Below are 114796 nucleotides of genomic sequence, written 5' to 3' on the forward strand. Positions count from 1 at the left end.
GATCGAGATGATCCCACAAGTTATTCCGGGCGAAGATGGCGCTATCATCGTTGTTGATCAGATCAGCGGTGCCGTTGCAGCTTAAAGTATTCGCGCCGTCGCTCCTTCCCCCGCCTCCGAGATCGGGGTTCGATTGTCCGTCGATCACCACCCCTCCTCCCGGATTGCCCGTCACCTGGTTTTGAAGGAGCGCCGGACCGGCGTCCGAGATCAAAACGCCGATCCCCGGATCTCCCGTGTTGCTCTGGATCGTATTCTGTTCGAGCCGACTTGAATCCCCCAACATCGATTGAATCCCGATCGTATTCCCGCTGAAGGTATTGTTCGAGATGGAGACGTTGCTCGAAATGAGCAGCGCGCCGGTCTCGTTGTTGGTGAACTGAACGTGGCTGATCTCTCCATTGACCCCCTCCGCGACCACGCCGACCTCTCCGTCGCTTCGAACGGTCAACCGGGAAATGGCCGCCCCCTCGGTGAGGATCATCGCCGCCCGGAAAGCGCCGGCGGACGCGCTGGTGTGGGTGCCGCTTCCCTGAATCACCGTTCCCTGGGCTGCGCCGGCCGGCTCCCCGACGAGCGAGACCCCTTCTTTGATCCGAAGGGGGAAGCGCTCGCCGGGATCGGTCGGAAGGCCGCTGCTGCCGGGCCGATAGGTCCCCGCCGCCACCTGAACGGTGTCTCCTTCGTCTGCGGCATTGAGCGCGTGTGTAATCGTTGCGAAGGGGGCGTCGGCGGTGCCGGGCTGGAGGTCGCTTCCCCCCTGAGAAGAGGGAGCGACGAAGTAGGTCCGGGGGATGCGGATCGATTGGTCTCCGCCGCCGTCCGGGCAGGCGGTGAGAAGGAGGGAGAAAAAGAGGAGCGGGAGAACGAAGAGGAAGTTTAAGAAAGTTTTGCGGAGAGCGTTTCGATGAGGGTCGATAATGGGATCTCCTCCTGCGCCTTGGTCGACATGTTCCGCAGAATCGCTTTTCCCTGCGTCATTTCGTTTTCGCCGACAATCAAGACATACGCCGCCCCCAACCGGTCGGCCCGTTTCATCTGGCTCTTCAGGCCGATCGCGTCGTTCCCCATCTCGCTCCGGATATTCTTTCGGCGCAGCGCCAGAAGAAGCGGGAAAAGCGCCGCGCCGGCCGCCTTTCCCAACGGGGCGAGAAAAAGCCGGAGGCGCGAAGTGGGGACCAAGGCCGGATCGATCAACTGGACCAGCCGCTCCACCCCGATGGCGAAACCGATGGCCGGCGTCGGCGGTCCGCCGAGCGCCTCCACCAGGCCGTCGTAACGGCCTCCGGCGGCGACCGCGTTCTGTGCGCCGAGTTTATTGGTCGTCAGCTCGAAGGCGGTTTTGGTATAGTAGTCGAGTCCCCGCACCAGATGCGGCTGGATTTGGTAAGGGATGGCAAGTTGATAGAGCCCTTCCCGGACTGCTTTAAAGTGCTCCCGGCATTCGGCGCAGAGGTGGTCAATGGGAGAAGGAGCGTTCCGGGCGATGGCCTTGCAAGCCTCCTTTTTACAATCGAGGATGCGGAGCGGATTGGTCTTAAAGCGCCGCCGGCAATCTTCGCAGAGCTCCGGAAGATACTTCTCGAAATAAGATTGCAATGCGGCGCGATAGGTCGGCCGGCAGGCCGGGCAGCCGAGGGAGTTGATCTCCAGCGTCAGATCGGTCACCTGCATCCGCTCGAAGAAGCGGGTCAGCAGCGAGAGGAGCTCCACATCTTGGCGCGGATCGAGATCGCCGATGATCTCCGCTCCGATCTGGTGAAACTGGCGGAGGCGGCCCGCTTGAGGCCGCTCGTGCCGGAACATGGGGCCGATGTAGTAGAGCTTCGAGAGGGGAATTTTTTCGCTGAGGTGATGCTCCAGATAAGCGCGGACAACTGAAGCGGTCCCTTCGGGACGGAGGGTGACTTTCTTTCCGTCCCAATCTTGGAAGGTGTACATCTCTTTTTCGACGATGTCGGTCGCTTCGCCGATGCTTCGGGTGAAGAGTTCCGTGTTTTCGAGAATAGGGGTCCGGATGTGGGAGAAGCCGAAGACATTGAAGGTTTCGTGCGCGGTCGATTCAACCCAGAGCCAGCGGTCGGACTCTTCTGGGAGAATATCTTTGAAGCCTCTTAATGATGTGAATTTTGACATTCGAACGATCCCTAAAACTAAGGGACACTATAACGTTGAGGCCTTTTGAAGTCAAGGAGAAGCGCGGAGTTGTGCCATTCGTAATTGTAATTTTTCTTGCCTCCTTAAGAAAGGAGCGCTATACTACGCTTCGGCATTTTTCCTTCCATGTTTTACCCGGAGTGTCGACGTATGACGGATGATCGGCAGCTCGTGCTGCGGCATGTTCCTTTTTTTCAGGATCTCTCTGTGGAGGAGCTCGCGAAGCTGGCCCCTCTGCTCAGGGAGGCGAGTTATCGGAAAAATGAGGTTCTCTTTCGAACGAACGATCCGGGGAACACCCTTTTTATCTTACGCTCGGGGCGGGTCAAGGTCACCTTGACCGACCGGCACGGGCGGGAGGTGATCCTTCGGGTCTTGCAGCCGGGGGAGATTTTCGGCGAGATGGCGGTGCTGGATGGATATCCCCGCTCCGCGACAGTCACCGCCTTGGAGAAGAGCTACGCCTCCACCCTCGACCGCGACTCGTTTCTTCGGTTCATTCAGAGTCATCCCCAGTGGTCTCTCAAGATGCTCTCGACCATGAGCCGCCGGCTCCGGAAAGCGAACGAGCGGATCAGCTCCGCCATCCTCTCGGACGCCCACGGCAAGGTGAGCCGGGTCCTCCTCGACCTGATTCCCGAAGGGGAGTGGGAGGGGAAGCGGGAGGGAATCCGGGTGCGGCTGTCGCTGACCCGGCAGCAGTTGGCGGCGATGGCCGGCGTCACGCGCGAGACCTTCATCCGGGTTCTGAAAGAGTTCGAGCGCGCCGGATCGATCCGGACCGAGGGAAAAGAGATCATCATCCTCAAGCAGGCCGACCTCAGCCGCGAGATTTTCTAGTTTCCCGCGAAGGACCCGGAATGACAAAAACCCCTAGTCTAAGTCTCTCCCATTTTTAGATGGACAGAAGAACCCCCTCCTTCTAGAATAGAAAAGCTTCATCCGGTTTTCACTTGCTTGTAATAGGAATTTGTTTTTGGTTTTGCAGGTTCGTTCCCGATTTTTGTTTTTCCTCTCGGTTTTCCTCGCGTTTCTTCCTCTTGAGGGTTGTTCGAGTTCGACTCCCCGCTCGGCCGAAACCGCTCCCATAGCGGGGGCGCCGCCGGCGGGCGCTGCTCCCCCTCCGGCTCAAGTCCAAACTCCACAGCTAAAGCAGACGCTGGCGGGCGGCGGCGAAGGCTGGCTCGGCTCTCCCGCGGCGGCCGATCTCGACGGCGACGGTCGGATGGAGATCATCGCGCCGCGCGGCGGTTTTCTTTTTGTCTGGCATGCCGATGGGACCCTCTTTTGGAAGGCGGCGTACGGCTTCTCGGCGGAGACGAGCCCGGCGACGATCAGCGGCCGGATCTGGGGACCACCGGTTGTCGCCGACCTCGACGGCGACGGGAAACTAGAAATCGCCGCCGGCAGCCACAAGGAGACCCTCTCGGTCTGGAGCTGGGACGGGAAGATGAAAGCCGGTTGGCCGAAGATCGTCGGAGGGGAGGCGGGGTCGGCCGATCGGGAGATCCGGTCGCTCGCGGCCGGCCCCCTCGGCAACGGCAAATCGGTCCTGCTGGCGTCGCGGACCCGAACGACGAAGGTCCCGGTGGCCTTTCTGCTCGATTCTCAAGGGACGGTTCTCCCCGGCTGGCCGCAGCTTGCCGCGTCGGGAGGGTGCGTCCTTCTTCCCGCCCAAGATGCAAATTGTTTTGAGGCGGGGACCTACAATCAAAACGTGGGGCTCGCCGATCTCGACGGGGACGGGAAAACCGATGCAATCATCGGCTACGACAACGCCTATGTCGGCCTCTTCCATATGAGCGGCGTTCCCTTCGGAACCCCTTTTCTCAATCGGCCCTTCTTCCCCGGTGTTCCCGCCTTCCACGATCCGGCGTTGGCGATCCAGGGGTTCGGGCCGGACGGAGAAGACCGAAGCGAGTTCACCGACTCCCCCCCGGTCGTCGCCGACCTCGACGGCGACGGCGCCCGCGAGCTGATCCTGGTGGGGGATCATGAACGGGCCGGGATCACCACGCTTTTGGGAAATTCCCTCTTCGTCTTCCGTCCCGACGCCACCCGTTTTCCCGGTTTCGAGCGGCCGTTTGAGACGAGGGGCCATCATTCCCCGCGGGTGACCGAGGACCCCGGCGGGAACATCGTCGATGTCACCCCCGCGCCGGCCGTCGCCGACCTCGACGGCGACGGGAAGAAAGAGATCGTCTTTCCCGCCTATGACGGCGTGTTGTATGCGGTCCATTCCGACGGGCAGCTCTTCTGGACCTTTTCGTTTGCGGATTTGGGAGCCCGGTTTGCTTCGGAGCCGGTCGTGGCCGATCTGAACAACGACGGGATCCCGGAAGTTCTCTTTGCCACCTATGAGACCGAGGGAGAGAAGGGGGCTTTGGTGATTCTGAATCATCTCGGCGCGGAGATGACGAAGGTTCCCCTCCCGGGCCGCGGCGCCATGGCTGCGCCGACGCTCGCCGATCTCGACGGCGACGGGGAGTTGGAAGCGATCGTCAGCCTCAAAGATGTTTCATCCCGAGGCGGGGTGCAGATCTATGCGCTCCCCGGCTCGAAAGCAAACCAAGTCCTCTGGCCGACCGGTCGCGGGAATTTTCTCCGGAACGGGGAAGCGACCGACTGATTTCGCATCACTCGACAGTTGACAGAGCGCCCCCGTCTGCGATAAGATTCCTTCACCTTTTTTGCCTCTCACAAGCGGGAATAGCTCAGCGGTAGAGCATCGCCTTGCCAAGGCGAGGGTCGCGGGTTCAAATCCCGTTTCCCGCTCCAATTTTATCAATGACTTGCAAGCCACCCTCCCCCTGGCGGGGAGCCGATTGTGTCATATTTGTGTCATAACCCACCGATTCCAACACCTTGACCGCGCTCCGCAGGCTTTCGGGATAGTGATGAGCGTACCGTTGCGTCATCACGTGGGTCTTATGCCCGAGCAGCCTCTGGACCCGGTAGAGATCGACCCCGTTCTGCACCAACCGCGTTGCGAAGGTGTGACGAAGGTCATGAAACCTCACATCTTCCAGGCTGGCTTTCTTCCGCGCGAGGATAAACGCCCGTTTGAGGTTTCTGTCGAAGAGAAGGGTTCCGACTTTGGAGCAAAAGACATAATCGCCTCCCGCATCTTTTTTCTTGGTGATGAGGAGCTCGAAGACCCGGCTGTTGATCGGAACGGTTGTCCGGAGATGATTCTTGGACCGGACCAGGGTGATCGTCCCCCTTTCGAGGTCGACATTCTGCCACCGAAGGTGGATGATCTCCCCCAACCTCATTCCGGTATTCAGCGCAAAGAGAATGATCTCCTTGAGCCAGAGGGGAGACGCGGAAAGCAGCGCCTCCTCTTCCTTCGGCGTAAGCCACCGGTCTCGCTGATCGTGGACCGGTTCCAGCGACACGCTGGAAATCGGATTGACAACGATCCACTCCCATTCCTTGACGGCCAGGTTAAACGCATTCTTCAAAAGCCCGATCTCCTTGTTGAGGGTGGATGGAGCGGCCCCTTCGATTCGCCTTTTTGCCTTGTATTCTCCAACCCATTTCCGGGAAATCCCGGCCAGGGGGGTGTCGCCGAAAAAATCGAGGAGATGCTTCGAGAGCGACCGGTCGCGAACCTGGCTCATCGCGGATTTTCTCGGTGAGCACTCCACGAGATAGCGCCGCATGAGTTCGGAGAAAGTCTTCTTTGATTCTTTTTCCACCTCAAACCAGGTTCCTTCGACTGCTTCTGTTTTAATCTTATGGAAGATCTTCTCAGCGAGTCTCTTGTCCGTTGTCTTTAACGATTTTCTGATTCTTCTGTAGTTGACAATGATATCTATCCACCAGACTTGATTCCTTCGATAGAGTCCCTGCATGTTGTTCCTCCTTTCAGGACCCTTGTCGATTCGGTCTGGTTTCTCCCTTGCGAGGAGAATTATAAAGCGTTGATTTCGCATTGTCCAGGAGTGCCTCCGCGGCGGGTCCGGGATCGAATTCTTTTCGCTTGAGCGTTTCGATCCACTGGTCGATCTCTTCTTTTTTGAATCGGACGGATCGTTGGATCTTATAGTGGGGGATGATGCGCCGTTCCACCCAGGCGTAAAGGGTCGATCGTTTAATGTTCAAATATTGAGAAAGCTGTTCGACGGTTAAGAGCATCGGTTCCATCTTCTCCATATTAAGAAAGTGGTAGGAGGGAGCGGGTCTTCATCCTACCGATTATCCGCCATCGGCCGTCTGGCGGAGCGGACAGAAAAGCCCATAGGGACTCGTGAGACAGGCGCCGAAGCGGTCACCATTGCAGGCGACTTTATCGACCAGATCTCCCGTAGCCGCAATGAAGGCCGGAAGCAGCCCCAGTCTGCCGGTCACGAGTAACCTGGATGCGGCGGTGAGCTTTTCGTCCACAACATCTTTAATTTTGCTGATGGCCGCCGCCATTTTCATGTGCGGGTCCAGCAGCAGCACCTCTTCCGGCGGGTCCATCAGAGGATCCCCGGCGAGGTTAAGAGAGAGGTGATTGATTTTTGGTTCTTGATCCTGATCCTTGTAAGGATTGAGATCTAAGTCTTTCATCGCGTATTCCTCCTTGGTCCCCCAGTGTGAGTCGCCGGGGGACATTGATGTCCCCCAGGCAACAGGGTTCCCCGGGAGAAATCGTTTCACCATTTTCCCGCTCCCTCCCAATCGTAAAAATCTTCTCAGACTCTTCTGGTGGCGGACGGGGGGGGTTCGCCACGTTATGTGTTTTACTGAACATCCAAAATGACCTGAAGACCCTGCTTCCTTGCGACTTTTTCCAAAAGCTCCGCAAGGAGCCTCCGGTGGCACCGGTTCGGATCGCTCTCATAACAGACCAGCGTGACTTCTCCCTTTTGCAGGAGTTTTCCGAACGCATCCGGAGAGGCTCGAAAGATCTCGCGCATCTCCGTCAGATACCTGCTTTCATAGTCCTCCCAGCCGATCTGTCCTGCCTTATAGGTCGAGAGGAGTTCTTCGGAGGGGGCAAAGATCCGTCCATCTCCAAACGCCCTCAGAGATCCCCACCGGTAGGTGGCCAGATCTCCGGGCCTCGCAGTTTGAACAGACCGCGTATGGATGGTGATCGTTCCGTCCGTTGCATCCGAAGAAGCGACCTTTGTATTTTCCTCCTCTTTGGCTGATGTCCGATTGGCTCTTTTTGCCAGCCGTCTCCTCATTACTCTTTTCAGAAAGCTGAAGAGCCGGGAGGCATAGAACTCCTCCATGAACTTTCCCAGATGAGCAAAGATCGCCCCGGCCTGATCCGCCTGAAGTCCGGCGAAGGCCAGCGCCCGTTCCCTATAGTCGGGATGATTCATCCGTCCATATGCCACCGACGCCACCTCCGCCACGATCTCCTGCGGCACAGAGACCGGAGCCGGCTGGTCATGAGCAAACGCCGCCGACGCCTTGCAGATCAGAAGATGCAAACGATAGAACCGCTTCCGCTCCTCACGGACCAGATCGGCCAATTCCACCTCATCCAGTTCCCAGTCCCCGGCAATAAATGGGAGCTGCTGTTTGAGTGTCCCTTCAAACACCCCAATGTCGGGATGAAAGAAGTCACACCGTTTCATCAGCACCCGTAAGAGCCTCGACCGGAATCCCTGAAAGAGACGCATCGGCCGAAGGTCCGAAGGGAGAATCCCGGCCGCCATCACCCGTTGAGGATCCAAATCGGGGTCCTGAGTGAAGAAGAGATAATCGTCTTCAGACAGGCCGGACAGCCACCGGTTCACCTCCTGTTCCGTCTCCGCATCGACGTCAAACCCTCTCTCTTCGAGCAAGTTCCAAAGAAGAAGCAGCGTCGGCTCTGGGCGGTCCGGTTGACAGAGGCCGACCGTCGCCGCCCTGCGGTAGAGCCGGTTTTTCCTTCGAGCAAAGAACCCGGCGACCAGCTGCCGCTGGGCCTTCATGAACCGCTCGGCCCGCTCCTCCGCCTCTTCCGCCATCTCCTCCAGATGAAAACCGTCTCCCAATAAAGCAAAACCCTCCTGGTTATGCTCCACAAGATCTTCCGAGTCCTCAAAGACCTCAAACAGAAATTGTCTCCTGGCTTCTTCCGGATAAACCGTTCGCTCGGGTCTCATTGAGATCGGAGCAACCGGTCCTGATTTCTCTTCCATTTCCATTGATTTCCTCCTTTCCCCCGTCATCATTCCGGTCAAGAGCCCTGAAGAAAGCGCAGGGAGAAAGGAGGAAAGCCCTGCCTTCAAGTAACTTGACCGGAGAGAAGACGGGGGAAAGAAAAAGGATGGAAGGGATTCCCCGTCCGCCAGCAGAAAGGTCTGAAACAATATGAAGTTGTCAAAGAACAGATGTGGCTTACAGGGTGAGGATAACGGAGGGAAGGGGGGAGAAGATCGTGCCGATTACGCCAGCGGAATCCCATTTCTGGCCGGTTCCAGAAAAAAGATGATGATAAAAAAGTCTTATACTTCCGGTGATTATGTTCAGAGAACATACAGTTGTTGAGAATGGACTTGACAGGAAGAGATCGATATCGGTAGACTATTAGTCATATGGCTAATTCTCTCACAGAACGGCAGCAGGCGGTACTGGCCTTCCTTCAGAAATATATCGCCCGTCAGGGATATCCCCCTTCCGAGCGGGAGATCGCCCGAGGCCTGGGGACGAAATGGACCCGGGGGGTGCAGCTTCATCTGGCGGCCCTGGAAGAGAAGGGGTTCATCCGCCGGGGGGAGGGGGCGCGGGCAATCGAGTTGACCGGACCGGCTCAGGAGCGGGGCCTTCCCATCCTGGGCCAGATCGCGGCCGGCAAACCGATCCTGGCCGAGGAGAACCGGACCGGGATGTTGCTCCTCGATAAATCACGCTATCCCTGGAAGGATGCCTTTCTTCTCAAGGTGAAGGGCGATAGCATGAAGGAGGCCGGCATTCTGGAGGGAGACCATGTCCTGGTCCAACCCCGTTCCGACGCCGACTCCGGCGAGATCGTGGTGGCGATGGTGGAAGGAGAGGCGACCGTCAAACGGTTGGTCAAGAATCGGAAGGAGATATTCCTCAAACCTGAGAATCCCGCCTATTCACCCATTCCGGTTCGTTCCGGCGATGAGACCAAGATCCTCGGAAAGGTCATCGGGGTCTTTCGCTTCTACTGATTTTCGGGTCACAGTTCAATATGGAATTTTTGAGGTCAGTGCATTGACGTTGTAAAGATTATTCTTCTTCGGAGGGCCCCATGAAGATTACGTTCCTGGAGGAGGTTTTTCGGATCGATCCCACCCTGGTCTCCATCTGGCGGAAAGAATACGGGGAAGAACTTCTCCCGGTCCAGGCCCGGGCGGTCACAGAAGGACGCCTCTTCCACGGGGGGAACCTGATCGTCTTCGCCCCGACCACCTCCGGCAAGACCCTCATCGGAGAGATGCTGGCCGCCACCTCCGCCCGGAAGGGGACGCGGGTCCTCTATCTGGTTCCCACCAAGGCGCTGGCCGAGGAAAAGGCGGCGCACTTCAACCGCCTCTACCGGATAGCCGGGATCGCGACGGTGCTCTCCAGCCGCGATCACCGGGAGTGGGATGGGGCAATCCTGTCGGCCTCCTTCAACATCGCCGTCCTGGTCTATGAGAAGCTCTCGGCCCTTCTGGTCGGCTGGCCCCATCTTCTGAATGAGATCGGCGTCGTGATCCTGGACGAGCTGCAGATGCTCTCGGATGAAGAGCGGGGCGGGATGATCGAGATCCTCCTGACAAAGATCAAGACGGCACAATCGAAAATAAGGCTTCTGGGGCTCTCAGCCGTCCTAACCGAGGGGGAGGGGCTGGCCCGGTGGCTCTCCGCCGATCTGCTGGTCGAAGAGAAGCGGCCGGTGCCGCTTCGGAAGGGGATCTTCTGCAGGGGGAGCTTCTTCTATCAGGAGCACAACAGCCGGGAAGAGGGGGAGGAGCGGTGGATCGAACTCTCCGGCCAGAGCGAGAATGATCTCTTCGTCCCCCTGGCCGCCTATCTGGGAGGAGAGAGAGGGGAATCGACCCTTCTTTTCTTCAGAGACAAGCCCTCGGTCGAGAAGATGGCGGCAAGCCTTGCGGAGCGGATCGCCCTTCCGCCGGCGGAAAATGCAGTCGAAGAGCTTCTCACCCTGGAGGAGACCGCGTCAAGAGAGTTTCTGGTCCGGCTACTTAAAAAAGGGATCGCCATCCACCACGCCGATCTCCCCTGGGAGCAGCGCGATCTGGTGGAGCGATATTTCCGGACGGGCAACATCCGGGTCCTCTGCTCGACGTCCACCCTGTCGATGGGGATCAACTGCCCGGCGAAGAACGTCATCATCGAATCGAAACAGTGGCACTACTACCGGCAGTACGGACGGATGGGGATCCGCGATCTCCCCCGCGCTCTCTATGAGAACATGGCCGGACGGGGCGGGCGCTTCGGATATGTGGAAGACTTCGGAAGAGCGATTCTGGTAACGGCCTCTCCCTTTCAGGTCAAGGTCTGGATGGACAAGTATGTGAAGAGCCCCCTGGAGAAGGTCGCCTCCGCTTTGGTTCCCGACGATCTCCCGGAGGTTCTCCTCAACATCATCGCCTCAAATGAAGGGACCTCGATGGAGGAGATCCTCACCTTTCTGGGCGCCACCTTCGGCGGGGCGCCCCGTCGCATCCAGCGGTTTCATGGGGAGCCCGATCGCCTGGACACTGGAAAGCAGGAAGAGGCCGCCAGGGAGATATTGAGGCGGGCCCTTGAAAAAGGGGTGGTCACGCAGGACGAGAAAGGCAAATACAGGGCGACGGAACTGGGGAAGATCACGGCGCTCAAGGGGGTTCATCTCTATACCGCCCTCTCTCTCGTCTCCTGGATGAAAGCAACCGATCCAAAAAGTCTCTCCGATCTGGAGATCCTCTATGCCCTCTCTCTGACGGAGGATGCAAAAGGAATCTACATCCCCCTCACCCGGCAGGAGCGGCGGCGAAAAAGTTTTCGGGAACTGATCAAAAGGGAGATCTTCGCCCAGCAGGAGGAGGGGAAGGCGATCTTCAAGCCGCTCTCCGAGCCGATGAAGATGCTCGCTTATGAGGAGGACACGGCGATCAAGAAGACCCTCATCCTTTCGGAGTGGGTGACCGCCAAGGCGACCTCCGAGATTGAGCAGGCGCATCAGATCCACTCCGGGGCGATCCGGCGGATCGGGGAGGAGTTCTCCTGGCTGGCGGAGGCGGCCAGCGCCATTGCGAGTGCGACCGGCTGGCCAAAAGGGGCGATCCGAAAGATGTCGGAGCTTTCCGAGCGGTTGATCTATGGTGTGACCGAGAAAGGGCTGGCGTTATCGAGGATTCGGCTTCGGGGACTCGGACGGACCTACATTGCGCGTCTGATCCGGGAGGGGTACGACACCCCGGAGGCGATCTCCGAGCTTCCGGTCGAGGTCCTGCAGAAGCTTCTCCCGGAGCGGCTGGCACGGCAGCTTTATCTCCACTTCCATCCGGAAGAAACAGTGAGGATGAGAGAAGAAAACAAGGCTCGTCCACCGGCTCAGGTCAAGGAGGACCCCGCCTCCTACACACGGATTGCTTCTCCGGACTCGCCGATCCTGTCGATCGAACCCGGTCAGCAGGCCCTCTCCTACCGGGGCATCCATGCCGATCTTTCTCTTTTTCCCTTTCGGTTTCTTCTGGCCCTGGCCCGGAGCCCCGGCAAGGTGGTGGCGAAGAGAGACCTCTACGAGGCGGTCTACGGAAGCGCCGATGGGGAGGGGGAGGATGACCGTCCGTACGAGCGCCAGCTTTCGGATCACAAGCGGAAGATCCTGACGCAGATCCGGAAAGCGGTGAAACGGCGGAAGGCGAAGGGGATCACGGCGGGGGAGATCAAAAGCCTGATCGTTGTCCGGCGGGGAGTGGGGTATATGTTGAATCTGGAAGAAGAAAAGGTCTTCGTATCGTCGTTCTCACCAGGATGAGATTGCCTTGATCTTTTCGATCTTCTCCGCTGCAAGACCCTTCAGATCCTCTTCGGTGATCCACCCTTCTCTGAGGAGCCCTGCAAAGACCGTCACGAGCACCGAATACCTGTAATCGTACATTTGATCGATCTCTACCCGTTTGTTCGTGAGATCGTCGTGAATTCTCCATAGATCCTCCGGCCCGGAGATCTTTGCCGCCAGGGCCTTCAACTCGTTCGCGATCGCGCTGCACTCCCTTCGGTATGCATCTGTCCAGTTTTTTTTCAATGAGACAAAAACAAAGAATTTAGTGAGTCACTTTTTCAACGGTTCTCCAGTATTCTTTCCTTCTTTTTCTTGCCTCTTTTTTCATCTCCTTCAACTCGTCTAACAGAGCGGTCTTGTTATTGACCTGATGGACGTGATCAGGGGTGAAGTTCATCAGCGATTGGTGGGGACGATCGGTGTTGTAGTATCCAACATACCGACCGATCTCCTCCCGCGCCGATTGCTCGTCCGGATAGCTCCCCACCAGGTAGATCTCCTCTTGCTTGATGGTTCCGTAGAATCGCTCGGTGATGGCGTTATCCGTAGGGCGTCGGACGCGTGCAAAGGAGAGCTCCGCCCCGATGATTTCAAAAAACTCCTTCGTCACCCATGAGGTGTTCGGCGAGCCCTGGTCCACCCGAAGCTCGGGCTTTCTCTCGGATGCAAGCAGAATCCCCTGTGCCAGCAATCCCTTTCGGTAGATTTGCTTCACATGCGAGGCGTTGACCGTCGGAACAATTTCAAATGCAATGATCAGACGAGAGAAAAAGTCGATGAGCGTCAACAGATACCACCGCAGATCGCCGATCTTCAGCTTAGTCCAGTCGCACCCCCACATCAGATTCTTCTGCCACACCTCATACCGGGGCGTCTCCCAAGGGGCCGGCCTTCTCTCATACGGCTCAACCAGGCCTCTGCCCTTTAAATATTGGTAGATCGCCGAGAAGGAGAGATAGGTCCCTCCTTTCTGCAGGACCCCCTGAATCTGCCGATGCCTCAAGTGCGGATGCGCTGCTTTAACGGCCTCAATTCTCTCTTTCTCTTCAGGGGTCAGTGGATCGGCCCTATTCGCCCGGTCCGGCTGAGTCCCATTGGACTTCTTCCACCGGTAATACGTCGAGCGGGGAACACTCAGGGTCACCAGTGTCTCGCGCACCGGCCGCCCCCGCTCTTTCTGCTCCGCAACCAACTGCAGGACCGCTTCTTTCTGCGCGCTCATCAATCGGCCTCCTTCTCTTAATCCAAGTTCATCTCTTTTTTTAGCTCGTTGATGATCAAGGATTGATTGAGCACGACCTCTTTGAGCTTGCGATTCTCCGCTTCCAGCCGCTTTACATCCGCGGGCTTGATCGGCCTGCTGTTGCGAAGGGAGGCTCTCACCCCCACCTGTAGCTGTCGCTTCCATTTCCGATACACTGAATATTCAAGCTGATATCTCGCTAAACCCTCCTTGACGGTTGCAAATGTCTCGATGTCTTTTAGAATCTCAAACTTCTGCTCCAACGTAAAAACCCGCCGCGCCTTCTTCTCTTCCATGTCGCTCTCCTCCTTAAGAGAACGACTCACTTTATATCTCAATTTTGTCTATATATCAAAAAAACAGGACAATCGTCGAACGCCTTTCGAGCGGTTTTCTTTTCTGCATCAGTCCACTTCTCGTCCCGGGGTTCCTCGAGACGAATTTTTGCGTCCGGCTCCTCTGTTGGGCGGCATGACCCCCGTTATTTCTTATGCAGCCGGATGCCGCTTGGATCCGGAGTTTGACGCTTCGCCGACTCACCTGCTCGGCGCAGAAATCGGGGATCGACATTCCAGCGTTCTCCCGCGTCGGTGATGACCGTGACCGTCTTTTTGTTGTATCGGGTCAGCATGCCGACCACGAGCGGACGGCCTTCCGGCTGGAACTCAACGCGATCGCCGATGCGGAAGTCGAGCATCTCCGCATGCGCACGCATCTGATGCAAAAACCTGAGCCGTTCGACGATTCGATGATTGAGGTCGATCAGTTCCGCTTCCGTAAGCTTATCAATATCGATCTTCATGGACACTTCAAGCTCCTTCTAACCGGCGATTCCGGCACCAAAAATATGCTCCCGATGACGCCCGACAACCAGGCATCAGGCGTGGCCGGTTTTTCCGCTGTCGGCTGTATACCTTTGTTCTGTCCCTCTGCAGATCCTGAAGCGAACTTGAACGCTTCTTGTGTTCAGCCCGTCGCGTTGAATAGGACGGCGAGGGCACGGCATCGTTTCCAGGTCGCAAAGAGCAACTTCGTCTTCGCATTCCCCTGATGAACGATCAAGGGGGGACTGAACCTCAATAAGTGTTTGGTGCAGGACATCTCCTGCACTCGATGGCGAAACCCAAGTCAGAACAAACGTTCTGTGTAAGGCAACTTCGCATTTAAAAAAAGACGAAAGAACTTTCGTCTCGGGCATCTTTTTTCCCTTGACTCTCGGAGGCCTTATAAGTGGTTAGGCCATCTGAGCCTGCTTTTCATTCTTTTCGGCCTTCTTTGCCTTTGCTCGCTCGATCCAATCAATGTTCAGCTTTTCGAGTGCTTTAAACTCAAGCTTCTTCTCCGAAAGTGAGGAAACGATCTTCGTCATGTCGTCGATGACCTTATCCTTTCCAAGTGCAAGAAGCGTGTTCACGTGTGCACACGTGTCGCGCAAAAAGGAAATACCCGCTGCGAGATTCGGACCTACCCATTTGGGAGGCGGGACGACCAGGATATCGATCTTGTTCTCGGCCTTTGGGCGCGAATAGTTCAGGAGATCTGCTCCATGAGTGACAGCCGAAGTTAGGGGATAAAAAAGACGATATGTCTCCTCGGCCTGCAGGATCACTGACAATTCGGCCATACTGACGAGAGTTGGCCCCTTCTCCAAGAATCTGGACCAGAGTTCACCGTATCTTGCCTTATCTTTCCCTAGTGCATCTGCGGAGAACAGCTTTTCCTTAAGGTCCTTCCAAACATCAGCGAAGGGGGCCAAATTCCGCACAGCCTTTTCGTCGCTTGCGAGATCCCAAAGCACCCAGTCGCGCGCAAATACCTCCGGGTCCTTTGAGTGCTCTAGTGCTTGAAGATGAAGTGCATGGGTGTACATGCTTCGCAAGATAAGGAATGACTCAAGGTCTAAACCAGCGAGAGACAGCTTAAGGTTGGCAACGTACAAACGCAGTTGTTTTGTGTAATTGCCCGCGAGGCAAACGTTGTGGATCGTCGATTTGCCTTTACCGACGACTTCACCTTCGATAATGAGCTCGTTCGCCAATCCCCAGGTCGCCTTTGCCGCGGATATAAGGCTTCGATGGGTGTCGAAAATGCCTCGCTCGAGTTCATCTGCTTTTGGTAGAGCAACTCTTGTTTCTGCCATAGTGCGCCTGTCCTATCCGCAATTGGCCTAACGCGCGCGTCACGCGCCGCTTTCTGGCGCGTCGCTGTGGACGCGCTGGTTAAAATTCTTCTTCCACATTACTACTGTCACTTTCTTCGACGTTTTTTTCTTGTGGGTAACATGCTCATCAGACGCTCGACGCCAGAAGGTCGGAGCTTTCGTGTTCGACGCACGTTTTTCTTCTTTATGTTAAAGCCAGACAATTCATTCCAAAACTTGTTTGTCATATTTCTTTTACGACGGCCTACACGAGTAAAAGCGACGAAATGTCTACCATCAGGCGTTGGAATCGATGATCGCGTCATATCTTTCACTTCAACAAGGTGAAACGTGTTTGCAGGAAAATCAAACATGAAAATGCGGTCACCGTTTCGGTACTGATGCTGTCCGCTAGTGCCAAACCAGGAATAATATTTATCATCCCAGTTTGTAGATTCACTTATAATTTTTTCTGTGCGATCTTTGACATAACCTGTAATGCCATCACGCCAAAATGTTATGGGCTCATCTTTTAGGATTGCCTTTTCGTGTTTTGGGTCAACACCGAGAATCTTTTTCAGTTGGTTGGCCGTATAATTATCTTTATTCCCGGAAGCTGAGCGCGATTTATCATATCTTTCAATTTGGTCAGGTGTCAAAGGAACTGCACGTCGCTTGTGCCAATCTTTTTCAAATACTTCTTTCAAGCGGCTGTAAGCGCGATGACTTTTTGAAAGAGAGGTCATTAAGCAAAGTTCGCCACCGCTTCTTAAACCTTCTCTGGTCAGATTAGATGAACCAATGATAGCGTTTGCATGAGTCCTATTTTCGACCAGGTATATTTTCCGATGAAACTGCGGTTCTCTGGAAAGCCGTACAGATAAATTTGAGCGCGTTTCCCTCTGAACACGAAGTAAAGTTTTCAACGCTTTCGGCTCTGTCACACGCTGATATAATCCTGTAAGTAATCGAACTTTGCCTCGTGACGCAGCTTGACGTAACGATTGGATAATTTCATCTAACCCAGATTCTGTAATAAACGCGACCGCTATAGAAACGTCGGATGCATTGGCAAGTTTTGCTCGTAACGCATCTCTAAGATTATTTGGGCCGCTGTTTTCGATAATTTCGAGATTTGCTCCATTTGCCATGATGATCACCTCCGAAATTAACGAGCCTGTAGAAAAAGTCTTTTTAAGTTTTTGTTTCTCTGTCTCCGGTTCTTTTCATTGGAGGAACCGGAATTCTTACTTGTAAAAGAGGTTACTTCTATCTGCTGAGGTTCGTTGCGTGTCTTCGCAGGTCTTTGATGCAGGCTCTATTTATGGAGACTGCAGCCCATACCGATGAACTTTGATCAGGTTGTGTACGATGCAATAGAGTAACCATTGCGTGTTGACCTTCCTCTTCCCTCTGAGTGTAAACCGGTCCAACCCCAATGTGGAGCGGATATGGGCAAAGACCGGCTCGACGACTCCGATCCTCCTGTTATAAATGAGCCGCCCCTTTACCGTATCGATCTTCCTCTTCATTCTCTGCGTGAAGGTCTCTGGGGCTTGATTCGACCTTCCAGCAAAAAAGTGCACCTGCCGCGCCTCGCTGCGATCCGGGTGTCTTAAGCATTTCTCTCGCAGTTCGCATCCCCGACAGTCGGTCTTTCTTCCCCGGAATTTGATGGCCCGATACCCTCTGATGAGAACGTTCCCGCCGTTGCGGTACAGCCGCTTGCCCGCCGGACAGATGAAAAGATCAGGCGGAAAAGGGACAGGCTGGTTTTCTGTCGATCATCCTTAAGTTTCTCTGGCCAGTGCTTTTAGAAAACCAGCCATCGCGGTAGGAATGCTCATTGCTGCGCACCCCCCGCACAGATCCCGGCGTGCGTGATTGACGCACCGGGCTCCCACCTCGGGTGTCGGACGGCAAAGCGTACACTCGGCCAAGGATGAAGGATGCGCGGAACCGGCAGGAACTCCGCTGCGAGTCGTCTGATTTGATCCCATGCGGTGCGGTCCTTCTGGCTGTGCCGCCGAAGCGCTCGCCGCCATAGCTCCGTCACGTGGAACCGGAACGCACCCAGACTCTTATAGTTGGTCGGGACCGCATGATACGCGAAATAGCCCCGCACCACCTGACGCAGCCACTTCCCCTGCTGTGGGATCGGTTCATGCATCCGCCGCCGCAGTTCTTCCTTGATCTCTCGCAATTTAGTCCGCATCCGATCCCGTCGCGTCTTCCGCATTAGCTGGAAGTTGCCTCTACGAGATCGGCCACAGATGTGCGTGAAACCAAGAAAGTTGAATGTCTTGGGTTTACCCAGGCCGCGCTTTGCTCGTTGCTCCGCCGCATAGCGACCAAACTCGATCAGGCGCGTCTTTTCTGGGTGCAGTGACAGTGAGAACTTCTCCATCCGCTTCTGAAAATCCGCCCAAAACCGCCTGGCCTCCGCCTCGTGTTCAAAACCAATCACGATATCGTCCGCGTAGCGTGTGATCACCATATTGCCGTGGGCTTGGTGCTTTCGCCACCAACTTGCCCACTGGTCGAAGACGTAATGAAGATAGATATTCGCCAACAGGGGTGAGGCGACTGCTCCTTGCGGAGTACCCACCTCGGTCGGCCTGACTTCTCCGTCCTCCATGACCCCGGCCTTCAGCCATTTGTGTATCAGGCGAATCACCCGCCGATCCCCGATCCGATGCCCGACGAAGCGCTCTAACCATGTGTGTGAAACTTCATCGAAAAAGGATCGGATATCAGCGTCCAGAATCCAGTTCACCTTCGTCCGGGTGATCCCGACGGCCAGTGCGTCCAGCGCATCGTGCTGGCCGCGCCCGGGCCGGAACCCGTACGAGAACCCCAGAAAGTCTTCCTCATAGATCGCATTGAGCACCTCCACCACGGCTCGCTGCACGATCTTCTTGTCCTCCAGCGCAGCAATCCCCAGCGGGCGTTGTCGCCCATCTGATTTAGGGATGTATTGCCTCCGCGAAGGATACGCTCGATAAGCGCCCCGATGGATGCGCGTATGCAAATCTGCAAGGTTGTCTTTCAGGTTCTGCTCATACTCCCGCCACGTGAGGCCATCCACTCCGGGTGCTGCATCCCGCTTGAGCCAGGAGTAGGCCGCCTTAAGCAGATCGACGGTCACGTGATGAAGTAGCGCGGTGAACTTCTCCTTCTTCCTTTGCCTTGCTGCTTCTCGTACACGGTCAAGCCCCTGGAACACGCTCTCCCGGCTCGGTGTCCGGCACGTGCGTGACCCGCCCGTGTTCCCCTCGGTCCTCCCCCTTGGCTCCGCCGACTCCGCCTCCGGTCGCCCAGATTTGTTCGCCGGCTTCTTTGCTACTATGGAGAGGTCTGACTTCTCCTGCTCGTGCATCTTCGGCTACGGCTCCTCGCCTTCCCGTTGCGGACCGCCCGGTGAGGCTGGCGGTCAATCAGGAGATCTCCCGGTTCCCGATCAGAGAGCGTACATACATGCCAGGGTCTCGGACCACGCAGGGTCGGCCAGGCACTCGCTTTACGCGCCGGGTCGTGTTGCCTTCCGCTGGGACAACGGCGTCGGCACCCTGATCTGAAAACTTTCGCGGCTCAATGGCTGGCCTGTATGCTCCCCTGTCAACGCTTCGCGCCACACCTCGCGGTGCGCCACGCATGACTCGGGGCCGGTATGGCTCGCTATGCCTTTACCGTAATGGACTTTCACCTTCTACTCTCTGCCGGTCTCCCGGCGCACTGTCCCTTTTTCCTCTTTTCCACCACATGTTTGGCACACAAGATTGAGCCCAAGCCGCCGCATCAGCGGCGTCGGCCGGAGCGATTTAAAAACTTGCTCTCAAATTCAACGATTTCGCCAACGACCCGATCCATACGTTTATTCGACAAACTGCGCGCTTCATACTTTTCGACGATGCCAGTCCTCGCCAGCGAAGCATTGAAAAATTCGATGATCTTCAGTTTGTTCCACCTTTTGTCTATCGTCAACGGACTGATGACCCCGTATTTAGGAACGAAACTCCAACCTTCTCCGGTTGCGTCGATGACCGTGTACGACTCCTTTTTCCCGAAAGCAGAGCCGCCCGCCAATCGCTCAATTTTCTGCGCATTTCGCGCGCCCGCGACCCGGAAATCTGTTTCGATCAGAATGGGATACTTCGGCTTACGAAACAGGTATTTGATCATTGCCGTTCTTTGGCGAGTGCTAACTTTTGCCAATCAGCCGCCAGCGGCGCGAGGTTCACTTTCGGTCGATGAACCCAAAAGGTGTCAATAGTCTGCTGCAGCGGGCGGGTTAACCAGTCTGGGGGCTTCCTCTAGCTCTTTGAGCGTTCTTCCGGCTTCGTCAACTAATTCAATCCGGCCATTGGCGGACCGGCCAAGCACAACACTCGCTGCTGAGGATGGTGTTGCGAACAGGACATCGCGCTCGAATCGATACCGAGAGTCTTGCAAAACCAAAGCCCCTTCCTCCACAAGCTTTGCCCGAAGACGTCTGGTCGAGTCTGGTGTAGATTCAACCTCGTCCGCAGCAGCAAATGAACCTTCAAGCACAACAACGCCTTCGGCCGTGATGATTGCACAAGCCTCGGCCCGGCGAGCGCCACTTATGTGAAACTCGCGTACGGTTGGAACTTCGGCTGAAGAGGCTGGTTGTTGTTCCTCTTTACGGTCGAAAACTGCCTGCGTCCTGGAAGCAACTAAAGGCTCGAACACCTTGTAGCCCAACGCTCCGGTCAAGAGACGCAATTGGTCGAAGAATTCCGACATCACAGCCATTTCGACCTCGGAAATAGCTGGCCTATTCGGTGTGTTGCTGTTCTCGAGTCGATACCGCCCCGCCGTCATGGCCGCTTGGTGGATGGTGTGTTCAAGAAACTTAATGTGTGCCTTATTTAGGTTTTCGTCTTTGCTCACGAAAATCAGTGCCTCGTTCCAAAATTCCTTGTCCTGATGCTGCTGCAATCGAGGGTAGATTTCTTCGGCCTCTCCCACATATGTGATTGCAATCTCGTTCGTAGTTTCGTCGCGTCCGAATAGAAAGTAGACACCAGCCCGATAGAGATCCACTCTTTCCGAGGAGGTCCTCAGAAGGTGTCGAGGGATTTTGTAGGCCTTGCCTGTCCAGTTTAACAATTCGCAGACGACACGCCCATCAGCACTGCCATCGAGCAGAAACATCGATATTGCTTTCCCTGGCATTAGTGTGACTCCGCTTATACTTTCTGGCTAACCGATAAAAGCTAACCGGAGTGCGTTCTTTGCACGTCCGTTTCAGTGCCCGGTTGGTCAAATGTGTTAATGCAAGCCCCGCCTCCCTACGACCTACTCTTCCTTATTTCCCGTCCCGGTTTAAATGTGTTTGCTCCAAATATCCTAACCTTACGGGAATAGATGTCTAATGTCCGCCACCAACCAGCGGAAACGCTCTTACCGCCTCGTTTTGATACCGAGGTATGTGACCTGTTGCGATGGACAGCTATGCGGTCGACGCGCCTTTCCAAGCCCAGAGGGCCAGAAAGGCGCTGAGTATTTGGTGACTACGTCGGCAATCTTCGCGATAGATCTGATCGGTGCATCTTGCCATTTCCGACTTCACACTTCACTGGTCAGTCCAACGTTCTGACGAAGGGTTAGGCCGGGCTTCCATTGGAGGCAACCCGAATCCTGTATTGAAATAGGGATGTATTGAGACGTCCATGTAATTGAGCCAATCGCAATATGAAGATAGGTCGTTAAGTAGTTGAACAAACGGATACCCACGCATAGGGTCTTCCAGTGTCATAAGGAAGAGGGTGTCCTTGGACACAACGTAACCTGATGAAGTGCGAGTTTCATCGCGAACGAAGCGAATCATGTAGCGTTTATTAACCACTATCCCCTTTGGATATCTGCGAAGCGGGATTTCAGGGTGAACTCTATAAAACTCTTGCACTTCCATAAGGCATCGTTCTCCACTCATTCCATCGTATGCAAAAACGTAAAACGAAGGATGGCGGTCGAGAAACGCCTCGAATGCATTGCCCGTGAGCACCTTGAATCCCAGAGCCGCTTGACTTGGATCGGGGATGCTCGCCAAGTTCTGAAGGGCGTTAATTAATGTGTCGCGATTTAGCGTTGACTTAACAGTAATGGCTCCTGCCACGCTTTCCACTGTTACGAATGTCTTGTCATTCTCATCGAATCTAATGCCAATGTCATTTACAACCACAACATCAATCTGCCTTGACTCACGTCCATCATGGGAAATAACCTGTCCACCGAGGCAAGCTGAAAGTCGCCTCGGAAGATGACGCTGTAAAAAATCTCTGATAATCACTTCCCTGTTTGACCCAATATCTGGTTGGTGGTGGGCAGTACTCGCTATAAGCGAAGCACTTTCAAATTTGTCAGCCACGCCATTAAAGTAGTTCTGGATTCTTGCCACAGCGAGTTCTTTCATTGGCCTAACAAGCTCAGCGGCATGCAACGGTGGAATGACGTTGTACGTCGGCTGGAGCGCCAGACTGTGTGAAAAGTCAATTTTTGAAAGATATACTTTCGTAAAATCAACAAATTACAAAGCGCAAGACTATAAAAAAGGTTTTCACACAGTCTGGCAAATGGTTAGGCTGTACCTTCACCAGCCTTGACCTCTTTGAGCACCTCATTCGACTGGCGCAGTATTTCGGCAGCCTGCACAATACTTGCCTTGTCGGCCTCGGCACCGGTGAGCATCTTCTGGATTTCGGCAATTAGCTGGGAGTCCAGTGCTTCGAGGATGTAGTAGTAGACCGATGGTCCGTTCTTGTCTATGTATTCCGCATAGTGTGGGAGTGCTGTCTTAATGAGCTTGTTAATTGCTTCGTGATCAGCAAAGTCACGAGATCCAAGGCCCCCTTTGAGGACCTGCCAACGCATCACGCTATGTACTGTCACTGCCTGCATGGCCGAAAAGATTGCCCATACCATCGGTGAAACGAACGGTCGGGCCTTTGCTGCACCACTTTGATCGAGGGTTCTCGGATCGAAACCCGCACCAATCATTTCAAAGAATTGACGGGTCTTTGGATCTTTCTCGGCCAATGGTGCAGCGGTCTCGAACTTGATAACTGACATTGTGGCCGCGAGTGCACGAGCAGGGGCAAGTGCAGAAACTGAAGACCAAAGCTGATCAACCGCCTCAAGACGGCGCTTATCAAGGGCTGCTTGCCTACTCGCGAGGGCGGAAAGAGCACCACTCCGTAGGGCCGAAATCTCTGCCTCTTTAGCACGTAGCTCCGCTTTTAACCGCTCTTCACTATCGCGCAGTTGTGCGCGCAGAGTTTCGAGTTTTGTATTGAACTCGTGCTCGACACTCTTCGTCAATCTGGTCGCAATCAAATTGCGCCCGAGCCAGAGAGCGGCGGCAAGCAGGCCGGTAGTTGTGAGCGCTGGAAACCAGGGGATAAGTTCCATGTTTCGTGTAAGAGTGATTTGCGGCCTAACGCCCAGCCCTTCAGCGGCAAGGCTCCAAACAGGGACCGTTCACTTTCTCTCCAAACCGCAATAGGAGCCGCGTCCGCTGCAGGGGCGTGATACTGATTAAGTCGTCCGGGAAGCATACCGGTATATGCTTCCAAGGTCAACTCGAACCTAAGAGGAAAGCTTATACGATTCTATACCCGAACGGCGGATTGAGCTGAAAAACGGCAACCCCGCCGTCAACCTGGGCGTTCAAAACCGATGCCCTACCGGGCACGGCTTAGCTCCGCATTATCTTCCTCCAGTCATTGCCGGAATGCTATCGAATACCGTGGCGGATGTCAAGAAATTCGGTTAGAATCATGTTGACATTCGGGAAGTCCATTCAGTTTTCTTCCAATGTTTTTCAGGCCCATCCAGGGTAGCGATTGAATAGAAAGTTTCAGTCCAATGGCGAGGATAAAAAAGGCGGCCTCTACCACCTCCTGCTCCGTCTTCCTCGGAAGATTCAGATTCGGGTCGGAGCCCTGGACCGAAAGATCTTTCCTTCCGGCTACTACATCTATACCGGCAGCGCCAGGCGGGGGCTGTCCCATCGGCTTGGCCGCCACCTTCGGAGGAGAAAGAAACGGCACTGGCACATCGATTTTCTCACCACCGTTGCTCCGTTGAAACAGATTCTGATCGACGTCAGCGATCGTTTCACCGAATGCCAGGCGCATCAGACCATCATGAATGCGCCGGGAGCGGAGGTGATTGTGGCGGGGTTCGGTTCCTCCGACTGCCGCTGCCGATCTCATCTTGCCTACTTCAAGAAGCGGCCCCCATTGCGGGAGGCAGCCTTGATTTCATCGCCGGGACATGCTAAGAAGATCCGTCCTTTGCTGTTGATATCCATATTTGGAACTGAAATTCTACGAGGAGGAAGCGCCATGACCAAAGGAGATCTGATCGAATCGATTCGGAATTCGAGCAACGGTCTCAGCAAGAAAGCCGCTGAGGAGGTTGTCGGAGCAGTATTTTCTACTCTCAGCAAGACCCTCAAGAAAGAGGGGCGCTTTGCCTATCCCGGTTTCGGGGTCTTCACCGTGAAGAAGCGGAAGGCCCGGAAGGGGAGAAATCCGAAGACGGGAGAGGCGATCACGATCAAAGCTTCAAAAACCGTCGGATTCAAGCCGGCCCCCTCGTTGAAGAAAAGCCTTTAACGATTCGGAGAGGCAGAGACCTTGATCCATCTTCTCCCCTTCGGCGACGTCTCCCAGGCGACATCCCAGACCCTTGCCGCATCGCTCCATCCGATCTTCGGGGTTCCGGTCATCCCGCACGATCCGGTCGATCTTCCCCCCTCCAGTTATGATTCCGAGCGGCGCCAGCACGCCGCCGCCCAGATACTGAAAGGGCTGGCCCGGTTTAAGACCTCCTTGACCCAGGTGGAGCGGGTCCTGGGGATCGTGTCGGTCGATCTCTTTGCCCCGGACCTGAACTTCGTCTTCGGAGAGGCCGATCCGAGGGAAGGGGTGGCAGTGATCTCCATCGCGCGGCTGAAGCCGGAGTTCTACGGCCTCCCACCGAATGGATCGCTCCTTCGGCTGCGGATCTTGAAGGAAGCGGTCCATGAGTTGGGGCACACCTACGGCCTGGGACACTGCCCCGATCCGGTCTGCGTCATGCGCTTCTCCAACGAGCTCCAGGAGACCGACCGCAAGGGAGCCTCCTTCTGCCCGGAGTGCGCCTCCCGCCGATTATCCTCCCAATCAACAATGTGAGAAAATAAATCCTCCGGTTAAAAACGGAAGAGAGCCGTTTTTTCAAAGGTTCAAATCCGCATTCGACCGCCAGCAAACCATCTTTTCCCCAAAATCGCGCCGTCCACCCTCCGATCTCGCCATCATCTTCCCTTCTCTATGATCACTTTGGGTACAAAATCGGAAGAACGCCGCCAGTCCCGACGAGGGACCAAGAAAATCCCCAACAAGAAACCGATTAAAAACCGGCGTCACACCGAGATTCTCTTCCTTCGGTCTGCTATCGTCTCAGCGAAAACCGGCCAGAAAGAGCTCTTTTCTGGCGCGATTTCCGCCGCCGGTAGATTGAGGCGTTAGATTAGATTTCTCCACAAGATGTTTATTGGAGCAAAGGACCCACTGGGGGAGGGTGGATGAGAGATGAAGGGGGCGCGTCGAGCGTTGGAGGGTAGACGGATTGAAGTCACTTGCGGGGGATTCAGCTTTGCATTCCGGGTTGGGAGGTGTCGCAGATCCGCTACCAAAGTCACATCCCCGCTACACCCTCCATCCCGCGCAAGTCTTTTCTTCCCTTTGGAAATGAAGAACGTTTTTGGGCTCTATTCCGTCTATTTCATTGATTTTTAAAAAAGAATCGACTCGTCCAGTGACGTCCTTCGAAGTCAGGGAAGAAAGAATATGCAAAGGCACATCCTTTGCCTAATAGATACGGAAGTTCTTTTCGCAGGAGGGGGCCACATTTGATGAACGCAATGGACCGGAAGATCCTCATGTTGCGGAAAGGGATCACCCAGGCGGAGATTGCGCGGAGGCTGGGGGTCAGCGGCGCGACCGTCTCCCTCGTCGTCAGCGGCAGGATGAGATCGAGACGGGTCGAGCAGGCGATTGCGGAGACACTGGGTCTTCCCCGCGAGATCCTCTGGCCCGATCGGAGGGGGCGATGAGGGAAGACCAGAGACCCCCGGACCGGCGTTATGAAACCTTGAAGCAGCGCCTCTGGAATCAACCCCGGGCGCTGAAGTTCTTGGAGCCGCTGGAGCGGCACGGGGCCCGCCCCGCCCTGCTGGAGCGGGTCGCCGAATTATTCAGTGCGGGGCAGCATGGGGAGGCCGAAATCCAGGCAGCCATCTACTATAACCTGCTCCGGCACCGGGATCGCGCCGATTTGCTCAGGCGTGTCGCCGATCTCCGGGCGATCACCTCACAACTGCGGCAAGACCTTTTGTTTCTGGCGAACGAATTTAGCTCCATCGAAGACATGGATGCCTTCGGGTTATCAAACAGGATGATCAGCGCCCTGACTGCTTTAAGGGAAACTCCTCCTGCCGGCCTGGAACTCTTTCTGCAGAGATTGGCCGGGGAGTATCGGAAGAGAACCGGAACCCATTTCCACAGGACGGAAAGCACGGAAGAAGGAGGAAAAATCGTCACGATCATCGAACTCAAAAAGAAAGCCGACCTGAGACAGGCCATCTCAAGAACGCACCGAAACCTCCTCCGCCTCATTCGTGATTTCTACCTGCTCAGGCATCTGAAGGGATACCAGACGGCGGGATATGCGCATTTTTCCGAATTCGCAGAGAAGGAGATCGGGTTATCGGGGAGAGTCGCCGGGGGCCTGGTCATCGTTCGAAAACAGATTTATCGGATCGATCTCGACACGCTCCTTCAGGTCCTCATCAAGGAGTGTTGTGGGCCGAACCAGAAGGAGGGGCATGGCGACCCCAAGGCCTCCTGAAGCATGGTGCTGGCAGACCTTCAGAGCGATCCGCTGGGGCGGCAGGGTCTTCTGCCCCTGCTGCGGGGAGAAAGCCAGACGTCACTGCCGGCGGGGAGAGGCCTATTGCTACTGGTGCCGGAACTGTAACCGGATCTTCTCGGATCTGACCGGCACCCCGTTTGAAGGGACAAAAGTCCCCCTTTCGACCTGGTTTATGGCGATCGATCTGCTCGGATCTGAAAGAGAGATCACCGTGAACGGTCTTGCCCATCTTGCGGGAATTGACCGGAATACGGCCCGGATCATGAAGAAGAAGCTCGAAGGTCTGCGGGATGATCCGCTGATCCGGTCGATCGGAGTCGATCTCTTCTGCCTAAGGCGCAACGACCTGCCAGGGAGGAGAGATGAAAATAGGATGGATGACGATGGGGTGGATGCGCATACGGTGCGTTTGTCTCATGGTGAGAAAACCGCACCGTCTTCTCATCCACTATAATCCTGACCTAGAAGGAGGTCTCCCATGATTGAGGAAAAAGGCGAGGCAGAGAAAGACCGGGCCGAACCCGAGATCGACGAACTGATCGACCTGCTGATCAAAGATCCGAAAGGTCTCTCACTGGAAGAGGGCCGGCGGGTCTATCAGCACTTTCTCGATCAGGTCGATCCCATAAGCCGGCAGGCCGAAACGCTCAGAGAGGCGATCGAGGAGATCGATGGCCACCTTGAGCGGGTGAAACGGGGCGATCCCAACTATCTGATCACACCACAAGGGACTTTCTTCAAGCCGGCTGTTGAAATCAGAGTCGTCCCCACAGATCAGCTGATTCCCGATACAAATTATCAGGATCTCTTTCGGGACATGGAGGGGGAGGATTTCGAGCAGCTCAAAGCCTCCATTCAGGAAAACGGGATCATCCAACCGATCATCGTCGACCCGAAAATGGGGGTCATCTGCGGCCACCAGAGATTGCGCGCGGCCAAAGAGATCGGACTTCCATCGATTCCGGTGGTCGTCCGGTCGGTGGAGAAAGAAGAGACCCGGGGGATCATGGCGATTGAGGAGAACATCCGCCGCCGGCAGCTTCAACCTTCTGAGATGGCGCGGGCTGTCAAGAAGCTGACCGAACTGGAGGAGAGGAAGAACAGGGCGGATCTGGTTGCAAAAGAGATCAATCTCTCCCGATCGCAGACCTACCGGTATCGCGACCTCTCCGCTCTGATTCCGGAGATTTCATCCCTTCTCGATGGAGGAAAGCTGACCCAACAGACGGCGCTTCAGATCGCCCAACTGGATGAAGATGTTCAGAGGGTCCTCTATGAGGCGCTGGGAGAGCGGATCAGCGGACAGAAAGTAGACGAATTTAAACGGGCGAATGCCGATCTGATCAAGCAGGCCGAAAGACTGAACGTCGAGATCGAGCGGAGAAAAGCGCGAGAAACCAAGCTGGAGGCCGAAAAAAACAGATTGCAGAACGATCTTGAGCAGGCGAAGTCCGAGGCCACCGACGAGATCACAAGAAGACTGCGTTTAGAAGAAGAGCTGAAAGAGACCCGGGCCGAATCCTACCAGAAGTTGCAGGAAAAGCAGGCGGTCCTCGACAAAATCACGCGAAATGCCGAACCCAAGGTCGTTCCGCCGCCTGACTACAAGGTGGTGAAAGAGGAGAATGCGAAGCTCAGGACCGAACTGAAAGAGCTGAAGGGGAAAGGGGGAAGACATCCCGACGTTATCCTGACAGAACTCTATGGCGTATTCACCGGTCAGATCCTCTCTGTAGATCTTGAGGCCATGAAAGGAAAACCCGATTCATCCATCCGGGCGCTCTTTTTCCCGCTGATGCCGAGGATCAAGACCTGGATCGACCGCTTGGAGGAACTGATCGAGCCGCAGACAAAGCCGAGATGAGATGGCAGGACCAAAGGAGGAACTTCCTCCTGAAGTCGATACCTTGAACATGCACAGCGAGCGCAATGCCCGGCCTTTTCGTCAGGCGGTTCCCTTATATCCGGATGATTAAACCATGGGGCGACAGGCGCCAACCCACAACGACCCGATCGTGGAAGAAGAGAGTCGGTGCCATCAGAAGCCGGGGGTTCTTTCTGAAGAGGAGCGCACCCTTCTGGTGGAATACCTCCTTGTCGAAAACCTCCCGCCGCGGGAGATCATCCGGGTTGCCGGTGTTTCCAGCCGGACCGTCTCCCGCGTCATGCAGCGGCTGGGGCTTCGGCGAAGGAATGTGGGGAGGGTCTCATCTTCAAGGAAACGACATACGCAGCGTCTCCACGAGATCCTCTCCCAGTATTATGCCCTGGAAGAGGTCACTTTGGACGCACTGGATCAGCTCGCCGGGGGAAATGACCTCTCTCTTAAAGTGCTCTTGGACCTTATCCGCGAGCATGTCTCCCCTTCCCGCTGGGCCATCCGTGCCTGTCTTGGACCCTGCGGACAACCGGCCCTGACCCCTTCTCCCGGCGATCGGTATTGTCCCGCCTGTAAAAAGAAGATAAAAAAAGACCGAATGGGGATTCAGGAAGACATGTTGTACAGTTGATGGGCTATTTTACTTCACGCGGAGATTACAACTTGCAAGGAGTCAATAGGGTGAAAAGGATAGCGAAATATGGGATGGGCGTGGAGCGCAGATCTGAGAATGGGATTTTTCTTTTTGTCAAAACCAAAATCTGTGGCGATCATCCCTACACCGCAATGTATTGGAAAGCGGTGAGAACGGGAGCCCGAATTCCTTCAGAGGAGGAGACGCAAAGCGGGGTTTCGTTGTGGAAAAAGAGAGGCAGTGCTGCCCGTGTGTGTCCATTGGCCGGAATTTTTCCTGATAGATAGGAACAATGAGGGAGCCTACTGTTCCAAGATTCTGCCGGTTGCGTTGCCACGTGCCAGTTCTTCAAGCCATGGAAACAAGACTTCGCGTGGCTTTAGTTCGAGTCTATAGGGGATGAATGGTCTGATATAATCGTCCTTCATAATGCGTGGGGCAAATGTAGAGGTTGTTGTTATGATGCCTTTCGAGACATTCTGGGCTCCAGTGATGACGCCTATCATGGCCCTTATCTCCTCGGCTGTGACCACATGTCCTGGTTTGTACGCCTTCACTTGGTCAAAAATGCGGATAGAACCAACCCCAAATTTTGTTGCCACGATATCACGGCCCTTGTCGCCGCTTCTCGGAGTAAGAATCACTTCATCAAATCCGGCTTGCCTGTAGGCACCGGCGATTATCTCCTCCCAAGTCCGTGGATCAATTTGATATATCCCCTGTGGATCACAGCGAATTAAGTTCAGAATTTCGAACCATGGTCGGGCAACGGCCTGGACCAAGGTCCCCTCTTTCGTACGATCACCAAGATCGAGCAGTGCTTTGAGCGTGATCTCAGGGATCTGGTCGTCTTCGAAAGAGTTGAGAAGTAGAAGGCTCATTATATATCTATGCCAGAAGGCTGATTGCGATAGAGTAAGGCTTCACGGTCCCACTCCTCGTACACCCCAAAATCTCTCGACTGAAAGCGCCGATTGCTTGTAGCATGCTCGCTAGGCCGCCTAAGTTCTCCGCGTCTAGTTCCACTTCTTATCTACCCATCAAAATTCCTTTGGAAGGTCTCTATGGAGAGACTGTCGGCCTAATCCGACATATCATTAACAAAGTTAGTAACCGAAACTTTTCTTTAGGTCATTCCTTCTTTCTACCCGCTGAACGCCGGAACTGAGTGACGAGACCGCGATCCATTGCCGGAATGCTATAGAAACGCTCAGCGAATGTCAAGGGAAGCGATTACCTTTATTCCGGCAGCGGAGGGGATTGGAACGACAAATTTTCTTCTCTACGAGAACCTTGATTTCGTTATTCTGACATGGTAAGAAGATGCGTCGTTTGTTATTCGCCCTACGGTTCGGAACCGATCCTCTACGAGGCGGAGTGGTCATGACCAAAGGAGAGCTGATCGAGTCGATTCGGAAGTCGAGCAACGGTTTGAGCAGGAAAGCCGCTGAAGAGGTTGTCGGAGCAGTATTTTCGACTCTGAGCAAGACCCTCAAGAAGGAGGGGCGCGTCGCCTACCCCGGGTTTGGGGTCTTCACCGTGAAGAAGAGAAAGGCCCGGAAGGGGAGAAATCCGAAGACGGGAGAGGCGATCACCATCAAAGCTTCCAAGACCGTAGGATTCAAGCCGGCTCCTTCGCTGAAGAAAAGCCTTTAATTCATCCCGATTCCGGAAAGGGGAGCGCCTTGATTCATCTTCTCCCGCTCGGTGAGGTCTCCGAGGCGACGCTCCGGGTTCTTGCCTCGTCCTTGCAACGGATCTTCGACCTTCCTGTCATCCCGCATGATCCGGTCGATCTTCCCCCCTCCAGCTACGATCCGCAGCGGCACCAATATACTTCCGGCCCAATCCTGAAGGACTGGCTCGGTTTAAGGCCTCTCTGACTCAAGTGGAACGGGTCTTGGGGGTCGTGGCCCTCGATCTTTACGCCGCTGACCTGAACTTCGTCTTCGGAGAGGCCGACTCACGGGAGGGGGTGGCGGTGGTCTCCGTCGCCCGGCTGAAGCCGGAGTTCTATGGCCTCCCGCCTGATGATGCGCTCCTTCATCTACGGCTTCTGAAGGAAGCGGTCCATGAGTTGGGACACACCTACGGCCTGGGACATTGCCCCGATCTCACCTGCGTCATGCACTTTTCCAATGAGCTCAAAGAGACCGATCAGAAGGGGGAGTCTTTTTGTCCGGAGTGCGCCCTCCTTTGGACGGTTGCCCGGGCTCTGTAACGGCGGGAAATCAGTGGCACCAGATCAATGTGATCGCCGTTGAAGAGGCGGTGCCGCGCGGGAGGTATCCGAAGGCGATCAAGCGGGTTGGCGAGAGCCCTCCACAATATATTGACGAGGAGGAGGAAGACGAGGGATGAACAACGACATTAAGCGCATCGAGTATCGCTGCGGCATGCTTGAAGGGGCTACGCAAGGAGTATATATCCCAGAAGCGTGAGGAGAGACTGGAGGATTTTTCGTCTCCCTGGCCTACGGTCAAACTGGTTCTTCTATCCCATATTTATTGATCTTTTTGCGTTTTTCAATTATCCTACATCCGTTATTATAAAAAATTCCTACCCTGAAAGAGCCAGTCGGTTGAAAAAATATAATCTGCTTCATTCTATGCGTGTTATGAGGCTTTCTGGTTGATTGATTCAGATGAGCCAGGCTTCTGCAAGGAAATCGTCAGGTAACAACCGATGGAGGAGGTAAAGTCCAGTGGCCACCGGGGGTGGAGCTCCATTTGGTAGACCGATAGAAAATCAAGATTGATCAAGCAGGCGAACAATTTGGACAGGGTAGACCTGTGATGGCTCAACTTTTAGCGGAAGAAGTCATTCGAAAAATAGAAGAATCGGCCGGGCTGTATTATCGGTTGACTCTGTTGGTCGCTCCGTCAGGTGGAGGGAAAACCTCAGTTCTACAGGACGCAAAAGAGCGCATCGGCGTACCGCTCATCAATCTCAACTTAGAACTTTCCCGACGAATGTTGGATCTTACAGCGCGGCAGAGGGCGCTCCAAATTCCGAAGCTGTCAGAGGAGATTGTCATCCAAGCTGGCAACAGCGTGATCCTGTTGGACAATACCGAAATTCTTTTCGATATATCTTTAAAGCAAGATCCGCTTCGCCTCTTTCAGGGAATCTCACGGAATAGAACGGTGGTTGCCGCCTGGAATGGTTCGGTAGAGAACAACTATATACTATATGCGGAACCGGGCCATCCGGAATACCGAAGATATCCCATTCGCGATTTATTGCTGGTCTGCCCGGCGAGGACGATCGCGTAATATACTTTAAGAGGTTGCGTAATGAAATACGGCGATCTGATTCAGTTTGAACCTATCGAATCCGTGGTTCAGCTGCGGGCTGCGGACGAGACCGCTGCCGCCCGGCAGCTTGTCCGGACCTATGTCATCTCCGCGGAGATGGCCGAGAAGCTGGTCAACCTTGTCGTTCCTCAGCTTCAGTTCGACCAGCCCATGGACAACAAGGGGCTGCTGGTCGTCGGCAACTACGGCACCGGTAAGTCGCACCTCATGTCTGTGATCTCCGCGCTGGCGGAGAACGGTGATCTGTCCGCACATCTCAACGACGGCAATGTCGCTCAAGCAGCGGGCAAGATCGGAGGCCGTTTTAAGGTGGTCCGGACCGAGATCGGGGCGACCACCATGTCCCTGCGCGAGATCCTTGTGGCCGAGATGGAGGAACATCTGGCCACCATGGGCGTGTCCTACTCCTTCCCGTCCGCTGACAAGGCGCCGAATAACAAGCGGGCCTTCGAGGAGATGATGGCCGCGTTCCATCAGGAGTATCCCGACCACGGCCTGCTCCTGGTGGTGGACGAGATGCTCGATTACCTGCGCACCCGCAAGGATCAGGAACTCATCCTCGATCTCAACTTCCTGCGCGAGATCGGCGAGGTCTGCAAGTACCTGCGGTTCCGCTTCATCGCCGGTGTCCAGGAAGCCATCTTCGACAGCCCGCGCTTTTCCTTTGTGGCCGACAGCATCCGCCGGGTGAAAGACCGCTTCGAGCAAATCCTCATCGCCCGCAAGGACGTCAAGTTCGTCGTGGCCGAGCGTCTACTCAAGAAGACTGCCGACCAACAGGTGAAAATCCGGGAGTACCTGACTCCCTTCGCCAAGTTCTATGGCCGCATGAACGAGCGCATGGATGAGTTCGTGCGCCTCTTCCCCGTGCATCCGGACTACATCGATACCTTCGAGCGGGTCACCGCGGTGGAAAAGCGCGAGGTGCTCAAGACTCTTTCGCTGGCCATGAAGAAGCTGCTCAGCCAGAACGTTCCGGACGACCGGCCCGGAGTCATCGCCTATGACGGTTACTGGATGACCTTGCGCGAGAACCCGTCCTTCCGCGCCGTCCCGGACATCAAGGCGGTCATCGACTGCAGCCAGGTGCTCGAATCCCGCATCCAGCAGGCTTTCACCCGTCCGGCCTATAAACCCATGGCGATCCAGCTCATCCATGCGCTCTCCGTTCACCGGCTTACGACGGGCGACATTTACGCCACCCTGGGCGCGACGGCTGAGGAGCTGCGCGATGCCTTGTGCCTCTTTCAGCCGGGCATCGAGGAACTGGGCGGCGATCCGGCCGATGACCTGCTCTCCCAGGTGGAGACCGTTCTACGGGAAATCCACAAGACAGTGAGCGGGCAGTTCATCTCGTCCAACCCTGATAACCGCCAGTACTACCTGGACCTCAAGAAGACCGACGACTTCGACGCTGTGATCGAGAAGCGGGCCGAAAGCCTCGATTCTTCGCAGCTCGACCGCTACTACTACGAGGCGCTTCGGCGGGTCATGGAGTGTACCGACCAGACCTACGTGACGGGCTACAGGATTTGGCAGCATGAGCTCGAATGGCTGGAGCGCAAGGCCGCGCGCCAAGGATACCTCTTCTTCGGCGCGCCCAACGAGCGTTCCACCGCAGTGCCACCGCGGGATTTCTATGTCTACTTCATCCAACCCTTTGACGCTCCGCACTTCAAGGACGAGAAGAAGCCCGACGAGCTGTTCCTGCGCCTGACGAACATGGACGAGGCGTTCCGCACAGCGCTTCGAAGCTACGCCGCAGCTCTGGACCTCGCGTCCACCTCCTCGGGCCACGCCAAGTCCACCTACGAATCCAAGGCGTCGAACTTCCTGCGGGACCTGGTGCAATGGCTGCAAAAGAACATGGCCACCGCCTTCGAGGTGACCTACCAGGGGCGCGCCAAGTCCCTGACAGAGTGGGCCAAGGGCAAGTCCCTCCGCGAGCTATCGGGCATCGGCTCCCACGAGCGCATCAACTTCCGTGACCTGGTGAACACCACCGCGGGCATCTGTCTCGGGACCAACTTCCAGGACCAAGCTCCCGAATACCCCTTCTTCTCGGTGCTCATCACCGGAACGAACCGGGCCCAGGCCGCGCAGGATGCCCTGCGCGCCATCGCAGGCCAGAACCGCACCAAACAGGCCACCGCGGTGCTGGACGCCCTTGAGCTTCTCGACGGTGACCGGCTCGACCCCTACCGGTCGAAGTACGGCAGGCACATCCTCGGCATCGCGAAGAAAAAGGGCCACGGCCAGGTGGTCAACCGCTCCGAACTGATCCATGACATCCTCGGCATCGAGTACCTTGCCCCGCAGACCCTCCGGCTGGAGCCCGAATGGGCCGTGGTTGTCCTAGCTGCGTTAATCTACTCCGGCGAGGTGGTGCTGGCCATCCCGGGCAAGAAATTCGACGCCACCGGCCTGCCGCAACTGGCCGGGATCGGTATCGACGAGCTGGCCCAGTTCAAGCACATCGAGCGGCCCAAGGACTGGAACCTCCCGGCGCTCAAGGCGCTTTTCGAACTGCTCGGACTTACGCCGGGCATGGCCCAACTGGTCACTCAGGGAAAGGACGAGCCGGTTCAGGAGCTACAGAAGGCCGTCACCACCACCGTGGAACGGCTGGTGCTCGTGCAGCAGAGCCTGCAGACCGGGCTGTTCTTCTGGGGCCGCAACCTGCTGGCCGAGGACGAAGTCAAGAAGCTGCGCGCCAAACTGGATGAGACCAAGACCTTCCTTGAATCCCTGCAAGCCTACACCACGACCGGCAAGCTCAAGAACTTCCGCTACGACGCCTCGGAAGTAACAGCGCATCGGGACGGGCTCAGTTCCCTTGCCGAGATCAAATCGCTTGAGGAACTGGTGGTCGACCTCGGGTCCACGGCATCGTACCTCTCCACCGCCGAGGCGGTCCTGCCCACCGGCCACGAGTGGATCGACAAGATGAAGGCGACGCGGGACGAAGTCCTCGCTCAGATCAGCGATCCGGCGAAGCGAAGCGCGGTCACCTTCCGCCAGCAAATCCAGCGCAAGCTCAACGACCTCAAAAAGACCTACCTGCTGGCCTACCTCTCCATGCACGCGAGAGCACGCCTGGGGGTGAACGAGGACAGGCACAAAGCCCAGCTCATGGGCGACGAGCGGCTCAAGGACCTGCAGAAACTTTCCACTATCGACCTGATGCCGCGCCAGCACCTCTCGAACTTCCAGAATCGGCTCGCCGAGTTGAAGAGCTGCTTCGCAGTCACCGAGCAGGAACTGGATGCGTCGCCGGTCTGCCCGCACTGCAACTTCAAGCCCGGTGCGGAACCGCCTGCGGCTCCCGCTGCGACGATGCTGGACGCCCTGGACGGCGAGCTCGATAAGCTGGTCGAGAACTGGACTCAGACGCTGCTCGCCAACCTCGAAGATCCGACCACCAAGGGCAACCTGAGCCTGCTCAAGCCCGAACCGCGCAAGCTGGTGGACGGCTTCATCAAGAAGCGGACCCTGCCGGACGACCTCAACCAGGACTTCATTCACGCCTTGCAGGAGGCGCTCTCCGGGCTCACAAAGGTCTCGGTCAAGATCGGGGATCTGCGCGACGCCTTGCTCGCGGGCGGCTCGCCGGCCACCCCGGCGGAGATGTGGAAGCGGTTCGAGGAATACCTGGACGGGCTTACCAAGGGCAAGGAGCCCGGCAAAGTGCGGATCGTACTCGAGTAAGGGGCGGCTGATGGCTAAGAATCCATACGATCAGAGCATCTTCGACATGCAACCTGCCGCCAAGTCGCAGGGTCCTATCGAATGCCTCGGGATGGCGTTTGAGAACAATGAGAAGCGCAGGGAATACTTCCTGGAAAAGCTGCGCGAGAAGCTGAAGGACCCCGAGTTCCGCAAGATCGAGGGATTTCCCATTGGATCGGACGAGGACATCCTGGCGCTGTCCGACCCGCCGTACTACACCGCCTGCCCGAACCCGTTCATCGCCGACTTCATCAAGCGCTACGGCAAGCCCTACGACCCGAGCAAGCCGTACAGCCGTGAGCCGTTTGCCGCAGATGTGAGCGAGGGCAAGAACGACCCGATTTACAACGCCCACTCCTACCACACCAAGGTCCCGCACAAGGCGATCATGCGGTACATCCTCCATTACACCGAGCCGGGGGATGTGGTCTTCGATGGGTTCTGCGGGACCGGGATGGCTGGGGTAGCCGCTCAGTTATGTGGAGACCGAAGGGCAATATCATCCCTTGGTTATCCGCTGACCGCGGATGGAAGCATCTTGGATCAGGACAAGCAGGAGATTTCTCGATGCGGGGAACGAGTCCCTGTCCTAAACGACCTCTCCCCCGCCGCAACATTGATAGCCGCTGGTTACAATCTGACAACTGATTCGAAGGGGTTTGCGCAACTCGCCAAGAAGCTTCTGGACAAATTCAACGGCAAATACGGATGGATGTATGAGACGTGGGACCCCAAGACCGGCGCGACTTGTCCGATTGACTTCACCATCTGGTCGGAAGTCTTTTCCTGCCCCCATTGCGCCGGTGAATTGGAGTTTTGGAACTTGGCTTGGGATGAAGAATCGGGAACGTTAGCCGATCAGCCCATCTGTACGCATTGCTCTGCAGAGGTGTCCAAGCGCGATCTCGTCAGACGCACAACTACCTATTATGACAAGGCGGTAAAGGCTACTCGGACGCGTCAGGTCCTGCGTCCAGTGGAGATCCGATACCAGCACCAAGGAACCAAGAAGAGCAAGAAGCCCGACAAAGACGATATTGCAGCCCTTGAGAAGATAGAAAAACTGATCGGGTCCATCGAATACCCGAAGGAATTGATGATGTTTGTGCCGGAGGGGGAAGAATGGGGCGATCTCTATCGTGGTTATCACGAAGGGATAAGCAGAACGCACGATTTTCATTTGCCGCGCCAGCTCGTCGCCTTCTCTCTGCTCTGGCGAATGGCTGATGATCTGCCCAAAGAAGAGATGAAGCGGCTCTGGCGGTTTACTTTGCAGAGCGTTGTTGTGAGCTTTACGCGTCGGAATCGATTTCGCAAGAAAGCCTATTCACAAGTAAACACTAACCTGAGCGGCACACTCTACGTCGGATCAACAATCAGTGAACCGAGTCCAACCTATGTGTTGACCGGCAAGATCAAGCGATTTGGCAACGCAATTCCAAAGGGTGGATCTGCTGTGGCCATAACCACCCAGTCTCTCGCCTCAGTGCTGATCCCTGAAAACTCAGTTGATTATGTCTTCATCGATCCGCCCTTCGGTGACAACCTGCCTTACGCCGAGTTGAATTTCTTGTGGGAGGCTTGGCTCCGTGTTTTCACGAACTCGGGGCAGGATGCCGTTGTCAGCGGCAAGCAGCGGAAAGACCTGGCCGTCTACGCGAACATGATGACGGACTGCCTGAAACAGGTTTATCGCGTCCTCAAGCCGGGCCGGTGGGTGACGGTTGAGTTTCACAATTCCAAGAACGCCGTTTGGACCGCGATACAGGAGGCTTTGGGACGGGCCGGTTTAATCATCGCCGATGTCAGCGTGCTCGATAAGGGGATGAAGACCAAGAAGCAGATGCACGCCAAGGCGGTCGACAAGGACCTGGTCATCTCCGCCTACAAACCGAACGGCGGTCTCGAAAAGCGATTCCAACTCCAGGCTGGAACCGAAGAGGGAGTGTGGGATTTCATTCGAACTCACCTTCGGCAGCTTCCCGTGTTCATCGTTAAGGGCGGGTTCGGGCAAATGATAGCGGAGCGACAACAAGTTCTGTTGTTCGACCGCATGGTAGCCTTCCACGTTCAGCGCGGAGTCAGCGTACCCCTCTCTGCGGGCGACTTTTACCAGGGACTGGCCCAGCGCTTCCCCGAGCGTGACGGTATGTATTTCCTGCCGGAACAGGTTGCCGAATACGAACGCAAGCGGATGACATCGCGTGAGCTACTGCAGCTCGACCTCTTCGTGTCCGATGAAGCCTCAGCCATCCAATGGCTCAAGCAGCAAATCGTCAGAAAGCCCCAGACCTTCCAGGAACTTCAACCACAGTTCATGCGAGAGACTCAAGGCGGTTGGCAGAAGTACGAAAAGCCGCTGGAGCTTTCCGAGTTGCTTGAGCAGAACTTTCTTCGCTACGACGGTAACGGCGAAGTCCCGAGCCAGACACACAGCTACCTCTCCACGAATTTCAAAGAGCTGCGCAACCTGCCCAAGGACGACGAGCGCCTGCGCGCCAAGGGCAAAGACCGCTGGTACGTGCCCGACCCGAACAAGGTCGGCGACTTGGAGAAGCTACGCGAGAGGTCCCTGCTCAAGGAATTCGAAGACTACCGAACCTCAAGCCAGAAGCGCCTGAAGATTTTCCGCATTGAGGCAGTCCGCGCCGGTTTTAAGAAGGCGTGGCAGGAGCGCGACTATGCCACCATCATCACCGTGGCCCGCAAGATTCCCGAGGACGTCCTGCAGGAGGACCCGAAACTCCTCATGTGGTACGACCAGGCGATGACGAGAACAGGAAGGGAATAGATTGCCGTTGTTGGAAGATAATAAATGCAAGATTAACGACAGAGATATCTATTTAGAGTTTGATAAATTTAAAAAGATTTGCGGCGAATGTAATGTCTCTGTCAGCGATAGATTGTTGGAAACATACGAAAGACATGGGTTGCTTTACCCGTCATATAGGATCATCAGACCTAAGGAATACCTCCAAAAGCTATTCGAGCAACATCACGGTCCTGACAGATACAAGAATGTAATTGAGGTGCCTGATGAATATGGAAATTTATTAAAGTTCGAGCATGAAGAACTAGATAGGTGGCAGCACTCAATTTTCCCGGAATTTAATAAAGCTTTAATGGAAGGTCATCCTCTCGACCAGGCATATAAAAGGGGTGAATCCTTCATTCAAAGGCCATTAATCGAGGTATACAGGAATTGGGATGAGTATAAAATTGTTTTAGAAATAACGATTGAAGGAAATCCCATAAGAAAAACCGACACACTTGCCAGACATTTCTATTCTCCCTGGCAAATATATCTCCTTGAAGAGGCAAATCAGAAGCATATTCGTAGAATTAATGTGCTCATACCTCTTGAAGAGGGTAAACAATATACTGCTCCTAAAGAACCCCAGAAAATAGCAGTTGCAGAATGGATGGAGCACTTCAAATCTCTCTGGGAATACAGGCTAAAGGAAAATCTTCTCTTTGCCAAAGCCCTTGAAGGGGTAAAAGGGAATGTCCTTAAAGGCGATGATTTGAAACAATTCTATAATGATCGCGAAGCGCTATCTTCTGACATTTGTGCAAGAAATCCCTACGATTTATGGATTAAGTTCCTGCAAGCTTTATGTGGGCTTTATTTCGATTACAGAGAAGAGGAGAAATATAGACTCTCAGAATGCCTGAGAAACGATATTAAAAGTGTCGTTAATATTTTGATGCATGGTTCAAAGAAACTATATAGAGATATTATTAACGATGTGGGGACGCACCTTGGTGGAAGAACCTATTTTCATGTTCTGCCACTTGAAAGGATATATCCGGAATATGAAAGCCATCTAAAGAGAGAAGCGAAGCTGTACCTCGAATCGGTATTAAAGGACTATAACGGTGAAGTGCCATATTCTTTGAAAATTGATAATAATAGTGCAATTGATGAAATTATAGACTTCGCATTTATTTCAGGAAACGAAACACTTCTTGTTTCCGTTATCGGCATTAATAAAGAATATTTCTCACCGTCATACTTTGGTGATGAAGCAATCTGGTCTTTTGTCAGGTCACTTGCAGTTGCCGTTGAGTCATGGGTTAAAGAGATATCACAACAGAATGATTTTAGAGGCGCTATTGTCAAGATAACTGCAGGAGACTTTGATTTGTGTTGCAACAAGCTGCAGAAAAGCTGTGGAAAGACAAATATGGAGGTTTATAATTATTCCGATCTTAAACAATTCTTAAATTCTATCCCTGCAACTCAGTTTGAAAGATGCGGGAAAGATTTATCGTGGATGAAATATATCGTTCGGGCATACCTGATAAGAAACTATGCTGCTCACCATACCCGATTAGATCCTGAATTATTTGGCAACACGTTGATTGAGTTATACAAATCACTTTTATTTTTATTGTTCTATGCGTGGAAGGCTAAGCCGAAACCATGAACGCTGGCGACTGGGTTTGGAGCGATGACCACGGGCAGCTCTGTCAGGTCATCGAGACCCAGGCGCTCTGGGGTGAGACCACCTGCCGTGTCTGGCTGCCCGGGCGTGACTCCGTGGTCCGTATCCCGGCTTCCAAGCTCAAGTCCATGGAAAGCGCTGGCACCGGCTCGCCGGATGCCATCGCCTACATCGCCGCAGCCGCGCGGGTGGCCGACGCCCTGACCCAGGACGTTCTGCTCGCGCCCATCGAGTCCTCCGTCATCCCGCTGCCGCACCAGATCCGTGCTCTATCCCGAGCCATCGCCAACGACCGGGTGCGCTATCTCCTGGCGGACGAGGTCGGCTTGGGCAAGACCATCGAGGCTGGTCTCATCATGCGGGAACTTAAGCTCCGCGGGCTGGTCAAGCGGACGCTGGTCATCGCCCCGAAGGGACTGGTGAGCCAGTGGGTCAGCGAGATGCGCTTCCACTTTGGAGAGACCTTCCAGCTCGTGCTCCCCGAGGACATCAAAACGCTTAAACGGATCGCCCCTGCATCCAGTCCGGAAAACGGGGACAAGGGGAATCATGATCCCGAGGCTCTGCCCGCCAACGCCTGGCAGATGTTCTCCCAGATAGTCGTGCCGATGGATTCGGTCAAGCCCCTGGACAAGCGCCGTGGCTGGACCGCGGCCCAGGTGGGCGAGCACAACCGCGAACGGTTCGAGGACCTGATCTCCGCCGGCTGGGACCTGATCATCATAGACGAAGCGCACAGACTCGGTGGCAGCACCGACCAGGTGGCCCGCTTCAAGCTGGGCCAAGGACTCGCCGAGGCCGCACCGTATTTCCTCCTGCTTTCGGCCACCCCTCACCAGGGCAAGACCGACGCCTTTCATCGGCTGGTTTCCCTGATCGACGCCCAGGAGTTCCCGGACATCGGCAGCGTCACCCGCGAGCGGGTCCAGCCGCATGTCATCCGCACCGAGAAGCGCCGCGCCATCGATGCCGATGGGAAGCCCCTGTTCAAACCCCGGCGCACGCAGCTTGGCCCGGTCTCCTGGGAAGAGCGTCACCGCAGTCAGCAGCTCCTCTATGAGGCGGTCACCGAATACGTCCGCGAAGGATACAACCAGGCCATGCGGGAGAAGCGGAGCTACATCGGCTTTCTGATGATCCTGATGCAGCGTCTGGTGGTCTCCAGCACAAGCGCCATCCGCACCACACTCGAAAGGCGGCTTGAAGCGCTGGCCGCACCCCAGGAGCAACTGACCCTGTTCCCTGCCACGACCGAAGAGGAGTGGGCGGACCTGGACGGCCAGGAGCAGATCGATGTGCTACTACGCACCCGCCTCAAGGCGCTAAAAAACGAGCGCGCCGAGGTCAAGCTGCTCTTGGAGGCCGCGGCCCGTTGCGAGCAGATCGGCCCGGACGCCAAGGCCGAGGCGCTGCTCGACTGGCTCTATCGCCTCCAGTCCGAAGAGAGCGACCCGGAGCTCAAGGCGCTGGTGTTCACCGAGTTCGTGCCCACCCAGGAGATGTTGCGTCGTTTCCTGACTGAGCGCGGATTCTCGGTCGTCTGTCTGAACGGCTCCATGGACATGGAAGAACGCAAGCGGGTCCAGGAGGCATTCGCCAAGGATACCCGCATTCTAATCTCCACCGACGCCGGCGGGGAGGGATTGAACCTCCAGTTTTGCCACGTGGTGATCAACTATGACATCCCCTGGAACCCGATGCGTCTCGAACAGCGGATCGGCCGGGTGGATCGTATCGGCCAGGCCCATGCGGTGCGTGCGGTCAACTTCGTCTTCGAGGACTCGGTCGAGCACCGGGTCCGTGAGGTTCTGGAGCAGAAGCTCGCCGTCATCTTCGAGGAATTCGGCATCGACAAGACCGGCGACGTCCTCGACTCGGCCCAAGCGGGCCACATGTTCGACGAAATGTATGTCGAGGCGATCCTCAACCCCGAAAAGGTGGAGGACTCCGTGGAGAGCGTGGTTGCCCGCCTGCAGGAGCAGGCCCGCGAGGCTCGCGCTACCGCATCCGTGCTCGGCGCGACCGAGGACCTGGAGCCTGGCGAAGCCCAGCGGCTGCTGACCCACCCCTTGCCGTATTGGGTCGAGCGCATGACCGTAAGCTACCTGAAGGCGCATGGCGGCCAGGCCGAGAGGAGAAGCCAGAGCTGGAACCTCACCTGGCCCGACGGCGAAACCTACGAGAATGTGGTCTTCACCGGCAAGGAAGCCGAGAGGCTTCCGGCCGCCCGGCACCTCACCCTGGAAGAGCCGAAGGTCCGCGGACTGGCCATGCGGCTCCCACGTTTCGCGCCGGGCCAGCCGGTCCCCATTGTGTCGATCCCAGGTCTCTCCGCGGAAGTTCAAGGCGTCTGGTCCTTGTGGCGAATCGCGATTGCCACCATGGAGTGGAACCGTAAAAGGATCATGCCTCTCTTCCTGGCCGACAACGGCATGGTCTATACGCCGACCGCCAGACACGTGTGGGACCAGCTCCTCGCGGCAAGCACACAGGTCCGGTCCATTCTTGACGCCGCAGTCTCCCAAGCCGCTTTCGCAAAGCTGCAGAACGCCGCGGAAGAACACGGGAAGCCCATCTACGAAGTGCTCGTGCAAGAGCACCGGGGCCGCATCGCACGCGAGCGCGAGAAAGCCGATTACGCCTTTGCCGCGCGCCGCAAGACTGTCGAACGGATCGGCCTGCCCCAGGTCCGCAACTATCGCCTGAACCTCCTCTCGCAGGAAGAGCGAACCTTCCGGGAACAGCTTGATCAGAAGGCCCATGCCTATCCCGAAATGGTGCCGCTGCTTGTGATTCGGGTGGAGGGCGGTGGCCATGAATAGCTGGCGCGATCAAATCCTGAAGGAGTTCACCCCGAAGGTCGCACTACTTACCTTGGTGGCCGACCCGGACGGGCTTCTGCTTGAAGAGCGGATTCTCGAGGGTATCCGCGAGCGTGGATTCGATCTCATCCCCTTTGAGGACCACGTTGCTTTCCGCTACGCCTATGAATCGAAATTCCGCGCCAGGTGGGATCGTGGTGAACAGACCGACCTTGTGGTGGTGTTGCGGTCACCATCAAACGACCTCGCCGCTCTGCCCTATGACCTCCTTCAGGTCGGTCGCAAGCTTTCCTTCAACCTGGGCGACATCTTCCCTAATCTCAGCTATCCGATTGTTACAGCCCTGGACCGGGGAGACCTCGATTCCCTCTATGAGGCCCAGACAAAACATGCACCCGGTCAGATGGGCGACAATGCGACCAAAGATTTTATTCTCCGGCACGTTTTTGAAATCGCCCCGGAGCTAATCAAGCAGCCATCGGATTTGCTTCGAGTTCTCCTCCGGCGCCATTACCATGCTCAGCGAATTCCAGCGATCCTTGATGATCGGTTGATCCAGCTGCTGCGCCAAAGGAATACCTTTGACGACTGGCCGCTTGAAACCCTCGTTCCGGACCGGGAGGCCTTCTTTATGTTCCTTCAGGAGCGCTGGCCGATCTTCCTCGACCGCGAGGCAGCCAAAGGGTTCGGCGTCCGGGAAGACAAAGGGCCCTATGGTTTGGCTGTGGAGGGTCCTGTTGACCTCCCATTCGATCACCAAGATATCCGGGGCTACATCGATAATCTGTTTCTCGAGGGGTTGCTTCACCCTGTGTTCCACGAGTATACGGATATCCTTTCTAAAATATGGGTGAATATCGGCATTCGAACTGACCCATCCCAAGACCGATCCAGTCGCCTTAAGAAGCTCATTGAGAGCTTACAGGCATCCACCCCGGCAGAGGACGCGAGGTACATAGATTGGTTTCATTTTGCTCGTGGGTGGGCAGAGATGGTATTACTGTCGAATCAGCAAGGCGAGGTCATCTCTGAAAAGACCACCTTGAGCATCGAGAGTCTGCAAACTCACGTGGATGCCCGTTTCGCCGCATGGCTTGAGAAGCGGTACGCCGGCCTCGTGAACTTGCCGCCGGTCCCGCCGGTTATGCTTCACCACGTTCCTCGTTTCTTGGCCCGCCAGATCGGAGGGGATCGGGTCGCTAAGATTGCGCTGCTCCTGGTAGATGGCCTTTCTCTGGACCAATGGATTGTCGTCCGTGAAGCGCTTGCCTCACGACAGTCCGGTCTCCTCTTCAGGGAGGAAATGGTGTTCGCCTGGATTCCCTCGATTACCTCCGTTTCGCGGCAGGCCGCTTTCTCTGGCAAGCCGCCGATCTTCTTTCCGAATAGCATTCAGACCACTGATAAGGAGTCGGCGCTGTGGACGCAGTTTTGGGCCGACGAAGGGTTCTTGCCGAGCCAAGTTGTGTACGCAAGGGGATTGGGTGACGGCAGCCTGGAAAGCATCACGGAGGCACTTTCCCATCCCCAAGCAAGAGTCGCCGGGCTGGTCATCGACAAGGTCGACAAGATCATGCACGGGATGGAACTGGGCACAGCGGGCATGCACAACCAGGTGTGCCAATGGGCTCAGCAGTCTTACATAAATACGCTTCTCGGTCTCCTTCTGGATCGGGGATTCCGCATCTACCTGACCTCTGACCATGGCAATATCGAAGCGGAAGGGTGCGGCCATCCCGCGGAAGGGGCCGTAGCAGATTTGCGCGGTGAACGCGTTCGCGTTTATTCCGACGCAGTTCTTCGTAACAAAGTGAAGGAGCGTTTTCCTACGGCGCTGGAATGGAACCCTATAGGCCTCCCGGAGGACTATCTTGCCCTCCTGGCCCCTGCTCGGCAGGCGTTTGTTCGCAAAGGAGAAGGCATCGTCAGTCATGGCGGAATTTCGATCGAGGAGCTCATTGTCCCTCTAGTCCAAATCGAAAGGAGGGTCTCATGAGCCCTTGGGTGAATCAGATCGGGTTCAGTCAGCGGGTCCGTTTGGAGTGGTTTGAGCAGACGGCTAATCTCGTTTTGGCGGGGAACGATAAATCCGCTGTCAACAACGCGCTGCAAAAGCTCCTGAAGGACAAGGTCTCTGTCAATGGCCAAGCAGAGCGGGGGAATCGCGAGAAGATCATCACGATCCTTTTGAAGGTATGGCTCAATGCGCCGGCCAAGCTCGAGTCGTTGCGCGTCCGAGGACTGGAGCTGCTCAGGGGTCTTCCGCGAGCGGACCACATGGCCGTTCATTGGGGGATGGTCATGGCCGTCTACCCGTTCTGGTCGGGTGTAGCCACACAGGTCGGCCGCCTTCTGAAGCTGCAAGGGTCCGCGACCGCAGCTCATGTCCAGCGGCGGGTCCGCGAGCAATATGGTGAGCGGGAGACGGTCTCCCGTGCCACCCGTCGCGTGCTTCGCTCCTATCTGGACTGGGGCGTACTCCAGAAGACAGACACGAAGGGAATCTATACCGCCGGAACGACGCAGCCCGTTGATGACTCTCTTCTGATTGCGTGGCTGGTCGAAGCGGCCATGCATGCGAGGGCCAATGGCTTGACCACTCTCAAGGACCTACTCGACAGCCCCAGCTTCTTCCCGTTCCGACTCAAGCCGACACACGCCGAAAGCCTTGTGGGCGCCTCATCCAGACTCGATATTCTTCGTCATGGATTGGACGACGATCTGATCATGTTGCGGAAGCAACCTACCAAGAGAGATTCACCATGATGGTGATCCGATGTGTCGATCTTTTTGGGGATGGAGAGAGCTTTCTGAGATGAAAGCACCTCAAAACTCGGACAAATAAAACAATGGCCTTTCGTTTTTGGCGCAGGGTAAGGATTGCTCCGGGCGTGACGATCAACCTGATTAGGTCCGGGCGTCGCTGTCGGTCTGCCAACGGATTGTAGGTTAACCTGCTATGCCACGGGATGTCACTGATTATTTGCGAGGACCAGAAGTCGATCTTTCTGAAATGATATGGCAGATGCCTCCAGCCTATCACCAACGGAGAGAAGAAGATAATACCATCACTTTTTTTCGATCGGGTCAGCCTAAGGGTGAAGAAAATTTTGCTCTTCGTCTTACAATCAAAAATGGACACATAACAAAAGTAATTCAAGGTCCTGCTCTCTCAGATGAAGATCTGGAACAAATCCATAATAAAATTGAGCAGAATCTTCTCCAGCTAACCGGTGATCACTTTCATCGAGGTGTTCTCTTCAGCTCCACTCCTATACAGGGAAGTTGGAGATACAAAGATAAGTTTCAAATTCTACCGCCTCCGCCTGAAAGCCCCATGCCTGGCCCAGGCCATGACTTTGGTTTTGCTAGATACCCATTCGTTTTAGAGCTGAAATATTCAGGAAGTGCTAATTTTAAGATTAATATGATGAGAGGAACGAAAACCACGGAAGAATTAAGCTATCTGTTTTCTAGTCTTCTTGAAGGTTCTATTTATGGTCTTGGGCAGAGGCCGCGATCACATTGGGTCCTCTTGCCAGAACGTAGATCTTTTTGGCAACGTTTGTTCGCTAAGACGAGGAGATGGGATGTTGGCTTTTGTAATGAATTCTATACATTAGGGGATATGGGGAAAATTCATAAATTTTCTTCTAATGATCACCTCCCACCACTTCCTTTTGAGGAATCAAAGAAATATTATCTTGAGCGGTGTGATAGCCTGAATAGTGATGGTTTGAAGTTGCCAGAGAATTTTGAGGAGTCGCTTGACCGATTTTTTTCACTCCCTATTGAGAAGAGGGAGTCTTATCTGCGTGCAGGATACTACTTTCAACGTTCTTCAATGATATTTGATTACTCTTCGTCAATTTCCTACATAGCATTGATTCAAGCTGTTGAAGCAATTATGCCGTCAATTTCTTCCTCAGAGGTATGTGAGACATGTAAAAGCACCCTTCGTAAGGGGCCAACATCATTGTTTGCTGAATTTTTAGAAAGCCTTCTGGGAAATTCTTCTGACGCGCATCGCCACCTGAAGGTTTTTTATAGTGTTCGATCTGCTCTAAGCCACGGTGGAAAGATTCTCCATCTAGATAGAGTTGGAGGGGGAGGAGTTCTTTCTATGGGAGAGCTTGCAAGGTTTATAAATTTGAGGCGAATTGTGCGTTTGGCATTAGTAAAATGGTTGTATGAGTAATTTAATAATCGATTGTCTTTCCTGATTGAAACCATTTGCCTGTAAATCACTCAGCCTTTTTTTCTCTGTTCATTTCGTTCCTTATGTCCTGGTAGATCTTCCGATTAATCCTCTCCCACAATCCCAACGGCGTCGGCTCTTTCCGCCTGAAGCGGGGAAGGACCCTTGCATAATCCCATCCCGGAGGGATCTCCGGCTCCACCCAGGAGAGCTTCACCTTGACCGGCTCCCTTTGCCAGTTGATGAATGCCTCTCCCACCTCGAGTTGATGAAGAAGAATCTCCGGCCGGACCTTCTGATCATACATTTGCCGCTGAGCGAGGGATGAGGATTGCCCTTCGGTCCGCCGGGGATTCACATAGCGGCTCAGGCTGATCACCTGTTCGCTATCCGAAGTCGATTGCCCTTCCGAGACCTGGGCAAACCACCGGATCTCCTGCCCGAAGAAATCCGAGGCCCAGAGCGCCGACTCCAGACTCTTCAATTTCAGGAAGACTTTTGTTTCCGTGTTCCCCATCACTGTCTCCAGAAATCCTTTCGAGAGTCCCTTCTCGATATCCGAAAGCTGGGAGGTCAACTGAAAGGCCGCCACCACCGCGATTCCGGCCTCCCGCGCTTGCTCAAAAACAACCGAGAAATCGGGGATGGCATAAGAGCCGAATTCATCCAGAACGACCAGAGCCGGCATCAGAGGTTGGAAGTCTTTTTCACTGTAGATCGCCCCGATGGAAGACTGAAGATCGGTCAGAATCACCTTCCCCAGTTTCTCGGATTTCTTGGTTTCTTGGAGTCTCGGCAACGCGGCGTAGATGATCTGTCCTTTTTTAATCGCCTGGTAGAAATCGACATCGCTCACCGGCCGGCAGAGGAAGTCCCCCATCGGCCTACTGGAAATCGCTCCCAACTCAGAGATCAGCCCGGAGAGAAGATCGCTCATCTGCCCCATCGTCTTGAACTTCCGGACGAACTTCTCAACCTCGATCAGCGATTCGAAATTGCTGTCATTGTAGAGCTCTTGCCTCAGAATCCGGAAGGCCTGGTCGGGGCTTTCAAACAGTGCCAGGACATCCCGGTAGCTGAAGCTCCGCTTCAACCGGTGGAGCGCCCGGACCATCTTGAGGATCGCCTCGTAGGCGAGGTTGGAATAGTACGACGCGGGATGGCCTTCCGGGACAGAAGGCATCAGCTTGTGTATCTTGCTGGCGACGACGCCCGCCTCCTTCTCCGCGTCTTTGGCCAGGAGGGGATTGTAGGCATGGGAGAGGGTCGGATCCTGCGGATCGATCACCCTCAGATCGGCGGCCCGGCCGCAGGCCTGCGCCAGCCAGGCCATCTTGGCAAACCCGGAGTGCCGCCGCTTCCCATCCATGAAGATCACCGCCCCTCCCCGCCGGATCTGCTGATAGATGAGCGAGAGAAGAAAGCATGTCTTCCCGGCCCCCGATGAGCCGACCACCGCCATGTGCTGGGTCAGCAGCCGGTCGGAAAGAAAGATTTCCCTCCCGCTTTCTCCGTTATATCCCAGGACAACGCCGGGACGAGGCCCGAAATAGTCGATGCGTTCCGCTTCCGACATCTACTTCTCTCCTTTTTGGATTCCGGTCCTCATCCATTTCTTGATTCCGGCGTGGATCACCATCACGAAGAGTATCTCGTCCACAAGGACGAGGCCGATTCCCCACCAGGGATCTGATTCAGGGGCAACCGGCACAAACGCGCGGAGCGGGAGGAAGAAGGCGAGGTGGGACGCAATCAACCCTGTGATCCCGATCGTCCGTGGCCAGCGCCGGGTCTTGCCGGCGCGGCGCGGCTGCGTCATCGGTTCATTCTGCTCTCTGGATCGATCCTCCATACCTTCCCCCTGCGATCTGGACCTCATACGGCGGGCACTGCCTCCACCGCTCCACCGCCTCCGGAGCCAGTGACATCAGGGCCTCCGATGAAAGGGCCACCACGCACTTGTAGGTTGTCCCGCTGGCGGTGATATTGAACAGGGCGGAGGGGTTGGCCTTTCTCCCCTCGACCTCTTCTATCAAAACCTTCTTCTCTTTCAACATCTCCACCAGAACCGGCCAGGCAGGATGGAGCTTGCCTACGGGTCTTCGGATCGGAAGCCGCTGTTGCAGCTCCTGTGGAAGTTGATCGAGCGTCCTCTCCCGGAGGGCATGCTCCAGGACAAATACAATCTCCCCGGCCGTAAATCCTTCTGGATAGCCCCCCTTGTACCGATTGACATTGATCTTGGGGAGCGCCGAGAGAAACGCTTCCCAGAGATAAGGCTTGACCCCCTCCACCTGCTCCCGCCCGAGTTGCTGCTCCGCTTCGTGTGAGGCGGCGTCGGCCTTGTGCATTAACTCCAGCAGGGTATAGGCCAGCGGCGGGGCGGCGGTCGGAAGCTCCTCCGGGTTGTGGTAGTAGCGGAGCGATAAAAAGAGCGCCTCCCGGTGGATCGGCGTCATCTCGCTATAGAACTCCGGAAGGCCGGCGACGATCAGGGCGGAGATCCGGTCATGAGGGAGTTTTCGGTCGATCCACCGGTCTCCCTCTTTCCGGTAGGCAAAGAGTTTTCCGAGATCATGGGAGAGGGCCATCAGGTAACAGAGTCTTTTTCCCTCCTCCGGGTGATCTTCGGCAATCCGGACCATCGCCTCCACGGTCCGGGCGGTATGCTCGATGAGACCGCCGGGGATGTTCAGATGGTCCGAGAGGGAGGCGGGGTGATCGGGAGAAGCGGCAAACGCGGAGAGGATCTTCTCAACCAGGGGAGAGAGAACCCCGAGTTCAGCCGCCTGCCGGTGAAGCCGGGTTTCTTTCGGATCGGAGAGGCGAACACGGAACTCGAGAGGGTGATCCGGAATGACGGGGAGCCGGGAGAATGACGGCAGGGCCTCTCCCCCTTTCCGGTTTCCCCACTGGCGAAGGCCCAACCAAACAGCCCCGCCGGCCGGAAGGACGATCATCAGCATTCCAAAAGCGCTATCTCTCAGAAAGATCCACCGCAGTCGGTTCTCCGCCAGCCAGAGCCGCCATGTCGATCCAGCCATTTTCTCGACGCCATCCCATTCCGGGACGGTTTTTAATTTCTGAAGAATGACTTCCTCTCCGGCATTTCCGTAAACCGCCTGATAGGAGGCCCATGCTGCCTCACGGTGCTGGAGGTGAATCTTCCCGGAGAAGAAAGCGCCGGCCTGTGCAGGAGGCGACTGAGGGCCACTGGAGATCGTCTCCGTGCGCTCCCTGCTCTTTTCAATCTGGGCTTCAAACAGCTCCGGTAATCCGGCTTCGGCGCGCAGCGTCATCCCCGCCAGAAGAACGGCCGCCAGCGCAGCAGATGCAAGATGTTGCTTCATCAATCCGAACCCCCACCCTGAACCCTTCCACTGTAATCCATCTTCCCTTGCCTTCCTGAACCCAAACCCTGCCAGAAATCTCCCTTCCCTGTCCCGATTCAGGCAATCCGAAGGACGGCCCCTCCGGTAAGGTATCCCTCAACGGCGATATGGTGTCGCCGCAAATGACAGGGAGGAATCAAACCGTGAAGAGTCTGAAAAATAAAAAGTGGGTGGGGATGGTGGCCGTGCTTCTCATTGCGATCGCGCTGGTCCCGGCGATGGCGCTGGCTGGGACGGCGGATACCGAGTTTCAGCCGATGTTCCAGAAGATCCTCGACTGGACCCAGGGTTTCCTTGGGAAATCGCTGGCGGTCGGGGCGGTGCTGGTCGGGGCCGGGATGGCGATCTACTACCAGAGCGCCGGTCCTGCCGTGATGGGGATCGCCATGGCCTTGATCCTGGCCTTTGGGCCCGGCGCGATCCAGGGGGTGGTGACGGCGACGTTTTGATCGAGAGAGACGGGGGCCGGAGAAGGAAGGGAGAAACGGATGGAGACACAGATTCCGAGATATATCGACGATCCCTCCCAGTTTCTTTTCTGGGATCTGGATGAGGCCCTCATCATGATCGGAAGTTTCTGTTTCGGCATTCTTCTGGGCTATCCGTTCTGGGGCGGGGTTGCCGGGCTCGTCTCAGGACGGGCGCTCAGAAAGCTGAGATCGGGAAAGGCGGAGGGTTATTTCTGGCACGCCCTCTACCGGGCTGGGATCGTGAAGGGAAGCCCGCCGGGATATATCCGGGAGATGGTTGAGTGAGGGAAGCGGGGGCCGGGAGTATTTCATGGAGCTGAATCAGTACCGGGCGGGCAAGAGGGAACAGGGCCTGCTGAAATTCGTGATCCTGGTCCTGACGGTGGCGCTGATCGCGGAGGGATTCTTTCTCATCGAGCTGGCGCGGCGGCAGCGGATTGTCCTGGTCCCGCCAGGATTGGGTGAAGTGCAGGAGGGATGGATCAGCGACCGGCAGGCCGGCCCGGAGTACCTCAAGCAGATGACCCGGTTCCTTCTTCCCCTGGTGACCAGTTTCCATCCCAGAACCCTGGACCCCCAGCTCTCCCTCTTTCTTCACCACGTGGCCCCGGAGCAGTACGGGTCGGTGAAGGCGCAGCTTCTGTCGCAGGGGGAGCGGGCCGTGAAGAACGACCTCTCCCAGGTCTTCTACATCCAGGAGGTGGAGGTCAAAGGAAATATCGCCCGGGCCACCGGCCTCCTGAAGCGTTTTGTCGGCAAGAACCAGACATCCGAAGAGGTGATGACTTATGAAATCAGTTACGAGATTCGTCATGGCCGGCCTTATGTCGCTGGGATTGTTCTTACTCCCACGGCCGGGATCGGCGCTTCAAACCGTCACAGGGAATGAAACAGCCATTGTCCGGGTCAGCAACCGGGACCTGAACCGCTTTGTGGCCCCGCACCGGTTGAGGAAAGGTTTCTCCAACAAGCCGATCGAGGTCACGGTCGACGGGAACGAGGCCTATGTCAATATCCCTCCGACCATCGCGGGTCCGGTGGAGCTTCACCTCCTGACCGAGAGGGAGACCTACACCCTGCTTCTGATCCCCGCACCGATCCCGGCGGAGACGATCGTGATCCGGGGCGGGACGGAACTTCACCCGGCTCCCGGGTCCGGGGATTACATCCGGCAGATCAAGTCGCTGATCCGGGCGGCGGCGAACCACGTGCCCCTCTCCGGATATGACGCGATCCTGATCGCCGATGCCAGGGAGGAGTGCCCCGTCAACGAATGTTCCCTGATTGCGGTCTGGCGCTACACCGGGAGGGATCTGGCCGTCACCGAGTACCGGCTCTCCAATCCCACGAAGGAGCCCCGCGTCTACCGTGAGACGCTCTTTGCCCGTCAGGGGACCCGCGCCATTGCCATTGAAGCGCATCATGTCGGGCCGGGTAGTGCGACCCGGCTCTTCCGGGTCGAAGGGGCGGACCGATGAACATCAAGAATCTGACAGAAAAGCTTTCAGGCAGATATCTCCTCGGGTTGGCCGTCCTCGCCGGCATTCTCATTGTCATCTTCATGATGATGACCGGCCGGGATGAGCCGGCCCCGGCAAAGAAAAAGGTGGAGGTCAACCTTCTTGGAAACGCCGACGTGGAGAAGGAGCGCTGGCGGGCGACGGCGGAGAAAGAACTGGAGACGGTCAAGACGCAGCAGAAGGAGATCGCGGAGCAGTTGAAAGTCCTGACGGAGCAGGTCAAAGAGAAAGAGAAACGGCCCCCTGAGCCTCCCAAGGGACAACCGGCTCAAAGGGACTTTCCCCCGATCCCCTCTTTTCCGCCGCTCGATCTAAACAGACCGGCGGCCCAGAAGCCGCCCGCTCCTTCCCCACAGGCTCCACCGCAGACCGCCCGGTCGATCCGTACCTTTCTGCCGGAGACTGGCGCCGCTCCGGCGAAGGAGCCGGCAGGCGCAAAAAAAGAGGAGCAGATCTATCTCCCTTCGGGAAGCTTTATCTCCGGCGTTCTTCTTTCCGGCCTTGACGCTCCGGCGGGGGTGAACTCTTCCAGGGAACCCCACCCGGTCCTCATCAAGCTGACGAATCTGGCGGTCCTTCCCAATCGCTTCCGGTTTGACATCAAAGAGTGCTTCGTCACCGGAGAGGGTTACGGGGACCTCTCCTCCGAGCGGGCCTATATCCGGACGGTGGGCCTCTCCTGCGTCCGAAGCGACGGCAACAGCATCGATGTCCCTCTCAAGGGATTCGTCGCTGGGGAGGATGGGAAGAACGGCCTGCGCGGCCGGGTGGTCTCCAAAGAGGGACAGATCATCTCCAAGGCGTTGCTGGCCGGTTTTGCCGAAGGGGTGTCGAAGGCGTTTTCCCTCTCGGCCACGACCGTCGCTGTCTCCCCATTGGGAACAACGCAGACGGTCGATCCCGACCGGGCACTAGAGATGGGGGCCCTCACCGGGGTCAGCCGCTCCGCCGACCGGCTCTCGCAGTATTACATCCGGATGGCCGAGCGGATCTTCCCGGTCATCGAGATCGACGCCGGCCGGAAGGTCGACGTCGTTGTCCTTCAGGGGAGGCCGTTACATACCATAGAGGAGAAGACGAAATGAAGAAGCGACAGGATGGAACACTGCATGTGAATGAGACCCGCTCTGTTTTACCGTGGATGGTTTGCGTCGCCATGATCGCCGGAATTCTTCCGTATTCCGCCCTTGCCGACGAGATCCTGCCGGTCGTCCAGAAGGCCCTTCCCCGGGTGGAGATCCAGCATGTCGAGACCCTGGAGATCAGCCCGACGGTCTATATCGTGACGACCTCGCAGGGTGTTCTCTACCTCGACGGCAGCGGCCGGTATCTCTTCACGGGGGAGCTGTACGACCTGGTTGCCCAGGAGAACCTGACGCAGGCCCATCGGATGGGGAGGGAGCGGATTCGGTTCGACGACCTGCCGCTTGCCGACGCGATTCTCTACAAGAAGGGGAAACAGAGAATCGCCGTCTTTGCCGATCCCGACTGCCCCTTCTGCCAGAAGATCCACCCGGAACTGAGAGATCTGGATGCGGACGTGTATGTTTTTCTCTTCCCACTGACCGAACTGCACCCGCTCGCCTACCGGAAATCGGTCTCGGCCTGGTGCAGCGAAGACCGGATTGCGGCGCTCGATGCCGTCATGTCCAAGCAGCCTCTCCCTTTCCGGAATTGCGAGCATCCGGTGGACCGGACGCTGACGCTGGCGGCAAAGCTCGGACTTCGCGCCACGCCGACCGTGATCCTGGAAGACGGCAGCGTGATCGAAGGCTACCGGCCGGCCAGGGAACTGGCCCGGCTGCTGGAGAAGAAGGCCCCTTAACCCGGTTTCCCGGAAAGGGATACATAAAAACCCAACGACTGAACAGGGAGGTAAAAGGATGTTGCAGGAGTGGCTCTATTTCTCGATGTTGCTGGTTCCGATCGTTCCGGGATTGATCGTGCTCTGTCTCGAAGCAGACCGGACCGGAAAAGATCAAACGAAGGGGGAGGGAAAACGATGAAACTGCGGGCTGTTCTGCTCTTCTCTTTCACTCTGGCGGGAGCGCTTTCGGGCTGTGCCGTGAAATACGGCTGCCCGGCCCCAGATGGGGTGACCTGCAAACCGATCTCCGAGGTCTATTCAAGTAACGGGGGTCGGGGGCCAGGGGTCGGAGATCGGGAAAGGCCGGGACCGGGGTCCAGGGATTCGAGATCGGCAGAAGAAAATCTTTCACTGACCCCCGGCCCCCGACCCCCGGCCCCTGATTCTGCAGCGGTCCCGCTCCGGTCGGCCCCGAAGGTCCTGCGGGTTTGGGTCGCCCCCTGGATCGATGAGGAGGGGGATCTGCATCAGGAAGGGGACCTTTACGTGGTGGTCGATCACGGCGCCTGGGCGGTCGGTCTGCAGGAGCTCGAATCGGGGCTGGCTTCCCGTCCTGGGATTATCCCGCCAGAAGGGGGGCTTTCCGAACAGCTGTCCCGGCCCGAGAGAGGGGAGGGCGATGATCAGCAGTGAGAAGCTCACAGCGCTCTTTGCCCGGGAGAGCCTCTCCTCCTACCTCCCCTACGAGGCCTGGGATCCGGCGTCCGGCATTTACATCGCCGATCATGGCCCGGCGGTGATCTTCGAGTGCCTTCCGAAGGTCGGCGCCGGGATGGAGACCCTGCAGGTCCTGGAGGCGCTCTACGCCGCCGGTTTCCTCCCTTCGGGGACCACGATTCAGGTCCTCCTCTACGCCTCCCCGAACGTCGAGGCGCTTCTCTCCCTCTGGCGAGACGCCCGGCAGAGGGGCGATCTCTTCAGACAGATGGCCGAACGCCGGACCGAAATGCTCCGCCGGATGGACGGCGCCGATGGAGAAGCGCCGCTGAGGAACTTCCGGCTCCTCTTCAGCGTCGGGCTCCCTGTCCATCCCGATCAGGCACCGCCGGAGGAGAGGGTCCGAAGGGCCTCCGAGATCTCCGCCAAGATCGAGGGGCTGCTGGTCTCGATGCGCCTTTATCCCCGGAAGCTCTCCGCCCAGGGGCTGATCGCCCTCCTCTTCGAGCTGCTCAACCCGGATCATCCCACGGAGAGGATTCCGGCATGGGATCCGTCTCTTCCGATCCGGGAGCAGGTGATCTTCGCCGACAGCCCCCTGCGGATTGAAGCGGACCGGTTGATTCTGGATCGCCGCGTGGTCAAAAGCTTTTCGGTGAAACAGTATCCCACCGAACCGGCCGGAACGCTCAACCAGGTGATCGGGAACGCCGTGAAGGGGATCGATCAGATCGCCACCCCCTTTCTTCTCGCCTTCAATGCCGTGCTGTTGGATCAGGACAAGGATGTCCGGGCCGTCGAGCAGAAGGCGGGGCTGGTCACCTACCAGTCGGTCGGATTTCTGGCAAGGATCCTCCCGAAGATCCAGGAGAAGAAGGAGAACTTCGACCTCCTGCTGAGGGGGATCGGCAACGGCCACCGGCTGATCCGGGGCTATCTCCATCTGGTCCTCTACGGCAGAGAGGAGAAGGCGCTCGATCTGGTCTCCCAGCAGGTCCACGGCCTCTTCCGGAAAAACAGATTCATTCTTCAGGAAGATCATTTCGTTACCCTTCCCCTCTTTCTGGCGAGCCTTCCTTCCGGGCTCGCGCCGGAGGCGGAGCGGAAGCTTCTCAGGCGCGGAAGGACGCTCCTTTCCTCCAACGGCGCCGTCCTCTCCCCGGTCTGCGCCGACTGGAAGGGGACCGGCTCTCCGGGACTCCTTCTTGTCTCCCGGAGGGGCCAGATGATGCTGGTCGACCTCTTCGACTCCCCCGGCAATTACAACGCCGTGGTCGCGGCGGCCCCCGGCAGCGGGAAGAGCTTTCTGGTCAACGAGCTCTGCCTGACCTATCTGGCGGCGGGGGGCCGGGTCTGGGTCATCGACATCGGGAGAAGCTACCTGAAGCTCTGCCATCTTTTAGGGGGCGACTTCATCGAGTTCAGGCCGGAGAAGCCCCCCTGTCTCAATATCTTCTCCCGGATCCGGAACCTGGAAGAGGAGATCGATCTTCTGATCCCGACCGTCGGCCAGATGGCCTCCCCCTCCCGACCGCTCTCCGATCTGGAACGCTCCTTCGTGGAAAAGGCGATCCGTCAGGCCCATGAGAGACGGGCCGCGCAAACGACCATCACCGCCGTGGCGGAGGAACTGAACCGGATGGACGATGCGCGGGCGAAAGACCTGGCCACCATGCTCTATCCCTACACCAAAGGAGGGCGCTACGGCCATTTCTTCGAAGGGGAGATGAAGTCCCTCTCCGAGTCCCCCTTTGTGGTCCTGGAGTTGGAAGAGCTCCGATCCAAAGGGGATCTGAAAGGGGCGGTCCTCCTTCTCCTCATGTACACCATCCAGACCGAGATGTATGAAGGGGACCGGTCCAGAAGAAAGCTGGTGATGATCGACGAGGCGTGGGATCTGCTGGGGGAGGGGAACGCCGCCAAGTTCATCGAGCACGGTTACCGGCGCTTCCGGAAGTATGGCGGGGGGATCCTCACGATCACGCAGGGGGTGGACGACCTGGCCAGAACCTCCGCAGGCACGGCCGCGCTCGCCAGCAGCGATCATCTCTTTCTCCTCCGTCAGAAGGAGGAGAGCCTGATGTCTCTGAGAGAAAAGAACCTGGTGATGATGGATGAGGCCCTCTTCCGGCTCCTCTCCACTCTTCACACCCTTCCCGGAAGATACTCCGAGGTCTACGTCCGGACCCCCGCCGGATCGGGGATCGGCCGGCTGATGGTCGACCGGTTCACCCAACTCGTCTACACGACACGCGCGGAAGAGTTCGCGCGGATCGAGGCATACCGGAAAGAGGGCTTGAGTCTGGTGGAGGCGATTGAGCGATGTTTAGAGTAATCGCAGTCGGATTTGTCAGTGCGATGATCGGATCTCTTGTGATGGGAGCGGTGCTGATCATGAAGCTTCTGCCGCCGCCGGAGCCGCGCCTCGCGCTGGCGACGGTCGATCTGGTCGGAATCGTCGAGCGGCTGCGGGCGGGGGCGTTGAAAGAGGCGGCCGATCCGGAGGGGGTGGAGAGAGCGGTGGCAAGACGGATGGACCGGCTGGCGCAGCTTCTCTCCGAGATGGGGGAGGAGCGGGTGATTCTGAACAGGGCGGCGGTGGTGAGCAGGAGACTCCCGGATCTCACACGGCAGATTGAAGAGCGGTTGAAAGAGAAGGATGAGTGATGGGTGATAGGTGATGGGTGAGAGGAAGTGGCGATATTTGGCTCTTGGGACCGCCTTGGTCCTGGCCAGTCTCTTTTTCGTGATGCTGCTTTACGGCGTCTCGGTTGGGGTGAACCTGACACGCTCACAGCCCTACCGGCTGTTCCTCATTCTCGGGGATCGGCCGTTCGGGCGGGGCGATCTGGTCGCCTTTTGCTTTCCCGGAAGCCGGTATTACGAAGAGGGGACCCTTTTCGTCAAAGAGGTCCGGGGAGGGCCGGGGGATCGTCTGGAGATCGGGGAGGACCGGACCGTCTGGCTGAACGGGGCGTTCCTCGATACCGTGCGGGCGACCGACAGCAAGGGAAGGCCGGTGGAGCCGTTTTACTTCCGTGGGGCGATCCCGGAGGGGTTCTACTTTCTCTACGCCGGAGTTCCGAACAGTTACGACAGCCGGTACTATGGGCTGGCCGAAAGAGAAAGGATTGTGGGAAAAGTCATCCCCCTGTTTTGAGGAGGTCACATGAAATCGATCATCTTTGTTCTGATCACCAGCGGTATTCTGGCAGGCTGCGCCGGCACGGCAAAGGAAGAGACGCGGGATCCGTATTTCAAGAACAGGGAGTCTCCCTTGGTCGTTCCGATGAGGCATCCCTTTCCGCCATCGCAGGGGGTGGCTTATCTGGTTTCGGAACAGTTCTTCCTCTGCCGGGAAAAAGACTTCTGTCCTGTCCCGCAACAGAAATTTACGGAGCGTTTCTTCCTTCCGGAACTGCCGAAGCCGGTCCGGGAGGAGCCGATTGTGGAACAACCCGCGATCCTCAAGAAGAGACTTCCTGAGACGATTGCGGCCACTGTTCTGTTCGATAAAGAGGATGCAACACTGACCGAGGAGACTTCAAAGGTATTGGATGAACTGTTCGATCGGATCAAAGAAGTCGATCCGCTCACGCTTCGGATCGTCATTGCCGGTTACACCGATGGAGCGGGGTCCGTGGAGGTCAACACGAAACTTGCAGAGGAACGGGCGGAGGCAGTTGCCGACTACTTTATCCGGAATGGGATTCCAAAGGGGAGTATTACCGTGGGGGGACGACCCCTCTGTTGTTACGTCGCGCCCAACGATACAGAGGAAGGCCGGGGGAAGAACCGCCGGGTAGAAGTCTTTGTGGAGCAGATGGAGGAGGAGAAAAGTGAGAAGAAAAACTAAAGCCGTGATGGCGATGATCCTGCTTGCGTTGTTCACGCTTCCACTTCGTGGAAGCGGGTCTGTCGGTCCGGTGGAGCGTCTGGGGCCGGTCTTCTATCCGATCATCGAGCCGGACTGGTCCACCTGGCTTCCGCGGCAGGCGGAGAAGCATCTGAGAGAAAGGCCCCTGACCTTCTCCAGGGATCAGGTCAGGGAGGCAATCAAACAGAAGATGCCGGAGATCGATCTTTCCGAGGTGAAGGTTCCCCGAACGTATACGGTGGACCCCTCCGTACAGGTCGGCCGGCCGGTGACGGATCACACCGGAAAGATCGTGGTTCCGGCCGGCGCCCGCGTCAATCCTCTGGAACGTTTTCCCGCTTTCCGGCCCATCGTCATCATCAACGGGATGAAGAAAAAGCAGGTAGGCTGGGCGGCCGGACTTCAGGAAAGTCCTCTGGCCCTCATCACGTCCGGGGATGTCTTTGAGCTGAGTCAGCGGCTCGGCAGGCCGGTCTATCCGGCTCCGAAGGCGCTCCTTGATCGGTTCGCCATCGAACGGGCGCCGGTAATGCTGTCCTCCAAAGGCGGGATGATCGAAATCGAGGAGGTGGCCCTTCCATGAATGGAGAGATATTGATTGCCACAGTCGATCTGCTGGATGGGTATCGTGTGGAATCATACAACGGGCTGGTCACCGCCCATGTCTCCTGCGGGATCAATTTCATGCGGGGGTGGTTTGTGGCGTTCCGCGATTTCTTCGGCGGCCGGGTGGGGACTTTTGAAAAGGAATCGGCCCGGCTGGAGGAGCGGGCCACGGCGGAGATGATCCGGAAGGCGTCGGAGCATCCCGGCGTCAATGCCATTCTGGGTTTGCGGCTCTCTTACCATCACGTTGGCGATGGGAAGAGATCGATGCTGATCCTTCACGCGGTGGGGACGAAGTGCAGGGTGCGGCAGGCTGAATGAGGGGAAACGAGACAATCAAATCAATATCTGAATAAGTCTAGACCGACACTTTCACCTACGATTCAATATATTGTAGAAGACTAAGAACCGAGAATTTCGGAAAGAAAGGAGGGATAATGCTCCGGCTGCAACGGACGGGCCGCTATGACCGGTTGTTATGTCTCGCCGCCGTCCCGATCGACCGGACAGGGTCGTATTAGCCCGGGTGTTCCCGGCCGCGCTCCTTATGACAGCTTCCCGGCGACCTCATTTGCGGCGCTTGCGAATGCCGGACACCCAATTTTCCAGCGCATCGATATCAGCCTTGAGAACATTCGGCTCCGGAACTTCGGCCCGTGCCGCTGCAGCCTGGTCATGGCCGGGCAGCCATTTGGAGCATTTCGTCATGGCGGCTTCCAGGGCCTTGCAATCTTCTTCCGAGATATCCGCAATCTTGGTGACCTGCTGCGTCTGCACGCCTGGTCTATAGCGTTCGACGACACCTCCGAGAAGAACCTCCTCAAGGCCGCGCTCCCACGCCTCGCGCAGGTAACCGTAAATGACGCTGGCTTCTCTCTCATAAGCCGACTGATGTCCGTCGCGGTGCAGTTTTTCCGCGTCCTGAATGAGTTTCTTCAGATGGCCGATCCGCATTGACACCTTGAGCGCTACCCACGGCAATTCCTCCGCGCAGACACCCGAGCCCTTGGAGAGTTGCCGGACGTGTTGATCAAGTTGCTGGACCCCGAGTTCATCGGACAACTGCCTCAAGAATAGCAAGAACACGATGTCATGTGTAAAGACGATGACTTGCCGTGTCTTTGCCTCCTCAACGAGCCGTCGAGCAACACCCTCTCGCCATTTGTAATCGAGGGATGACACCGGATCATCGAACACAATTCCGGACGGGTCATCCGCCGTGCTAAGCTCTGCAAAGAAAGCAGCAATGGATAGGCAGCGCTGTTCGCCCTCGCTGACGACTTTGGGCAGGTCTACGCCCGGCGCCCTGGTCAGGATAAGCTTGTGATAGAGGATTCCCTGTTCTCCGCCGACTTCCTTCAACTCGACTTCGACATGCCGGAAGGAAAGACGACCCAGTTCATCTTGGAAGCTCTTCTTGAGTCTCTGCGTGACCGAAGTCTTGGTCACGGCCGAGCTCTTTTGCGTTATGGTATGGGTCTTCGTATCGTTGAGGCATAGCTCATAGGCAGCCACTTTCTTTTTGCGCTCGATTTCGGCCAGGACCTGCTCTTCATGCTTTGCGAGGACCTTGCGGGAGCTCAATTCCTGCACCTCGGTGGTCATGGCCTTCTTTTGCTCTTCGTTCGAACTGCTTCGGAGCGTCTTGACCCGTTCTTGAAGGTGTTCGGCAAGCGCGTCGGTCTCCTGCGATACAGCTACTAACGCGGGAAGATCGGAAGGACTCTCCTTCCCCATAGATAGCGCTTCGATCACACTCAGTCTTCGTTTTTCGCTCGCGGCAAGAAAATCGGATATTTTGTCAGCGAGGGACTCGTACTCGATGCGAATTTCTTTGACTGCCTCGTCGGCAGTGTCGTTCGCTGTCTTGAGATCGGTAAAAGCTTTTTGTAGCCGTGCAAATTCTCCCCGGACTTCCCGGAGTTCCTGTTCCGTTTTCGAAATGACAAACGCTTCGAACTGCCTGAGCCTGTGGCCAGAGGCGTGATCAAGGTCCTGTTGGCATAGCACGCAGCGCGCGCCATTGTTCACAACAGGGAATGCTTGCCCGGGATAAGCCAGTTCTTCCGAGAACTGACGGGCCGACTCCCACAGAAGCGACCAACGCTCCGATCCCGTTCCCGTGAACAACCCTTCCGGAAACGTAGCATTCCGGAGGCGTTGTGCTTCTTCACCCTTTCGCCCGGATTCTTTCCGCACCTCGAACACGCCCGATACGGCGTCTGCCGACAGCGCCATCTCCACATCTTTTAGATGCCGGGCAAGGGAGCGGACCCTTCCGGCGCGGAGCGTTAGTTGCCGCGCCAGTTTCTCGGGATCGTTGGCCTGCAAGTCCACGAGCGACCTTTCCAGTAGCGAAAGGCGGGATTCTTCCTCTGGAGACAGGAGCGTAAGAGCTTTCACCGCATCCGGTTTCGTCAGCGAGGACAATCCGGCCAAAAGCCTTGCGACCGATGTTCCTTCTGGTGTCTGAAAAGCAGTGATTGCCGCCGAGCGGAGCACACTCTGTTCACTCTCCAGCTGCGATCGTACCAATCGGCACGCCTTGACGAGCTTGTCAAACAGGTCCAGGCCAAAAGGCCGGAATGCGACATCGGTCTTTTCTGTAAGATAAACGGCGGCGCACTGACTATCGAAAACGCTGACGCGTGAGATAAATTCATCTCCACCTCCGCCAGCCCATTCCCGTATATTCGCGTCCGTTCCGACTTCGTACTTAATCGCGACGGCCGGCTTTTGCGGGGCTGCGCCAGACACGACGTTACCCAGGATTTCTTCTGTTCCCCTCGCGCGGCACGCGCTCTTGAGGATCCTGATGTACCCGGTCTTGCCGGCTGCGTTGTCACCATAAACCGCAGTGAGGCTGGGCCCGAACTTCAACGTCTGGTCCTCTGCCAGCGCGTTCACTCCGCGATGATGAAAAATTGACAACAGTGTGACTCGCCCCAATCCCGTGCCTTGGTCGGGTATGTGATCTGCTGCCAATGGAACGACATCTTGTTGATCGGCCAGGCCATGCGCGCTTTTACAAATCTCGGTCAGATCGTGGACATCATCGTTGGAGAGCTCGCCATTCAGCACGAGGCGCCGTAGCGCGTCGCGCTGCCATGCCGGGCGGCCTTTCGACCATTCAAGGATTTCTTTTAGGACACTCACGATCTCATCACCGAATTGATATCAGTGCCACTATCACTGATCGGTTGAAGTCATCATCACCTTCTCGGTTTCGATCGCAGCGGCAATGGTGGAAAAATTACACAGCTTCCTGCCAATCAGAGGCCATCCAAAGGTCGGGTCCGCTAATTGGCGTGTTAGCCACTCCCAGGGCCCGTGCGAAACTGATTATAGTAGAACTTGCTCTGCTTGTCGTCTCCAAGGGCGATGTCGAAGAGAAGTTGCATGCCCATGACCGGACCCGGAATGAGTCCGTCTTCATCGATGTCGCTGCCGTCGTAGTCGGGGTTGGTCGGAATATCAACGTTGGTGATCCACCACACTTCGATCTTGCGTAGCAGCGAAACCATATCGGTGAAGCACTGCTCGAAATCAGCTGGCAAACCCTCCGTGCCCAGCGCGGAGAACAGCTTGTGTGCGAGGGTGTTGCGGCAAGCCTTGACGCGATCGAACGTACTTAGGTCGTGGTCATTGATCGCGTTCATTTCCTTCAACCAGTCAAGGCTGGCATAGAGGGGACTCTTATTCCGGGACAAGACGTCCGACATGTACTTCGGATCAATCTTATCGCCTGATTTATCGAAGCCCACCCAAAAGAAGTCGCGAATACGCCCTACGACGGAGTCCCTTAGGGCCTGGAAGCCAGCGATGTAGATGGATGCCGCCATCAGGCGGGGCCGCATGACCTCAGGATTCAAGAACTCCTCCCACGACCGCCTTACCTTAGTGTCCATGTTGCTCTATTCGTGTGGAAAACTATTGAGTGAGCCGGAAGGTATAATTTGGTCCTTGAATTTCCAACAATCGGAGATATATTCACTCTTTATCGGGAACTTGTCAAGGCCTATAGGAACCTATTGTTGGCGACAAATACCGATCTGCATTATTCCGTTATGGGGCGACCGGCATAATCCCATTATGGCTACAGGCAATTGGGCATCGACATCAGCCGATCGACTGGACTCCGCGGTTCCTTTCCATCTAGATTCAGACATGGGTGTGGAAGAGAAATGGGTCGAATCTTTATTTCCATTTGGAATCTGCATATTTGGGCAGTTTATTAAAATTAAGGAGTTCAGGAAGAAGGTAGGCTAAAAGGATGAGCTAAAAGAATGCGGGATAGAAATTCGTACGAATATCACAACGTCGAATAAATGAACCTATACCAGAAATACTCAAAACCTTTACTTGTCAGTGGCTTAAAAAGGGAGTGAGAGGACCTTCATACGCCCCTTCCTCTTGTTCACCTTCTTTGCCAAAGCCACGAGTTTCTTGGTCTTCGGAGCATAAATCTCATGCAAGATGTGTTCGATAAGGTCATACGAATCCATAACGTCGTCCATCGTAATTACTCCTTTCGCGTCACCATTTCCATGACTTCCGGAGTTGCCTAACCACTTAATCGCGAGGATAAGATCCTTGAGGTGAGCATACTTCGGTGGGAGCAGATAGATTCTTTGGTGCAAGCTTATAAACCTGCGTTTACCTTTTATTATGTTAAATCGCTTTACCTTAAGGTGGGTGAGTAACTCCTCAATGGCGATCCGAACATTGTTGGACGCCGCATTCGGTACGGAAAAGAACAATGTAAACGACTCATGGAGCGGCGACGAGACAGACTCTGGGCACTTTTCAGGAATGTCTAGTAGTATGAGATGAGGCTCGAAGAACTTGGGTCTGAAGAGGTCATGGTATTCTTGAACCCATTTACCATTCTCATCCTCGTAGCAGTCCAAATTAAGAGAACCAATACCCGTGTTAGCAACAACCTCTTGGCATTGATCATTTGTGCAGATCAGGAGACATGAATACACATACTCAATCCATTCGGGATCCCAGTCCTTCTGAGAGCGGTTTCTCGACCCATAACGTTCTTCTTTGAAGAAAGATGCCTTCTTAATGCGCAGTACGCCCCTTGTGCAAGTCGGACAGATCCAATCTGGTGGCACACCCAGGATGAACGGGAGCTTTAAAACATTTCGATTCATCACAGTCTTTTCTCCGACGCCAGTAAGTTGATATCTAATTTTGGATAGTAACGAATCAGATTCCAAACCGCAACGCTATTGATATAGAACCGCAATTGCCTTGATATTAGTCCGGGTATTGTGGCATTTCTGTGGACTTCAGTTCGGGGATGGGGCTGTGATTACCAACAATCATACGCAACAACTTTTCAGAGAAAAATCGTATATAGTCTTCAATTGGTAACGATTTACCGGTGAATTCTACCATATTAAGAGTTGCTCTTTGTCCGATTGTTTCAGGAAGGATGCTTGATCTTACAGTGACTAAAAATGAATCCACGACGAGTTAAACCGGTTTTAGATACAAGATAGAGTTCCATCAGTTAAAACAAGAAAGTCCGATTCAGAAACACCGCCAGAAATGCCTTGATCCTGGCCGATTTCTTCTCTTCCTGGAACTCCTTTCCCCACTACACTGATCTCACCACCAAACCGAAGGAGTTCGAGTTATGAGGAGGAATCGCTGGGTCATCGTCACGTTCATTTTAACCCTCTTGCTATTCGCAGCAGTTCAGGATACCTCCGCCTGCCCCGGCCGGGTCTTCAATCCCGTCACCGATGTCGACTGGACGGGGATCTTTCCCATCAAGATCGGCGGGGTCACGGTGGCGGGCTTCGGCCAGGAGGATACCGAGACTGTAAACCAGTCCCCGGTCTGTTTTTGTGCCGACCGGCCGCCGCCGTTGAATCTGACCCCCGGTATTCCTGTTTCTTTCTGGGAACCGGTCTACCTAATCGAGGTCACACGGGACCCCTACTGCTTTCCCTCCCTAGGCGGGGTCGATCTTTCATCCACGATCCAGGGTTTCGGAACCAATACCGGCTCACACGGGGCCCGCGATCACCAGGCCTTCTACCAGGCCCACTTCTATGCCTATCCGATCTTCTACCTGATCGGGCTGGTCATGGACTTTGCCTGTCTGCAAACCGGCGGATTTGACCTCGGCTACATCACGGAACTCGATCCCCTCTGGAACTCGCCGGAGTTGGCCGCGCTGCTGACGCCGGAGGTGTTTCTCTTTGCCAACCCGGCCTCGATTGCGGTCTGCGCCGCCGATTGCGCCGCCGCGACGGCGGGATTTTCCCTGGACCCCCTCTTCTGGTGCAGCGGCTGCTGGGGAGGGACCTATCCCTTGAACGGGGCGCTCTCCGCCGGCAATGCCGGTCCTCCCCAGGCCTCCGCGCTGGTTGCTTCCCGGATGCTCTTCAAGCTCCACCGGGAGGGACTTTTGCTCGGAACCGTTGGGAAGGCGGGGCTGTGCAACAGGTATCCGATGCCGGTTATCCGCAAGAGCCAGTACAAGCTGCAGCTGGTCTATCCCAAGGTGGGGAAGGTCTTTCCCATCGGAAGAAGCGATTTTGTCTGGGGGATCGGCGCTTCATTTCCGGTGGCGGGGGAGGATTTTGTTTATCTGGTTTGGAGAAAGAGAGATTGCTGTGTGCTGTGAAAGCGAGTTGCGAGTTTCGAGTTCGGGGTTTGGAGTTAAGAGATTTAACCCGGAGCCCGGAACCAGCCACTCGAAACGGATCCTGATGATGGGCTTCACCGTTGCCATCCTCTTAATGCCGTACCCGGCTCAAGCCGTCGACAGGCTCTACTATTTCTTCTCTTTCTCGATGCCGGAGGAGAGTATCCAGGCGGCCTTTTCCGATGGAGAGAAGATCGGCCTGGTCGCGGTGCTGCGTGGATTGCCGGAAGGATCGCCCAAGGAGTCGCTCCTCAGGCTGAAACAGTTGATCGGGGGGAGGAAGGTGGAGGTCCTTATCGATCCCCTTCTGTTCCGGCTCTACGACATCACCGAGGTTCCTGCGCTCGTCTACGCGGAAGGGGTCAACCCCTCCTGCGAGCACTGTGAACCTGTGCCGAGGTACTGGAAAAGGGTGGGAGATATTCCACTGGTGGCGGGTTTGGAAAATCTGGCCCGCTCTGCGCCATCGGTGGACCGGTACTTAAAGAAGCTTCGCGAGGGATTTTTTACAAAGTGAGGAATGCAATGGTTCGACGCGGATTACCGCAGGCCATGTCCAGATGGATTTTCCTGTTCACCGGTTTGATAGTATGGACGCCCGCGCTCGCCTCTGCTCAGATGACCTTTGAAGAGGCCCTTCAGGAAGGGAGGTCTTTCGGCAGTACGGCGCCGAAGGGGAAGGATGCCGCCAATGCCCTGATCACTGATGGTCAGAGCCGGGGCATCCCCGGCCTGACCCCTGAAGCGCAGTCGGATGCCGAGACGCAGGGGAGCTTTTTCCTCGACAATCCAGATCAGTTGACCCCCCAGGGGGAGAATGCCCTCTCCGCGACCGAGAGCGGCCGGTTTCTCCAGGAATCCTACAATCTCCGCCCCCGAATTACAATTGCCCCGGACGATCCGATCGTGACCTTCTCCGAAGGGGCGGCCAGCGGGGAGTCCTGCATCACCCGGCGGGTCTGCACCAATCCTGTCACCGAGACGATCACGACAACACAGCAGATCGCCTGCACCATCGAATATGCCGAGACGGGAGGGCAGTGCAGCTATCCCCTGCCGCGACCCACAACCGTGCAGGGGAATGGTTCGGGCTCCCTCTGCGTCGATCATCACCTCTATGCGAGGATTCACAGGGCGAGCGCGACGGTCTATCACCTCCAGCTCCTCGACACCGGCCCACGAGGAGATTTACACCGCAACTGCGGAGGATCGGGCTCCGGAGGGGGGATCGGAGATTGGCACACGATTGAAATCCTCACCCTGTCGGCCTCGCCCACCGTGATGCGCCTCGATGTGAGCGCTTCGGGACGGGGATGCCCCAGCGCCTCCGTCACGATCTCCTCGCCGGACCAGTCGGTCCTGGTGGTCACCTGTGGAAGGGGGGGCGCGCAACTCCCCTCGTATACCTACACCTACCGGTTCGATCTCCCCCCGCCGCCGCTCTCCCCTGAGACGGTTCGAGCGGCCTGTAGCTCCTTCATGAACGAGCGGTGCGCTCTGATCAATGAGCAGTGTACGTCGGCCTCCTGCACCCGCTCCTATGTCTGTATCGATCCCGCCCGGCAGATCGACGGCTGCGCTGCCTACCGGAGCCAGCCCTCCTGCACCATTCATGGGGGCAGCTGTCTTCTGAGCAATGCATACGGCCAGTGCTTCAGCCGTCAGGAGAGCTACGCCTGCACCACCCAGACCCATCAGGAGCGGTGCGCCGAGGAGGGGATCGAGACGATCTGTCCGGGAAGCGTGGAAGGGATCCGATGCCTCGATCCGAACGAGTGCGCCGATACGGCTTCCATCCCCAACACCGATCTCCCGCTGGCCGCAAGCAACATCGGGGCGCTGGCCGCTGCGGAAGACGATCATACCGGCGATCCGGTGATCATCTTCACCGGAAGCAGAGAATTCTGCCGGAAGACGATCGCCAGCGGAGTCACGAGGGACTGCTGCGCGTTGGAGACCCTCCTTCTCGGCTGCAACAGCGCCGAAGAGACCCTTCAGGCCCACCGGAATGCGGGCCAGTGCGTGGAGGTCGGGACCTACTGCAGCCGGCGGGTTGATCTGGAGTTCACAACCGTCTGCGTGGAGCGATCGACCGGATTCTGCTGCTTCTCGTCGAAGCTGACCCGGATCATCCAGGAGCAGGGGAGGAGTCAGCTTGGGATCGGCTGGGGGACGCCGCAGGCCCCCGACTGCCGGGGGCTGACGGTGGAGGAGCTTCAGCGGATCGACTTCGAGCGGGTCGATTTCTCGGAATACTACGCCGACATCATGGCCGATCCCCCCGACCCGGATGAGCTGGCTGCTCAGGCCCAAAGCTCGGGAGCGCTGACTCCGAACCCGGAGGGTGTCCCCCCTCCGCCGCTTGGGATCAGCCCGGATCAGGTTCAGCGGGATCTCGAACAATTTTTCGGGACGCGCGCGCCATGAGAAGAACGCTTTGTCTTCGACGAAGGGAGAGGAGATCTTCGGCTTCTATAGGATCTGCCCTTTCACTCGTTTTATTGCTGATCGGGATCCTCCCAGTATGGGCGGGGGAGAATGAGATCACTCGATTGCCATCAAAGGGAAGTCTTTCGCCGGGGTCCTCCCAAGATGGGCTTCTCGGGATGAAAGAGGCCCCCGAAGCGGAACCGGACCCTTGGGACGAGAATCGCTTTTTCGACAAAAACCGGGAGGGGTGGTTCTGGTATCTGGAAATGAAAAAGGAGGAGAAACGGGTGCGAAAGAGGGAAGCGCCTTCCAGACAGCTTCCCCCTACCCTGAACGAGATGCGGAAGCAGGCGGAGAAACTGCTGTCACGCGCGGTCGAAGAGCCCACAGAAGCGCATCTCTTGGCCTATATACAGTACCAGCGTCTGGTCATGCAGAGGGCCGAAGCGTTTGCCCATACCTGGCAGCGGGTGCTGTGGGAGCATCCGGATCTCGATCCGACGGTGGAAAATCCGGTCGTCACGGCGGGACTCTCCGTCGCCCGGGCCGAGAAGGCGAAGAAAAGGGATGCGAAACTTCTGAACCTCGCCCGCTCCTCCGGTATTTTTTATTTCTTCGCCGGAGACTGTCCGCTGTGTGAGATCCAGTCCCCCCTCCTGGCCGGCTTCGCCCGCTCTTACGGATTTTCTGTCGTGCCGATCAGCCTGGACGGGGCGGAAGATCCTCTCTTCGGTTCCGCAAAGGTCGACCGGGGCGCGGCGGAGAGGCTCGGCGTGAGTGCGGCCCCTGCCATCTTTCTGGTCAGACCGCAGACCGGGGAGGTCCTCCGTGTGGGGACCGGCCTCCTATCCATGGAAGAACTGGGGGAGCGGCTCGACCGGCTGGCCGGACATGTTGAGGAAGAGAGATGAAGATCAAGACAAAGATTCTGTTTCTGATCGTCCTGTTCTGGATCGTGCTCCAGAGCAGACCTGCCCATGCTGATCTCCAGCGGCAGTTGAACGAACTGGCCGATTCCCTCGGCGCGATGAGCGCCACCACAGTACCGGGGGTCTACGAGGGTCAGACCCGGGGGTATCTCTCCGGCGGGGGGCTCTCCATGCGCTTTCCGCAGCGGAGTCTGAACCTCGCCTCCCTCAGCCTTCCCAAACTCAGGGCGGGTTGCGAGGGGATCGATATCTACCTGGGGGCGTTCAGCTACATCAACGCCCAGCAGTTGATCGACAAGCTTCAGGCGATCGGAAGCGCCTCGCTGGGGTATGCCTTCGGGATCGCCCTGCAGTCGATCTCTCCTCAGATCTACGGGGTGATGCAGGACCTGGAGAAATACAGCCAGGCGATCAACAGCACGAACTTTTCATCCTGTCAGGCGGCCAGAGCCCTGGTCGACGGCACCCTCGGGCTGGTCGAGAAGATCGGCTCTTCCCAGGTGAGCCGCTGCACCGGGGCACGTACCGCCTCCGGGGCGAGCGCCGATTTTAATGCCGCCCGGCAGGAGTGTGTCGCCGATCCCGCCGCGGGGGCGTCGGTGGGGGACGCCGAGGATCAGGCTGTGGGAAGGATCGAGCGCAACTATCTCTGGGACGCCCTCTTCAACCTCGTCGGACTCGACTGGACATCGCAGGAGTTGATTTTGTCTGCCGTCGGGACGATCGTGGTGACGCAGAGCAGCGGGGTGACGACCTGGCCGCCGCTGATCAGCGTCGACATGCTGTTGGACGGCGGGGCCGTCAGCCGGTACAGCTGCGACGCCGCCTGCCTGAACATGAATGTGGTGAGCGAAGGAAATGTAACAGGCCTGATCGTCCTGGTCCGGGACCGGCTGACGGCGATCCTTTCTAGTGTTCAGGCCAGGGGGGATTTGAGCCCGTCCGACATCGACTTCGTCACCACCGCCCCCTTCCCGCTCTACCGGATGGTCAACGCCCTCTCCACCCTGACGCCGGCCGTGGCGGAGGCATACCTTCACAAATGGGCCGAGCCGCTCGCCCTGCTGATGGTCCAGGAGTGGATCGACACCACCGCCCGGGAGGCCCGCCGGGCGCTCTCCAAGGCGAGGATCGATGAAGCGGTTCAAAAGGAGCTGTTTCACATGATCGAGGAGGCGCAGAGGGAGGTCCGGGGCCGGATGGCCCGGACCCGTTTCGTGGCCGAGTCGATCGTCACGGAGATCGAGACGCTGGAGCGCCTGGAACGGGCGATCACCAGCAGCCTGAAGAGGCACGATCTGGCCAAGGCGTACGACTTCGGAAAGAAGGGGAGATAGAAAATGGTCTATGAGATCCATACCTACGGAGGAGGAGAGGGGCTCTTCTTCATATTGAACGGCATCAAGATGATCTTTGGCTCCAGCGCCTATGTCACGCTGATCCGGATCGTCAGCGTCGCGGGGATTCTATTTGCCGTCGGCTACACAGCGATTTCGCAGCGGATCACGCCTCACTATTTCATGGCGTGGGCCCTGGCCTATCTGATGCTGTTTACCCCCAAGGCCGACGTGGCGATTGTGGATCACATCAAACCGGCCGGCAATCAGGTCATCACCAGGGTCCCGGCCTCGCTCGCGGTCATCAGTTCCTACTCTTCCTGGGTGGGGGATGCCCTGACCCGTCTGATGGAGCAGGCCTACTCCCTCCCGCCTGAGATCGGATCGCGTTCTTCAGGGAACGGGACGGCGATCAGTCTCATCCAATCGACCCTCCACGAGCGGATTGCAGAGCCCTATGTCTCTGCCAGCGCGCCGCAGTATATCCGGAACTGCGTCTTCTACGACGTCCTGGACGGAACCCGGCCCGCCAGCGCGATTCTGAAAAGCCCGAATCTCCTGGCCGACTTCGAGGTGGTTCATCCGAGCCGGTTCACCGAAACGCTGATCGATGAGGACGGTACGGAGATCACGGGCCATCCCGATGTGGTGACCTGCACAGAAGGATATCGGCGCCTCCGGCTGGGGCTCGGTACGATCTATCCCGCCTGGTGGGAGCGGTTTGCCCGGAACGTAGCTGGATCGGCCGGGGTCCCTCCGGAGACCGTCGGGTCGGTCCTTCCCCTCTCCTATGAAAGCCTGATGAACCTCGCCGCCACCCCTCAGGAGATCCTCTTTCAGTCGGCGATGATCCATGCCTACGATGAGGCCCTGGAGCTTCAGGCCAAACTGACCGGCTCCTCGACGGAGCTCCTCGGCATGATCCTCTCTCAGGCGGAATACCAGCAGACGAACGCCTGGTTCACGGCGGGGCAGATGGCGCGGGAATATCTTCCGGCCATGAGAAACCTCGCGGAGATCTTCATTCACGGCCTCTTCGTCGTCATCCTTCTCCTTGCGTTCACCCCACTCTTCCCCGCCGTCCTGAAGATGTTCGGCGTCGGCTTCCTCTGGCTCCAGCTCTGGGGCCCGATTCTTTCCATTATCAATTTTCAGGTGGCCCTCTGGACCCGGGAGGCGCTGCTGTCCACCGATCAGGTCACGATCATGACCCTCTATCAAATCGACTCCGCGCTGGCGGGGAAGCTGGCGCTCGCCTGGGGGATGTCGGCCGCCGCCGTGACCATTGCCTGGTGGATCGCCAACTTTTCTTTCAACGGTGTCGCCTCGGCCATCGCATCCGCGGCAGGGGTCTCGCAGTCGGCGGCCGGCCAGGCCGCATCCACCAGCGGGATGGGGAATATCAGCATGGGGAATGTCCATCTGAGCAGCATGACGGCGAACAAGGAGAACACCGCAGTGGAGAGGACGGCAGGATGGAGAGAGGAGCGGCACGGCGGGTGGATGGAGGGAGGATACGGGCCGGCCGCGTATACAAACATCACCCCCTGGACCGAGGAAGGGGCGGTCCGGGCGACCCTCAGCAACGTGGGGGGCGCGCTGAATCTCAAAGTGGACGATACCGATACACAGCTTCGCAAGACAGCCTACAACGATTCGAAGCAGCAGGTTCAGGAGATGTTCGGCTCCGAAGCGGCGCAGTTTCGCCAGACCCTGGCCCGGCAGTCGGAGCAGCAGGCCTCGTCCGGGACGGAGCAGGGTTACGGAGAGAGCATCGAGTCCGGACAATCGGCCCAGTGGCAGAGAACCAACCGGGCTGCAGACCGGGTGGCAAATCAGATTGCGGAGAAGTACGGCGTCTCGGCGGATACGGCAAGAGAGATCGCCGAGGAAGCCCTTTTCACGAAAGCGATCAGCGGGGAACTCGGATTTGATGGTTCGTTGGGACTTCACGCACCCGGGATTGGAGGGGCCGGAATCAAAGGAAAGGTGGAAGGAACATTAGGAGGTCAAAAACGCGGTGAGGAATCATCCGGTATTCAGGCAAAGAGGCAACACGCTTTTGACGAGGCCCTCAATTCCTTCACCGCACAAGAATCTGAGGAGGCCTGGTCGCTCCATGAGCAGGCCAGGCAGTCCGAGCAGGCCCGGCATGTACAATCGACTTCCACGGGAGGCCGGGAAAGCACGACGGCCGGCAGCGCCAGGGAGAGCCAGAGCCTGCAGGGCTTCCGGGAAGGGGTGGCCAGTCTGAACTCCCTTGCGCACGAGATCAGCCAGGCCGAAGGAAGGTCCATTGTCCTGAGCCAGGACCAGATACCGGGGTTCATCAACTACATCGGCAAACAGGGCGGGGAGCAGGAAAGCTTTGTGGTGCGGAAGGTGATCGATGCCGCGAGAGAAGGCCGTGTGGACGACACCCACATTGCAGGGAAAACAGTGGCAGACTGGATCCGGGAATACAAAACCGATCTTGACAGAAAGCACCTTGCCGGTCCCGAACGGGCGGAGCTTTTTGGAAAGGGATCTTCTCTGGAAAGAGGCGTGGACGCACGGATCAAGGGCGATAAAGATATGACCTCTCGCGAGCAGGGTCAAATCCGGTCCTGGGTGGAAGATCGTCAGACAGTGACACGCGATCAAATTGAGGGTGGAAAAAGCAACGTCAGCTCGAAGAGGGAGGGGGTCGAGCAGAAGGTGGAAGATACTCGCGGAAAGGCCGGAGCCGAAGTCGAGTCTGGAAAAGCTGGCATTTCTGAAAAGCAGGGGAAGATCAGCCAGGGAGGGGAAGCCCTGAAAGAGCGCGTAGAGAAATTTCAGGACCAAGGAGTCAACCTTAATCGGGTCGCAGGCGAAGCGGTGATACCGGATTTTGTCAAGGAAAAGCTGAACCTTCAGTGGATGGAGGGAGTGGGAAGCCAGCTCTCCCAGGGCCGCAGAGAGCTCTTTCCGGAAGGAGCCAATGTCCCTCACCCGAATTTCTACGGCGGGGGACCCAGCAAGGAAATTCTGGATCGGGCGCAACAGCATCCGGAAAAAACACTGGAAATGATCGATCAACAGCGGGAGGAGATGTACAAGAACTTAGAGAGTGTGTACCGGACGATAGAAAAGATGGATCATGTGGGAAAAGAAGAAGAGCGCTGATGATGTCGATCTGATCTAGCGGCGCCGGAATAGAGAGTACCTCTTAGAACCAATAACATGTCGGTCATTGTCTAAATCACGTTCCACTTTCTTCCAAGCGGACATTTCATCGTCCTCCCACAGGTGCATTTCCTCTTTCCCTGCCATTGTCCTGCCGCCCAGTTTCCTGCCGATATACGCGATAAGCAAGACGATTACGACACCCAGAGAAACTAAAATAAAAATTACCATAAGATTTTTCCTCGTTGGTCACCGCCTTGTGGCATCAAAGAATTGCGATATCATCATAACAGGAAATATAGCGTGAGCCAATCTGTGATGCCGTGAGGCGGTCCGCACTTCTCCATTCGCGTGAGAGTCTGTCCAGCAAGATGCTCATCCGTCGTCATTAAGAGTAAGGGTACAACAAAACGCATCAGGAATCAAATAATCCGTTACAATCACAGATACCTGGATTACTTGCGATGTGAGGATGGGTGATTCTGGACATCGAACGTCTCTCTTTCTTTTTGGAAAGAATGCCACAGTTCAGAGGTTCATAAAAGGGCTTTTATCAACGAGGGAGTCTCCCCGACCTATATCAATCAGATCTCAAGTTCTACGAATACCGCCGCGTGGTCAGAGGCATGCTCCCCCTTCTTTCTGATTTTGGAGTTCTGCTCATCGAGTTTGAGACCAGGGGTGGTGGAGAGCATCCCGCTCCGGTCAATGAAGGGGTTGCGGGCCTGCCCAGCCAGAGAACGTGAGAGGAGAATGTGGTCGAGCTGATTGTGTTCCTTGCCGCCCTTGTAGTAATGAGTCCAGCGATCCTGTGGCTGAAGTTTCTCAAAGGCGCTGGTCACCGGGAGTTCAAAGAGCGGTTGAAGGGGATCAGACCCCGGCGTATCATTCATATCCCCCAGGATAATATAAGCGCCCTCGCTATCTTTAAACCGCTCTTTGACCCGGTCCCGTACCGCCTCGGCCTGCCGTTTTCTCAAGGCATCGCTTGACCCCTTTTTTCCCACCTCCCGTTTGGACTTGAGGTGATTTACGAAGAGCGTGAAAAGTTTCTCCCTCTGATGGCTGTGAATGTCGACCTCCAGGAGATCCCGGGAGAAGATGTACCGTTCCCTCTGCCCTTGCGGCCTGAACTTGAGGTACTGATGGGTCCGGACATTGCCGATTGGAAGTTTGCTGAGCAGCCCGATGTCGATCCAGCGGGGGTCGTTCCCTTCGATCAGAAGTGCGTAGGGGTAGCGATATTTGAGGCAAGAACGGTTGAAGGACCGGAGGGTGTCGAGGTCATCCACTTCCTGTAAGGCCAGGACATCCGCATTGTTCTTCCTGATGACTTCTGAGAGCCTGTCCAGTTTTTCCTGGCTGAGCTTGATGTTCTTGAACCGCCTGTCTTTGGTGATGTCGAGGAAGTCGCTGGGAGGGGTTCCATAGGGGATCTTCATCCGGCTCGACTTGTACTTTTCATGAAACCGTTCGATCAGGTTCTCGATATTGTAGCTGCCGATCTTGATCCTCCCCCATCGCTGCCTCCTGTTGACCGCATGGTGGTTAAGGCGTTCGGCTCAATGCGGATTGCCAGCCGTAAAGAGCGCCCGATAAACTCGCCAAGCATACCAAATCCGGCGGCTTCTGTCACCAGAATGGTATCGGCCCACCGCTTCCCAGAAGGGATATTGAGAAAAGTAAAAACGGAGAATCGCCGCGCCGGCCCAGATATTGATATGATCATCCAGCAATTGGACTTTGGTCAATCCTAACCTTCTTCCCCAGATCCGGTAGTTGATTTGCATGAGGCCGATATCCACATTGTCGGGGGCCGCTTTTAAAATTTCTTCCGCCTCCTCCCGGCTTGAAGGGTAGACCGCCTCTCCGTTGAGGTTCAGCGCCCAGGGATGATGAGAACTCTCCACCCTGGAGATGGCAACCAGCAGTTGCACGGGAATTCCGGTGACCCGGCTGGCATCGGTGAAAGGATCCTGCGCAGCGCTACGGGCTGGCGTCGAAAGAAGAAAGCCGGCGAAGATGAACACCAACGGCATCGACACCTCACTCCAGATCAGGCTTAAAGATGGAGCCGATCACCCGTCTGGCGGCCTGACCGATCCCCGGTTGGGGAGGATTGGATTTCCTGGGAGAGGGTATTGGCTGAATGACCTTCAGGAGGAGACCTTTCATCCTCTGTGAGCGCATCCGCTTCGGAACCCCGGACAGCCAGAGGAGAATTTGCCGGTCGGTCTCCCTCTTCGGATTGAGACGGAACTGAAAAGAGATGAGGAAGTGATCCGGCGGCGGGTTATCTTTGAGTACGCTCAGGAGCGCTTCCCGAATCTTCCCCGATCGTTTCCTATTCGGGATCGCCAGAAGCCAGGCGTGAATGGCCCGGTCTTCTTCATAACCCGGATTCAGATAAAGCTTGAAGGAAGTTTTCCGCTCATGCCTCATCATAGTACCGGGCCCCCTTGTAGAATCCCCGGACATTGGCCTGCTGGGGATCGTCCATAAAGATCATCCTTGGGAAGGTCCGGATCAGATAGGGTTTCAGGTGGGAGCTTCCTCCCCCGGTGCAGATCATCCGGTTCAGCTTCTCCCCCTCCCATCGCTGGCGGATCCAGGAGATGATCTGATCGGCCAGACCCGCAAGATCGGATTCAAGAAGAGAGGGATTGATCGCCGTCCGCTCCCCGAACCGGCAGAGTATCCCTTCAGAGAGGGCCTCCTCGGTCGATTTGAGGTCCCAGTTGCCGCGATAGGTCGCAGAGAATTTGGAGACGGCCGCCTGGTAGATGGCGCTCATCCCCTGTTTGATGCTCCCGGAGAGCTTGTGCGCGTACTCCCCGGAGCGCATCAGAACAAAGTCGGTCGTTTTGTAACCGATATCGATGATGCCGACCGGACCCTCCATGTACTCCTCATTCAGGCCTTCCGGGGCGTAGAGCAGATCCATGAAGGCCCCGCAGGGTTGCGGGATGACGGTGAGGTTTTTGATCACAAAGGAAACGTCTTCTCCTGCTACCGAAAGATCAAACCGGCCGCGCAGGGTTTTCTCGATGACCTTCCGGTCCTCGAAATCATCCACCGGCAGCCCGGTGATGACCGAGAAAGCCTCTTCAGGAGATTCCACGAAGAGGGAGATGGCCGCAAGAAAGAGGAGTTTGAACTCCGGCGTCTCTGTTCGGACCCGGTCCAGGGTGGCATGGGCGAACCGGCCTTGATTTAAAGCGAGGTGTCCGACGAAATAAGTTTTCTCCTCCAGCGTGACCGCCAGATGATGGAGTCGATCGGATTCGTTCTGCCAGGAGGGCTTGAAACTGATCTCCACCGGCGGACTGACCACCGAAGGGAAGACGATGGCTTTTTTATCATCCATCGCCTTGGTATATCCGAAGCCGACATCCAGTCCGAGATAGTGCATGAGATGAACCTCCTTTTTGTTTTGTCCCCCCTGTTCGGGTGACAACGGGTTGATGAAAAGGGTTCTGTCACCCGTCGTTGGGTGACAGGCGCCACGGACAGCTTTCGATGGAAGCCTTGGCCAGATCGACGACCTGGAGGATGATCTCTCGCGAGACGTTGTGATAACCGGCGTGGTGCTCCATATCCACCTCCTGTCCGGATCGGATCTGGCCTCGGATCTCCAGGTAGGTGGCGGAGAACTTCTCGTGTTCTCCTCCGTTTTCGTCTGCCAGATCGCGAAGTTGCTCTAAGATTCGCCGCTCTCTGTGTCCGAACCAATCCCGCCAGGCCCTCCAGGCGGCGGAGGATGTTCTGGCCGCCGTCCGGATTTTCAGGCCGAACCTTGCCGCGGTCTTGTTTTTTCCAAACCGCGACGAGAAGAGCGCCCGGGGGGAATGCTCGAAATAGAAGGTGATGTGATCTCTTTCGTAGACATGCTCGATTTCCCGAAGGAGGGGCGGTTTACATCGGCCTATCAGCGTTTCTAATCGATCGTCGGGTGAATCGTTGAATTTGTACTTCGGGATGTAGACGCGCCGGCCTGCCAGTCCGCATCGGCGCGCTAGGTCAAAGAGTGCCTTCAGATCAGGTTTCCCCATCCCCATTTCTGTATGATTTTCCGCGACCGATTCGACACCCCTGGTGCCAGCCTTTTGAGCCATGTTCCCCCTTGAACTAATAATGCCAATCTCATCTTCAGAGGACATCCCCCCTCGTGCCACGCGTTTGCCACAGTCCGGCGGCTTCCCCTCTCCCTTGAGATCATCTTTCCTGTTTGCCGATTTTCCTCCGTGTCGATCCATCTTCGGTTCTTTCCTTTCCGGCGGATCTGGTTTTTCCTGCTCGACGCCCAGCCTATCGCCGGTTGATCGAGCTACTTCCGCCTTGACTGCATCCGCTTGAACTGTACACAGAAGTGGCACACCTGTGCTTCCGGGATTGCGACAGAATTTTCCTCTTTCCGTCCGGTCTTTCGCCTCCTCCGGGTTGGCCTCCGTCGTAACGTCGTTTTGAGTGGGCGGCATTTTTAAAAGCCCTCTCCCGACGCGCCGTCCCCCTTTTCTGATAAAGGAAAGGCGAGAGATGTTACGACGCTCCGTCCTTAAAACCGAAAAATGAATCCGGTCCCCTGTGGGGTGGAGCGAGCCCCTGGCCCCTCCACCCCTCCCGGAGAGGAGTCCTCCCGGCCGGGCGGGTTTTCCGGTTGGGCTCTTCGATGTGCGATCCGCTGTGTGATGAGAAAAATGATTCCTCCCGTTTCCGGGGCCTCGGCTTTGTGGAGCCCCTGAAGAGAAGGGGCGAAAACAAGGAGGTGCGAAGATGGAGCAGAGGAATCAAATGGATCAGACGGTTTGTCTTCGACGAAGGGAGAGGAGACCTCCGGCTACTATCAAATCTGCCCTTTCTGAAATTGCCCCGAGTCGATCTTCCGATTGCATCGAAGTCTGGTACGACGGATGCTGCGAGCCGGTCAATCCGGGTGGCAATGCCGCCTGTGGGATCGTGATCAAGCGGGGCGGCCAGGTCCTCTGGCAGGAATCCCGCTACATTGGAAGTGGCCCTGCAATGTCGAACAACGTCGCCGAGTACGGCGGGATGATCGCCGCGCTGGAGTATCTGATCGAAAAAGGGCTGACCCATTTCCCGGTGGTCTTGCATGGAGACAGCATGCTGTCGGTCCGTCAGATGACCGGGGAGTGGCGGATCAAGGGAGGACGCTATCTCCCCTACTACCTGAAGGCGAAGGAACTGGCCCGGCAGTTTTCGGACATCACCTTTCTCTGGATTCCGAGGGAGGAGAATGCCGAAGCCGACACGCTCTCCAAGGCCGTCCTGAAAGAGCAGGGAATCCGGTTCCGCATCCAGAAGGAGGAGAACGGCGTCGGAGGGAGGAGACCATGAGGACGATCATCGCAGGATCGAGAACGATCAACGATTCCCTTCTTGTCGAGCAAGCGGTCCGCGAGAGCGGCTTCAGGATCACCGAGGTTCTCTCCGGAGGCGCGCGGGGTGTCGATTGTCTTGGGGAGGAATGGGCGCGGCGCAACGGCGTTCCGGTCAGGCATTTCCCTGCGGACTGGGAGCGCTACGGAAAACGGGCTGGGTATGTTCGAAATGAGGAGATGGCCGATCGCGCAGAGGCGTTGATTTCCGTATGGGACGGCCGTAGCCCCGGGACAGGACAGATGATCGAGATCGCCAAGAGAAAAGGGTTGAAGGTGTTTGTTCTCACCCCGAATGGGAAGGCGACTCAAAGGTCTGTATCCGGAAAGATCGTCTACGACAGGGCCTTCTCTCCGGATTCCGGGGGTGGTGAGGCCCGGGCCGTGATCGTCGATGACTCGGACGACGATCATATCGCGTTCCGGTTCGGGATCACCGAGCATTCAGGCGGGGGCAGAGAGGTCGTCACCTTTCAGGAGAAGATCCGGGAGGAATGCGTCGGTGTCCCAAATCCCGTCCGCCGGACCCTCTGGCAGAATCTCTACCGGCAGGCCAGGGAGGAGTTGGAGCGGGAGATCCGGATCGCGACCGATCCCCATTACGACCTTCCGGAGCGGGAGGTCTATTAGCGCCCGCCGGAAGGAGAGAGGCGAAAAACGACCTGAGAGAATGTTTTGACCAGGGGCAGTAGGCCCCTGGAACCCGATATCAGGAGGAGAAGATGGACATTGCAGGAGAGTTGCTTGCGATTCACCGCTGTCTGAGAACGCCTGCTTTCCGGGCTAGGAGTGTTGTCCGGGATGGATCAGGCCGCATGGGAACGGTCATCGCCGCCAGGCTGTCGGTCCTGGAAAATGGCGTTGGGAACGAATTTGAGGTCTGCTGGGAAGACGGGCAGACAGACTGGATTGATGGCCGCCTGCTGACCCCGGCCGACGGGAATGGGTCCTGTGCGTCCCGATGAGCGAAAAGCAGAACCTCTACCAGGAGAGCGCCATGAGCCGAAAGAAATTCTTCTGGATGGCCGAGCAGGACGAACTGATCCGAAAGCGGTATGACAGCCGGACGGAGACCATTACCGATCTGGCGCGGATTTTCAATGTCCCCCGGTGGGCGGTGCGGAGACGGGCGGGGATGTTGGGGGTCTCGCGCGTCAAAGAGCTTCCCTGGTCTTCGGAGGAGGTTGCCTTTCTGGAAGCGAACTACTCCAAAAAGTCGGTCTTCTGGATCTCGAAGAAGCTTCATCGCTCCGCCACCGCCATTCTGATGAAGAAGAGACGGTTGGGCCTGCGAAAGACCGATGACGGCTACACCCTTCGGATGGTCTGCGAGGGTTTCGGGGTCGATCACCACAAGGTCGGATACTGGATCGAGCAGGGGTGGCTGAAATCGCGCGGCAGAGGGGTGAACCGGCCCCAGGGGGACTACCGGTTCTTTACGGACGAGGCGCTCCGCCGGTTCGTCCGGAAGCACCCGGACCAGATCGATCTGAGGCGGGTGGAGAAACTCTGGTTCATCGACCTGCTGGCCGGGCTCAATATCAGCGTGCCCGACTTTGAGGGGATCGGGGATGTTGTGGGCGTGGGATGATCAAAAGGGAGCGGGGCGCCCATTTTAAGTCGGTGGACAACATAAGGCCCAACAGGGCTAGGGAGGAATGAGAGATGGATTACTGCAAGATTATTCTGCATGGGCGACTGACACAGGACCCGGAGATCCGCTACACCCCCACGGGTGCTGCGGTGGCGAGCTTCTCCGTGGCGATCAACCGGAAGTACCGGAAGGGAGAGGAAGGGAAGCTGGAAGAGGCGGTGACCTTTGTCCCCGTCCGCTCCTTCGGAAAAGCGGCCGAGCAGGCGGGAGAGCACCTCGCAAAGGGAAGGGCGGTCCTGGTCGACGGGGAGCTTCGCTCCTCCGAGTGGAAGGGAGAAGGCGGAGAGACCCGCCGGAGGCTCTACGTGGCCGCGCAGAAGATCATCTATCTGGGGAAGGCCAACGGAAAGCCCGTGGACCAAGAGAAAACCGGGGGCGCCGCCGATTCGGACGATATTCCGTTCTGAGCGGTTCGAAGCTGCTCGACACCCTATCCCCATTTCTGGGGAGCGCCGGTAGGGGCGAGAGGATTGACCCGACGGCAAGAACGAATCGGTTCGATCGGGTGACGTTCGGTTCGACTGCGAATCCTGGAGGGGGTTCAACTCATGGTCTCTGCTCAGATATATATTAAACACATTGACAGGATATCTAATTATATGGTATTAGATATCCATGAGTGAGGGCCATGGAAGATGAAAACGTCGGTCGAAATCGATAAAAAGCTTTATCAGAACGTCAAGGAAGTCTTGGGAACGGAGACTCTGAAGGAGACCATCAAGAAGAGTTTCGAGGAGGTCCTTCACCACAAGGCATTGGAGAACTCCGCCCGCCTGTTGGGGAAGATCGATCTGGACCTCACCGTTGATTCGATCCGTAAACAACGTCGAAAACGAATGTTTTGATGTATCTTATCGATACCTCGTTATGGATCCACGCATTACGACCCCGTGGGAATAAAACGATCCAGGAAAAACTGCGTCCTCTCATCTTGGCGGGGAATGCGGCCATCACTCACTGGATCGTTTTGGAGCTGATGACCGGAATCCGGTCTGGGGAAGAACAGAAAAGCTTAAACACCTTTCTGGAGCCGCTTCCGCTCCTTCAGGCCGAAGACGCCTGCTGGACGATAGCCTGGGAATTAGCGGCCCATTTGAGGAAAAAAGGTCTCACCCCCTCGGCTGCGGACAGTCTCATCGCAGCCGTTGCTATTAAAAATGAAATTCCTCTCATTCATATCGATCAAGATTTTACCGGAATCGCAGAGCATAGCAGACTCAAAGCAATAAACTGGATCGAGTATCTATAAAAGCTCGGCTCCAGGGCGATCGCTCTTCCCTCCTTTTGACAAGCAGGAATACCGCCCTATTGGTGCAAAGACCCGACCTTCCCACAACGGATGGTTGGGCCTTTGTGTTTTTGGGGAAAAGAGAGACGCCTCGACGGGGCAGGGGTAATACTTCGTTTCGTTTTGTATAAAAAAGGAGGAGTGTTATGTCTCAGACAGGTTCAGGGCCTTTTCCAAAGGCAGTCCGGGTCGAGGCGGACCTCGCCTCTCTCTTGAAGAACTTCGGGGAGGTCTTCTCCGGGGAGACGATCTGGATCCGGGAGCTGCTTCAGAACGGCCGGAGGGCGGGGGCCGCCCGGATCGACCTCTTCACCGACCGGTCCGATCCGAATTACCTCCGGATCGCCGACAACGGCAGCGGGGTCGCCGATTTTCAGGCCCTGCTGACGATGGGTCGCTCTGGATGGCGGCAAGAAGTCATCGAGAGGGAAAACCCTTTCGGCCTGGGATTTTACGCCGCCCTCTATGCAGCCGTCACCGTCGAGATCCGGTCCCAAGGGCAGCGCTTGCTCTTGAACACAAAACGGGTCCTGGCCGGCGACGCGGTTGAACCGGCCCCCTGCGAGATCCGCCCTGGAACGGTTATCACCCTGCATCTCAAGAAACCGCTTCCCGATTCGTTTGAAAAGCATCTGGAAGAGATCGTCTCCGGCTTTCCGACGCCGGTTTGCCTGAACGGGGTTCCCCTCCCGCGCCCCTATGCCCTGGATGTCTGGAAGGGGCTTCGGTTTGAACTGCCGGAGGCTACCGCCCTGGTCCAGTTGGATCCGGATCTGCGGTATGAAACGGGGATCACCTTTCTGCAGGGGCAGGTTCTCTCGAAGGGGGGCGATTTCAGGCGCTCCTGGCCGGGTTTTGACCGGCGCGGGATCCGGGCCTATGTCCATCTGCAGGGAGAACGGTGGCGCGTCCGGGTGCCGGACCGCGACGCCCTGTACGACGACGGGGAGGCGCGGGAGCGGATTGCGGCGCTTCAGAAGAGAATCCTTCAGGCGGCAGCAGATCAGATCGTCGCGCAGGGAGAAGTGGAGAAGTATTTCGAATGTCTCCTGGAGTGGGGATGCTTCGAGGTCGTCCGGGACCTCCCCATTCCTGAGCGCCGGTGGGGCCGGATCGTCTCCCCGGCTCATCTGCCGCACTATGACGGCGAGGGGCTCGATGATCTCCTCGGCTCGCTTCCGGCCTCCAAGATTCCCGCCTCTGAAAACGGCCTCCGGTTTATCCGGGAGGGGGTGGGGCTCCATGCCGATGAAGAGACGCTCGATCACCTATTCGCGGCCTATGCCTTCGGCATTCCGATCCTCGACGCCTGGAACGATCCGGAGCACTGGTTTGCCAAGAGCTCGGCCGGAGAGGATCTGGAGGAGTTCTATCGGCGGAAGCTCTCCGTCTCCGTAGAGGAACAGGATCTTGTCGCCGAAGGGTCCTGGTGGGGGAAGCGGGTCGTGATCTGCAGGCGGTTCTTCCTGACCCTGGAAGGATACGGGACGAAAGAGATCACGGAAGACGCTTTCCTCGACGGCGCCTTCTGGATCATCGACCGACCGCTGCATTATCACTACCCGATCGACCAGGCCTTCTATTTCCAGACCCAGGGAGAGGATTTCGATGAATCCGGTTTTGATGCGGCGATGGAGAACTTCAGGGCGAATCTGGCAATCATTAAAAGGGATCCGGCCGCGCTGATTCAGAGTGCCCTCGAGGAGTATGCCGAAGCGCTCGACGGCGGCCGGTTTGTGGTCGAGGCGAACCGGGGGGAGATTCGGGTGGAAGCCCTCGAACGAAAGTAACCGGACAGACCCGGAATAAAATGGGCGCCATGCCCGTCCGCCGGAAATCTCTTGTTCCGAGAAAGGAGTCTCATGACAGAAGAACAAAATAGAATGAAGCTTCACGAAGCCGTCCGAAACGCCAAAGGGAATCAGACCAAACACAGGTTCTTAGCCATCGCTGTGACCGACCAGGAGGTCGAAATCCTCTCGTGCGCCGCAGGAGGAGCCTATCTGGAAATGCATGATTATTCCACCGGTTCGGTTTCATTGGATGAAGAGGCGATCATGCGGGATCTGGAGGAGCGGTTTCCAATCCTCCTGGAGAAGCAAGAAGAGAAGTATCCATGCCCGGTGTGCGGCGATGAAAAAGAGGGGCTTTTCGCCCTCATCACCTGCCTCAATGACAATCACGGTTACACCCGCTCCCAGGTCGCCGACGTCATCCGGCCGATCGAAGAGGCGTGGGAAGCGGAGAGGAATGGCCAGAGGAGTGAGATATGAAACTTACAAAACGGGAAACCGCCACGGTCTTGGCGGCGCTAAGAAGTTGGCAGCAGGATTTACAGGAGGGGGGTCTTATACCCAAAGAGGACTTCCCTCATCACTTCGAATCGGATGAACCGCTGAACACGAAGGAGATCGACGATCTCTGTCGGCGGATCAATTTTCAAGGCGAAGGAGATCACATGGAACAAAGCCCGATCTTCTGCCCGCGTTGTCACAAGCCTGCGGACGTCATCGATGAACTCCAATGGAACGTGGCGATGACCACCACCTATTCATGGGATGGCGAGGGATTCGTCGAGGTCAGCCATGAAGAGGATGGCGGCGATCGTGAGCTTCAATGTAGGGGCTGCGGGAAAATTCTGCCTTTCGACAATCAGAACCAAGAAGAAAGCAATTGCAATGTTTTGTTCAATTTCCTCAAATAAGGAACGCCGTGATCCAAAAATGAAAAGATCGATATCGGGGTCGCTCATCCTTGAATCTTTGCCGGAACCATTCCATGGATACGAGTACGGCAAAAGGAGGAAGGTGAGGAAAACGATGATTGGACCTCCGTGAAAGGAAGCGAGATCGCCTATTTAACCAGAATGGAAGCATGCAAGGCCAAGAAATCCGAAATATTCAATTGCTTTCGTTTGTTCCCATAAGATCGACCAGGATTCCGGTGTGAAGGGCCGACAAGCGGAACGCATCTCGATCCACCAAATGAGGATGCCGGCGAGCCCAAAGTCAGATCGAATGGCGAAGGGGTATCACGCCTCATCCAGTTCAGAACCGTGAGGAGATGATGAAAAAAAATGATCAGAAGATCACTGTGGATCCGATCGTTTACGCCGAAGAACCAACCCGGTATAAGGCTGTTGCCGAGCCGGCCGGAGATGGAGACGCCTACCGGGAACTTCGGGTCGGCTTCTTCGATGAGAAAGGGGAGTGTGTGGCAGACACCTACTTTACCGTCGATTCTGCCACCGGCGAGCCGAGGATTCTGATCACCGCCGACGGCGAGGGAGACGGCGATCCCGCGATTGAAGTCTTTCCGCTCAGATCCGTCGAAGCAATCATGAAACGCTACTGAGCGATTCAGAAAACCCGGGAGAAGGAGACTTCCGGCCAGAAACGAGGAGGCTCACCCTGTTCAATTTTACGAAGATCGCGAATCTGATACCGCCCAGGGAAAAGTCGATAGCCGTCATAGCGGAAGGTCCGTTCAGCAAAAAGATTGAGCCCGCTGACATCTTGTAACAGAAAGAGCAGAAGGCCCAACTTCTCATCGGAAGAGGTTGGGTTTTCATGTTGATGAGCTTGTCTGCTCGCCTCTTCAATCGTTCCCGTCCATCACGATTCGTGGCAGCTTTTCTTATACACCCTCGAACATCCCATAAGACCGAAAAACGAATTTGATTTCTTTTACGGGCAGGGGCCGACGGCCCCTGTGACCCCTGAGATTCGTCTTGCTTGAATCCAGTCTGTCTTGACCAGGAGATTCGCATGTACAGCCCCAGGATCGATGAGGAACTGATCCCCACCCTCTACCGGCTGGCGAAGGAGAAGAAGATCCCGATGACCCGGCTGGTCAACGGGATGCTGCGGTCCGCCCTTGAAGAAGACCCCAGCGAACTGCCCCCAGCGGTCTGTCAGGAGAAAGGGGCCGGCGGTATCTCTGAGAGAGGGGCAGACCGTCCCGGATCGGAGGAATCGTGCGGCCCTCCCCTTGTCCACGAAAAAAGAGGTATTTCCGTGGTCCGGATTCAGATGATCCGGGAGGGACGCTTCCCAGGCCATCCGGGTCCGGTCAGAAATTCATCCGATGCGGCGGGGATTCTCCGATCCTACCTGGCCGGCGCCGACCGAGAATACTTCGTGGTCCTCCTCCTCGATCAAAAACACCGGATCAACGGGCTCAATCTGGTTTCGGTGGGGACGCTGACCATGGCTTTGGTGCATCCCAGAGAAGTATTCAAGCCGGCAGTCCTGGCGAATGCGGCGCTGATATTGGGACACAATCACCCCTCGGGCGACCCTGAGCCGAGTTGTGAGGATCGGGAGCTGACCCGCCGACTTGTCTCGGCGGGGGAACTCCTGGGGATCGATGTTCTCGACCACATCGTCATCGGGGAGCGGGAGCATGTCAGCTTTGCCGACCGGGGGATGATCCCGCCCCGGGGACGAACGCTCGGAAGTACGGTGACCTCGTTCAAGGAGAAGCGATGAAGAACGAAGCGAAGATTTTTTCCGGAGCCCCCTCCGAGGAGGGGACGGCCATATCGGAGATCCTCTCCGGCCTGAATGCCCCCCAGCGGGAAGTGGCGCTCCATGGCGAGGGGCCGCTGCTGGTTCTGGCGGTGGCCGGTTCGGGGAAAACGAGGGCGATCGCCCACCGGGCGGCCTGTCTGGTCAAAGAGCGCGACGTTTCTCCTTCGCAGATTCTCTGTCTCACCTTCACCAACAAGGCGGCGGGGGAGATGCGTGAGCGGATCGGAAAGCTGCTGGGGGGCCCGCCCACCGGTCTGACCGTCGCCACCTTTCACGCGCTCGGCGCCCGGCTGCTGCGGGTCCACCACGCCCTGATCGAAAGAAGCGCCCGCTTCTCGATCTACGATGAGGAGGACGCCGCCCGGGTGATCCGGGAGGCGGCGAAGGAGCGGGGGGCGGAAGGGACCTGGGAGGTGTTTCGGGCCGACATCGGCCGTCTCAAAAATCTCGGAGTCCTGCCGGGGGACAATCCCGCGTCGGTCTGGGGTGAGTACGACCGCGAGAGCCGCGATCTGACGCTGCTGCGGGAGGTCTACTCACGCTACGAGGAGAAGCTCTCCCGCTACGACGCCCTCGACTTCAACGACCTGCTGCTGAAGGCGCTCCTGCTCCTTGAGCGGCGTCCGGAGGTCTTGAGTCATCTCCGCCGCCGCTGCCGTTATCTCCTGGTGGACGAGTACCAGGACACCTGTCCCCTTCAGGAGAGGCTGCTCAATCTTCTTGCGGCTCCCTCTTACAATCTCTGCGCCGTGGGGGATGACGACCAGGCGATCTACACCTTCCGCCATGCCGATGTGACCGGGATCCTGACCTTCGAGTCCCGCTATCCGGGGGCCCGGGTCATCCGGATGGAGGAGAACTACCGCTCCGGCGGAAAGATCATCGAGGTGGCTGGGCAGGTGATCGCCGGAAACCGCCGGCGCCAGCCGAAATCGATCCACACCCGGAATCCTTCCGGTCTGCCGGTGGAGGCGGTCGGCTTCCCCTCGGAGGAGGAAGAGGCGGCTTGGATCGGCGAGAAGATTGAGGAGCTGAAATCCGGAGGGATCCCTTTCGGAGAGATCGCTATACTCTGCCGGGTCGCCTCTCTCTTCCGCCCTCTGGAGAAGGAGCTTGCCCGGAAGCTGATCCCCTATCTCCTGGTCGACGGCCTCGCCTTCTGGGAGCGGCGGGAGGTCAAGGACATCATGGCGTATCTCCGGTTCATCCACAATCCGCTCGACTATCTCAGCTTCAAGCGGATCGCCAACGTCCCGCCCCGGGGTCTGGGGAAGAGGACGCTCCAGCAGATCGAAGTACGGCTGAGGGATGCTGGCGCGTCTCTTCCCAGGATTCTGGAGGAGGCCGCCTCCCCCAAACTCCGTCCGTTCCTGGAACTGATCGAATCGCTCCGGAGCGAAACCCGTTCGGTCAGCGGCCAGATCGAGGCGCTTCTCGACCGGACCGGGTATGAGGGATATCTGAGCAAAACCTGTCCTGATGCGGAGCGCCGGATGGGCCGCCTGATCCAGCTTCAGGCCATCGCAAAGCGGTTCGAGCAGGATCCAGAGGGAGATCCTTCCGACATCGGATCACTCCTTTCGGAATTCCTCTTGGAAGCGGGTCTTTCCTCTGCCGGTCAGGCGGGGGAAGGCCGTCCCGATCAGGTCCATCTGATGACGGTCCATGCCGCCAAAGGTTTGGAATTCAGGGGGGTGTTCGTGATCGGCCTGGAGGAGGGGGTTCTCCCGCACGCCCGCTGCCGGGACAACCCGGAGGAGGAGCGGCGGCTCTTCTACGTCGCGGTGACCCGGGCGAAAGAGCGGTTATTTCTTTCCTGGTCTACCCGCCGGAATATCCAGGGGCGGGAGATGCATCTTTCCCTCTCCTCTTTTATGAGGGAGATCCTTTCGCAAAAGGGAGGGGCCTGGAGGATGTCCCCTGCGTACCGGAAGGCGGAGGAGGCCGTGATCTTCCATCGCCCCGGTCTCAGGCAGAAAGCCGCCACCTCGTGAAGAAGGAGCGCGCAGTGAACTCGAACAGGTCGTTGAATGAAGAAGAACATTTGAAGGAGATTGTCTCCCTCCTTGCAGCGGAGGGAAGGGATTACCTTGCCTGTCAGGTGGTTCATCTTGCGGGCATCCTGAAGGAGGGGGCGCAGAGTTTTCTTCCGATCCTCCGGTGGGGCTACCTGCTGGCGAAGGGCCATCTTTCGGAGCGGGAGGCGGTCTCTCTTCTGACCGCGCTTTACGCAGAGGCCCGCTCTGCGGCCTCGGGCGAATCGGAAGGAAGGCTTCTGTCGTTGTTGGCCCAGTCGCGGGACGGCATGTGGCTGGCTGAACGGCTTCGGGAGGAGATTGCCCGGCAGGAAGAGAAGCGAAAAACGAATCGGATTCCTCTGGGTGGAACCGATGAAAGATTGAAGGAAGGAGAGGGGTGCCATGAAGAGGTCGACAATGAGGGGGCGCAAAAAGAGGATGATCCCCGCGTTCTCCCCCGACCCAGCCGATGAAGACCGGGAAGTCGTGGTTGAAGGGGAGGTGATCTGGGTCGTTGAGACAAAGGGGCTTCTGACCCGCGTCCGAACCGAGGAAGGGATCGTCGAAGTCCGGATCTTTCATCCGACCGACCTTCACCGGCGGTATCTGGAACGGGGGGCCGAAATTCGGTTGATTGGACAGCCGCGCCGCCGATACGGCCGGCCCTGCTTCATCCATCCCCGGATCGTCCTCCAACCGTCGCAGGGAAGATTTTAAAAGGGGAACCGTCCATGACCCTCTCTCACAGCCGGGTGAACCGGTATGACTTCTGCCCCCGATCCTACCGCTACTACTATATCGACGGCTGGAGGCCGAAGACCAAGAAGCCTGCGCTTCTCTTCGGCGATGCGGTCGATCAGGCGCTCCAGGCCTTCTTCAGGGCCGGGGAAGATCCGGCGTCGGCCTTTGAGGGAGTTTGGGAAAAACTCAAAGACTCTCCCGTGGCGTGGGGAAAACGGAATACTTGGGAGGGCTTCCTTGAGATCGGAAAGAGGCTGCTCGAACGCTTTCTCGCAGAAGAAGCCTCCCGGTTTTCGGAGGTGGCTCCGGAGAATGTCCAGCGAAGACTGACAGCCGACCTGGAGGGCCTGACCGTCATCGGCTATCCCGACCTCTACTGCAAGGTCGATGGCCTTCTCACCCTGGTCGACTTCAAGACCGCCGCTTCTCCCTATGACACGGAGGAGGTCGCGCTCAATGAGCAGCTCACCGCCTACTGGTGGCTTCTTTCGGCCAGCGGCCTTCCCGTAGAGCGGGTCGCCTTCTGTGTCCTGCTGAAACTCAAGGAACCGAAGATCGGATGGCACTTTTCGACCCGAAGCGAGGGGGAGGTTGCGGAATATCTGGAGAAGCTTCGGATCGTTGCGGCCGATGTCGAGAGAGGAAGGTTCCCCAGGAAGAGCGCCTCCTGCGGGTTTATGGGCGGCTGCGACTTCAAACCGCTCTGCCTGGGAAATGAGGAGAAGATCCAGATGACCCTCTGCCTGCCGAAGGAGATCTCTGAGGAAGAGATCGTCATCTGAGGAGAAAAAACATGGACGAAGAAGTGGAGTTGGAGATCGGCCCGCGCGACGACATGCTCCGGGCCTTAACCGAGGCGCTTGATCTGGCGGACCGGGCCATTGAGAAGAGCCGGGCTGCCGCCGACCACGCAGACGATCTGTTCGGAACCCCGAACCTGGTCAACGGAGAGCTTTGCGATCTGATCGAGATGCTTCGCGTCTGGCACAACTCAGCGGCCGCCCTCCTGGAAGATCTGAAAGAAGAAGGCTGAGATGGAGAAGAAGCGATCAAAGAGGACAAACCTGAAGGTGATCGGGTCGTGGCCCCCTGAAAGAAGAGAACCTTTGAAGGAGCAGACTTCTTGAACCCGAATGAACAAACGATCCTCTCTTCGCTGACGCAGACCTATCCCTCTCGAGCGGCCTATGAGGAAGCGGTCAAAAGGGCTTTTTTGAAGTATGGCATGACCCCGGTGAAGGCGGAGTATGATGCCGCTGGAAATTGTCTTCAATGCGGGGAGTGCGGTCGATGCCCGGGGTGGCATCTTCCTCCCGGAAAGGAGCAGACGTGATGAGAACCAAGCTATTGACCGGTGATGGTCAGCCTGTGGGGGGTATCGCAACAAGCACGATGATCATTGATCGTGATGACGGGCAGTGCTTTTATGCAACGCGCAAGGCTGTTGAACTCTGGCAGGAAGAACCGCTTCGTCGTATACGGCGATGGCCAAGAAAGCGGATTCTCTGGCTGCTTCCGGCGCGAGAGCAGCCCGCAGATGACACGTCGGCATCGAGGAAGGAACCAGGATAAACCCGCCATGAGAACCGATCGGATCATCTCGACGGAGCGTCATCGAGCGGAGATGGAAGATGCGATCTGTCTGAGAAAACAGGAGGGAGCCTCATGGTCGGAGTGTATCTGAACGAACCGGTTGCGAAGATCCGCGCCACGATCAAACTGCTTGAATATTACCGCGCCTTTCTTCGCTCCGACTGTACGGAGGCCAAAGACCCGCAGCAATGGGGTTTCTACCTGAATAAGGCCCAGGCGCGGCGAAGGCTTTATTTGCTGATCGACGTCGCGATCAATCGAAAGGCGGGGATTGAGTGCAAGGATCGCTGCTGCGATCCCCTGATCTGGGTCGGGTGGCTCCGGGACCAACAAAGGCTTCGGGAGATTAAACTACGGATTCGCGTCTATCAGTTTGAGAGCGAAGAAGTGAGAAAGCGCTTCAATCATCTGCTTTCCCGATATGACGATTGAACCGATGCCGGCGATGAACCGCCAAAAAGGAGGACGATGATTCGTAAAGCGAGCGTGCGCGCGTTTGTCCGTGAAAAAGGGTATCGGCTCTCCGCCGACGCCCTGCCTGCCCTGGAGGAGGCGATCCGCCTGATCCTGACCCGGGCGATCCTCTATACCCGTCCTGCCAAGACGATCCGGGGGAAGGAGATCCTGATGGCGGCAGGGAAGCGGGAGCGGTCTGGTCTTTAACCGTCGATTAAAGGAGGAGGGATATGATCGAGGAACCGTTGAAAGATCTGGAGAAAGCCGTGAGGAGCTATCTGAAGGCGGCGGCGGGCGACTGCCCTTTCTGCGATCTGAAGAGGGATGACGCCGGCTGCGAGTGCGGCAGGATCGCACAGGCCGAGGAGCAGGCGGAAAGAGAGATCTTGGCCCTGGCAAAAAGGCACCGACGCAGCCACGCCTGCGAGTACTCACGGCGGGAGCTGCTCAAGCAATTTTACAAGATGGGAGACATCTATTCCGGCGAGAGCCTCGGCATCTACCGCTGTACCGGATGCCGCCGGCTCTGGATGATCCGGTTCCAGCACGACGCAGGGACCGGATCGGACGACATCTGGCTTGCGCCGGGGGAGAGCGAACGGGGATATGAATTCACCCTGGAAGAGGCTGTAAAGTACAGAGACAAGGAATCCGTTTCGAAGGAGGAGAAAAATGGGGAGTGAGGTTGTTCAGATCAATCCGTCCGAGTTGCTCAAGCAGGAGACGGAGATCACGGACCGTGATTTCTACGAGGTCTATGACCCGCGCATCCGGCGAAAGAAGAAGGTGCCGAGCGCCCGCGTGTACAACAACTGGGCAAAAGAGGCCGGGATCAAGACCAAAATTCTCGACGCCGGATGCGACTCAGAGAAGGCCTGGGCGCATGTAAAAGGATGGCTTGGGGAGGAGGCCAACCCCCTCCTTCAGAGAGAAGCCCGCGTCACCATCCTCTGGAAGATCGAGTTTGAGAGCCTCGTCTGGGACGCCATCGCCGACAGGGAGAAGAAAAAGCCCTACACGGTCGGGCCCGACGGCTATCCCGTGCTTACGAATCCCGCCGATCAGCTCGCGCTCATCCGGCAACTCTCCCGGATCAAGCGGTTTGGGGAGCGGACCGCCGTGACCAAGGCGGAGGCGATTGTGGAGAAAAAGCTCCTGGGAGTGGAGTACCGGGAGCCTGAAGAAATCCGGCACGAAAAAAGGGAGGTGCAGGCCGTCTCCGAAACACAGGATGGGACACTGCATGTGAAAGAAGAGGGGATAGAGAGGGAAACCGGCGAGGGGTTTGAACCTCCTTCCGGGGTGGACAGGCCGAAATCAGGTGCGGGAGAAGCAGGGGCAGAAGACTCAAAAGGCAAAACGGAGAGCGATCTTCCCAAAATCCCGGTTCCCCTCCCTGCCGGGTCGGCGCCTCTTCCCTCTCCATTCAAAAGATCTCTGACCAGAGTCGTTCAGGTTAATGGGAAGCGCCTCCGGACCGCCGGGATCGAGGCGGCGCAGCTGGCCCAGATCTGGAAGGCCGCCGAGGAGCACGGGAACGAAAAGATCGCTCCCCTGCTGAAAGAATTTGGCGCGGAGAAGTCGACCCATCTGACCAAGGAAGAAGGAGATCAGGTCCTGGGTCGTCTGGCCCGCCTCCCCGCCGCAGAGAGAAACGGCGCAGAAACCCTCCCCGTCTGAACCGACAGACGTTCATCACGTCCCTTCTAACGTCTCACGCAGATCAGAAACCGAAAAATGATTTGTTCTCTTTTCATGAGCAGGGGGAGGCCCCCTGCTTCCCTCTAAAACCTTTACAGAAAGGAGCCAGAAGATGCAACAGATTCAGAGCGAGATGGCAGTCGCAAGCTGGAGCGGCCGGGGAAGCCTGACCGACCTGGTTGGCGAACTGGAACGACAGAAGGAGTCCAAGTTCGACTTTGTCTCAGACACCCGGGGCATCGCGGTGGCAGAGCGGGAAGGGAAGTTGTTCCTGATCCCGAAAGAGGATCGGGCGACCGAGTGGATCCCTGCACTGGGACTTCCGATCCGGCCGGGGGCGCTTGACCAGATGGGAGAGAAATGCGATCCACAAGTTCCAATCAAATTCCTCCGGGAGCTCTCCGGACGAAGACCCCGCCGGGCCGCCGAGCTTCTGAACAATCTGATCGAAGATGCCCCGGCCCGCCGGTTCATCCGCTGTCTGGATGGGTCGATCCGGGCCTTCCTCTCCGACCGCTACCGGGTGCTCGACAACTACGATCTCGCCTTCGCCGCGCTCGATGCGGTGCGGCTGGCGGGCGGGGAGGTGATCGAGGCGTCGCTTTCGGAGACCCACATGCGGATCAAGTTCACCTCCCGGCAGATCTGGGACGCAATTGATATCAGGCGGCAAGACAACCGGGGGAGCTGGTATGCGGGGGGTCTGGGAAACCAGGGATATCTCTCCCGTGTTTCGGCCCGGTCGGGCGGGGATCTCCCCGGAGGGCCGGGAACCGTTCATCCGCTGGTGACCCTCTCCAACAGCGAGACCGGACACGGGGGGCTGTCGGTCCGGATCGGCCTGCTCCAGGCGATCTGCTTCAACCTGGCGACCGTCGAGGAGGTCGTCGCCAAGGTCCATCTCGGGGAGCGGCTCTCCGTCGGCGTCTTCACCGAGGAGACGGTCACGGCGGAATCAAAGGCGATTTACCTGAAGGCCCGCGACACGATCAAAGGGGCCTTCGATCCTCTGGCCTTCAAACGGATGGTCGATCTCGCGAAAGAGGCCCAGGCGCAGGAGATCCACGCCCCGGCCGCCGCCGTGGAGAATGTGGCGAAGGCCGCGTCTCTTCCGGAAAAGGCGAAGGACGCCCTGCTCGCCTACTTCGTCAAAGACTACGACCTGACCCGCTACGGTCTTGCCCAGGCGGTCGCGCGGCTGGCGCAGGACGAGGAGGACGGAGAAAGCGGCGCCGGCCTGGAGGATCTGGCCGGGAAGATCTTAAGACGGGAGATGGCGTTCGCATAACCTCCCACATTTCCGGTCGAGGAGGGGTTGCGCCCAGAGTAGCGCGGCCCCTCCTCATTTTTTTCTGGAGACGAAATGACTCAGGCGCTTCCCATTATCCGCTACACCGGCCTCTCTGCATATGTGGAAGCCTATGCGAAGGACGATCATACTTTTCCGGTGATCTCTCTCTTCGGGGCGAAGAACGCGGTGCAGGCGATCGCGGCCGCCGTGGTCAGCCGGAAGGAGAAGATCTCTCTGACCGAGGGGACGATGCGGAAAGAGGTCTGGCTCTCTCAGGGGGAGTACCGCATTTTCGGAAAGACCCTCCCCTGTGGGGCGCACCATGCCATTGTCATCAATACCCAGGTCTTGCTGAAACATGCCTCCCTCCCCTCCTTTCTGATCGTCAGCCGGGTGGATGAAGAGAAGAAAATCGAGTCGATCTACTTCTCCTTTCTCGACCGGCTTCTCCCCCTTCCCCTCCTTCCGGGATGGGCCGACTGGCTCTGGAAAAGGGGAATGGAGAAAGAAGAGATCCGCCCCCTTCATGGGTACCGGCTGACCGTCCATGAATGCCATGTGGACCCGGAAGCGTTGAAGAAGGATCTCTCCCAGGCGATCAGAAAGAAGATTCTTTCTTTGGAGGATGACCGATATGAGACTTGCGGGCAGAGCCAAAGCAGGGTTTTATCCGACGCCGCCGTCGGTCGTTGAGCAGATCACCGGCTGGATCAAGGCGTCTCCTGAACCTATCGAACGACCCGGTCTTCTGAGGATCCTCGATCCCTGCTGCGGTCTTGGGGATCCGCTGGAGCGGATCGCGGCGCATACCGGCGCCGAATCATACGGCATCGAGCTCGACCGGAACCGGGCGGCGATCTCTCGGGAGAAACTCTCTTCCGTCCTCCGGGCCGACGCCCTGACCGCCCGCGTCTCCGCAGAATCCTTCTCGTTCCTCTTTCTCAATCCTCCCTACGATCAGGACGAGAGACGCCGCCTGGAGCACCAGTTTCTCGTCCATTCGACCCCCTGGCTGGTCCCGAGAGGACTTCTGGTCTACATCATCCCGCAAGGTCGCTATCCCACAGTCACGCTCCGGTATCTGGCAGCCTGGTATGAGGGGATCCGGCTCTTCCGCTTTCCCGATGAAGAGTATGGGCGGTTCAGGCAGACGGTTCTCTTTGCGGTGAAGAAGTCCCGGGCAGCGCCTGATCCGAGCCTGATGGAGGAAGTAAGGCAAAGAGCGCAGGGGGTGTTGCCTGCGCTTCCCCTGCCGGATGAGCCGGTCTATTCCCTCCCGGCTGTTTCCAAGGAAACCCGCTTTCTCTTCCGGTCGGGAGAGGTCGGTCCGGAAGAGGCCCTTCCCGAGATCGACCCTCACGGCGTCTGGCGGATGCCGGAGGTGGCCGAGAACCTGGAACCCGGAAAGAGCCGGGAGACCGTCCGTCCGCTGATGCCGCTTCGCCAGGGGCATCTCGCCCAGCTGATCGCGGCCGGTTTCATCAACAACCAGGTTCTGGAGAAAGATGGAAAGCGTCTTCTGATCAAAGGAAGAACGGTGAAGAGCGCCGTCAAGCTCCCCGCCGAAGATGAGAACACGGAGATCGAGCGGGACGTCATCCGGACGACCATCACGGCCCTGGATGAGAAGGGAAGATGGATCGAGATCGGAGAGGGAGAATGAAGAAGCTGACGCTCAGCCGGTTCCTTGAAAATTACAAGGAGGCGATCCGGGGCCATGTGATTGATCAGTTCCGGCCGCTCTACACCCCGGCAGACCGGAAGGAGTATGCCGACCGACTGTCCACGCTCAAGCGGAAACCCTTCGCCGCTCAGATCGATGCGATCGCGGGGTTAACGATGGCGCTCAGAAGGCAGCGGGCCGCCTTTCTGGTGGGGGAGATGGGGGTTGGGAAGACGGCGGTCTCTATCGCGGTCGCCTACCTGCTCGGCATGAAAAATGTCCTCGTCCTCTGCCCGCCGCACCTGGTTCAGAAATGGGAGAAGGAGATCAAGATGACCCTCCCCTGCTGCGAGGTCATCCAGGTCCGGTCCATCACCGGCCTCTGTAAGAGTTACCAGAATCCCGCCTCCAAACCCCGCTTCTTCATCCTCAGCCGGGAGCGGGCCAAACTCTCCTATCGGTGGAAGCCGGCGGTCCTTTCCCTGAAGAGAATCCTCCTGGTGGAGGAAGAAGGGAGGACGAAGCGGGCCGCTCTCTCCATCCTCGCCTGTCCCGCCTGCTTTGCCGAGGTAAAGGACCGGGATGGAATTCCGTTTTCCCTGGATCAACTCGGCAGACGGAAGGAGAAGTGTCTCTCCTGCGGCGGCCCCCTCTGGGAGGCGGACCGGACCGGGGTGCGCCGCTATGCCATCGCCGATTTCATCAAGCAGAAGATGAAGGGTTGCTTTGAACTATTTATTGCAGACGAACTGCACGAGCTGAAAGCGAAGGGAAGCGCCCAAGGTCTCGCGGCGGCGGCGCTGGCGGGGTCTGCAAAGAAAGTCCTGGCGCTCACGGGGACCCTCTTCGGAGGATATTCGACGACCCTTTTTCATCTTCTCTACCGCTTCACGCCGGAGGTGAAAAAGGCGTTCCGGCACAACGATGAAGGGCGATGGGCCTCCCGCTACGGGATCCTGGAGCGGATCACGAAGTTCGAGGAGGGTCACAGCGAAGATGGCGCCGTCAGCCGGAGACGACGCTATCACACGCGTGTGGTCGAGCGGCCCGGCATCTCCCCGGAGGTGATCTTCCACCTGATCGACAAGGGGGTCTTCCTCCGTTTAAGCGACCTTTCGGTTCGGCTTCCACTTTATCAGGAAGAAGTTCTTCTTTCGGAGATGGAGCCGGCGCAGAAGGAAGCCTACAAACGACTTGCCCTGGATCTGATCCAAGCGCTGAAGGAGCAGCTGGCCAGTGGGAACAAATCGCTCCTGGGGATCTACCTGCAGGCGCTCCTCTCCTACCCCGATCAACCCTTCCGGGGAGAGACTGTCATCGATAAAGAGACCGGCGAGATCGTCGCCCGCGCCCCCGCCCTGCCAGAGGAGATGATCTACCCCAAGGAGCATCGGCTGATCGATCTGGTCAGGAAAGAACTCTCTCAATGCCGGAAGGTCCTCTTGTACGTGACCCATACCGAGAGGCGGGATATTACGGGGCGACTGGAGCGGCTTCTTACAACTGAAGGCTTCTCCGTCTCTGTCCTCAAGAGCCACACGGTCTCACCGGAGCAGCGGGAGGGATGGATCGCGGAAAAACTCAGAGGGGGTCTTCAGGTCCTGATCAGCCAACCCCGAAATGTGAGCACCGGGTTGGATCTGATCGACTTTCCGACGATCCTCTTCTATGAACCGGAGTACAGCGTCTACACCCTGCGGCAGGCCGGAAGACGGTCGTGGCGGATCGGCCAGCATCATCCGGTGAAGGTCTATTTCATGGCCTATCAGGAGACCCTTCAGGAGAAGGGGCTGCGGCTGATCGCCGCGAAGGTCCGCTCGGCGCTTGCGGTGGAGGGGGAGCTGGTCGATGCGGGGCTTTCGAGTTTCCAGGAGGATCAGGACTTCTTCCTGCAGCTGGCCCGCTCCATCGTGGGAGAGGAAGAAGTTCCGGAGGGTGGATTTGAAGAGGGGATAGCCCATCCGCTCGATTGGGACCAGCCGTTCGACCCTGACGCGCTTCCGGAAGAGATGCAGGCGCCGATCCCCGTCGCCGCTGCCATGCCGGAACAGGATGGAACAGGGCATCAGAATGGAACGGGGATCAACGGAAATAGCATGAAGGTTACTCCATTGCCGTCTGAGGTTCCTGTCGCCCCGCCTGTTCCCTGCCTTGTTCCCGCGAGACAAGCCCCGCTCTTTACCGGCGTTGAAAATCCCGAGCAGCTTGCTCTGTTTTAAGCCAGATCTGAAGCGATTCTGGCGCGAATCGGGCGATATTCTATCCTCCCTTTTTTGTAATTTGAAGGAGACTTCTTTTCATGAAGAGCAAATGTGAGATGACCATGCGTGAAGCGGAATATCCATCTCTCTCCCACAACGCCCTGCGGGTTTTAGAGAAACGTTATCTGGCGCGGGATGAAGAGGGCAGGGTGACCGAGACCCCGGAGGCACTTTTCCGCAGGGTAGCGAGGACCATTGCGGAGGTAGACCGCCTCTACGGGGCAGATGAAGCGCAGGTTCTTGAAACAGCCACCCGGTTTGAAGCTCTGATGCGGAGTCTCCGGTTTCTCCCCAACAGCCCGACGCTGATGAATGCCGGCAAGCCGCATGCCCACCCGCAGTACAGCGCCTGCTTCGTGATTCCGATCGAAGACGACATGCGGTTTATCGGGAATGCGGTCACCGCCGCGATGCTCATTCACAAGACCGGCGGCGGAACCGGGTTCTCCTTCTCCCGTCTTCGGCCCAAAGGGGATCTGGTCCGAAGCTCCGGTGGGGTCGCCTCCGGGCCGGTCTCGTTCATGCGGATCTTCGATGCCGCCACCGAGCAGGTGAAACAGGGATCGACAAGAAGAGGGGCGAACATGGGGATCCTCCGGGTCGATCATCCCGACATCCTGGAGTTCATCCCCTGCAAATCGCAGGACGGCCAGATCAAGAACTTCAATATCTCCGTGGCCGTGACAGATCCCTTCATGGAGGCGCTGGAGCGGGGTGATGTCTATCCCCTGATCAATCCTCGCACAAAAGAGGCGGAGAAGACCCTTCCGGCCCGTCAGGTCTGGGACCTGATTTGCGAGAGTGCCTGGCGAAACGGCGATCCCGGACTTTTCTTCATCGACCGGGCCAACGCCGCCTGCCCCATCCGGCACATCGGGGAGATCGAGAGCACCAATCCCTGCGGTGAGGTCGAGCTTCACCCGTGGGATGCCTGCAACCTCGGCTCGATCAGCCTGGAGCGGCATCCGATCCGAGATTCCGGAACAGGGAGATCCGGGATCGACTGGCTGGCGCTCCGGGAGACGGTCCATACCGCCGTCCATTTTCTCGATAATGTCATCGACGCCAACGACCATCCTCTTCCCGAAATTAACGAGATGACCCGGAAGAGCCGCCGGATCGGGCTCGGCGTCATGGGTTTTGCCCGGATGCTCTTTTCCCTGGAGATCCCCTATGACAGCGAGGCGGGGTTGGAGATGGCAGCGGAGGTGATCGGTTTCATCCAATCCGAGGGCTGGAAGGCGTCGGAGGCGCTGGCCGAGAAGCGGGGTGTCTATCCTGCCTGGAAAGGAAGCCGGCATGAGATCGAAGGAAAGCGTGTGAGAAACGCCTACGTCACCTGCATCGCCCCGACCGGGACGATCTCGATGATCGCCGACACCTCCGGAGGGTGCGAGCCGGAGTTCTCGCTGGTCTGGCACAAACATGTGCTCGATGGGGAAGATCTTCCTTATGTCTGCGATCCCTTTGTGAAGATCGCAAAAGAGGAAGGGTGGTGGGATGAGGCCCTGATGGAGAAGATCCAAGCCAACCACGGCTCCTGCCGGGCGGTCAGCGGGGTTCCTGAAAAGTGGCAGAAGGTCTTCGCCACGGCCCACGACATCAGTCCGGAGTGGCATGTCCGGATGCAGGCGGCCTTTCAGCGCTTCACCGATGCGGCCGTCAGCAAGACGATCAACCTCCCGGCGGAGGCGACGGTGGACGACGTAAAGCAAGCCTATCTGCTGGCCTACAAGCTCGGCTGCAAAGGAATCACAGTCTACCGGGATGGGAGTCGGGCCGGGCAGGTCCTCAATGTCGGCATCGCTGAGTCAAAAGGGAGTGGTTTCAATTCGGATTCTTCCGACCCGTCTGACGCCGGTCCGATCTTTAAGCGGGGAGAACTGTTAGAGCTTCCCGACATCGTAGAGGAGAAGCGGGTCCGCGTCCGGACCCATGACGGGAACGCCTACATCCACATCGGCTTTCTGAATGGAAGACCGGCGGAGATCTTCGCCCATCCGGCCCTGGGAAAGTATCAGGGATTCATCGCCCTCGCCTGCCGGCTCGCCTCCACCATCTTGCGGCTCGGCGGGAGCATGGAGCAGGTGCTGGAGCAGTTCTACAAGGCCCATCGGGAGTATGGGGATGTCTCGACCCCGATTCTCGCCTTGATGAAGGGGATTCAGCAGGGGATGGCGCACGCGGGAGATCCGGTCACGGTTTCGGACCGATGCCCGGAGTGCGGAGGATCGATGCGGCTGCAGGAAGGGTGTATGAACTGTACTGCCTGCGGTTTCAGCCGGTGTTGAGGAGGAAAAAGATGAAGATCGAATTTCCTGAAGAGCCGGTGTGGGAGCCGCTTCAGGCCGTGGTCGGCTCCAGATGCCGTGAATTCATGTTTATGGGACAGATCGCTTTAGAGTCGGGGACGATTTTCTCGTACAAACATATCTGGACGCGGCGCTACCTCGATTTGGACCGGGAGGGCCGGGCTTACCGGTATACAGGAGAGGTGTACGTATCCACCGACCTGGAGGAGGCGATCAGGTATGTCTTCGGATGAAGAAGAGGGAGGCGAGAGGATGAACTGGCGCATCGACGTCCAGCATTTTGCCTCCCTCTTCCGGGGACATCCGGATGCCTTCGGCCTGATGCAGGACGGGAAGATCGCTGCCGTGCGCTGCCCGGTCTCTCTGCTCCACTACCGGCATCATCTGGAGGGGAAAATCCGGCTCGGGATCTATCCGCTTCTTTCGAATGGGCGGACTTTATTTCTGGCCCTCGATTTCGATGGGCCCGGCTCCCGGGAGTCCGCGTGGCGGGTCCTCCATTTCGCACGGCATTTTCATCTCCCTTTCGTTTGGGAGGTGAGCAAATCCGGAGACGCCCATCTCTGGCTCTTCTTTTCCGGGCCGGTCTCATCCCGCGATGCCCGGCGGGTCGCCCGGATGCTGCTGGAAGAGTCGGAGGCCCGGGCGGAGATCTTCCCAAAGCAGGACGAAGTGCCAGAGGGCGGGCTGGGAAACTTCATCTGGCTCCCCCTTTCCGGCGAGTCGGTGGGGAAAGGGAGGACCCTCTTTATCGATCCCGAGAGTCTGGATCCTTATCCCGATCAGAACAGTTTCCTTTCAGGAGTTCGGAAGGTCTCCGAAGAGGATCTCGCCCGGCTGGTGGATATGAATGGCCTGAACGCTACGGATCACAGAGCCGATCGCGAATGTGGCCAGGCCAGGACCTATCCCGGCCATCTCCTCCCTTGTGCTCAAAAGATGCTGGAGGGGGTTTCGGAGGGGTGCCGCGACGTGGTTGCCTTTCGCCTCGCGATTCACCTCAAATCGCATGGCTATACCTGGGAAAGGGCAAAGGAACTTCTTCAGGACTGGAACGCGACACGAAACAGGCCGCCGTTATCCTCGGGAGAGGTCGCGGCAAAGGTTCAGTCGGCCTATCTTCGTGGCTACAGCGGCTATGGGTGTGAGGACCCGCTGATCGTCCCGTTCTGTGAGGAGAGCTGCCCGGTAAAACAGAAAACGCTTGCGGTTCAGTTCGTAGCGGAGGAGGGTTGTCGATGAGGTATGCCAAGAGAAAAACCGAAAACGGGAAAGAGACCGATCACGCGCTGACCTGCCCCCATTGCGGTTCCGGCGGAGACGAAAAGACCGTCGGCCTGTACTGGGATTCGGATGAGCGCTGCTGGCGGTGCGTCATCTGCGGCTTTCGGATGTATGAGCATGCGGCGCGGCCGAGGACGCAGGCCGAGATCGTTGCGGAGAGCCTATGGGATCAGGTGTTCGACGCCCTGGACGAGGGCAGGGAGCGAATCGGCATGCCGGAAGGGGTTCACGCCGACCAAATTCATTGAAAAAAAATCTGCACTTTCACTGTACTCGTTCCCGTCGCGCGAAGTTTCATATCAGGTGCGGGGGGCAAGGGGCCGAAGAAACATTGGATTAGAAAGCCTTTGTCGTATGCTGCTTGCTGTGCAGCGAGGCTGCGCTCCATTTCGGCGGGGAGCTTCATCGTAAGCAGGAAGGATCCGGGATGTCCTATTGGGACTCCAGGGTGATCAGAAAGCGTCATTCTGACTCAAATGGGGCAACGTATCAGATCCATGAAGTCTATTACGCTGATAACGGCAGTGTTGAGCATTGGACAGAGGATTCTGTCCAACCATTTGGAGAGACGGCTGAAGAGCTGCGGGAAGAGATCAGGCTTTTTCTTCGGGTGTTTCGGCGTCCGATTCTTGAGTGGAAGGAAGTAGGCGGCAAAGAGGCGTTGATACCGGATGAGGATGATTCCCCGATCAATGAGGGCCATTACTTTGAGTTTATGGATCGTGCTTCTGTGGCTGTGGATTACGCCTATCAATTTTTAGGGAGCCATCCCCTTTTTTGTTTTTGGTGGGGCGTGCAGCATGGATCGGGGAGTGGAGTTCTTCTCCGGCGAAACGTTTCAGATTACGCTCGAATGTCAGACCCGATGATCTTTCTCCATGTTAAGGAAATGTCATGACAACCAATCGAGGCGGCCAAGCCCCTCGGTTCGATCGGACCGATTCTCGGTGAAGGATAAAAAGCCTCGGATGACCGACCCTTTTGAACAAGTGGATCTTGAGCGTTCCTGTTCAGTCCCTTCGGAAGTTTGGTCCCGTGAGCTTGATGCAGAGTTCGCATCGGCGGTGGACCCGGAGCTTCTTGAAGATCTCCCGCAGATGATCTCGGACCGTCTGCGCGCAGATGCAGAATCGCTCGGCCATCTGGCGGTTGGAAGCCCCCTGCACCGCCAGCAGCGCGATCTGCTGTTGCCGTAAACTGAGGCCGGCTCGGATCAGCCGGGAGCGGATCGATCGAAGATCCCCTTTTTCCGGCAGCGGCTCCAGCAGCAGGCTCTTCTCCTTTTTACCGCGGCGGAGCGCCCGGACCCGCCAGGTTCCCCGCTCGGAGCGGAAGAGGATCGACTTTCGCCCCCGTCTCGGAACGGGGATCTCCTCCGGAGCCCTTCCGTTGAGGATCCGTTTCGCCTCCCGGTTCATGAAAGAGGGCGCTCCGTCCGGTCCGAACGCGACCACCCCGATTCGTCCTGCGGCGAGGGCCTCAATGATCTTCAAAAGCATCCGATGGTCCCTGATTCCGGAAGACATGCTTCAACTCTCTCTCGATCTGTGTCCGTTCTCAGTCTGAACATCGGCGGAGCGCAGGGCCGGCGATCTGCTACCCTCACGAGTATATCTTTGGGAAATCATTCTGTCAAAAAAATCCTACAGTTGTGGGATTGACAAGGGATAATTATTCAGAGTAGTATTCGTTCCCGTTGCGCTGTATCCCATCAAGGTGTTCCGTCGGAACAGGATGCCGGTGATCGCTTCCTACAGAGAATGTAATGCTCCATGTTTGCAATCAATCAATCAATCAATCAATCAATCCTAAGTTCCGCTTTCATCGTATTGGTCTCCGCAAAGTAACACACTTCCGTCGGTTGTCCAAGGTCTGGATAATCCTTCTATCTCCATCCGAGATTCCAAGGCGATCTCCCTTGGCGCTTACTAAGGTGATATTCCCCGATCCGCGTCACCAAGCAAAATCTTGCTTTTTTGCCAATCTTTTTTCTCGATCTGTTACCGCCGTGTTACCAACGGTGTGGTATAAGCCTGCGGAGCATACGAAAGAGGGGATTTCGATCGACGGCCGTGAATTACAACATGCCTCTCACCCGTCGCCGGGGGGAGGATTGCAAGGAAGGTTTCGATGTTCATGAACCGGATCTGTGGGGAGAAGAAGCTGAGATTCATCGGGTTTATTATATTTGTATTCACCACCTTGGGACTGGCCGGCTGCGGCGGGGGAGGCGGAGAGAGCAATAACCCGGGGCCGGATCAGATCTCTGTCCCCGACACCACCCCCGACACCACCGCTCCGGCGGTTTCTTCCACCGCTCCGGCGGCGGGGGCGACGGGGGTCGCGGTGAATACGACGGTCCAAGCCACCTTCAGCGAGGCGGTCGATCCGGCGACGATCACCACGGCGACCTTCACCCTGACGCAGGGGACAATATCCGGCGCGGGGACGGTGATCTATCCCGGAAACATCGACACGGACAACAGCGGCTCCCAGTATGCCTGGGGAGAAAATGTCGGCTGGATCAACTTCAAGCCCTCTTATGGTCCTGGGGTCACGGTCACTGCCTCTTCAGTGACCGGCTATGCCTGGGGGGAGAACGTGAGATGGATCCATTTGGACCCCACGAACGGCGGTGTGATCAACGACGGCGCGGGGCATCTCTCCGGATATGCCTGGGGGGAGAACGTCGGGTGGATCAACTTCGCCCCGGCCGGCGGAGGGGTTTCGATCAACGCCACCACCGGGGCCTTTAGCGGCAAGGCGTGGGGAGAGAATATCGGCTGGATCAGCTTTGATCTTACCGGATCTATTGCTCCCTATGCGGCAGAGACGTCGTGGAGGAGCGATTCCCCTCCGAATCAGGCCCCTATCACCCTGACGCAGGGGACAACATCCGTCGCGGGGACGGTCAGCCTCAGCGCCGATGGGAAGAGCGCCACCTTCACCCCATCGGAGAGCCTCGCCTTCTCCACGGACTATACGGCGACGATCACCACCGGGGTGAAAGATGCAGCGGGCAATCCCCTTGCGGCCGAGCATCTCTGGATCTTCACCACGGGGGATGCTCCACCCGCTCCCCTCCCTCCCCCCGACAGCACCGCTCCGGCGACGCCGACCGGGTTAAGCCTCTTACCCCCCTCTCCTGCGAACGACAACTTCCCGAAGGTGCTCGGATCGGCTGAAGCCGGCTCGACGGTGAAGCTCTATACCGATGCAACCTGCGCCTCTGCGGTGGCGGCCACGGGGAGCGCGGCGGAGTTTGCCTCGCCGGGGCTGACAATAACTGTTGCCGACAACGCAACGACCACCTTCCATGCCACCGCTACCGACGCCGCAGGCAACAGATCTCCTTGTTCAGCGGGTATCACCTATGTAGAGGACAGCGCCGCCCCGGCCAACACCACCGCTGCAAACTTCATCAACGTCGGTCTTGAGTTTACCTCATCGACGGCCGTGAATCTCTCTATCTCGGCGACAGATAATATCGGAGTGACCGGCTACTACGCTTCGGAAAGCGCAACCGCTCCATCACCGACGGCGGCGGGGTGGACGGCAGTTGGACCGACGACATCGTTTCCCTCGACCACTGTTTCTTTTACATTAAGCGGCGGAGACGGCGCAAAGACGGTGCATGTCTGGTTTAAGGATGCGGCGGGGAATATCTCTCTGGCGGTTTCCGACTCTCTTACACTCGACACCACCCGGCCGACGGTCCTCTCCACCGCTCCTGTGGCCGGGGCGACATCGGCGGCGGTCAATACATCGGTCAGCGCCACCTTCAGCGAGGCGGTCGATCCGGCGACGATCAACACATCGACCTTCACCCTGAAGACCGCCGCAGGGAGCCCGGCGGCGGGGACGGTTGCCCTCAACCCGGACGGGAAAACCGCCACCTTCACGCCGTCGGCGTCTCTGGCTTTCTCCACAACCTATACCGCGACGATCACCACCGGCGTGAAGGATTTAGCGGGCAACCCCCTGGCGGCCGATTTTGTCTGGAATTTCACCACGGAAGCGGCCGTCATCGGCGTCATCGAGCGGGTCTCGGTGGCGACCGACGGCACTCAGGGGAACGGGTTGATCTCGGCGCCGCCATCGATCAGCGCCGATGGCCGGTATGTCGCCTTCCAATCCCAGGCAAGCAACTTGGTAGCGGGGGATACCAATCTTGCCGCGGACGTTTTCGTTCGGGACACCTGTTTGGGTGCGCCGGTAGGATGCGTCCCCTCCACCATTCGGGCCTCGGTGGCGACCGACGGCACCCAGGCGAATACTTCGTCCTTACCGCCCGTTATGAGTGCGAACGGCAGGTATGTCGCCTTTGAGTCCGGCGCAAGCACCCTGGTGCCGACAGATGCTGACGGTGGGGCGCAAGATGTTTTTGTTCGGGACACCTGTATCGGCGCTCCGGCGGGCTGTACCCCGTTCACCTTCATTGCAACCGACGGCAACCCCGAGCGAGGCATCAACTCTTCGATCAGCCCAGACGGCCGGTATGTCGGTTTTGATCGTCTCGGAATTCATCTTCGAGACACCTGCCTGGGGGCGGTGGACGGGTGTACTCCGTCCACAGTCCTCGTTCAGGCTGGAGCGGCTGGAGCGGGTGGTAGAGCCTCGATCAGCGCCGGGGGCCGGTATGTCGCCTTTAACTCGTTTTCTCAGATTTCTGTTCGAGATACCTGTATAGGGGCGCCGGCGGGATGTACTCCATCAACCACGCCGGTCTCAGTCGCCCCCGACGGCACCGCGGGTAATGCTGGTTCTCAAGCGCACTCCATTAGCTCTGACGGCCGTTATGTTGCCTTTGCATCCGGCGCGAGCAACCTGGTGGACGGAGATACCAATTTAAGTTTAACTGACATCTTTGTTCGAGACACCTGTTTTGGGGCGCCTCCGGGGTGTGTTCCGTCCACCATCCTCGTATCGGTGTCGACTGACGGCATTCAGGGGAACAGCTTCAGTGAGTATCCCTCGATCAGCGCCGGTGGCCGTTATGTCGCCTTTGATTCCGGCGCGAACAATCTAGTGGCCGGAGATACCAGCGCGCGGGATGTTTTCGTTCGAGACACCTGTTTGGGGGCGCCGGCGGGGTGTGTTCCGTCAACGGTTCGAGTGAATGTTACAAGCAACGGCACCCAAGACAACTGCGGGGCCGCTGGGTTGCCCTCGATCAGCGCCGATGGCCGGTATGTTGCCTTCAGTTCATGTGGAACCAACTTGGTGACCGGGGATACAAACAATTTCTTTGATGTCTTTCTTGCTGCGACCGGCTTCCCGGCGGAATGAGGAGGGAGCGGCGGGAGGTATAGGCGGGGAGGTCCGCTCGCGGTTCGTGCGTAATGGGGTCCCTTTACCCCCCCCTTCCGGCTGATCTGGCAGATCGGATCGGGGCGGTCGCCTCCATCGCGGGGAATCGCTACCGGGTTCGAAGGATCCCGCTCAAAGCCGAGCGCTACGGCGCGCCGCTGGTCCTACTCCTGATCGAGAAGATAGGTCCAAGGAAGTGTTGCCATTTCCGCGGTCCGGCTTTTTTGTTTGTGGAAGGGTTTTAGGAGAATATCCCTCGGGAATTTGTCCCGGAGGAAAGGAATAGGCAACACAAAAACAGAAGACCAAAAATAAGAGGAGGAAAAGACAATGAGAGGGGAGAAGTGCAAATGGCAATGGTTATTTGCAGCGGCACTTTCCGTAGCGATGTCTGGTACCCCGGCATTTGCAGGCGACCTGAATCCGAGCGCTGCCCCTGGGCCGACGATGAGACCCCTGAGCGAGCTTTCACAACCGTGGGATCAGACCCTTCCCGCATCGGAGCGGTTCAAGCTGGTGATGGGGGGCGCGGCGGTGCTCGACAAGGAGACGGGGCTTGTGTGGGAGAGGTCGCCGGACATAACAGAGCATCCTTGGAATTGGGATGGGGCTAGTAGTGCCCCTCATGTATGTGTAACGAAGACGACAGGAACTCGTGGTGGTTGGAGGCTCCCATCAATTCAGGAGCTGCAAAGCCTGTATCCACTTGGTAGTGGCCATCCATTCCAAAATGTACAGCTTAAGGGATACTGGTCGGCCACTACAGACATAGGTTGGACGACGAGCGCGTGGGTATCGAGTCCGAGTCCTAGCGGGGTGGCGTGGGGCATCTATGATAAGAACGCTAAATTCTATGTATGGTGTGTGCGAGGCGGATCAGGCCTGGATGCTCAGTGATTTGTCAAGCCGTTTCGTCTGAAGGCGGTCCGGTCTGAGCGGGAGCGCCGCCTTTGAGGGATATTCCGGTGACGAAGGAAAAAGATCCATCTTCTGAAACGCAAATGAAGGTACTTCAGGGGATCGTGCAGCATTTGAACACGCATTGCGAGCGCAATCCCCGCCGCTCTGCGGCGGGGTTCTTCAAAGGATCCCCGTTCCTGCTCTCGATCATGCTGATCGTGGCGATCCTTGGCTGGATATCGGAAGCGGGTCAGCTATGATAAAGGGTGGCGTTCCTGCCTTTCTGCGATCATCCATTCTGTCGATCTTCCTTACGGCTGGGTTTCTGGGGAACGCTTGCCCGCCGAGCACCGTTTACTACTATTTCTCTCAGTGGGTCAAGACAGGGGTCTTTAAAAAGTTGTGGCAGGAGGCCCAGAGCGTCGATTAGGCACATCTGGTAATAACGGCATCAGCCGTCACGAATACAATCAGGTTTCATGTACGATTCACCGCTCCCTTCTCGCGCAGAGGTAAAATGGACCGGCGTTACATCTTATTCATTGATCTTGGCCCCGATTCATGCCTCGATCAAAATCTCTTGCAGATTCAAAAAACAATCGGAGAGGCCCTTCCTCTTCAGAAGATACTTCTTGAGACCATCAACAGCATCATCCCCTCTCGGCCTCTCTCCTATACACCCGATCTGATCCTTTTCCGACCCTGCTCTACAATCCTTCTTGAAGAGGCGCTCAACCGCTTGAGGGAGAGATGGGGGCCGATTCCCATCGTCGGTCTGGTCTGTTCAAAATGGGTTGCTTTACACGAGCTCTATTCGATTCTCATTAACCGGCTCGATGATTTTCTCTCCTGCCCATGCAGGGAGATCGATCTGATTCTCCGCCTTCGGCGCCTTCTCTGTCGGAATAGAAAGAGCGCCGAAGAAACAAAAGGAGATCCTCGCCTTGAATCATTGGTGGGAGAGGAGCGATGCTTCGTTGAAGTGGTAGAGAAGATCCCGCTTTTAGCCCGATCCGATGCCGCCGTCTTGATTTCGGGAGAGACCGGAACCGGCAAGGAGCTTTTCGCGCGGGCGATCCACTATCAAGGCCCTCGACGAGGAAAGCCGTTTATTCCGGTCAACTGCGGGGCGCTGCCCGATCATCTCTTTGAAAATGAACTCTTCGGCCATGCAAAAGGGGCCTTTACCGACGCATCGCAAGAGGCGGCGGGGCTGATCGCCGAAGCCGAGGGGGGAACCCTCTTTTTGGATGAGATCGACGCGATCAGCCCTTCGGCTCAGGTCAAGCTCCTTCGTTTCCTGCAGGACCGGGCGTATCGTCCTCTTGGCGCCGCCAAAAGCAGGGTGGCCGACGTCCGGATCATCGCCGCGAGCAATGCGAACTTAACGGAATTGGTGGAGGGCAAGCTCTTTCGACAAGATCTTTATTACCGCCTCCATGTCCTCTCCCTCACCGCTCCCCCCCTCCGAGAGCGGAGCGGCGACATCCCGCTTCTGGCCGCTCATTTTCTGGCGAAATATGCGAACCAGTATGAAAAACCGGCGTCTTATCTTTCCCATCGTGCCCTTCAAAAATTGCTTGCCTATCCCTGGCCGGGGAATGTCCGGGAATTGGAGGGGGTGTTGCAAAAAGCGGTTGTTCTTGGCTCCTCCCCGCTGCTTCAGCCGGAAGCGATCCATCTTCCGGAGCCTCCCCGGCGGGAAGCGTCGGGAGGGGACTCCCTTCAAGCGGTCAAGACCCGGGCCATTGCCTCCGTTGAGCGGGCCTACCTGAGCGACCTTCTGACAAGACATCAAGGAAATATCACACAAGCGGCAAAGGGGGCCGGGAAGAAGCGCCAGGTGCTTCAGCGGCTTCTTCGAAAATATGGACTGGAGCGCCAGACCTTCCAGAAAACGCTCTGATCTGAATAGAGGCGGTTGGACTGCAACCGAGAAGTTGCACAGGTGCCATATTTCTGTTGCAGTTGTGATCCTGTTGTTTTTCAAAGGAATTCCAGGAATTTTCCCCAATAGTGGTGCAACCAAAAAGTTGCATCACTGGTCTAGCTTAATAGGAAAACACATGATAATTCAAAGAGATATGCAACTCTTCCTTTTGGCATCCGATTTGCTAATCCCCTGTAGGATTTCTCGGAGCCGGTCTTTACCTTGAATCAAGATGACACTGGCAGCCGTCAAGTGATCATCCGGGATCTTTTTCGCTACCTGGTCGCGAATCCGGATGCCAAGGATACGATCGAAGGCGTCCTGCAGTGGTGGCTTCTGAAAGGTGGCACGGCTTTGGGGGTGAGGGAGGTTCAGGAGGCGGTCGATTTCCTGGTTTCAAAAGAGTGGTTGATCGAAAGGGAGGCGACTCCTTCCAAAAAGATCTACGGGATGAACAAGAGCCGCATCAAAGAGATCAGGGCATTTATTGATGAGTTTGAGGACTAACCTAAAAAGCGATATGGCTGAAAGGATTGGGGATGAGACACCCGGCGGGAATCTTCCTTCTGGAAATGAGAGGATCGGTGAGGACGGAAAACCTTACCAAAATACGATGGAACATCCAACGGATAAAGTGAAACGGCCAAGGCCACGGCAAAGTCAGATTTTGAAATTGTAGCCAGAGACCGGATTGGCAGCCGGGGGGCGATTCAGGATGACTGCGCGGAGAGAAGAAGGCAGCAGATCCCTCTTGGAGAAATTAAGAGCAGGGGTGTTGACAGAAAAAGAGGAGGGGATGCGCCAGGGGAAAAGAGGAGGCGTGAGGCCGTTTTAGGCGTTCCTCCCGACGGCGCCAGGGTGAAGCTCCGCATCGACCCCGGCCGCTCCGACTACGAAGTGACGGCGGAAGTGGTCCGGAGAGGGAATGGGAAGGACGGGAAGGGTGTCGGGGTCTGTTTTGTGTGAGAGAGGGGCCAGATACGGATTGCGGGTATCGCCGCGAGTTTTCCGAGTCGAGTTGTAACCAACGAAGAAGTGTTGGCCTTGATTACCCGGCGCAGCCAAGGAACCTTTCAGGGCGATTTCAGGCGGACCGCCAGACGGATTCTGCACCTTCTCAACTATTCCGGGATCGAATGTCGCCGATGGCTCGCTCCGGGCGAGTCGCCCATCCGATTGCTCTCCGAGGCGGTGGCAAGGGCCGAGGCGGGCTGTGGGCCTTCGGAGATCGATCTGCTCGTCTACGTCGGCGGCGGGTTCCGGGATCCCGGCAATGCCTAGATGATCGCCCATGCGCTCGGTCGTGCTTCGACGTCCGGGACGCCTGCATGAGATGGTCTCGCGCCCTGCAACTTGTCTATAACCTTTTCAGGGGCGGCCGGGCGTACCGGCAAGCTCTCATCGTGAACGCCGAGTGCAATATGTTCATTCATTTTGAGGTCATAACCTACAGGCCCAAGACAATTCTGGAAGAACCAATTTAAGTTCAAGGAGGTAACTGCAATGCAAAAGGCTATTGTCTGTAGCATGGACGAAGAATTCTTGAGATGTGGGACAGAGTTTTCGGATAGGTTTGTCTCTTCCTATTACTTCGTCCCCTTATCCATAACCTTTGATGATAGCGAGACCCCTATTTTACCGGAATATAAGAAAAGGCGGTTCCCAATGATGCACCTACGGGACCCACTTTGGTTCGACAGGGTAAAGGATATCGCTGAAAAACATGCGATTCTACTGCCGGACTTGCTGAAAAAAAATGAAATAACACTACCGCCAATTGGTCCCGGCCCTGACGCCGGCCTTGGTATTGCTAACCGGCCTGAAATTCGCTACGTCGCGAAAGATAAAATTAAAGACCATGTTAAAGATGTTAAAGATTTCGCTGTCCTGCTGAAAAGCAGGGTCTCTGAAAGCGATCGAGGGATGGTCGATCTAATCGAAAGAAAATTGACAGAACTCAATGCTGCAGTCGAAGCGGCCCCTGAGATGTATAGCACACCAACAGAGAGCGTAAGCATGGCGATCAGTGCCGCAGTGGCTGGTACAATGACACCCTCCGCCGGTTCGAACCAGGCTCAACAACTTGATTTTTTCCTCAATGCAATTAAATCAGATGTGGGCTATGTTTTTTTTGACAGGACACGTATTAGACCGAAAGGTTTTACAGTAGGCGAGCATGTCTATACCCTAAGCTTGGCACCCGGAGAAGAAGTCGTCTTGGAACAAAAGACCTTCTCGAAGAGGTCGACGACTTTTGAAGAACAAACCGAGCAAGAAAAACAATTTGATCTTGAATTATCAAGTACATTAACAAACGAAATCCAAGAAGGCTTTGAACGACAAACAAGTCTAACCGATGCGAGAGGATTCCAAGTAGGCGGGTCGGTCGGCGCGCAAGTAGAGGTGGTGAAAATAGATGCTAACGCTTCTCACTCTCGCAATATCACTGAAGCCGATAGCCAGACAAAGTCACGTTCGATCAAACAGAGTCAAACTGCAAGTTCGAAAACCGCTTCGAAATACCGGACGCAACACAAAGTAACATTTAAACTCTCAACAGAGGAAGGCTTTGAATCCACCGCTAAGAGAGTGATAAGGAACCCAAACAAATATACCGCAGTTGATCTGCATTACTTCAAAATCCTGCGAGTGCTTGAGGTGTCTCAGGAACGATACGGGGTTAGGCTTTGTTGGGCGCCGTACATCCAAGACCCTGCCTTTGATTTTATAAAAAGGATTAGAGATGGAAGAAGCAAAATCATACAGGATTCACAAAACAATATTCAGCTCCCACCGGAGCCGACACAGCCTGCGGGAAGAACCGTACCAAATCTAACTGAGTTTGGATCAGTGCATGTTGATAAATGGGATTGGTGGGATGGTAGCACCCCTGACTCTCCTGCCGATCGTAGCTACAAAATTAGGATAGACGTGCCGACAAACTACAAGTGGAATAGTGATATCAATACTGTTAAGAACAGCATAAGATTGGACACCGCCATGCAAAGAACCGCCTTCGCTGAGCCGGACGGCGATCCCTATCTTAGCGGCAATGAAGTAATAATTCCGGTTAAAGTAACCGTCAGTAGCAGGCCGCTGTGGGCATATTTGTCGCTGAACTTGATGGCGGTAGCGTTAGCATTTGTGAATCCCCCGGCAGGGGCAGTAGCAGTCGCAGCAATGTGGGCAGCTCACTTAGTATCTAATCAGGTGGCAGAACAGGATAAAAAGGCCATGAATGAGTTTTCGCCTGTTTATGTTCAAGCTCAGGTCCGGTTTGAACCGGATCCGGCCACCCATCCTGACTTGCAGGCATATAAAGCTGACTTAGATGAATGGAAAATAGAGCACGATAAGTGGAAAGGAGATAAAGACACTCTACTTAAAGACGCACATGAAAAGGGAGTAGAAGCTGCTAATGATTGGGAACAAGAAACTCTGAAACAGCACAACCCCATTGCAGAGATGATGAATATCATCATTAACAAGTACTTCACACCCAGCGTACGCGACGAGGGCTGGGAAATCGACATGTGGCAGAAACTGTTTGACTGGGATGCAGCTTCATATGTGCTTTATCCAAGCTGGTGGTCGGGTCCTACGCTCCGCGATTCCACTAAGGAACCAGCAGATTTCTTTAATGCCAGTTGGGCGAGATTATATCTGCCTATCAAAATGGGTAAAATAGGGGGGACAAGCGTAGAGCGTATTGCCTTAAGGTGGATATTCGATAAGGTTACAAATGGTAACCTTATCGACCCAAATAAGGAAAAGACATTCACGAATATTGAAACGGAGCTCGCTAATTACCGTAAGAGTTATTTCGGGGATGATCAGGAAACTAATATTGTATCCAGTACAGGGGAAGAGTGCCCTGAGCTCAAAGAGAAATATACCTGTCTCGCCCATTGGACAGAGTTGATGCCAACAGATGGGACGCACATTGAAGTGATTCAAAGCATGACCAGCGCTGCGGATCAATTCAGCAAGAATGAGGTTGATGATGCCAACGCCCTCCGAAATGCCATGATCGAAAGCGAAAGGCAAGATGTTGAACTGAAGAAGAAAGCCCTAACTCAAGTAACGCAGCCAGCAAAT

Annotated in this window: 113 protein-coding genes and 1 tRNA gene (2 of these 114 cut by a window edge); 82 read left to right on the forward strand and 32 right to left on the reverse strand. The window is 56.9% G+C overall.

Features of this window, described 5'->3' with window-relative positions; translation table 11 throughout:
• On the reverse strand, positions 1 to 712 hold the 5' portion of the coding sequence (locus MNODULE_RS18870) for a DUF1565 domain-containing protein (RefSeq protein ID WP_320412499.1). 83 nt of this gene lie to the left of the window's left edge; 712 of the gene's 795 nt are visible here — the first part of the coding sequence; the start codon lies at positions 710 to 712; its stop codon lies off the left edge, out of view.
• Between MNODULE_RS18870 and MNODULE_RS24390 the strand changes: the two genes are divergently transcribed.
• Positions 704 to 883 (forward strand): hypothetical protein, encoded by a 180-nt coding sequence (locus MNODULE_RS24390; protein ID WP_181071121.1) that lies wholly within the window; start codon positions 704 to 706, stop codon positions 881 to 883. The genes MNODULE_RS18870 and MNODULE_RS24390 overlap by 9 nt on opposite strands.
• On the opposite strand, the gene hisS is transcribed toward MNODULE_RS24390, so the two are convergent.
• On the reverse strand, positions 880 to 2136 hold the full coding sequence (gene hisS / locus MNODULE_RS18875; protein WP_168062726.1) for a histidine--tRNA ligase: 1257 nt from the start codon (positions 2134 to 2136) through the stop codon (positions 880 to 882). The two genes, MNODULE_RS24390 and hisS, sit on opposite strands and share 4 nt — an antisense overlap.
• A 171-nt stretch (positions 2137 to 2307) precedes the next feature.
• Here hisS and MNODULE_RS18880 point away from each other — a divergent pair, with 171 nt between their 5' ends.
• The 3 genes from MNODULE_RS18880 to MNODULE_RS18890 all read left to right on the forward strand — a co-directional run bounded on the left by MNODULE_RS18880 (position 2308) and on the right by MNODULE_RS18890 (position 4935).
• Positions 2308 to 2997, forward strand: coding sequence for a Crp/Fnr family transcriptional regulator (locus MNODULE_RS18880; protein ID WP_168062727.1), 690 nt, complete (start codon positions 2308 to 2310; stop codon positions 2995 to 2997).
• 136 nt (positions 2998 to 3133) lie between these two features.
• The gene (locus tag MNODULE_RS18885; RefSeq protein WP_168062728.1) at positions 3134 to 4786 is read left to right on the forward strand and encodes an FG-GAP repeat domain-containing protein; all 1653 of its coding nucleotides are present in this window, start codon (positions 3134 to 3136) and stop codon (positions 4784 to 4786) included.
• Between the two features lie 74 nt (positions 4787 to 4860).
• Positions 4861 to 4935: transfer RNA gene (locus MNODULE_RS18890), tRNA-Gly, on the forward strand.
• Here MNODULE_RS18890 and MNODULE_RS18895 read toward each other — a convergent pair.
• The 4 genes from MNODULE_RS18895 to MNODULE_RS18910 all read right to left on the reverse strand — a co-directional run bounded on the left by MNODULE_RS18895 (position 4914) and on the right by MNODULE_RS18910 (position 8291).
• Positions 4914 to 5780, reverse strand: a complete 867-nt coding sequence (locus MNODULE_RS18895) for a tyrosine-type recombinase/integrase (RefSeq protein WP_202882271.1) — start codon at positions 5778 to 5780, stop codon at positions 4914 to 4916. The two genes, MNODULE_RS18890 and MNODULE_RS18895, sit on opposite strands and share 22 nt — an antisense overlap.
• A gap of 247 nt (positions 5781 to 6027) precedes the next feature.
• Complete coding sequence (locus tag MNODULE_RS18900; RefSeq protein ID WP_168062730.1) at positions 6028 to 6306, reverse strand: helix-turn-helix domain-containing protein; 279 nt, start codon at positions 6304 to 6306, stop codon at positions 6028 to 6030.
• Between the two features lie 51 nt (positions 6307 to 6357).
• A complete protein-coding gene (locus MNODULE_RS18905) occupies positions 6358 to 6714 on the reverse strand; it encodes a hypothetical protein (RefSeq protein WP_168062731.1) in 357 nt (118 codons plus the stop codon).
• A 173-nt stretch (positions 6715 to 6887) separates the two neighbouring features.
• Complete coding sequence (locus tag MNODULE_RS18910; protein WP_168062732.1) at positions 6888 to 8291, reverse strand: DUF488 domain-containing protein; 1404 nt, start codon at positions 8289 to 8291, stop codon at positions 6888 to 6890.
• Between the two features lie 390 nt (positions 8292 to 8681).
• Between MNODULE_RS18910 and lexA the strand changes: the two genes are divergently transcribed.
• Both lexA and MNODULE_RS18920 read left to right on the forward strand, forming a co-directional pair.
• A complete protein-coding gene (lexA, locus tag MNODULE_RS18915; protein ID WP_168062733.1) occupies positions 8682 to 9281 on the forward strand; it encodes a transcriptional repressor LexA in 600 nt (199 codons plus the stop codon).
• 80 nt (positions 9282 to 9361) lie between these two features.
• Positions 9362 to 12082 (forward strand): DEAD/DEAH box helicase, encoded by a 2721-nt coding sequence (locus MNODULE_RS18920; protein ID WP_168062734.1) that lies wholly within the window; start codon positions 9362 to 9364, stop codon positions 12080 to 12082.
• Here the strand turns inward: MNODULE_RS18920 and MNODULE_RS18925 are convergent.
• From MNODULE_RS18925 to MNODULE_RS18980, 12 genes are all read right to left on the reverse strand, one after another.
• Complete coding sequence (locus MNODULE_RS18925) at positions 12071 to 12352, reverse strand: hypothetical protein (RefSeq protein WP_168062735.1); 282 nt, start codon at positions 12350 to 12352, stop codon at positions 12071 to 12073. The genes MNODULE_RS18920 and MNODULE_RS18925 overlap by 12 nt on opposite strands.
• A gap of 19 nt (positions 12353 to 12371) precedes the next feature.
• The gene (locus MNODULE_RS18930) at positions 12372 to 13331 is read right to left on the reverse strand and encodes an integrase core domain-containing protein (protein ID WP_168062736.1); all 960 of its coding nucleotides are present in this window, start codon (positions 13329 to 13331) and stop codon (positions 12372 to 12374) included.
• A gap of 17 nt (positions 13332 to 13348) precedes the next feature.
• Positions 13349 to 13648, reverse strand: coding sequence for a transposase (locus MNODULE_RS18935; protein WP_168062737.1), 300 nt, complete (start codon positions 13646 to 13648; stop codon positions 13349 to 13351).
• Positions 13649 to 13833: 185 nt separating this feature from the next.
• Complete coding sequence (locus MNODULE_RS18940; protein WP_168062738.1) at positions 13834 to 14154, reverse strand: hypothetical protein; 321 nt, start codon at positions 14152 to 14154, stop codon at positions 13834 to 13836.
• 432 nt (positions 14155 to 14586) lie between these two features.
• Positions 14587 to 15492, reverse strand: a complete 906-nt coding sequence (locus tag MNODULE_RS18945; RefSeq protein ID WP_168062739.1) for a DUF5677 domain-containing protein — start codon at positions 15490 to 15492, stop codon at positions 14587 to 14589.
• Between the two features lie 107 nt (positions 15493 to 15599).
• On the reverse strand, positions 15600 to 16643 hold the full coding sequence (locus MNODULE_RS18950) for a phospholipase D-like domain-containing protein (RefSeq protein WP_168062740.1): 1044 nt from the start codon (positions 16641 to 16643) through the stop codon (positions 15600 to 15602).
• Positions 16644 to 16814: 171 nt separating this feature from the next.
• Positions 16815 to 17234 (reverse strand): transposase, encoded by a 420-nt coding sequence (locus tag MNODULE_RS18955; protein ID WP_168062937.1) that lies wholly within the window; start codon positions 17232 to 17234, stop codon positions 16815 to 16817.
• A gap of 101 nt (positions 17235 to 17335) precedes the next feature.
• On the reverse strand, positions 17336 to 18871 hold the full coding sequence (ltrA, locus tag MNODULE_RS18960) for a group II intron reverse transcriptase/maturase (RefSeq protein WP_168062741.1): 1536 nt from the start codon (positions 18869 to 18871) through the stop codon (positions 17336 to 17338).
• 419 nt (positions 18872 to 19290) lie between these two features.
• Positions 19291 to 19674 carry a hypothetical protein gene (locus tag MNODULE_RS18965; RefSeq protein WP_168062742.1) on the reverse strand — a complete coding sequence of 128 codons (384 nt, stop codon included), beginning with the start codon at positions 19672 to 19674 and terminating at the stop codon, positions 19291 to 19293.
• An 84-nt stretch (positions 19675 to 19758) separates the two neighbouring features.
• Positions 19759 to 20670, reverse strand: coding sequence for a GIY-YIG nuclease family protein (locus tag MNODULE_RS18970; RefSeq protein WP_168062743.1), 912 nt, complete (start codon positions 20668 to 20670; stop codon positions 19759 to 19761).
• 421 nt (positions 20671 to 21091) lie between these two features.
• Positions 21092 to 21931 (reverse strand): DUF6602 domain-containing protein, encoded by an 840-nt coding sequence (locus tag MNODULE_RS18975; RefSeq protein WP_168062744.1) that lies wholly within the window; start codon positions 21929 to 21931, stop codon positions 21092 to 21094.
• Positions 21932 to 22095: 164 nt separating this feature from the next.
• On the reverse strand, positions 22096 to 22926 hold the full coding sequence (locus MNODULE_RS18980) for a hypothetical protein (RefSeq protein ID WP_168062745.1): 831 nt from the start codon (positions 22924 to 22926) through the stop codon (positions 22096 to 22098).
• A gap of 434 nt (positions 22927 to 23360) precedes the next feature.
• On the opposite strand from MNODULE_RS18980, the gene MNODULE_RS18985 reads away from it, so the two are divergent.
• The 7 genes from MNODULE_RS18985 to MNODULE_RS19015 all read left to right on the forward strand — a co-directional run bounded on the left by MNODULE_RS18985 (position 23361) and on the right by MNODULE_RS19015 (position 28949).
• Positions 23361 to 24137, forward strand: a complete 777-nt coding sequence (locus MNODULE_RS18985) for a DUF123 domain-containing protein (RefSeq protein ID WP_168062746.1) — start codon at positions 23361 to 23363, stop codon at positions 24135 to 24137.
• Positions 24138 to 24158: 21 nt separating this feature from the next.
• Positions 24159 to 24698, forward strand: coding sequence for an archaemetzincin family Zn-dependent metalloprotease (locus MNODULE_RS18990; protein ID WP_168062747.1), 540 nt, complete (start codon positions 24159 to 24161; stop codon positions 24696 to 24698).
• Between the two features lie 722 nt (positions 24699 to 25420).
• Positions 25421 to 25621, forward strand: coding sequence for a helix-turn-helix domain-containing protein (locus MNODULE_RS18995; protein WP_168062748.1), 201 nt, complete (start codon positions 25421 to 25423; stop codon positions 25619 to 25621).
• Positions 25618 to 26415, forward strand: coding sequence for a hypothetical protein (locus MNODULE_RS19000; protein WP_168062749.1), 798 nt, complete (start codon positions 25618 to 25620; stop codon positions 26413 to 26415). The genes MNODULE_RS18995 and MNODULE_RS19000 overlap by 4 nt, the downstream gene beginning before the upstream one ends.
• Positions 26393 to 26893 carry a transposase gene (locus MNODULE_RS19005; RefSeq protein WP_168062750.1) on the forward strand — a complete coding sequence of 167 codons (501 nt, stop codon included), beginning with the start codon at positions 26393 to 26395 and terminating at the stop codon, positions 26891 to 26893. Before MNODULE_RS19000 ends, MNODULE_RS19005 begins: the two co-directional genes overlap by 23 nt.
• A gap of 24 nt (positions 26894 to 26917) precedes the next feature.
• Complete coding sequence (locus MNODULE_RS19010) at positions 26918 to 28303, forward strand: ParB/RepB/Spo0J family partition protein (RefSeq protein WP_168062751.1); 1386 nt, start codon at positions 26918 to 26920, stop codon at positions 28301 to 28303.
• A 115-nt stretch (positions 28304 to 28418) separates the two neighbouring features.
• Positions 28419 to 28949 carry a hypothetical protein gene (locus MNODULE_RS19015; RefSeq protein WP_168062752.1) on the forward strand — a complete coding sequence of 177 codons (531 nt, stop codon included), beginning with the start codon at positions 28419 to 28421 and terminating at the stop codon, positions 28947 to 28949.
• Positions 28950 to 29254: 305 nt separating this feature from the next.
• Here MNODULE_RS19015 and MNODULE_RS19020 read toward each other — a convergent pair whose 3' ends face one another.
• The gene (locus MNODULE_RS19020; protein WP_168062753.1) at positions 29255 to 29833 is read right to left on the reverse strand and encodes a restriction endonuclease; all 579 of its coding nucleotides are present in this window, start codon (positions 29831 to 29833) and stop codon (positions 29255 to 29257) included.
• 502 nt (positions 29834 to 30335) lie between these two features.
• On the opposite strand from MNODULE_RS19020, the gene MNODULE_RS19025 reads away from it, so the two are divergent.
• Positions 30336 to 30608 (forward strand): HU family DNA-binding protein, encoded by a 273-nt coding sequence (locus MNODULE_RS19025; protein WP_168062754.1) that lies wholly within the window; start codon positions 30336 to 30338, stop codon positions 30606 to 30608.
• Here MNODULE_RS19025 and MNODULE_RS19030 read toward each other — a convergent pair.
• On the reverse strand, positions 30605 to 30781 hold the full coding sequence (locus MNODULE_RS19030) for a hypothetical protein (protein WP_168062755.1): 177 nt from the start codon (positions 30779 to 30781) through the stop codon (positions 30605 to 30607). The two genes, MNODULE_RS19025 and MNODULE_RS19030, sit on opposite strands and share 4 nt — an antisense overlap.
• A gap of 59 nt (positions 30782 to 30840) precedes the next feature.
• Here MNODULE_RS19030 and MNODULE_RS19035 point away from each other — a divergent pair, with 59 nt between their 5' ends.
• The 10 genes from MNODULE_RS19035 (at position 30841) to MNODULE_RS19080 (ending at position 47466) form a co-directional block, all read left to right on the forward strand.
• Positions 30841 to 31173: a hypothetical protein gene (locus MNODULE_RS19035; RefSeq protein WP_202882272.1), complete on the forward strand. Its 333-nt coding sequence runs from the start codon at positions 30841 to 30843 to the stop codon at positions 31171 to 31173.
• The gene (locus MNODULE_RS19040) at positions 31149 to 31313 is read left to right on the forward strand and encodes a hypothetical protein (protein WP_168062756.1); all 165 of its coding nucleotides are present in this window, start codon (positions 31149 to 31151) and stop codon (positions 31311 to 31313) included. Before MNODULE_RS19035 ends, MNODULE_RS19040 begins: the two co-directional genes overlap by 25 nt.
• 434 nt (positions 31314 to 31747) lie before the next feature.
• Complete coding sequence (brxF, locus tag MNODULE_RS19045; protein ID WP_168062757.1) at positions 31748 to 32227, forward strand: BREX-3 system P-loop-containing protein BrxF; 480 nt, start codon at positions 31748 to 31750, stop codon at positions 32225 to 32227.
• Positions 32228 to 32248: 21 nt separating this feature from the next.
• Positions 32249 to 35977, forward strand: coding sequence for a DUF6079 family protein (locus MNODULE_RS19050; RefSeq protein WP_168062758.1), 3729 nt, complete (start codon positions 32249 to 32251; stop codon positions 35975 to 35977).
• A gap of 10 nt (positions 35978 to 35987) precedes the next feature.
• Complete coding sequence (locus MNODULE_RS19055) at positions 35988 to 38789, forward strand: DNA methyltransferase (protein WP_168062759.1); 2802 nt, start codon at positions 35988 to 35990, stop codon at positions 38787 to 38789.
• 1 nt (position 38790) lies between these two features.
• Positions 38791 to 40428 (forward strand): hypothetical protein, encoded by a 1638-nt coding sequence (locus MNODULE_RS19060; protein WP_168062760.1) that lies wholly within the window; start codon positions 38791 to 38793, stop codon positions 40426 to 40428.
• Positions 40425 to 43268 carry a helicase-related protein gene (locus MNODULE_RS19065; RefSeq protein ID WP_168062761.1) on the forward strand — a complete coding sequence of 948 codons (2844 nt, stop codon included), beginning with the start codon at positions 40425 to 40427 and terminating at the stop codon, positions 43266 to 43268. Before MNODULE_RS19060 ends, MNODULE_RS19065 begins: the two co-directional genes overlap by 4 nt.
• Positions 43261 to 45264 carry a BREX-3 system phosphatase PglZ gene (pglZ, locus tag MNODULE_RS19070; RefSeq protein ID WP_168062762.1) on the forward strand — a complete coding sequence of 668 codons (2004 nt, stop codon included), beginning with the start codon at positions 43261 to 43263 and terminating at the stop codon, positions 45262 to 45264. Before MNODULE_RS19065 ends, pglZ begins: the two co-directional genes overlap by 8 nt.
• Entirely contained in the window at positions 45261 to 46034 is a 774-nt protein-coding gene (locus MNODULE_RS19075; RefSeq protein WP_168062763.1) for a hypothetical protein, read from the forward strand. The genes pglZ and MNODULE_RS19075 overlap by 4 nt, the downstream gene beginning before the upstream one ends.
• A gap of 193 nt (positions 46035 to 46227) precedes the next feature.
• Positions 46228 to 47466: a hypothetical protein gene (locus MNODULE_RS19080; protein WP_168062764.1), complete on the forward strand. Its 1239-nt coding sequence runs from the start codon at positions 46228 to 46230 to the stop codon at positions 47464 to 47466.
• 46 nt (positions 47467 to 47512) lie between these two features.
• Here the strand turns inward: MNODULE_RS19080 and MNODULE_RS19085 are convergent, their stop codons facing one another.
• From MNODULE_RS19085 to MNODULE_RS19095, 3 genes are read right to left on the reverse strand one after another with little or no spacing between them, the layout of a single operon-like run.
• Positions 47513 to 49042: a type IV secretory system conjugative DNA transfer family protein gene (locus MNODULE_RS19085; protein WP_168062765.1), complete on the reverse strand. Its 1530-nt coding sequence runs from the start codon at positions 49040 to 49042 to the stop codon at positions 47513 to 47515.
• A complete protein-coding gene (locus MNODULE_RS19090) occupies positions 49043 to 49318 on the reverse strand; it encodes a hypothetical protein (RefSeq protein WP_168062766.1) in 276 nt (91 codons plus the stop codon).
• The gene (locus tag MNODULE_RS19095; protein WP_168062767.1) at positions 49290 to 50816 is read right to left on the reverse strand and encodes an HD domain-containing protein; all 1527 of its coding nucleotides are present in this window, start codon (positions 50814 to 50816) and stop codon (positions 49290 to 49292) included. Before MNODULE_RS19095 ends, MNODULE_RS19090 begins: the two co-directional genes overlap by 29 nt.
• 185 nt (positions 50817 to 51001) lie before the next feature.
• On the opposite strand from MNODULE_RS19095, the gene traA reads away from it, so the two are divergent.
• The 14 genes from traA to MNODULE_RS19160 are packed head-to-tail and all read left to right on the forward strand — an operon-like array spanning position 51002 to position 60176.
• On the forward strand, positions 51002 to 51307 hold the full coding sequence (traA, locus tag MNODULE_RS19100; RefSeq protein WP_168062768.1) for a TraA family conjugative transfer protein: 306 nt from the start codon (positions 51002 to 51004) through the stop codon (positions 51305 to 51307).
• A gap of 39 nt (positions 51308 to 51346) precedes the next feature.
• Positions 51347 to 51613 carry a type IV conjugative transfer system protein TraL gene (gene traL / locus MNODULE_RS19105; protein WP_168062769.1) on the forward strand — a complete coding sequence of 89 codons (267 nt, stop codon included), beginning with the start codon at positions 51347 to 51349 and terminating at the stop codon, positions 51611 to 51613.
• Positions 51606 to 52217 (forward strand): TraE/TraK family type IV conjugative transfer system protein, encoded by a 612-nt coding sequence (locus MNODULE_RS19110; RefSeq protein WP_168062770.1) that lies wholly within the window; start codon positions 51606 to 51608, stop codon positions 52215 to 52217. Before traL ends, MNODULE_RS19110 begins: the two co-directional genes overlap by 8 nt.
• Entirely contained in the window at positions 52141 to 52806 is a 666-nt protein-coding gene (locus MNODULE_RS19115; protein ID WP_168062771.1) for a TraK domain-containing protein, read from the forward strand. The genes MNODULE_RS19110 and MNODULE_RS19115 overlap by 77 nt, the downstream gene beginning before the upstream one ends.
• Positions 52803 to 53933: a TraB/VirB10 family protein gene (locus MNODULE_RS19120; protein ID WP_168062772.1), complete on the forward strand. Its 1131-nt coding sequence runs from the start codon at positions 52803 to 52805 to the stop codon at positions 53931 to 53933. Before MNODULE_RS19115 ends, MNODULE_RS19120 begins: the two co-directional genes overlap by 4 nt.
• Positions 53930 to 54673: a DsbC family protein gene (locus MNODULE_RS19125; RefSeq protein WP_168062773.1), complete on the forward strand. Its 744-nt coding sequence runs from the start codon at positions 53930 to 53932 to the stop codon at positions 54671 to 54673. The genes MNODULE_RS19120 and MNODULE_RS19125 overlap by 4 nt, the downstream gene beginning before the upstream one ends.
• A gap of 58 nt (positions 54674 to 54731) precedes the next feature.
• On the forward strand, positions 54732 to 54854 hold the full coding sequence (locus MNODULE_RS25140) for a hypothetical protein (protein WP_272953298.1): 123 nt from the start codon (positions 54732 to 54734) through the stop codon (positions 54852 to 54854).
• Positions 54851 to 55348 (forward strand): type IV conjugative transfer system lipoprotein TraV, encoded by a 498-nt coding sequence (traV, locus tag MNODULE_RS19130; protein WP_168062774.1) that lies wholly within the window; start codon positions 54851 to 54853, stop codon positions 55346 to 55348. The genes MNODULE_RS25140 and traV overlap by 4 nt, the downstream gene beginning before the upstream one ends.
• Positions 55335 to 57707, forward strand: coding sequence for a type IV secretion system protein TraC (gene traC / locus MNODULE_RS19135; protein WP_168062775.1), 2373 nt, complete (start codon positions 55335 to 55337; stop codon positions 57705 to 57707). Before traV ends, traC begins: the two co-directional genes overlap by 14 nt.
• A complete protein-coding gene (locus MNODULE_RS19140) occupies positions 57695 to 58039 on the forward strand; it encodes a TrbI F-type domain-containing protein (RefSeq protein WP_168062776.1) in 345 nt (114 codons plus the stop codon). Before traC ends, MNODULE_RS19140 begins: the two co-directional genes overlap by 13 nt.
• A gap of 13 nt (positions 58040 to 58052) precedes the next feature.
• A complete protein-coding gene (locus tag MNODULE_RS19145) occupies positions 58053 to 58532 on the forward strand; it encodes a S26 family signal peptidase (RefSeq protein ID WP_168062777.1) in 480 nt (159 codons plus the stop codon).
• Between the two features lie 9 nt (positions 58533 to 58541).
• Positions 58542 to 59228, forward strand: coding sequence for an OmpA family protein (locus tag MNODULE_RS19150; protein WP_168062778.1), 687 nt, complete (start codon positions 58542 to 58544; stop codon positions 59226 to 59228).
• Positions 59212 to 59832, forward strand: a complete 621-nt coding sequence (locus tag MNODULE_RS19155; protein ID WP_168062779.1) for a hypothetical protein — start codon at positions 59212 to 59214, stop codon at positions 59830 to 59832. Before MNODULE_RS19150 ends, MNODULE_RS19155 begins: the two co-directional genes overlap by 17 nt.
• Complete coding sequence (locus MNODULE_RS19160) at positions 59829 to 60176, forward strand: YbjQ family protein (protein WP_168062780.1); 348 nt, start codon at positions 59829 to 59831, stop codon at positions 60174 to 60176. The genes MNODULE_RS19155 and MNODULE_RS19160 overlap by 4 nt, the downstream gene beginning before the upstream one ends.
• Before the next feature lie 246 nt (positions 60177 to 60422).
• On the opposite strand, the gene MNODULE_RS25315 is transcribed toward MNODULE_RS19160, so the two are convergent.
• The 3 genes from MNODULE_RS25315 to MNODULE_RS19175 form a co-directional block, all read right to left on the reverse strand.
• Positions 60423 to 63011, reverse strand: a complete 2589-nt coding sequence (locus tag MNODULE_RS25315; protein WP_168062781.1) for an AAA family ATPase — start codon at positions 63009 to 63011, stop codon at positions 60423 to 60425.
• A gap of 155 nt (positions 63012 to 63166) precedes the next feature.
• A complete protein-coding gene (locus MNODULE_RS19170; RefSeq protein ID WP_168062782.1) occupies positions 63167 to 63727 on the reverse strand; it encodes a hypothetical protein in 561 nt (186 codons plus the stop codon).
• A 501-nt stretch (positions 63728 to 64228) separates the two neighbouring features.
• The gene (locus tag MNODULE_RS19175) at positions 64229 to 65017 is read right to left on the reverse strand and encodes a DUF4145 domain-containing protein (RefSeq protein ID WP_168062783.1); all 789 of its coding nucleotides are present in this window, start codon (positions 65015 to 65017) and stop codon (positions 64229 to 64231) included.
• Between the two features lie 488 nt (positions 65018 to 65505).
• Here MNODULE_RS19175 and MNODULE_RS19180 point away from each other — a divergent pair, with 488 nt between their 5' ends.
• The 6 genes from MNODULE_RS19180 (at position 65506) to MNODULE_RS19205 (ending at position 74368) form a co-directional block, all read left to right on the forward strand.
• A complete protein-coding gene (locus MNODULE_RS19180) occupies positions 65506 to 66504 on the forward strand; it encodes a TraU family protein (protein WP_168062784.1) in 999 nt (332 codons plus the stop codon).
• 85 nt (positions 66505 to 66589) lie between these two features.
• Positions 66590 to 67042: a type-F conjugative transfer system pilin assembly protein TrbC gene (gene trbC / locus MNODULE_RS19185; protein ID WP_168062785.1), complete on the forward strand. Its 453-nt coding sequence runs from the start codon at positions 66590 to 66592 to the stop codon at positions 67040 to 67042.
• Between the two features lie 35 nt (positions 67043 to 67077).
• Positions 67078 to 68952 carry a conjugal transfer protein TraN gene (traN, locus tag MNODULE_RS19190; protein ID WP_168062786.1) on the forward strand — a complete coding sequence of 625 codons (1875 nt, stop codon included), beginning with the start codon at positions 67078 to 67080 and terminating at the stop codon, positions 68950 to 68952.
• A gap of 179 nt (positions 68953 to 69131) precedes the next feature.
• Positions 69132 to 69866, forward strand: coding sequence for a conjugal transfer protein TraF (locus MNODULE_RS19195; protein ID WP_168062787.1), 735 nt, complete (start codon positions 69132 to 69134; stop codon positions 69864 to 69866).
• Positions 69863 to 71221, forward strand: a complete 1359-nt coding sequence (locus MNODULE_RS19200) for a conjugal transfer protein TraH (protein ID WP_168062788.1) — start codon at positions 69863 to 69865, stop codon at positions 71219 to 71221. Before MNODULE_RS19195 ends, MNODULE_RS19200 begins: the two co-directional genes overlap by 4 nt.
• A gap of 3 nt (positions 71222 to 71224) precedes the next feature.
• Positions 71225 to 74368: a conjugal transfer protein TraG N-terminal domain-containing protein gene (locus MNODULE_RS19205; protein ID WP_168062789.1), complete on the forward strand. Its 3144-nt coding sequence runs from the start codon at positions 71225 to 71227 to the stop codon at positions 74366 to 74368.
• A 584-nt stretch (positions 74369 to 74952) separates the two neighbouring features.
• On the opposite strand, the gene MNODULE_RS19210 is transcribed toward MNODULE_RS19205, so the two are convergent.
• The 5 genes from MNODULE_RS19210 to MNODULE_RS19230 form a co-directional block, all read right to left on the reverse strand.
• Entirely contained in the window at positions 74953 to 75879 is a 927-nt protein-coding gene (locus tag MNODULE_RS19210) for an endonuclease/exonuclease/phosphatase family protein (protein WP_320412500.1), read from the reverse strand.
• Between the two features lie 51 nt (positions 75880 to 75930).
• Complete coding sequence (locus MNODULE_RS19215; RefSeq protein WP_168062791.1) at positions 75931 to 76407, reverse strand: lytic transglycosylase domain-containing protein; 477 nt, start codon at positions 76405 to 76407, stop codon at positions 75931 to 75933.
• Between the two features lie 7 nt (positions 76408 to 76414).
• Entirely contained in the window at positions 76415 to 76813 is a 399-nt protein-coding gene (locus tag MNODULE_RS19220; RefSeq protein WP_168062792.1) for a hypothetical protein, read from the reverse strand.
• A complete protein-coding gene (locus MNODULE_RS19225) occupies positions 76800 to 77780 on the reverse strand; it encodes a ParM/StbA family protein (RefSeq protein ID WP_168062793.1) in 981 nt (326 codons plus the stop codon). Before MNODULE_RS19225 ends, MNODULE_RS19220 begins: the two co-directional genes overlap by 14 nt.
• Positions 77781 to 77847: 67 nt before the next feature.
• A complete protein-coding gene (locus tag MNODULE_RS19230) occupies positions 77848 to 78483 on the reverse strand; it encodes a hypothetical protein (RefSeq protein WP_168062794.1) in 636 nt (211 codons plus the stop codon).
• A 658-nt stretch (positions 78484 to 79141) separates the two neighbouring features.
• Here MNODULE_RS19230 and MNODULE_RS19235 point away from each other — a divergent pair.
• The 30 genes from MNODULE_RS19235 to MNODULE_RS19380 all read left to right on the forward strand — a co-directional run bounded on the left by MNODULE_RS19235 (position 79142) and on the right by MNODULE_RS19380 (position 103456).
• The gene (locus MNODULE_RS19235) at positions 79142 to 79723 is read left to right on the forward strand and encodes a ribonuclease HI family protein (RefSeq protein ID WP_168062795.1); all 582 of its coding nucleotides are present in this window, start codon (positions 79142 to 79144) and stop codon (positions 79721 to 79723) included.
• The gene (locus MNODULE_RS19240) at positions 79720 to 80394 is read left to right on the forward strand and encodes a DUF2493 domain-containing protein (protein ID WP_168062796.1); all 675 of its coding nucleotides are present in this window, start codon (positions 79720 to 79722) and stop codon (positions 80392 to 80394) included. Before MNODULE_RS19235 ends, MNODULE_RS19240 begins: the two co-directional genes overlap by 4 nt.
• A 367-nt stretch (positions 80395 to 80761) precedes the next feature.
• Positions 80762 to 81355 carry a MerR family transcriptional regulator gene (locus MNODULE_RS19245; protein WP_168062797.1) on the forward strand — a complete coding sequence of 198 codons (594 nt, stop codon included), beginning with the start codon at positions 80762 to 80764 and terminating at the stop codon, positions 81353 to 81355.
• 74 nt (positions 81356 to 81429) lie between these two features.
• Positions 81430 to 81825, forward strand: a complete 396-nt coding sequence (locus MNODULE_RS19250; protein ID WP_168062798.1) for a single-stranded DNA-binding protein — start codon at positions 81430 to 81432, stop codon at positions 81823 to 81825.
• A gap of 228 nt (positions 81826 to 82053) precedes the next feature.
• Positions 82054 to 82263, forward strand: a complete 210-nt coding sequence (locus MNODULE_RS19255) for a hypothetical protein (protein ID WP_168062799.1) — start codon at positions 82054 to 82056, stop codon at positions 82261 to 82263.
• Entirely contained in the window at positions 82263 to 82667 is a 405-nt protein-coding gene (vapC, locus tag MNODULE_RS19260; protein WP_168062800.1) for a type II toxin-antitoxin system VapC family toxin, read from the forward strand. Before MNODULE_RS19255 ends, vapC begins: the two co-directional genes overlap by 1 nt.
• A 185-nt stretch (positions 82668 to 82852) precedes the next feature.
• Entirely contained in the window at positions 82853 to 84496 is a 1644-nt protein-coding gene (locus MNODULE_RS19265) for an ATP-binding protein (RefSeq protein WP_168062801.1), read from the forward strand.
• A 72-nt stretch (positions 84497 to 84568) separates the two neighbouring features.
• A complete protein-coding gene (locus MNODULE_RS19270; protein WP_168062802.1) occupies positions 84569 to 84979 on the forward strand; it encodes a hypothetical protein in 411 nt (136 codons plus the stop codon).
• Positions 84976 to 85410, forward strand: a complete 435-nt coding sequence (locus MNODULE_RS19275; protein ID WP_168062803.1) for a hypothetical protein — start codon at positions 84976 to 84978, stop codon at positions 85408 to 85410. The genes MNODULE_RS19270 and MNODULE_RS19275 overlap by 4 nt, the downstream gene beginning before the upstream one ends.
• 359 nt (positions 85411 to 85769) lie before the next feature.
• Complete coding sequence (locus MNODULE_RS19280) at positions 85770 to 86060, forward strand: hypothetical protein (protein ID WP_168062804.1); 291 nt, start codon at positions 85770 to 85772, stop codon at positions 86058 to 86060.
• Between the two features lie 413 nt (positions 86061 to 86473).
• Positions 86474 to 87196: a JAB domain-containing protein gene (locus MNODULE_RS24485; RefSeq protein WP_202882273.1), complete on the forward strand. Its 723-nt coding sequence runs from the start codon at positions 86474 to 86476 to the stop codon at positions 87194 to 87196.
• Complete coding sequence (locus MNODULE_RS19290; RefSeq protein WP_168062805.1) at positions 87193 to 89232, forward strand: ATP-dependent helicase; 2040 nt, start codon at positions 87193 to 87195, stop codon at positions 89230 to 89232. The genes MNODULE_RS24485 and MNODULE_RS19290 overlap by 4 nt, the downstream gene beginning before the upstream one ends.
• Positions 89233 to 89246: 14 nt before the next feature.
• On the forward strand, positions 89247 to 89729 hold the full coding sequence (locus MNODULE_RS19295; RefSeq protein ID WP_168062806.1) for a hypothetical protein: 483 nt from the start codon (positions 89247 to 89249) through the stop codon (positions 89727 to 89729).
• On the forward strand, positions 89695 to 89973 hold the full coding sequence (locus MNODULE_RS19300; RefSeq protein WP_168062807.1) for an OB-fold nucleic acid binding domain-containing protein: 279 nt from the start codon (positions 89695 to 89697) through the stop codon (positions 89971 to 89973). Before MNODULE_RS19295 ends, MNODULE_RS19300 begins: the two co-directional genes overlap by 35 nt.
• Positions 89974 to 89987: 14 nt before the next feature.
• Entirely contained in the window at positions 89988 to 90779 is a 792-nt protein-coding gene (locus MNODULE_RS19305) for a RecB family exonuclease (RefSeq protein WP_168062808.1), read from the forward strand.
• 11 nt (positions 90780 to 90790) lie between these two features.
• The gene (locus tag MNODULE_RS19310; protein ID WP_168062809.1) at positions 90791 to 91030 is read left to right on the forward strand and encodes a hypothetical protein; all 240 of its coding nucleotides are present in this window, start codon (positions 90791 to 90793) and stop codon (positions 91028 to 91030) included.
• Positions 91031 to 91120: 90 nt separating this feature from the next.
• Positions 91121 to 91330, forward strand: coding sequence for a hypothetical protein (locus MNODULE_RS19315; protein WP_168062810.1), 210 nt, complete (start codon positions 91121 to 91123; stop codon positions 91328 to 91330).
• A 332-nt stretch (positions 91331 to 91662) separates the two neighbouring features.
• Positions 91663 to 92022 (forward strand): hypothetical protein, encoded by a 360-nt coding sequence (locus tag MNODULE_RS19320; protein WP_168062811.1) that lies wholly within the window; start codon positions 91663 to 91665, stop codon positions 92020 to 92022.
• Positions 92023 to 92058: 36 nt separating this feature from the next.
• On the forward strand, positions 92059 to 92253 hold the full coding sequence (locus MNODULE_RS19325) for a hypothetical protein (protein ID WP_168062812.1): 195 nt from the start codon (positions 92059 to 92061) through the stop codon (positions 92251 to 92253).
• A gap of 23 nt (positions 92254 to 92276) precedes the next feature.
• On the forward strand, positions 92277 to 92729 hold the full coding sequence (locus tag MNODULE_RS19330) for a hypothetical protein (protein WP_168062813.1): 453 nt from the start codon (positions 92277 to 92279) through the stop codon (positions 92727 to 92729).
• Entirely contained in the window at positions 92719 to 93726 is a 1008-nt protein-coding gene (locus tag MNODULE_RS19335; RefSeq protein ID WP_168062814.1) for a hypothetical protein, read from the forward strand. Before MNODULE_RS19330 ends, MNODULE_RS19335 begins: the two co-directional genes overlap by 11 nt.
• Positions 93727 to 93859: 133 nt before the next feature.
• Positions 93860 to 95035 (forward strand): hypothetical protein, encoded by a 1176-nt coding sequence (locus MNODULE_RS19340; RefSeq protein ID WP_168062815.1) that lies wholly within the window; start codon positions 93860 to 93862, stop codon positions 95033 to 95035.
• 75 nt (positions 95036 to 95110) lie between these two features.
• Positions 95111 to 95731: a hypothetical protein gene (locus tag MNODULE_RS19345; protein WP_168062816.1), complete on the forward strand. Its 621-nt coding sequence runs from the start codon at positions 95111 to 95113 to the stop codon at positions 95729 to 95731.
• The gene (locus MNODULE_RS19350) at positions 95673 to 96701 is read left to right on the forward strand and encodes a DUF6094 domain-containing protein (protein ID WP_168062817.1); all 1029 of its coding nucleotides are present in this window, start codon (positions 95673 to 95675) and stop codon (positions 96699 to 96701) included. Before MNODULE_RS19345 ends, MNODULE_RS19350 begins: the two co-directional genes overlap by 59 nt.
• Positions 96698 to 98920, forward strand: a complete 2223-nt coding sequence (locus MNODULE_RS19355) for a DEAD/DEAH box helicase family protein (RefSeq protein WP_168062818.1) — start codon at positions 96698 to 96700, stop codon at positions 98918 to 98920. The genes MNODULE_RS19350 and MNODULE_RS19355 overlap by 4 nt, the downstream gene beginning before the upstream one ends.
• Before the next feature lie 80 nt (positions 98921 to 99000).
• Positions 99001 to 101253, forward strand: a complete 2253-nt coding sequence (locus MNODULE_RS19360; protein ID WP_168062819.1) for an adenosylcobalamin-dependent ribonucleoside-diphosphate reductase — start codon at positions 99001 to 99003, stop codon at positions 101251 to 101253.
• A gap of 11 nt (positions 101254 to 101264) precedes the next feature.
• Positions 101265 to 101507, forward strand: coding sequence for a hypothetical protein (locus MNODULE_RS19365; protein WP_168062820.1), 243 nt, complete (start codon positions 101265 to 101267; stop codon positions 101505 to 101507).
• A complete protein-coding gene (locus MNODULE_RS19370; RefSeq protein ID WP_168062821.1) occupies positions 101494 to 102516 on the forward strand; it encodes a TOTE conflict system archaeo-eukaryotic primase domain-containing protein in 1023 nt (340 codons plus the stop codon). The genes MNODULE_RS19365 and MNODULE_RS19370 overlap by 14 nt, the downstream gene beginning before the upstream one ends.
• Entirely contained in the window at positions 102513 to 102806 is a 294-nt protein-coding gene (locus MNODULE_RS19375; RefSeq protein ID WP_168062822.1) for a hypothetical protein, read from the forward strand. The genes MNODULE_RS19370 and MNODULE_RS19375 overlap by 4 nt, the downstream gene beginning before the upstream one ends.
• Positions 102807 to 102985: 179 nt before the next feature.
• Positions 102986 to 103456: a hypothetical protein gene (locus tag MNODULE_RS19380; RefSeq protein WP_168062823.1), complete on the forward strand. Its 471-nt coding sequence runs from the start codon at positions 102986 to 102988 to the stop codon at positions 103454 to 103456.
• Positions 103457 to 103568: 112 nt separating this feature from the next.
• Here the strand turns inward: MNODULE_RS19380 and MNODULE_RS19385 are convergent, their stop codons facing one another.
• On the reverse strand, positions 103569 to 104057 hold the full coding sequence (locus tag MNODULE_RS19385) for a helix-turn-helix transcriptional regulator (protein ID WP_168062824.1): 489 nt from the start codon (positions 104055 to 104057) through the stop codon (positions 103569 to 103571).
• Between the two features lie 637 nt (positions 104058 to 104694).
• Here MNODULE_RS19385 and MNODULE_RS19390 point away from each other — a divergent pair.
• The 8 genes from MNODULE_RS19390 to MNODULE_RS19425 all read left to right on the forward strand — a co-directional run.
• Positions 104695 to 107847 (forward strand): Ig-like domain-containing domain, encoded by a 3153-nt coding sequence (locus MNODULE_RS19390; RefSeq protein ID WP_168062825.1) that lies wholly within the window; start codon positions 104695 to 104697, stop codon positions 107845 to 107847.
• A gap of 53 nt (positions 107848 to 107900) precedes the next feature.
• Positions 107901 to 108113: a hypothetical protein gene (locus MNODULE_RS19395; protein ID WP_168062826.1), complete on the forward strand. Its 213-nt coding sequence runs from the start codon at positions 107901 to 107903 to the stop codon at positions 108111 to 108113.
• Between the two features lie 313 nt (positions 108114 to 108426).
• Entirely contained in the window at positions 108427 to 108765 is a 339-nt protein-coding gene (locus MNODULE_RS25530; protein ID WP_422666765.1) for an Lcl C-terminal domain-containing protein, read from the forward strand.
• Positions 108766 to 108833: 68 nt separating this feature from the next.
• Positions 108834 to 109028, forward strand: coding sequence for a hypothetical protein (locus MNODULE_RS19405; RefSeq protein WP_168062828.1), 195 nt, complete (start codon positions 108834 to 108836; stop codon positions 109026 to 109028).
• Between the two features lie 257 nt (positions 109029 to 109285).
• Entirely contained in the window at positions 109286 to 110674 is a 1389-nt protein-coding gene (locus tag MNODULE_RS19410; RefSeq protein WP_168062829.1) for a sigma-54 interaction domain-containing protein, read from the forward strand.
• A 246-nt stretch (positions 110675 to 110920) separates the two neighbouring features.
• Positions 110921 to 111205, forward strand: coding sequence for a hypothetical protein (locus MNODULE_RS19415; RefSeq protein ID WP_168062830.1), 285 nt, complete (start codon positions 110921 to 110923; stop codon positions 111203 to 111205).
• A gap of 531 nt (positions 111206 to 111736) precedes the next feature.
• The gene (locus MNODULE_RS19420) at positions 111737 to 111979 is read left to right on the forward strand and encodes a hypothetical protein (protein ID WP_168062831.1); all 243 of its coding nucleotides are present in this window, start codon (positions 111737 to 111739) and stop codon (positions 111977 to 111979) included.
• Positions 111980 to 112201: 222 nt separating this feature from the next.
• Positions 112202 to 114796, forward strand: the 5' portion of a protein-coding gene (locus MNODULE_RS19425; protein ID WP_168062832.1) for a hypothetical protein. It continues 36 nt past the right edge of the window; only the first 2595 of its 2631 coding nucleotides appear in the window; the start codon lies at positions 112202 to 112204; the stop codon falls past the right edge of the window.

It is taken from the genome of Candidatus Manganitrophus noduliformans, from assembly GCF_012184425.1.
Lineage (GTDB): Bacteria > Nitrospirota > Nitrospiria > SBBL01 > Manganitrophaceae > Manganitrophus > Manganitrophus noduliformans.

Bases quoted from the DNA above. Each gene is read 5' to 3' on its own strand.
- traN (WP_168062786.1), top strand. From the start codon at position 67,078: ATGTCCAGATGGATTTTCCTGTTCACCGGTTTGATAGTATGGACGCCC.
- trbC (WP_168062785.1), top strand. From the start codon at position 66,590: ATGATGGGCTTCACCGTTGCCATCCTCTTAATGCCGTACCCGGCTCAA.
- traV (WP_168062774.1), top strand. From the start codon at position 54,851: ATGAAACTGCGGGCTGTTCTGCTCTTCTCTTTCACTCTGGCGGGAGCG.
- MNODULE_RS19025 (WP_168062754.1), top strand. From the start codon at position 30,336: ATGACCAAAGGAGAGCTGATCGAGTCGATTCGGAAGTCGAGCAACGGT.
- MNODULE_RS19350 (WP_168062817.1), top strand. From the start codon at position 95,673: ATGAGACTTGCGGGCAGAGCCAAAGCAGGGTTTTATCCGACGCCGCCG.
- MNODULE_RS19150 (WP_168062778.1), top strand. From the start codon at position 58,542: ATGAAATCGATCATCTTTGTTCTGATCACCAGCGGTATTCTGGCAGGC.
- MNODULE_RS19265 (WP_168062801.1), top strand. From the start codon at position 82,853: ATGTCTCAGACAGGTTCAGGGCCTTTTCCAAAGGCAGTCCGGGTCGAG.
- MNODULE_RS18965 (WP_168062742.1), bottom strand. From the start codon at position 19,674: ATGATCAAATACCTGTTTCGTAAGCCGAAGTATCCCATTCTGATCGAA.
- MNODULE_RS19005 (WP_168062750.1), top strand. From the start codon at position 26,393: ATGGCGACCCCAAGGCCTCCTGAAGCATGGTGCTGGCAGACCTTCAGA.
- MNODULE_RS19205 (WP_168062789.1), top strand. From the start codon at position 71,225: ATGGTCTATGAGATCCATACCTACGGAGGAGGAGAGGGGCTCTTCTTC.
- MNODULE_RS19000 (WP_168062749.1), top strand. From the start codon at position 25,618: ATGAGGGAAGACCAGAGACCCCCGGACCGGCGTTATGAAACCTTGAAG.
- MNODULE_RS18920 (WP_168062734.1), top strand. From the start codon at position 9,362: ATGAAGATTACGTTCCTGGAGGAGGTTTTTCGGATCGATCCCACCCTG.
- MNODULE_RS19230 (WP_168062794.1), bottom strand. From the start codon at position 78,483: ATGGCTCAAAAGGCTGGCACCAGGGGTGTCGAATCGGTCGCGGAAAAT.
- MNODULE_RS19370 (WP_168062821.1), top strand. From the start codon at position 101,494: ATGTCTTCGGATGAAGAAGAGGGAGGCGAGAGGATGAACTGGCGCATC.
- MNODULE_RS18945 (WP_168062739.1), bottom strand. From the start codon at position 15,492: ATGGCAGAAACAAGAGTTGCTCTACCAAAAGCAGATGAACTCGAGCGA.
- MNODULE_RS19050 (WP_168062758.1), top strand. From the start codon at position 32,249: ATGAAATACGGCGATCTGATTCAGTTTGAACCTATCGAATCCGTGGTT.
- MNODULE_RS19055 (WP_168062759.1), top strand. From the start codon at position 35,988: ATGGCTAAGAATCCATACGATCAGAGCATCTTCGACATGCAACCTGCC.
- MNODULE_RS19065 (WP_168062761.1), top strand. From the start codon at position 40,425: ATGAACGCTGGCGACTGGGTTTGGAGCGATGACCACGGGCAGCTCTGT.
- vapC (WP_168062800.1), top strand. From the start codon at position 82,263: ATGTATCTTATCGATACCTCGTTATGGATCCACGCATTACGACCCCGT.
- MNODULE_RS19320 (WP_168062811.1), top strand. From the start codon at position 91,663: ATGGTCGGAGTGTATCTGAACGAACCGGTTGCGAAGATCCGCGCCACG.
- MNODULE_RS19160 (WP_168062780.1), top strand. From the start codon at position 59,829: ATGAATGGAGAGATATTGATTGCCACAGTCGATCTGCTGGATGGGTAT.
- MNODULE_RS19300 (WP_168062807.1), top strand. From the start codon at position 89,695: ATGATCCCCGCGTTCTCCCCCGACCCAGCCGATGAAGACCGGGAAGTC.
- MNODULE_RS19375 (WP_168062822.1), top strand. From the start codon at position 102,513: ATGAGGTATGCCAAGAGAAAAACCGAAAACGGGAAAGAGACCGATCAC.
- MNODULE_RS19125 (WP_168062773.1), top strand. From the start codon at position 53,930: ATGAAGAAGCGACAGGATGGAACACTGCATGTGAATGAGACCCGCTCT.
- traL (WP_168062769.1), top strand. From the start codon at position 51,347: ATGGAGACACAGATTCCGAGATATATCGACGATCCCTCCCAGTTTCTT.
- MNODULE_RS18935 (WP_168062737.1), bottom strand. From the start codon at position 13,648: ATGGAAGAGAAGAAGGCGCGGCGGGTTTTTACGTTGGAGCAGAAGTTT.
- MNODULE_RS19180 (WP_168062784.1), top strand. From the start codon at position 65,506: ATGAGGAGGAATCGCTGGGTCATCGTCACGTTCATTTTAACCCTCTTG.
- MNODULE_RS19305 (WP_168062808.1), top strand. From the start codon at position 89,988: ATGACCCTCTCTCACAGCCGGGTGAACCGGTATGACTTCTGCCCCCGA.
- MNODULE_RS18910 (WP_168062732.1), bottom strand. From the start codon at position 8,291: ATGGAAATGGAAGAGAAATCAGGACCGGTTGCTCCGATCTCAATGAGA.
- MNODULE_RS18975 (WP_168062744.1), bottom strand. From the start codon at position 21,931: ATGAAAGAACTCGCTGTGGCAAGAATCCAGAACTACTTTAATGGCGTG.
- MNODULE_RS18905 (WP_168062731.1), bottom strand. From the start codon at position 6,714: ATGAAAGACTTAGATCTCAATCCTTACAAGGATCAGGATCAAGAACCA.
- MNODULE_RS19355 (WP_168062818.1), top strand. From the start codon at position 96,698: ATGAAGAAGCTGACGCTCAGCCGGTTCCTTGAAAATTACAAGGAGGCG.
- MNODULE_RS19145 (WP_168062777.1), top strand. From the start codon at position 58,053: ATGGGTGAGAGGAAGTGGCGATATTTGGCTCTTGGGACCGCCTTGGTC.
- MNODULE_RS18895 (WP_202882271.1), bottom strand. From the start codon at position 5,780: ATGAGCCAGGTTCGCGACCGGTCGCTCTCGAAGCATCTCCTCGATTTT.
- MNODULE_RS18900 (WP_168062730.1), bottom strand. From the start codon at position 6,306: ATGGAACCGATGCTCTTAACCGTCGAACAGCTTTCTCAATATTTGAAC.
- MNODULE_RS18980 (WP_168062745.1), bottom strand. From the start codon at position 22,926: ATGGAACTTATCCCCTGGTTTCCAGCGCTCACAACTACCGGCCTGCTT.
- MNODULE_RS19195 (WP_168062787.1), top strand. From the start codon at position 69,132: ATGAAAGAGGCCCCCGAAGCGGAACCGGACCCTTGGGACGAGAATCGC.
- MNODULE_RS18995 (WP_168062748.1), top strand. From the start codon at position 25,421: ATGAACGCAATGGACCGGAAGATCCTCATGTTGCGGAAAGGGATCACC.
- MNODULE_RS19360 (WP_168062819.1), top strand. From the start codon at position 99,001: ATGAAGAGCAAATGTGAGATGACCATGCGTGAAGCGGAATATCCATCT.
- MNODULE_RS19310 (WP_168062809.1), top strand. From the start codon at position 90,791: ATGGACGAAGAAGTGGAGTTGGAGATCGGCCCGCGCGACGACATGCTC.
- MNODULE_RS19115 (WP_168062771.1), top strand. From the start codon at position 52,141: ATGGCCGGCCTTATGTCGCTGGGATTGTTCTTACTCCCACGGCCGGGA.
- MNODULE_RS19410 (WP_168062829.1), top strand. From the start codon at position 109,286: ATGGACCGGCGTTACATCTTATTCATTGATCTTGGCCCCGATTCATGC.
- MNODULE_RS19015 (WP_168062752.1), top strand. From the start codon at position 28,419: ATGGGGCGACAGGCGCCAACCCACAACGACCCGATCGTGGAAGAAGAG.
- MNODULE_RS19395 (WP_168062826.1), top strand. From the start codon at position 107,901: ATGGGGTCCCTTTACCCCCCCCTTCCGGCTGATCTGGCAGATCGGATC.
- MNODULE_RS19215 (WP_168062791.1), bottom strand. From the start codon at position 76,407: ATGCCGTTGGTGTTCATCTTCGCCGGCTTTCTTCTTTCGACGCCAGCC.
- MNODULE_RS19235 (WP_168062795.1), top strand. From the start codon at position 79,142: ATGGAGCAGAGGAATCAAATGGATCAGACGGTTTGTCTTCGACGAAGG.
- MNODULE_RS19380 (WP_168062823.1), top strand. From the start codon at position 102,986: ATGTCCTATTGGGACTCCAGGGTGATCAGAAAGCGTCATTCTGACTCA.
- MNODULE_RS18930 (WP_168062736.1), bottom strand. From the start codon at position 13,331: ATGAGCGCGCAGAAAGAAGCGGTCCTGCAGTTGGTTGCGGAGCAGAAA.
- MNODULE_RS19255 (WP_168062799.1), top strand. From the start codon at position 82,054: ATGAAAACGTCGGTCGAAATCGATAAAAAGCTTTATCAGAACGTCAAG.
- MNODULE_RS25140 (WP_272953298.1), top strand. From the start codon at position 54,732: ATGTTGCAGGAGTGGCTCTATTTCTCGATGTTGCTGGTTCCGATCGTT.
- MNODULE_RS19010 (WP_168062751.1), top strand. From the start codon at position 26,918: ATGATTGAGGAAAAAGGCGAGGCAGAGAAAGACCGGGCCGAACCCGAG.
- MNODULE_RS18940 (WP_168062738.1), bottom strand. From the start codon at position 14,154: ATGAAGATCGATATTGATAAGCTTACGGAAGCGGAACTGATCGACCTC.
- ltrA (WP_168062741.1), bottom strand. From the start codon at position 18,871: ATGCACGAGCAGGAGAAGTCAGACCTCTCCATAGTAGCAAAGAAGCCG.
- MNODULE_RS19075 (WP_168062763.1), top strand. From the start codon at position 45,261: ATGAGCCCTTGGGTGAATCAGATCGGGTTCAGTCAGCGGGTCCGTTTG.
- hisS (WP_168062726.1), bottom strand. From the start codon at position 2,136: ATGTCAAAATTCACATCATTAAGAGGCTTCAAAGATATTCTCCCAGAA.
- MNODULE_RS19220 (WP_168062792.1), bottom strand. From the start codon at position 76,813: ATGATGAGGCATGAGCGGAAAACTTCCTTCAAGCTTTATCTGAATCCG.
- MNODULE_RS19330 (WP_168062813.1), top strand. From the start codon at position 92,277: ATGATCGAGGAACCGTTGAAAGATCTGGAGAAAGCCGTGAGGAGCTAT.
- MNODULE_RS19240 (WP_168062796.1), top strand. From the start codon at position 79,720: ATGAGGACGATCATCGCAGGATCGAGAACGATCAACGATTCCCTTCTT.
- MNODULE_RS19290 (WP_168062805.1), top strand. From the start codon at position 87,193: ATGAAGAACGAAGCGAAGATTTTTTCCGGAGCCCCCTCCGAGGAGGGG.
- MNODULE_RS19365 (WP_168062820.1), top strand. From the start codon at position 101,265: ATGAAGATCGAATTTCCTGAAGAGCCGGTGTGGGAGCCGCTTCAGGCC.
- MNODULE_RS19325 (WP_168062812.1), top strand. From the start codon at position 92,059: ATGATTCGTAAAGCGAGCGTGCGCGCGTTTGTCCGTGAAAAAGGGTAT.
- MNODULE_RS19345 (WP_168062816.1), top strand. From the start codon at position 95,111: ATGACTCAGGCGCTTCCCATTATCCGCTACACCGGCCTCTCTGCATAT.
- MNODULE_RS18950 (WP_168062740.1), bottom strand. From the start codon at position 16,643: ATGGCAAATGGAGCAAATCTCGAAATTATCGAAAACAGCGGCCCAAAT.
- MNODULE_RS19200 (WP_168062788.1), top strand. From the start codon at position 69,863: ATGAAGATCAAGACAAAGATTCTGTTTCTGATCGTCCTGTTCTGGATC.
- MNODULE_RS19175 (WP_168062783.1), bottom strand. From the start codon at position 65,017: ATGAATCGAAATGTTTTAAAGCTCCCGTTCATCCTGGGTGTGCCACCA.
- MNODULE_RS19270 (WP_168062802.1), top strand. From the start codon at position 84,569: ATGACAGAAGAACAAAATAGAATGAAGCTTCACGAAGCCGTCCGAAAC.
- MNODULE_RS19390 (WP_168062825.1), top strand. From the start codon at position 104,695: ATGAACCGGATCTGTGGGGAGAAGAAGCTGAGATTCATCGGGTTTATT.
- brxF (WP_168062757.1), top strand. From the start codon at position 31,748: ATGGCTCAACTTTTAGCGGAAGAAGTCATTCGAAAAATAGAAGAATCG.
- MNODULE_RS19080 (WP_168062764.1), top strand. From the start codon at position 46,228: ATGCCACGGGATGTCACTGATTATTTGCGAGGACCAGAAGTCGATCTT.
- MNODULE_RS18880 (WP_168062727.1), top strand. From the start codon at position 2,308: ATGACGGATGATCGGCAGCTCGTGCTGCGGCATGTTCCTTTTTTTCAG.
- pglZ (WP_168062762.1), top strand. From the start codon at position 43,261: ATGAATAGCTGGCGCGATCAAATCCTGAAGGAGTTCACCCCGAAGGTC.
- MNODULE_RS19280 (WP_168062804.1), top strand. From the start codon at position 85,770: ATGATGAAAAAAAATGATCAGAAGATCACTGTGGATCCGATCGTTTAC.
- MNODULE_RS19085 (WP_168062765.1), bottom strand. From the start codon at position 49,042: ATGTCGGAAGCGGAACGCATCGACTATTTCGGGCCTCGTCCCGGCGTT.
- MNODULE_RS19275 (WP_168062803.1), top strand. From the start codon at position 84,976: ATGAAACTTACAAAACGGGAAACCGCCACGGTCTTGGCGGCGCTAAGA.
- MNODULE_RS19335 (WP_168062814.1), top strand. From the start codon at position 92,719: ATGGGGAGTGAGGTTGTTCAGATCAATCCGTCCGAGTTGCTCAAGCAG.
- lexA (WP_168062733.1), top strand. From the start codon at position 8,682: ATGGCTAATTCTCTCACAGAACGGCAGCAGGCGGTACTGGCCTTCCTT.
- MNODULE_RS19095 (WP_168062767.1), bottom strand. From the start codon at position 50,816: ATGAAGCAACATCTTGCATCTGCTGCGCTGGCGGCCGTTCTTCTGGCG.
- MNODULE_RS19250 (WP_168062798.1), top strand. From the start codon at position 81,430: ATGGATTACTGCAAGATTATTCTGCATGGGCGACTGACACAGGACCCG.
- MNODULE_RS19385 (WP_168062824.1), bottom strand. From the start codon at position 104,057: ATGCTTTTGAAGATCATTGAGGCCCTCGCCGCAGGACGAATCGGGGTG.
- MNODULE_RS19020 (WP_168062753.1), bottom strand. From the start codon at position 29,833: ATGAGCCTTCTACTTCTCAACTCTTTCGAAGACGACCAGATCCCTGAG.
- MNODULE_RS19120 (WP_168062772.1), top strand. From the start codon at position 52,803: ATGAACATCAAGAATCTGACAGAAAAGCTTTCAGGCAGATATCTCCTC.
- MNODULE_RS24485 (WP_202882273.1), top strand. From the start codon at position 86,474: ATGTACAGCCCCAGGATCGATGAGGAACTGATCCCCACCCTCTACCGG.
- MNODULE_RS19245 (WP_168062797.1), top strand. From the start codon at position 80,762: ATGAGCCGAAAGAAATTCTTCTGGATGGCCGAGCAGGACGAACTGATC.
- MNODULE_RS18970 (WP_168062743.1), bottom strand. From the start codon at position 20,670: ATGTTTCTGCTCGATGGCAGTGCTGATGGGCGTGTCGTCTGCGAATTG.
- MNODULE_RS19340 (WP_168062815.1), top strand. From the start codon at position 93,860: ATGCAACAGATTCAGAGCGAGATGGCAGTCGCAAGCTGGAGCGGCCGG.
- MNODULE_RS19225 (WP_168062793.1), bottom strand. From the start codon at position 77,780: ATGCACTATCTCGGACTGGATGTCGGCTTCGGATATACCAAGGCGATG.
- traC (WP_168062775.1), top strand. From the start codon at position 55,335: ATGATCAGCAGTGAGAAGCTCACAGCGCTCTTTGCCCGGGAGAGCCTC.
- MNODULE_RS19090 (WP_168062766.1), bottom strand. From the start codon at position 49,318: ATGGAGGATCGATCCAGAGAGCAGAATGAACCGATGACGCAGCCGCGC.
- MNODULE_RS19140 (WP_168062776.1), top strand. From the start codon at position 57,695: ATGTTTAGAGTAATCGCAGTCGGATTTGTCAGTGCGATGATCGGATCT.